Genomic DNA, 115,343 nt, shown 5'->3' on the forward strand with positions numbered 1-115,343 from the left:
GCCACGGCCAGAATAGCGTTGAGATCCTCAGCAGAAGGAAGTTCTGCTGGCGCAGCCTCTGAGGCTGCAGATGAGGTGCTCTTGGACGCAGACGAGCTACTCGACGAGCCCTTGTCGTCGCTGGAACAAGCGGAAAGGGCAAGGCCCGCGCTTGCTGCGAGGGTAACTGCCACGATCTTCTTTAGCTTCACAAATACTCCTAGGTTCGGTTCGCCGTTTAGGCACTCACGCCAAGCCACAATCGTTTGCATTCTGCGGTCACAGAGCTTCCGATCGTGTCCACTCGGGCATGAACCCTGCACTATAGCGGAATCGGCTACGGTAGGCAGAAGCTACTACCCGTCACCGGTCCATCATGTGCGGGGACCTGCACAAAGTCACCAGAATTACATCCTGAGCAAAGCCACGCAGCCGCTTAATGCGAACCACATGCGTCACAAAGCATGCTCTCCCAGCTCCCCTGCGCGCATAGCGAACAAGGGTTGTATCTCATGAATGCTAGCGCCCATTGAAAAAAACTCACGTCAACATGCTCATGTGAGCACAGCCACCTTCTGCGATATGGCAGTCTTAAGCACATGACCTCAGCTCATGAAGAACTTGGAAAAGTTGTCGTTCTCACCACAGGAGGAACTATCTCCTGCACGATGGACCCTAATGGCGCGCTTATCCCCACGGTTTCTGGTGAAGAATTGATCAAAGATATCGCGCCTCGTTTCAGTGGAAGCGTAGAAATAGAGGTGCGCGAGCTACATCGTCTCGATTCCGCATCAATGACTTTTGCCGACATAGACGTCATAGTCTCCGAATCCCATAAAGCCCTGGCAGAACCCAATGTTATTGGTGTGGTGGTTACCCACGGCACAGACTCTATGGAGGAAACAGCCATAGCTCTGGACACATTCCACACCAGCCCGAACCCTATCGTTCTCACTGGTGCCCAGCTTCCTTTTGACCACCCCGAATCTGACGGACAAGGCAATCTTTTCGAAGCAATTATGGTGGCGTGCGACACGTCCGCTCGCGACATCGGAGTTTTGGTTGTCTTTGGTCACGCGGTACTCCCAGCGCGCGGTTGCATGAAATGGCATACCTCCGATGCCCTCGCCTTTGCTACCAATGGCCCCGAAGAGCCATTGCGCGCAGATCCGGTCCAGCCTGCACAGCTTTCCGACGTCCGCATCGACATCATCCCTGCCTTCCCCGGCGCGCCAGCCACGCTTGTCGACGCCGCGATAAATGCCGGGAGCCAAGGGTTAGTGGTTGAGGCAATGGGTGCAGGAAATGTGGGTACAGAAATGGGAGTGGCACTCGGAGCTGCCCTCGACGCCGGAATACCCGTTGTGATAACAACTCGAGTTCCACGCGGTGAGGTCTTCGGCGCTTACGGCGGGGCTGGCGGAGGAGCAACCCTCGCAGCAAAAGGAGCAATCAGCTCAACGTATTTCCGGGCTGGCCAGGCGCGCGTATTGCTCGCCATTGCCGTGGCTACAGGTGTGCACCCTGCAACTCTTTTTTAAAAATCCGCTATATCCCAATCAAGGCTTGCTATAGGATCGGCGGGCTGCAACTCGGAATCCCCAATATCAAAAGTTCTCACTTTGCCGATCCCTGTAGTACGTGTTTCAAACCTTACGGTCACTTTTCCGTGCCCAATCCCTTGGATCCAACCGTGTCCCAGCTCAGGGTGCCAAACGTCTTGGGTTGCCCGCCACCGTGGGGATTCTTCTACAAGATCGTCTTGCTGAGCATCCTCTAGACCAGCTGACTGATGATCAGCATTTTCTGTGGACACTGCCCCGGATACTCCCACTTCAAAGTCAGAATCACGCTGGACAATCTCCCTGTCGATCTCCGGAAACAACACGTCTTGACGAGCCATTTCAAGTCCAGAGAGACTAACGCCCACAAGACGTATCGGACCCAGTTCATCCGGATAGCGCACCAGCCTCATTGCCGTTGCTAGAAACGTATCGTGGTCATCCGTAGCATATGGCAAGGTGGCTGATCTCGATTCTATGTGGAAGTCCGCCATACGGAGTTTCACCGTTACTGTCCGAGCGCCACGTCCGTCGTTCAGCAACCTCCTGTGAGCATCATCCGTGGCACGGCGCAGCGCATCATCAACCTGAGGAACATTGATGAGATCTTTCGGGTACGTGTGCTCTGCCGATATTTGCTTGGACTCAGCTCGTGGCGCTACTGGGCGATCATCTATGCCACGTGCCATCATCCACAGTGCTCGGCCGACCGTTGTTCCCAAGCTAATATCCACCTCCCGCTGCGTCATTGCGGCTAGGTCCCCGATTGTTTCCACGCCTAGCTGTTTGAGTTTTGTACGAGTTACCGGTCCTACACCCCACAATTCACCTACGGGTAAGGGAAGAATCATCTCTTCATGTTTTTCTGGTGGAACGACAAAAACGCCATCTGGTTTAGCTTGGTCCGAACCTATCTTGGCAAATTGTTTTCCGCATCCCGCCCCCACAGAGGCTGGAAGCCCAACATCGTGCCGTATTATCCGGCGCAACTCATGCGCCCACTCCCTGACTTCTGCGGACGTTGCTCCCTGGAGCTCTTCCGGCTCCATGAACCCCTCGTCCACAGAAACCTGCTCCACTAGCCCGCCCATAGAATGCAAAATCTCAAAAACCCGGTGTGAAGCCGCCCGGTAGACCTCAAAACGCGGGGCAACAATAACGCCACGGAAACCAACAAGTCTTTTTGCTTGGTACATCGGCATCGCGGAATGAGCCCCCAGTGCCCGAGCCTCATAAGAAGCCCCAGCAACGACTCCCCTGCCCGACACCCCTCCTACAAGAACTGGTCTATCGCGCAGCGTTGGTCGCGTCAACTGCTCACAAGATGCGAAAAAAGCATCCATATCTATGTGCAGTACCCAACGCCTCATACATGCAAACATTAGTTCGATAGGACGTGCGTGTCGAATCTACAAAACATAAGTAAGCGTTGTGGACACCACCACGAGAAACATCCCGGACACGAAGGGTGTTCTGCGTCCGGGATATTTTCTTATGTTCTGGTGTTACTGAGTTTTTGCGACATCTGCGGTCACAGCTTCTATGACCTTATGCGCACCTTCTCCACCAACGGTTACGGTGAAAGCAGTAGCTAGCACTTCGCCAGCGATAAGTGCCGAATGTCGATCAGCCCACTCTTTCTTCTCCTCAGGAACAAAGAGCTCCACGGTGATGCGATCCGAGACTTCAAAGTTCGAAGCCTTACGAGCGTCCTGCAAACCACGGATGACATCCGCAGCCCAGCCTTCCGCTTCCAGGGTCTCGTCCACAGTCATATCTAGCACAACCAGACCGTCGACCCCATCTATCTGGGCCGTCGACTCTGGATCCGCAGCTACTAGGCGCTCAGTGAATTCATCAGCCTTCAGCTCGATACCATCCGCAACAACGACGTCACCAGAGCGCTCGTAATTACCAGATTTCACGGCTTTGATTACTCGCTGCACATCTTTACCCAGACGCGGTCCTGCGACCTTGGCATTGACCACCACATCAAAACGTCCAACGGCATCGACGTCAGAGGTAAGCACGACGTTCTTTACGTTGACCTCATCACGAATGATCGACGTAAACGGCTCCAAGCGCTGCGAATCGGGTAACGCAACCGTCACCTGAGGAAGCGGGAGGCGGTTACGCAGCTTGTGGGCCTTGCGCACCGAGCTAGTAGCAGAACATACGCCACGGATCTCATCCATCGCACGGACAAGGTCAGCATCTGCCGGGAAGTCCTCTGCCTTGGGGAAATCTGCCAAGTGCACTGAACGCTCACCAGTAAGCCCACGCCAGATCACCTCAGATGCCATTGGCAACAACGGTGCAGTGACGCGGGTCAAGGTCTCCAACACCGTAAACAAAGTGTTGAAAGCCTCTGGGTGCTGAGCGTCACCCGCCCAGAAGCGCTCGCGCGAACGACGCACATACCAGTTGGTCAAAGCATCGCAGAACCAGCGAACCTCATCGCACGCTTGCGCAATATCGGTGTTATCGAGGGCTTCGCCGACGCCGCGGACGACGTCGTGAAGCTTTGCCAAGATGTACTTGTCCAAGACATCTGTGGAATCGACAGACCACTCGGCAGGTTTCGACGAATACAGCTGCAAGAAGGAGTAGGCGTTCCACATCGGCAAAAGCGCCTGGCGTACGCCCTCGCGGATGCCTTGCTCGGTGACGATTAAGTTACCGCCGCGCAGGATCGGCGAGCTCATGAGGAACCAACGCATAGCGTCAGAGCCATCGCGATCAAAGACCTCGTTCACATTGGGGTAATTCTGACGAGACTTGGACATCTTTGTTCCGTCATCGCCAAGGACGATGCCATGCGCCACGACCTTTTTAAAGGCAGGACGATCAAAGAGCGCAGTAGCCAACACATGCAGCGTGTAGAACCAACCACGAGTCTGGCCCGAGTACTCCACGATGAAGTCTGCCGGGGAATGACTATCAAACCACTCTTTGTTCTCAAACGGATAGTGCTTCTGGGCAAAAGGCATAGAGCCTGATTCAAACCAGCAGTCCAACACCTCAGGAACACGACGCATCATCGATTTTCCTGTTGGATCATCTGGGTTAGGGCGCGTCAGCTCATCGATAAACGGACGGTGCAACGAGGTAGGGCGAACACCAAAATCGCGCTCCAACTCGTCCAAGGAACCATAGACGTCCATACGTGGATAGTTTTCATCATCAGAAACCCACACGGGGATAGGCGAACCCCAGTAGCGGTTACGCGAGATATTCCAATCGCGAGCACCTTCAAGCCACTTGCCAAACTGACCATCCCGGATATGCGCGGGCATCCACTCGATGTCTTTGTTCAACTCGACCATACGATCGCGGAACTTAGTCACCTCTACAAACCATGACGGCAAAGCCATGTAGATAAGAGGCTCCCCGGAACGCCACGAATGCGGGTAAGAGTGCTCGATCGTCTGGTGGCGTACCACCCTAGACGCAGCTTTGAGATCAGCGATGATGTTCTTGTTGGCATCAAAGACCAAAAGACCCTCATACTCAGGTGCTAGCGACGTGAACTTTCCGTCCATATCCACCGGGATCACTGTGGGGATACCGTTAGCTTTACACGTGTTCATATCGTCTTCACCAAATGCAGGTGCCTGGTGGACGATACCGGTGCCGTCTTCAGTAGTCACATATTCTGCGGCAAGAATCTGGAAAGCGTTGTCCGTATCCGCAAAGTAATCAAAGATCGGCTGGTATTTTAGACCCACTAGGTCCGTACCCGGATGAACCGCCAATACCTCATGTTGCTCTCCGAGCTCCTTGGCATAAGCCCCCATGAGAGCCTCAGCCAGAAGAACACGCTGACCACGGATAGCCTCGGCCCCGTCCTCGCCCACTTTTACCTCAACGTAGTTCACGCCCGGATTAACAGCGAGAGCCAAGTTGGAAGGCAACGTCCAAGGTGTCGTGGTCCATGCGAGCGCATAAGCACCAACAAGCGAGGTATCTGGTGACGCTCCCTCGACGACTCCCGTGATGGGGAAAGTCACCGTAAGAGTCGGATCTTGCCGCATCTTGTAGGAATCGTCCAAACGCGTTTCCTGATTGGACAAAGGAGTGTGCTCAGCCCACGAGTACGGCAAAACCCGGAATCCCTGATAGATCAGGCCTTTGTCGTAGAGCTCCTTGAACGCCCACATGACGGACTCCATGAAATCTAGATCCATGGTTTTATAGCCGTTATCAAAGTCGACCCAGCGCGCCTGTCGGGTTACGTAGTCTTTCCATTCTTGGGTGTATTCCAAAACGGACTTCGCACAGTAGTCGTTGAAGGCCTCCAAGCCCATCGACTCGATTTCGCCTTTATCCTTGATGCCTAGCTGTTTTTCTGCTTCAAGCTCAGCGGGAAGTCCATGGCAGTCCCAACCGAAAACACGCCCAACAAGCTTGCCCTTCATGGTCTGATAACGCGGAACGATGTCTTTGACGTATCCGGTCAGCAGGTGCCCGTAGTGAGGAAGGCCGTTAGCAAAAGGAGGGCCATCATAAAATACATACTCTGGGGAAGCAGAACGCTGCTCTAAAGAAGCCTGGAATGTGTTATCTGAAGACCAAAAATTGAGAACTTCGCGTTCCATGTCTGGGAAACGATTTGAACCACCAGACATGTCCACCTTGGGGTACACGCCACCTACCGGATTCGACATAAAATCTCCTTCACTATCGCATTCGCTGCCGCAGGGACGCTATCTATAGCGCGGTACCACCCTGCTTGGAGCCCGCAGGCTCCCGCTTCATTGTGAAGGAGATGACGGTCCAACCCGTCCGGTTCTACTCAGCGTTCGTACCCATAAAACTAATCATAAAACCACCGCAACCGGCGGCTTACACTTTGTATCTGCGTTTCGCTTTTCTTCCGGAGACTCCCCGGTGATTGCCGGATCAGTGCCTTGTAGCCGATTACTATACCTCATAAAAACAAGCACACGAACTCACTACACCCACTATGTCCGTACCATGTCAGTAAAATTTGTTACATGGCTGCTAGCGCCTTGCAGATCTGCACTTTCGCATTATCGGGCGGAATGCTTACCACCAGAGCTTCGCGTACGTCGTTTTTTAACCATGTCTACAAACAGCAAGATCAAGCCTAAAACGACAGTTCCAAACAAGAGCCATTCCCAAATCTCGCCAGTGCTGCTAAGCGATAAAACGAGGAATACAAATCCTGCGATCGAAAGCACAATGGCAGCGATCAACATATTCAAGGCTCCTTGGAACACGTACTGATAGAGAAATCGTGGCCCTCCAGCTCATTAAGCTAGGGGCCACGTGAACATATGCGTCTATCGCGAAAAGCTTTAACGCTTCTCATCGGGCGCGGTGGTGCCACGGCTCTCAAGTTCTTCCAGCTGGCTCTGCAGCAGAGTCTTGAGTCGAGTACGGTATTCACGCTCGAAGGTACGAAGCTCAGAGATTCGTTTCTCCAGCGCAGATTGCTGCTGTTGAACAGTCGCCATGATCTCTGTGTGCTTGCGTTCTGCATCCGCCTGGAGTGCGTTTGCCTTGTCTTCAGCTTGGCGCACCTGTGCCTCGGCACGAGAGTTTGCCTCGCTAAGAGTTTGCTCGGATTTCTTCTGAGCATCCTCGATCAAAGCACGGGAACGAGAATCAGCCTCTGCAAGCTGCTTGTCAGCCTTAGCGCGAGCGTCGGCAAGCGTTGCCCGCGCACGAACATCCGCGTCCTGAATTTGGCGCTCAGAAGCGCTACGGGCCTCGTCCAGCATGGATTTGGAGTCGTTTTGAGCCTCAGAGGTAAGGCGATCAGCCATCTCCTGAGCTAGGCCAAGCACCTTAGCTGCCTGCATGTGGGTTTCTGCAGTAGCAAGTCCAGCGCCAGCACCTGCCGCAGCAAAAGCGGTCTTCGAGAGATCCAGCTTAGAGCTCGCTGCAGCAGCCTTAGCCTTGGCAGCTTCTTCATTAGCCTTCTTCGCATCAGCCTTTGCAGCTTCCAGCTCAGAACGCAAAGCAGCCATATCGGTCGAGGACTTATCGGAGTACTTGCGTGCGTCGGCTAGTTTGGCATCGTATTCAGCTTTGAGCTTGGATTCGATCTCACGACGAATCGCAGCCTCATCAACAGAGGGCTTAGCAAAAGAGGCAGAGGCCATAGCAGGCTTGGATATTCCGCCCTGTTTAGCTTCCGCCTTTAGTTCCTCTATCTGCTGACGCAGATCCTCGTTCTCTTCCTGAATCTCAGCGAGGGTGTCTTCTACCAGATCCAAGAACTGATCGACCTCGTCCTCGTTGTAGCCTCGCTTGCCGATTGGAGGCTTACTGAAAGCGACGTTGTGCACATCGGCTGGAGTCAGCGGCATGGAGCTCTTCCCTTCGAGATTTCTTCTGCGTCCAAGAACCTAATTCCTTGTTCGCGGGGGGTTAACAATTCACATTAACTTACTTGCACACTCAAACGTCAAGAAGATGACCAAACGTTTATACGCAATACCTCCCCCATGATAACCCGTATAGGCACTTATGCAGCCCAATACAGGCCAAAACAGCTCTCGTTTTCCTATTTTTTGGTGTTTTTTTCAACAAAATTGAAAGAAATCGGACGACCAAGCAGAAACGGGACATCTCCGCCCTCGTTCAGGGGCACCCGAATCATAAGCCATTAGCAACTTATACCGAATAAAGGGCAATGCTGAGCAGAATTCTGATAAACGAAAGTGCGAAAAAAAGTACCAGAATAGATACATCGAGCGCAACATTTCCGAGCTTCAGCGGCGGAATCCAACGGCGCAAAAGACGCACGGGCGGATCAGTCAACTTAAACAAAACTTCGAAAATGATGACCATGAATTGCGGCGCCTGAAAATTACGAGAGAAGCTCACAATCATTTCCACCAAGATTCGCCCGATTAAGATCCACGTATAAATCTGGACAACCAAAATCAGAATGTTTAACAGAGTGTGCAATGATGTGGCCTTCCGTCTTGCAAAAATTTATCTATCTTCATCTAGCTTCCTAGTATTTATTCATAATGGTGCACCCTAAGACAAGTTGACCAGCGAATAATCACGGAAGCTTGCGGATTTTGTCCACTTGACGCCGATCCTCTTTCCCCAAAAAAGGTACGCAAAACCCCTTGGCATTATTAAGGACGGTTGGGACATTATCCATCCTTAATAACGCCAAGGGGTTAAGAAAAGTTTCTTCCAGACCTTGACGAGAGGTCTTATACGCGAGCGGCTCGCTCCAAATCTGCAGTGGTCACATCTGCACTCTCGGGAACAATCGCAAATACCATGTGGCTGATCTTCTTCATTTGGCCACGGAGAGCGAAGCAGAGGCCAGCAGCGAAATCAACAATTCGCTTACCTTCATCCAGTCCCAAACGGTTGATATCAAAGACAACAGAATCGCCATCACGGAAAGGCTCACCAATTTTGGTTGCAGCATCCGAGTAGCTATTGATGGTCACAGGAACAATATTCGACGAAGCACGACGGGAAACGTGGTCATAGGCGTGTACATCCTGGTATGCAGGCTCACGGTAGCGCTGTGGCTGGTAAGCTGCATTTCCCTCGTAACGTGGCTCCTCGTAGTAGGCCTCATCCGCGAGGTACGGGTCACCTTCCACTCCAGAAAGCCCGAAGAAATCTTTGGTCTTCTTCATTATCGACATAAAGTGTCCCTTTCATCGTATGCGGTGTGCTATGTGGTACTCCGCTTTTGCGATGTCCAAAAGCTGATGCTAGCACCTAAAGCTACCTGCTTATAGTGGCTCAATGTCGCTGCGACACAGCATTTTTCCAAGCTGATTTAATTTTGTGGAGAAAATTGCCTACTTCATTGCTCGCATTAAGGAAGCCATACAAGCCCTGCATGCCGCCCAGTTTTACCTTCGCGACGATAGGAAAAAAGTTGTTTATCTTCAATCGTGCAGCGGGGGTCAATATCTATAGCTTTTACCCCTAGCTGCAGCAACTGTCGCGCCAGCCCTCTACGAAGATCTAATCCTGATGTTCCTTTGTTGGTCTTCACTAGAGCGCCAGGCAGGTGACGTTCTACATCCGCGGCCATCTTCGCGGGAACCTCGTAATGCCGCCCGGAAGCAGCTGGACCCAAAAGTGCATGAACGTTACGAGGAGTGGCACCTAAGTCAACCATGGTTTCAATCGTTCTACGAACAATTCCATTCCGAGCCCCCATTCTGCCCGCATGAACTGCCGCCACTACCCCAGCTTCTGTGTCCGATAGCAACACAGGGACACAATCAGCTGCCAAAACCGCCAAAGCAAGCCCACGTGTGGTAGTCACAAGCGCATCGGTAGCTTCTACTGCTGGCGTTTGTGGCTGAGTAACCACCGTAACGTTAACTGAATGGATCTGTTCCATCCAGACAATATTGTGAGATTCCAACCCGATAACCCGAGCTAAACGGTTTCTATTAGAAGTCACATCAGCCAGCGTGTCCCCCACATGATCTCCCAAGTTAAAAGAATCATATGGGGGAAGGGAGACCCCGCCCGCTCTGGTGGTAAACACCTTGCGGACGGGGCGGTCGTTTCCTTTACTCATGTTTAACGAAGGAAGTCAGGAACATCGAGATCTCCGCCGCGCTCGTCACGGCGATCCCGATAATCATTACGGTAGTCTGTCCGACGTTCATCACTTGAGGTAAACAGTCCGTCGCTACCGCCTGCGTTACCACGAGGTGCTGGCTCTTCTGCTCGCAAATGACGAGCTGAAGAATCAGGTTCCTCACCAAAAATCGATGTGGAAGCTCGCTCAGGGGCAGGAGTCGGTGTTACGGCAGATTCGGGTGCGGCCTCTGCTTTGGGAGCAGGGGTTTCCACTGCGTTTTTTGCACCATCAAAGCCCGTGGCGATAACCGTGACTCTGACCTCATCACCCAAGTTGTCATCAAAGATCGTTCCAAAAATCAGGTTGACGTCTTCATCAGCCTTCTCCTGCACCATCGATGCTGCGTCATTGACTTCCTGGAGACCGAGATCTGATCCACCGGCGATAGAGAGCAAAACACCTTTGGCGCCTTCCATGGTGGACTCAAGCAATGGCGAATTAATAGCTTCTTCAGCAGCAGTGAGCACGCGATTATCCCCGCGAGCCGAGCCCACACCCATGAGTGCAGACCCAGCGTCAGCCATAACTGAACGAACGTCAGCGAAGTCGACGTTGATCATGCCTGGGATAGTAATGAGGTTGGTAATGCCTTCGACTCCATTGTGCAGCACCTGGTCTGCAGCACGGAAAGCCTCCATCATGGTAAGGCTCGTGTCACCCAGCTGCAGCAAGCGATCATTCGGGATCACGATAAGGGTGTCACAGACTTCCCGCAACGCATCGATTCCTTCAACCGCCTGGCGTGTACGACGCGGCCCCTCAAATTTAAAAGGACGAGTAACAACGCCGACAGTCAGGGCGCCCATCTTTTTAGCAATACTTGCAACAACTGGAGCTGCACCAGTGCCGGTTCCGCCCCCCTCTCCCGCGGTCACAAACACCATGTCTGCACCCTTGAGGGTTTCTTCAATCTCATTTTTATGATCTTCCGCAGAAGTGCGTCCAACTTCAGGATTCGCTCCAGCACCAAGACCACGGGTAGCTTCACGCCCAATATCGAGTTTGACGTCCGCATCAGAGAACATCAACGCTTGAGAGTCAGTATTGACAGCAATAAATTCGACGCCCTTAAGACCTTCCTCGATCATGCGGTTAACAGCGTTTACACCGCCACCGCCGACGCCAACAACCTTGATTACGGCGAGGTAATTATCTGGGGAAGTCATGAGCGACTCGCCTTTCACATTGAGTATTTTTACTTCATTCATTCAGCACCACAAGGGAAACGACCAAATCGCGATGCTGCACTGCAATACATCATCAACTACTTTCAAGGTTTTTTGTCGGACATTTACGGCGGCGTGTCTCTAGTCTCAACCTCAACTTTAGGGTTTGACGTGCGGAAACAGGAAGTTCTGATGCTTCCGCGAAGGCTTGTACTTGCCTGCTCAGCCCGGAAAAGTACTGGTTTTCAGCTATACGCGATCACAACAAAAAAGGAGTGTCCTCCGGTAAAAGAGAACACTCCATTTTAAGAAATTTTATTTCACTGCAATAAGGGGTGCACCACTCACGTCTAAACTCTGTTCTGGGCGGGTGAGGGCATTTTTTAATGCCACTGCTTTATCCTTTACGTTTTCCGACGATCCCCAGTAGACACTGCGCCCGTCCTTAAGCTGGATTTTCAGCTCATACGCACTAGGAGCATCAACAGACTCAATCTGAGTACGAATCTCAGGAGAAAGTCCTTCCACCATGGCTCCTACCGCCGCATACGCGGAAGAAGCATCGTCGTCTTGTCCAGTAACCCGAATAGCTTCGGGAGGGTGCACATCAATAACAAATGCCCGTCCCTTTCCATCAAAAAGGTGATCTCCATCAGAACGCTCAGTAAAGAGCACAGCATTATGCTCAGTTACTTTTACCTTCACGGATTGGGGAAACGACCTATCAACTGAGGCAGAGGACACCCATGGCAATCGTGAAACGGCAGTAGCCGCTTTAGTGGCATCAATCCGCAACAGATTACTTCCAATCGCAATATCTGTCGCAGATACAATTTCTTCTTGTGGAGTGTGAATGTTTCCTTCTACTTCAAAACCTGAAACTTTGATCACAGGAACAATAAAAAGGACAGCTGCAACAAGAGCTACCGCAACAAGTACTCCTATGCTTCCCAAGATCGTTTTCTTTTTCATAACTCCACGAAATTCCTATGTTGTTTCTGATCGCAAGCGCGTAAGGATTTCCGGCGCCAGGATTGTAACGCTGCCCGCCCCCATCGTAATCACAAGATCACCCGGGGCAGCAACGTCCGCGACAGCGTCGGGAACATGCGAGAAATCAGGTGCAAAATGCGCGGGAACAGTCATTTTCTCTGTGATGATTCTAGAATCCACACCCTCAACTGGTTTCTCCCGTGCTCCGTAGATGTCTAGGACAATAGCCTCGTCTGCCAAAGACAAAGCCGTAGCAAACTCATCCACAAAATTCATTGTTCGGGAGTATAGGTGAGGCTGGAAGACAACGATGAGGCGCCCCTGACCGCGAGCTTGCAGCTTGGCACGAGCAGCGGTTAAGACGGCAGTCACCTCGGTGGGGTGATGCGCGTAGTCGTCGTAAAGCTCAATGCCGGCAAAGTCTCCCTCTGCAACGGTGCCATGATATTCAAAACGGCGACGCACACCGCTAAAATCGCTGATTCCGGCAGCTAACTTGGTTAGCTCCCCACCAGCGATCACACCTGCGGTCAATGCAGCCGCTGCGTTAAGAACCATATGCTGGCCGGGTGTCCGCAGGACAACCTCTACTTCTTTGCCCTGAACACTGATGGTCGCCACCGTGCCAGAATGAGTAATCTCGAAGGACTTCACCACTGTTTTTGCGATATCTGGATACTCCGCTGCAGCAGCTGACGTGCCATATCCAACGACTTTGATGTCGCTGTGCTCCTCGTGGACTTTTTGCCCCAACATTGCGGTGTGGGGGTCGTCCAGGCACACAACTAAGGAACCGCCAGGCACTAAACGTTCAGCGAACTTCTCAAACACCTCAAAATAGGCTTCCTCAGACTTAAAAAAGTCAAGGTGATCCGGTTCAATGTTGGTAATTATCGCTACATTCGGCTTATAGCGTAACAATGAAGCATCAGATTCATCGGCCTCTGCGACAAAGGCGTCTCCTGTACCTTGGTGTGCGTTCGTTCCCGCTTTATTGAGCTGCCCACCGATAGCAAAGCTTGGATCCATACCCGCTGCTTGCATTGCTACTACTGCCATAGATGTGGTGGATGTTTTTCCATGTGTTCCGGCAATCAGAACTTGAGTGCTGCCCTCCATTAGCTCCCCGAGGAGGTCGGAGCGACGAATAACAGGAATGCCGCGCTCACGAGCTGCCACTAATTCCGGGTTATCCTGTGGAATCGCTGCAAATGACGTGACCACCACTGTCGGCTCTTCTCCCGCAATGGTGAGGTTTTCTGCAGCATGTCCAACGGCAACGTGTGCGCCCATAGAGCGAAGCGCCAGGACAGGTCGTGAATCTTTCACGTCAGATCCCGAGACTGTTGCACCTCGTGATAACAAAATTCGTGCAACGCCGGACATTCCAGCGCCACCGATACCGATAAGATGAACCCGGCTAAGGTCGATGGCAGAATCCGAAGTGGTCATTTATCCTCCGTGGGGAATTACAAAAGCTGATGTTTCCAGCGTTTTTACACAAAAAGAATGATCATAAAAGTGGGCGATGGCACTACCCACAGTGCGCCTACCGCAGAAGGAAGGCGCAGGCTAACAATCTATGCGGGCAGATGCTCCGCATCGTGGTCTTTAACAATGTGATACACAATATCGGCAATGACCGCAGCCGCGTTGCCGGCCTGCGAGTGGGCTACGGCGTCTTTCATCGTGCGATATATCTCAGGGTCGCCCAGGATTTTTCCTGCGCTAGTAGCAAATGCATCACCGTCAAAGGACTCATCATCGATGAGAATCGCCCCGCCTGCAGCAACGATTTCCGCCGCGTTCAACCCTTGTTCCCCGTTGCCATGAGGCAAGGGGACGTATATCGCTGGAATTCCCGCAGCAGTGTTTTCTGCGACGGTCATTGCCCCGGCACGGCAGACAATGAGATCAGAGACCGAGTAGGCTGCCGCCATATCTTCGATATAGGGCACCGGAACATAGTGGTCGCGCGCGCTAGGAGCATCGTTTTTTGCTCCATAAGAGTGCAAGACTTGGTATCCCTGCGAAAGCAAAGAATCAATTCCTGCTGCCACAGCTCGGTTAATAGAAGCGGCTCCCTGCGAACCGCCAGTAACCAAAACGGTCTTCCGGGCAGGATCTAGCCCCCATGTTTTTAGTCCGCGTTCTCGGGCCTCAGAGTTAACCTTTAGCGTATTGCGGATGGGAATCCCGACTACTCGACCAGGCATGCCTGAGCCGGCTACTGCGTTGAGACCCAGTCCGCCCATTTTCACGCCTAGTTTATTAGCCATTCCCGAACGCGCATTGGCTTCATGCACGATGTACGGGATCCCCAATGTCTTAGCCGCAAGGTATCCGGGGGCAGAAACATATCCGCCAAACCCGATAAGCACAGAAGCGTCATGAGCTTTGAGCACGTCACGGGTCTGTTTTACGGTACGCAGCAATCTGAATGGGAGCTTAAACAAATCTGCATTAACTTTACGAGGCACAGGGACGGGATCAATAAGTTTAAGATCAAACCCGCGTGCAGGAACAATCGTCTGTTCCAATCCTCTGGATGTCCCCAACGCAATTACGTTAGCTCCACGACCTCGTAATTCCTCTGCAACCGCCATCGCTGGTTCGATGTGTCCCGCGGTTCCGCCACCTGCTACTACTACGTGTGGGGATTGCATTACCGTCTCCTACGCCTATCGTCTTTATTGTTCTGCGAGGACCATCTGTCTCGCCTACGGTCTCCGACGCTACCAGTGCCGTAATTATTGCTTTCCGACGCCCACCTATTTCCGCGTTCTGTGGATCCAGAAGAGTAACGCGTATCGGTGTTTAGTGCTCTATTGTCTCGCCAATCACGACTTTGAGTGCCTCGCGTATTGCGTTGTTCCCCCACTACGTAAGAGCTACGATGAGGTGATTCTCTCCGGGGTCCACGGGCAACAGGTGAAGAAGCCTGCTGCGGCTTGGGCGCTGGCGGCGGCATGCGTCGTTCTGCGAGACGGGTTTTATCAGCAGAACGCCCAAAAATAGGGGTTTTAGGGGAAAGACCTTCCACGTTTGGTTCTCTTAGCCCCAGGAGGCGGTCAATGGGAGGACGCCCATACGATTGCATAGCTGAGATTGCCTCCGGCTCATGCCGTGCGCAGTTGGCCAAAAGGCCCATGGAGGCCAAAGTAATAATCGCTGAAGTTCCGCCAGCGGAGATCATCGGTAGCTGGATACCGGTCACGGGGAGCAAGCCAATGACGTACCCAATGTTGACAAAGGCCTGTGCAGATACACCTGTCGCCAGCGTCGCGGCGGCAAGCGCTAGGAAGCGATTGGAGTTTTTTGCAGCCGTGCGCATCCCAAAGAAGAGTAAGAAGGCAAAGAGCACGATGGTAATTGTTCCGCCAACAAAACCCCATTCTTCTCCGAGAATGGCAAAAACAAAGTCATTACGCGCTTCTGGTAAGTAGAACCATTTGGCACGCGACTGCCCGATTCCTACGCCGGTGAGGGAACCGTCGGAAAGCGAAAGGAAGCCTTGATAGGACTGGTAGGCCTTATCAGCGGTGTCTTCAAAGTGTCCTAGCAGTGCATCAAAATAGACAGTGAAACGGTCATTGCGGAAACTTGTTCCGACTACCATGCCCAATGCACCAAGAACAATAACTGCTGCCGCGGTCAACATGTAGGTCTTTTTAACGCCCGCGAAAAATAGCATCGCGATCACCACAGAAGAAAAGGTAACCGTCATTCCCAAATCGCCTTCGGCCGCGATGAGAACGGCGACCAGTCCTGAGAACAGTGAGTAAACGATGTAGTCGTTCCATTGACCCGTCGGTTTAAATTTCGGGCGAGAAAAAAAGTGCGCTCCCCACACCGCGATCATGACACGAGCGACCTCTGAGGGCTGCAGCCGCAATGGCCCCAGAACAATCCACGATTGCGAACCCACTTCTTCTCGTCCTGTACCAAATCCAGGTATAAGAACCACGACCAAGAGAACAACCGTAAAGGCCATGGCTAAAGTGGAAAATCTTCGCACCACGCCTGGGGGCAACCACAGCATCAACCACATGCTGGCCAGGCCAATCACGACCATCACCATCTGCTTGAGAGCAGAACCCCAGACGCCGCTGCCTTCCGCCAAAGACCACGTCATCGAGCTGGCCACTACCATCAAGACTCCGGAAAGGACGAGCAACCCGACTATCGACAAAATAATGTAGTAGTTGGCAAGCGGCCGCTGGAACAGCGCGCTAATCCGATCACCGATCATCCGAAGCGGAGATCCAGTGTTTCGTTGTGGTGCTGTGGTGCTTGTCATTACTGCCCCTAGCCGCTGGTTGTCGTGGTGGTTATGGAACTCACCTTAGTGATTAATCGTGAAGTTCTCGCGCTATGGCCTCAGCAAAGATGTCTCCGCGCTGTCCCATTCCGCTATACATATCCAGGCTTGCCGCCGCAGGAGCGAGGATGATCGCATCGCCTGGTGCGGCGTGTGCCACGGACCATGCAACCACATCATTCATCGCCTCACGGGGTTCCTGATTCTCCGTCACCATAATAGCGGCATGTGGAGCAAGCTCTCGCACCGTTTCTGCGATTATCGGAGCATCGATGCCAAGCAAGGCTACCGCTTTTAGTCGTGGGGAATGCTCAAGAACAAGGTCTCGTATCTCTGCCCCCTTGAGCTGCCCTCCAGCAACCCAGACGATCGACTCGTGTCCGGCCAGTGCGGTGCCTGCTGCATGGGGATTCGTGGCCTTCGAATTATCAATGGCCACGATGCCGCGCGCATTCCCCACAACCTGACCGCGATGCCCCGCTACGTGGAAGTCCGCGAGTGCTGCCGCAATCGTGTCTGCAGAAACTCCCATGGCTCGGGCCGCCGCCGCAGCAGCAAGGGCATCATAAACCCCCGCTGGTCCGGGCGGCTCAATGCCTTCAGCGGATACAAGCTCAAGTGAATCTGCAAAAGCGCAATCCACGATCATCTTATTGCGCACTCCCAGCTGGCCTGCACATGGGTCAGCTGCAGTGAACTCGACTAGTTTTTGCGTCTGCGTAGTGCTCAGAAGCCGTGCTACGTGTTCGTTATCCACTCCAGCAATAGCGATGGGAGCACGCAGAACCTTCGCTTTGGCAGCAGCATAGCTGTCAAAGCTCCCGTGCCAGTCAATGTGGTCATCTGCGAGGTTTAACAAGATACCCACGTCAGGGATAAGTTGTTCTGACCAGTGCAACTGAAAGCTGGAAAGCTCAGCCACGAAAACGTCGATACGCTCAGCGCTGTTCAGTGCTTCTGCTACTGAAACCCCGATGTTGCCCACCGCTTGTGCCTTGACGCCGGCGCGTTTCATGATTGCTTCTAGCATTGCAGTGGTAGTAGTTTTCCCGTTTGTTCCGGTTACTACAAGCCATTGGCGTGGTTTCCCAAACGCTTCTGCGCGGTCAAGGCGATATGCCAGTTCTACATCGCCTAAGACTTCAATCCCTAAGTCTTGAGCACCCACCAATAAAGGCGTGTCCGGCTTCCAGCCAGGCGATGTGATTACGGATGAAAAGCCTTCAAGCCGAATCTCTGTATCTAAACAAACCTCGACGCCGGTTTGCGCGTGGATGTTTTCCAGAGCTTCTGGACGCGAGTCGGCAACAACCACATCCACATCCAGGCTCTTTAGCAGGGCTGCGATTCCCAGTCCCGATACGCCAGCACCAGCAACGAGAACCCGCCCCTGAAGTTCTTGAGGAAGTCTCTTCATCGCTTAGACTCCCACCAACGAGAGCCACTCACCGTAGAACGCCGATGCGCCAATCAACGCGGCAAGAGCGGCGATGAGCCAAAAACGAATCACAACAGTAGTCTCAGCCCACCCACCATTTTCAAAGTGATGGTGGAACGGCGCCATACGGAAAATTCTGATTCCTTTAGTCCGGAACCCAACTACCTGGATAACAACCGATGCAGCCTCAAGAACAAACAGAGCACCAACGATCACCATAAGAAGCTCGGTACGAGAAGCTACTGACAAACCAGCGACAAGGCCGCCGAGTGCTAAGGATCCGGTATCTCCCATAAAGATCTTCGCCGGCGCAGCATTCCACCAGAGGAACCCCAAACATGCTCCTAAGCCTGCGGCTGCCAAAATAGCCAAGTCCAGAGGATCACGTACGTCATAGCACCCAGGTTCTGCACCAGCAGTGCACGCATTACGGAACTGCCAGAAGGTAATCAGGGTGTAGGTTCCCATCACAATAGCTGTTGAACCGGCTGCTAAGCCGTCGAGCCCATCAGTGAGGTTCACGGCATTCGACCAGGCGGAAATCAGAATGTAAATGAAGATCAAGAAGATCGCGATTCCCACAACAGTAGGGCCAACGGCCAGATCCACGGTGTCGAGATCACGTAAGAAACTTAAATGTGTGGATCCTGGGGTAAGCCCGTTTTCATCCGGAAACCTCAGAATCAGACCGCCAAAGATAAGGGCTATAGCCAGCTGGCCCACGAGCTTGGCGGTTTTGTTCAAGCCTAGATTTCGCCCTTTATACAGCTTGATAAAGTCATCTGCGAACCCAAGTCCTCCGAGTGCCAGAGTCAAACCGAGCACCAGAGCCCCAGAAACCGTGAAACCACCTTGTCCACTGATTTCTCCGTAAATCGCAGTCACTAAGTAAGCAACTGTGATTCCCACCAAGATAGCGATACCACCCATTGTCGGTGTGCCGCGTTTACGCAAATGAGATTTCGGGCCATCCTCACGGATTTCCTGCCCCAGTCCTTCCGCACTAAAACGACGAATCAACACGGGTGTGACAAAGATGGAGACCAACAATCCAATGGCTCCGGAGATAAGAATTTGAGTCACTTGTTATTCACCTGCTGTATTTCGTTCTTCATGTTGGTCGTTCACGTGGGGTTTCTGTATTAGCTTTTGTTCGGATAGCACATCTGCCAACTCATCCGCGACCTCCCAAAGGGCAAAGGCATTGGAGGCTTTGACCAGCACCACATCATCCGCATGTAACAAAGGAGCAAGCATACGCGCGGCTTCCGGGTTAGTGCGAACAACCAGAGTAGTTATACCCGTCTTCTCCGCCGCAACGGCTAAGGCACGACTGTCAGAATTTTCACCTACTGCGATAAGCCCATGTACGCCTATGTTTTTAAGTTCAGCGCCAAGCGTGGCATGGACTGTTTGTGATTCTTGTCCAAGCTCGCCCATCGGGCCAAGCACTGCCCAACCGTTGCTTCCTCGGGACCGAGCAGTATGCACGAGGGCGGATAACCCGGCACGCATAGACTCGTTGTTGGCGTTATAAGCGTCATCAATCACCGTGATATTACTGGGGCAAGAAACGATCGACATTCTATGCGCTGAAACACCCACGTGTTTATTCAAAGAACACGCGATCGTTTCAGAATCGATTCCCGCAGCATGCGCTGCTGCGGCAGCAGCAAGGGCATTCGATACCTGATGTTCCCCTGCTACTCGGAGAGAAACGTGGTGCGCCTTCTCATCGTGAATATGCATCGTAAAGCTTGCACATGCGTTGTGATCAAAGCTGATATCCGTTGCATGCACGGTGGCCTCGGTGGTCACCGCAGAATAAGAGATCACATGCGCCCTCGTTCGCGACGCCATTTGTACAACCATCGAGTCGTCTACATTAAGGACAGCCTTACCGTTGTCCGGTAAGGCCTCGACCAGCTCACCCTTCGCTTGCGCGATAGCAGATTGGGAACCAAACTCCCCAACGTGCGCCGTGCCCACGTTGAGTTCCACACCAATCTTGGGTGGCGCGATTGCAGCTAGATGCGCAATATGGCCTATCCCCCGCGCGGACATTTCCGCGATAAGGAATTGAGTCTCTGTAGTGCACTTCAGGGCAGTATAAGGGTGACCGATTTCATTGTTAAACGACCCAGGAGGGGCAACGGTGCTTCCCACCGCAGAGAAAATCGTGGCCATCATATCCTTGGTGGACGTTTTTCCTGCGGAACCCGTCACCCCGACTACTACGAGGCCTTCTTTAGTCAGAACGTCTATAACGTGACGAGCTATCAGGCTTAAAGCCCGTAATACCGCTGCCACTGACCCATCAGCATCGTTTTCTGTGGCATAGCTATCGCGCTTCCGTTCGTTTTCCGGGATTGGCGGGACGATAACGCCTGGGATAGGGCGTCCGCAGTCCATTACGGGACGGAACAAAAGGCAGCCCACGGCGCCATCCGCGACTGCTTTCGCAGCGTAATCGTGGCCGTCGACACGTGCCCCATTGATCGCAACAAACAGCCCACCGGTAGTAACTTTGCGCGAATCGAACTCAACAGATCCCGTCACCAGTGTCGTCGGATCGGTGCCCGAGGTAAGACTCCCGCCGACGATCTCGGCGATTGTCCCCAAAGACAACTCAATCATTGTTTTCCCTTCAATCCCATGTACTTCAACTCTCTGATTAACGCCTGCCACAGGTTAGACCATCAGCAGTGTGAGTTCGCGCGTTAGCTATTCTCTCGTATCTCTTCGAGCGCGGCGGCCAGCTCTTCTCGATCATCAAAGTGATGATTTACCCCCTGGATGAGCTGTCCTACCTCGTGCCCTTTGCCTGCAATAATGACGGCATCCGCGGGTTTTGCCCACGCCGCAGCTTGCTTTATAGCTTCTCGACGATCCCCTATTTCACGGATTTCCGCAGTCGTCGCGGCTTCACGGGCACCAAGCAAAACGGCTTCCCGAATCAGTGCAGGATCTTCCGAACGCGGATTATCGTCAGTCACGATCACCAAATCAGCTCTGCGCGCGGACTCTTCCCCCATGATTGAGCGCTTACCTTTGTCTCGATCACCACCAGCGCCCACGACTATCGCCACGCGCCCAGCTGCTTGACGACGAACCGCGTCCAATACCGCAGCCACTGCCGCAGGTTTGTGCGCATAATCTACGATCGCCAAGAAATCTTGGCCTCGATTAACCCGCTCCATACGCCCAGGAACACTTACCGCAGTGAGCCCTGCAACAAAGCGGTCAAGGTCGATACCTATACTGCTGGCCAAACCTACTGCAAGTGCTGCATTAGCTACGTTAAAGGCCCCTGGAATAGGCAGATCAACGTCAATATTCCGATCCTTATGTGTCACCACAAAACGCTGACCACCAGCGGCGTCCACAGTAAGTCCCGAGACAGCAAAATCTGCTTGTTTTTCCGCACTCGTAGACACTGATAGGGCATCCGCGCCACTTCGTTCTAGCATCTGCAGACCCCATGGGTCGTCTATACACACAACTGCCTTATTTGTATGTACGGCAGAGGCTGGATCAAACAGCAATGCTTTCGCCTCAAAGTATTCTTCCATCGTCGGATGGAAGTCCAGATGATCTTGGGAGAGGTTGGTAAAACCAGCTGCAGCGAAATGCGTAGCCGACACCCGACCCAGAGACAAAGCGTGGCTGGATACTTCCATCACCACATGGGTTACGCCCTGGTCAAGCATCTGAGCAAATAGCTTTTGCAGCATCGGTGCTTCAGGTGTGGTGAGTTTTGTCGGGATCTTCACCCCATTGATCCGAGTCCCGGTAGTGCCGATGAGCCCAACTGATTTTCCAGCATTAATCAGACCAGCTTCAAGCATATAGCTCGTTGTAGTTTTACCACTGGTGCCAGTAATCCCAATGACCTGTAGTGACTCTGAAGGATGCCCGTAGATCTCAGCGCTGACTGTACCAAGGATGTCCCGGACGTTCTCAACTAACAGACGCGGGCGGGTATCACCGCTCTCACGCAAAATCGCCGCACCAGCAGCATCCGTCAAAATCGCAGCTGCTTGAGTTCCTTGAGCATACACAGCGCCGTGGCTGCGGGTCCCCGGAAGCGCAGCAAAGAGCCCTCCTTGAGGAAGCTCCTGGGAATCAAGACTGATGTCCTCAATGACGATGTCCTTGTCACCGTGGAGTTCACCACCTGTTAACGCTGCCAGAGAACCCAGCGTTACCGAGGCACGCTCTTTTCCGCTCATACGCTTCCTTCCCTACCAAGATCACTAACGCATTTAACGACAAACGATAAGTCTTTCATGAATCCCTGCTTTAGCCGAATATTCACAAAACTAATGAGCCTGTAGAACTAATTGGCCTTCCATTGGTCGTGACAGAGGGACGTTATCGCGATCAAGCAACCACGACGCAATATCGTGGAACAAAGGAGCCGCCGACTGCCCACCCTCGCCGTGAACACCACGCAATGGCTTATCAAGCATCAACGCGATCACATAGCGAGGATTATCCGCCGGGGCTATGCCCGCAAACGTAATCCAATAATTGGAGTTTGAGTACGCACCAGTATTGGGATCAACTTGCTGCGCGGTGCCGGTCTTACCCGATATTTGATAGCCCTCCACGCCTGCGCCAACTCCGGTACCCGATTGGACGCCTGTGGGATCTTTCTGGATAACAGACCTAAACATGTCCACGACCGTTCGCGCGGTATCCGCTGACACCACTCGCGTCTTGTTCGGCTCCGGCTGAGCTATTTCAGCTCCCGTAGAATCAACAACTTTTTCCACGATTCGCGGCTCAATACGCTCGCCCTTGTTTGCCATTGCTTGGTAGATTCCTGCCATCTGCAGCAGAGTCAAGGACATGCCTTGGCCGATGGGAAGGTTGGCAAAGGTTCCACCGGACCACTGCGAAATATCTGGCAAAAGCCCAGCAGATTCTGAAGGCAGCTCCACGCCCGTCGTATGTCCCACACCAAACTTATGAAGGAGATCGTTAAAACGTTCTTCACCAAGCCGCTGCGCCAACATCAAGGTGCCTACGTTGGATGATTTTCCAAACACTCCTGTGGTGGTATATCCAACTGTTCCGTGGTCCCAGGCGTCTTTAACCGTCACACCAGACATCTTGATGCTTCCAGGAACTTGAAGCACCTCGTCAGGGGTGGTCTTTCCGTCCTCTATCACGCCGGCAGCAGTGATGATCTTTGCAACCGAACCTGGCTCAAAAGGAGCAGACACCGCAGTGTTGTCAAAAACCTTTCCGTTTTTGAGCTGCTTTTCAATATCGCCATTTGGATTTATTGTTCCGGAGTTAGCCATCGACATAATCTTGCCGGTTTCAGAATCCAAGACCACAGCAGAAGCAGATTTAGCACCCGAGTTAGCTACAGCTTGTTCCAGCTGTTGCTGCACATAGGCTTGCAAGTTCAGATCTAGCGTCAAAGTAACGGAAGCCCCGTCCGTAGCTGGAACCTCATCGCGGATTGTACCAGGGATGATCTGACCGTTAGCAGAAACATCAAGTGTTTTTTGCCCATCAATGCCAGAGAGCAGAGAATCATTGGCTGCCTCAAACCCAAACTGACCTTGGCCGTCTTGGCTGATCTTTCCCACCACGTTCTCTGCGACAGCCCCGTTGGGGTATTGCCTAATCTGCTGCATATCTGCGGCGATGCCATGGAAATTCTGGGAGATCTCCTCGGCGATATCGGGGTCCACGTTGCGCACGAGAACCTCGTAATTAGTATCGGCCTTCAGCTTCTTTAGAATCTGATCGGACTTCACTTCCGACGTCGTAGCGCTCGCGTCACTGATAATGGTGGGAATCTGATCGGCATAATCGTTCAGAATGTCATCCACGACTTCGTCGATACGCTTCTCTCTAGCACTGCTGTCGAGCTTGGAATACTCACCACTATTTTGCAGTTTAAGCTGTGCCGTATAGCGCAATTCTTTTCGCAATAATTTAGGAGAAGCAGTCAAAGAACGAGCCTGCATCGTATAAGCGATACGGTTGCCCGCGCGGTCTAAGATTTCGCCACGCCGCGCACTGTCTATATACGTACGAGAACGCTGCGCTTCTGCTCGATGTGAAAGCTCTGGGCCCCACACCAGTTGCACCCACGCTAAACGCGCAACCAAGAGAACGATCATGATAATGGCAAGCGCCATCACTCCGCGAAGCCGGAAAAGTAACTGTTTATCCCTGTCCACAGTGACCGCATTTGTGTTGACAGTCCTTTTAAGACCGAGATCTTGTTCACGCCGATACCTAAAACTATCGTTACGGCGACGCGAAGTATCCCGAGAAGCCCATTCTTGTCTCCTCGGGAAATTATCCGAATTAGATCGATTCACTCGCTATTGCCACCTAACCTGGTGAAGCTTCCTCTACCGACCTGCGGTTGCTGCATAAGGAGCAACCGTAGAGCCATTGGCACCAGTATTTGTACCCGTATTAGCACTCACTGCGGGACCGGACTGTGGAACAGCATTAAGGCTACCTGCTACTTCATTCGTTTTGGCAGGATCACTTGATGCAGAAGGAGAAATCTTGTCACCGTTGATGTCCACGAGAGGGTGCGTTGCATCATTAGCTTCCCGCTGAACCACTGGATTCCCGTGGTCATCATGCGCAAGAACTCCTGCAGCATCAGGGACTACAAGCCCCATGGCGCTAGCTTTGCGCGCGATCTCTGCAGAAGAAGACGCGTTTTCTACATCCCGGTTGAGGGTCTCAATCTGATTCTTCAGGGTAGTTTCTTGGCTCTGTAACTGCTGGATAGCGAAGGTCTGCTTGGTGGACAAGCCTGACAAGACTAGCGTCACAGCAACTCCTGCGATCATCAGCAACAAAATGCCGGCAACAAAACGCACTCGCCCTTTATCTACTTTGGGGCGCTCAACGCGTCGTCCCCGATAAGAGATAACCTGCTGAGAACCTGGCGCATGTTGGAACCGGCGCCGAGACCTTGACGGCGCATGATAGCTCGGGCGTGCAGTCCTGCTTGGAGAATCTAGCAACGCAGTAGCGGTTCCGGAGCTTAAGTCGCGGGACCGGTAGCTTGACTCTCGGCGTGTGCCTTCCGTCATCGTCATCTCTTGCTCCAGGTGCTAATTGGCTGTGGTTGGTTCTTTAAGTGCCTCAATCGCTCGGACTCTGACCGATGCGGCTCGAGGATTCTCTGCGATTTCTTGTTCGTTTGCCTTTTCTGCGCCTCGCGTCACTACTTTGAATCCCGCTTCCATCCCGGGGAGATCCACAGGAAGTCCTGGCGGAGATTTAGAAGTACTAATATCCACGAAGTAGCGTTTAACGATCTTGTCCTCCAGAGACTGATAGGACATGAACACCGCTCGGCCACCTTTAGCCAGATGTCCTGTTATCACGGGAAGAACATTCTCTATTGATTCCAGCTCTTTATTTACTTCAATGCGTAGAGCTTGGAATGTTCTTTTGGCTGGGTGACCGCCGGTTCGTCGAGTAGCAGCGGGGATAGTAGCGTAAAGCAGTTCTACTAACCGTCCAGAGTGAGTAAAAGGAGCTTTTTCACGTTCTTTCACCACGGCGCTCGCGATCTTTCCGGCGAAACGCTCTTCGCCGTAGATCTTCAAGATCCTGGCTAAATCACCATGCGAATATGTGTTGAGAATATCCGCAGCAGTGATCCCCTTGGAATCATCCATTCGCATATCAAGCGGCGCATCTACTCGATACGCGAACCCGCGCTCTGCCTGATCAAGTTGCATCGAGGAAACTCCAAGATCAAACAATGCTCCGCTGATACCGTGACGCATTGCCTTCTGCGCAATCTCATTGCCCTCTTCCGCATTCTGTTGCAGCTTAGGAAGGAAATGATCAAAACGGGTATGTATCCCTAGAAAACGATCGCCATAAACCGATAGTCTTTCCTGCGCGTTAGCCAGTGAATGAAGATCACGGTCCAGCCCAATAACGCAGGCTTCCGGGAAGGTTTCCAGGAAGAAGGCGGAATGTCCGCCTGCACCGAGAGTCCCATCCACGATGACTGCGGATGTTCCCATCGCGGTTACCGGAGCAGCGATCAATTCCGCCATGCGTTCTCTGAGCACGGGGACGTGCCCGTGATTATCACGAATATCGTAGTTCCACGCAGAATCTCTACCACTGGTCACTATGAAGTCCCCCTTTCAGTAGAACTATGCGTCGCCTTTTAGCGGCACGTTAATTAAAAGCGGGGTGTACACAGAGCCCTGCACGAAGAACCCACTCTGATATCGGGGAAGTACACCAGAGTTTCACTTCGAGCAGAGTTCGTACGTACACTCCGCACGCCATACGATATGTAGTTATCTGTCCTATAACAGACCACCTAAGAAGTCGCCCTCAGCAGAGGAGAATGCGGCTTCAGTCTCCGACTGGTACGCCTCCCACGCCTCGGCATCCCAGATCTCCAAGAAATCCACGGAGCCGATTACTACGCATTGCTTTGTAAGCCCTGCGTATTCCCTATGTGCGGCTGAGAGGGTAATGCGACCTTGCCCATCCGGACGTTGTTCATCAGCACTCGCAGCTAGATTTCGAATAAACGCACGCGCCTCAGGATTGGTCCTAGAAATCGCGGCGGCCTTACGTGCACGAGCTGCAAACTCCTCACGCGGATAGACCGATAGCGAATGATCCTGCCCTTTGGTAACCATCAGGCCACCGGCAAGCTCATCTCGAAATTTTGCAGGAAGCGTCAGACGGCCTTTGTCGTCAAGTTTCGGCGTATAGGTGCCAAGAAACATTGGCTAGGCACCTGCCTTCCCGATAACGCAAGCCTCAACGTCTTTGCCAGTTCCGAGGTAGCAGAACAACCGCTACCCCTTCACTGCACACCACCTTACCCCACTTTCCCCCACCAATAACAGGCGTCACTATATTTTCACCTCGGTAAACGTGAAAATATCAACTTCTACCAGCGGATATAGAAGTGGAGAATTTTTCACAAAACACCCAATAATCACACCAGTTTTCCCCCTTTTCACCAATCACAAGGCATTATCAAGAAAGAAGGGGTGCATGAGAGAAACCACCGAATAATCACCACAACAAGGCAAAATACCAACATTTCACCCAACCCCAGAAGACGCGTCAGCGCCGCCAGCCGCCCAGACCCTTCATGACATTCCCATGAGCAGTGACAGCGATATCCACAAAGGTGGGGGAAAGTGGGGAACTCTGGAACCGACGCGTAAACCACAAATCATGAGCCATAAACACAAAAAAGTCGGCCACCCTCGGGTGACCGACTTTCTTTAAAAACTATTGTTCAAATCGACGGCGGAAGTTTTCTTCCATTCGATTACCGATTCCGTCGGAACGTGAGCTGCGATTCGACTTCCCTGAGGAGCGCGTTGCGCCGAAAGACGAGGTCTTCACACCAGAAGGGGCACGAAGCATCCATATCGCACCGCCAAGCATCACAATAAAACCAGCAATAGCAAGAAGTACGAACAATAGTGTCTGTTGACTCAGCGCAACGCCCCCAATGAGCATTACCAATCCAATAACAATGATCGCGATTCCCCGAAGGGTGACCATTCCGCCGGAAGGCACCAAGCCCGCATCCCTTACAGAAGCGCCAAACTTGGGGTCTTCCGCCAATAAAGAGCGTTCAATCTCTCGCAGCGCACGCTGCTCCTGCTCTGAAAGTGACACTTCGACCTCCCAAGGGACGTTTTGCTTTTTAACTGGCTACTTATGCTAACGCCAACACTAGTAGGAAAGTTCCCTCTAGATTAGGTTTTTCCCAGCTAATTCAAAACCACATAGGAAGATATCAAAAAAGAGCAGGTCAAGCCGCCATAGAATCACCCTGAACACACTCGATGTCATGCAGAAAATCTGAAACGATAGATATAAGCCCCCGGACAGTTTGTGCCGAAACTTCCGTTTCCAAACCTGTAGAGATCCGGGAACGTAATCGTGAATAACTAGCGATCTTGTCCGCCCACACGTTTTCCGCCTTCCCCACCAAGCGCAATTGCTCAATTGCACTCGTTGGTTTACGTTTGCGGGCGGCTATCGGAGACATAGCAACTCGCGCCCCCGCAGCCCTCAACGCTGCGCGATATGCATATTCCAACGCAGAGCACATGTCGCCCCGATGGGATAGCTCACCGGCCTGCGCCAGGTGAATATATGCCCCGTCAAGCAGTCGCTGAGCTCCCCCTGCACGCTGCACAAAACGCGTAGTAGCCGATACAACATTCGACATGATCTCTTCCCCTTTCCCACCAATATCCGCAGGCCGTAATCCTTTATGTTCAAACTGGGAAAATACTATCCACCGTACCCAACACCCATCCCACATTATAGCACTGGTGTTCGATTTAAACTAGAGTGCGTTTGCCGCTTTTCCCGAAAACTCCTCACTTTTACATCAAAAAAGTGATTCCATAGCATTGTGTCCATTTCCATCCAGAGTCTTTCGAGTACAGCTTTTGCATTCCACTGCCCCGACTTTGTCGATCTTTATATCGATGCAATGGGATATAACCCGAATCTCCGTCATTCCAGAATCTCCGTGTGGAGACGAGCCGTGATGGAATCCGGGTTCACTGCCGTATGCGCAGTCGAATCGGATGAGGGCCATTCTTATACGTATGGCGATGGCATAGCCGGAGTCGCTTATGGTTTTCTCGGCAGGCGTGAGCATTGGTGGAATCGGCAAGTTCGCCGAGGGCTTAGAAATGCCGAGGCGACATCCTTGGGAACGAGCGCATCCATGCCCGACCATTACTTTGAGCTCGCAGAGATCCATGTGTCCCCCACAGCCCAGGGCCAGGGCATCGGCCATAAATTACTCTCGTCGCTGCTCCGCAATGTGCAATCAACAACAGTTTTGCTCTCCACACCGGAAGTACCCAACGAGTCAAACGCCGCTTTTTCGCTTTATCGACGCCACGGTTTCTACGACTTACTACGCGACTTTTATTTTCAAGGCGACTCCAGGGCTTTCGCTATCCTGCGCGCCGAGCTCGACAAAGGGCACAACGTGCTCAACGTTGGTTAACGCACTGCGTCATGCCCATAATCGGTCCCCCACGCAGGGGCCATGCCTAAGTTATGGAGGACTTCCTGAGTCGCCCGCACATAGTTCATCGTCATGAAGTGAATGTCAGGTACTCCCTCAGCAATAAGTTTCTCTGCCATCTGAGTTGTCAGTTCGATCCCGACTTCACGTACGTCTTCTTTATGGGACTCTTCATCCCCCTTGGCGGCGTCGAGAAGCTGTTTTTCCAGTTCCCGCGGCAAAGAAGCACCGGCTAGCTCCATCTGCCGTCGCACAGAACGAATACTTGTTATCGGCATAAGACCCGGAATAATAGGTTTGCAACCATGCTCAGGGTCCGCTTTGGCTAAGCGATCGCGGAGCCGAAGAAAATGGTCGATGTCAAAGAACATCTGCGTAATGGAAAACTCAGCCCCGGCGCGCAATTTCTGCAATGTGAACTCTGTATCGGCTTCCAACGTCGGTGCTCGATAGTGCCCTTCTGGGAAACTCGCAATGCCCACGTGAAAATGTGATGTTTTCGGGTTTTTCTTGGTGAGTTCGATAAGTTCACTGGCATATTCCAATCCTCCGGGAGTAGCAACCCACTCCGCCATGGGGTTAGTTCCGGGAGGATCACCCCTAAGGGCAAGAAGGTTGGACAGACCATGCGCAGCATAATCATCCAGGATCTCTACTAACTCGGCTTCTGTGTGCTCCACTAGGGTTAAGTGAACGAGCGTTGTCAGTGGATGTTTGGATAACTTATGAGCCACGCGCATCGTGCGTTCTCTACTCGACCCACCGGCTCCGTAGGTTACGGAGACAAAAGCCGTCCCTAAATCATGGAACGCCTCAGCTGCTTTCCAGAGTCTTTGTTCCGCCGCTGTATCCCGAGGTGGCATAAACTCCACAGAAAATGGGACCCGGCCAGGACTAGGCATCTTAAGTACCTCAGTGATGGAACGCTGATAGGCAGCGGGGATATGCGAAGCAGACATGACTCGGTATCTTAAAGGGTGAGAAACAAAATCTTCGCGTTTCGAGGGTGCATCGACCTGTTTTATTCACTCTTTGTGTAAAAGGTGAGGGGTACGTTCGGATATCCCCTGCTCTGGACTTTTCCAGTGGCACTCCAGCAAACGCGCCACTTAGATATAGGCTTGAGCGATATGCACCACTTCCGAGACGCGCACACCGCATCTCCTGTAAGAGAAAAGGATCCCGCTACAGTGTCTCGTTCCACTACGTCCCCTCAATTCGATGCACGTTCCTTAGCTTTCTCCGAAATCGAACCGGCGGTGGAACAAAAACTGCGCGAATTTTTCCAAGGACGCTCCCGCAAAATCTCCGTCATTGGTGAGCCGGTATCTCGCGCAGTGACTTATCTGGAAGATTTTGTCTTAGGTGGCGGCAAGCGGATTCGCCCTAGCTATGCATGGGCTGGTTTTTTAGCCGGCAACGGGCTGGAAGGCGCGGAAGATCCGGAAGCCGTATTAGCGTCGATAAGCTCTCTCGAACTCATCCAGGCCTGCGCTTTAATCCACGATGACATCATTGATGCCTCCGATTCTCGTCGCGGACAACCAACTGTTCACCGAACTGCAGAGGCTCGCCATAGGGATAACTCTTGGAATGGCGACTCTGCGCACTTCGGCGAGTCGATTGCGATCTTGCTTGGTGATCTTGCCTTTGCCTGGGCAGACGATATGTTTAGGACTTCTGGACTAAGCGATGCAGCTATCGCCCGGACTTCTAATGCCTGGCGTGGTATGCGCACAGAAGTTATCGGCGGTCAGCTCCTTGATGTCTTCCTAGAGTCTGCGGGAAGCGAAAGCATCGAACTTGCAGAAAACGTCAATCGCTTTAAAACTGCGGCCTACACGATTGAACGCCCGTTACACATCGGCGCTGCTATAGCCGGTGCCGACGAAAACATTGTGCGTGCGCTCCGCGATTACGGAAGAGACATCGGCGTGGCTTACCAGCTTCGCGACGATCTACTCGGCGTATTCGGTAACCCCGAGGTCACGGGGAAGCCAGCAGGTGACGACCTGCGCGAGGGCAAGCGCACTGTTCTCGTGGCCAAGGCTCTAGAGCTTGCTCACGCCGCGGATAACGCAGATGCCGTGGAATCCATTCGGAAAGGCGTGGGAACGGTTACCGAACCACACGATATTGCGCGTTTGGCCGACACTATTCGTCAAACTGGCGCAGAAGCTGGCGTAGAAAAACGCATTGATGAACTCGCAGAACGGGGAATTTCTCACCTTTGCACCGCCGATATCAGTGACGACGCACGCAACATACTCGTATCTTTGGCTAATAAAGCCACAGCCCGATCAATGTAATTCTGCGTGACAACGATGACTCTTGTGTTAACAAAGCTCTATTCGCTTTCCCCGGTCCGAACAGGCCTGATAGCCACGATTTTAATCACTCTAGGTTCTTTTGGCGGCGGCGCCATCCGAAACCGCGGCGGATTGTTAGATATCCTTAACCTGGAATTTTTGTCTTATGGTCACGGCGCTGGTTTTTCTAATATCACGCTGTGGATCGGCTCTGCGTTATTTGTCGTAGCATGGTTCTTACTCGGACGACGAGTCGTCGCGGGCCATGCGACCGTTCAGGATGTAACCCGAACGCTGACTTTGTGGATTATCCCCCTTGCGCTCGCCGCCCCCATCATGTCTCGGGACATCTATTCCTATTTGATGCAAGGCACGCTGCTTCGCGACGGTTTCGATGCTTACACCCAAGGTGCATCCGCCAATCCCAGCCCTATCCTTTATGAGGTCTCGCACGATTGGCGAAACACCACCACTCCGTATGGTCCACTCCATTTATGGATTAGTGAAGGCATAGTGCGACTATGCGGAAACCACATTGCTTACGGGATTTTTTGTTTTAAAGCGCTATCCATCCTCGGTTTTATGGGGATCATGTGGGCTATTCCTAAAATAGCCCTCGCCCTGGGTAGTAATCCTGCAATGGCGCAATGGTTGGGAGTAGCTAACCCAGTGATGGTTTTTCATCTCATCGGGGGTATGCACAATGAGTCAATCATGGTGGGCCTAGTCAGTATCGGCCTAGTGCTGGCACTACGTAAATCGGTAGCACATTACCTCTGCGCCATCGCGATCATCGCAGTGGCTATGTCCTTGAAGGCGACTGCTGCACTCGCGCTTCCTTTCGTGGTCTGGATAGCAGTTGCTCATGTTCCGGGCTCATGGAAAACAAAAACGCGCGTTTTCCTCGCAGCTGGAATCGTCGGTGCTATCGAGACTCTCGCTGTCTTAGCTGCAGTAACCTGGGCTTCAGGAGCTTCCTGGGGCTGGATTGCAGCACTGAGCGGCAACACCAAAGTTATTAACCCACTCGCTTTTCCGTCCCTCATAGCCACTGTGATTTCTAGCGTGGGAAGCCTGTGGATTGAACCGTTCCCTTTCAACGCTGTCGTGGGCGTACTACGCGTAGTCTCCATGGTTCTCATGGCGCTAGGACTTGTGATCTGCTGGTGGGTTTTCCGAAAAAATCACCGCGATGCTATCCGTGGCACAGCCGCTGCGTATGCGGTCGCGTTCTTTTTCAACGCTGTGACCCTCCCTTGGTACTACGCAAGCGTGCTTTCCCTCATGGGTACGTTCACACCGCCACTGTGGCTAAAGAAAATAACTGTGGGAGGTTCTATCGTCGTAGCGATGGCCTTCACAGGAAGCGGAAACCACCAGCTTTACAATCCAGTGTGGATGGTAGCCACGGTGATCGCAGGCTGGTGGATGACCCGCTCAATTTTTGAGGCTGCCGTCGACAACGCTCTGGACACTAGGAGCGTCTAAAATGCCGCTGCCTGTGCGCGCCGCATAACTTCGCGGGCAAGGTGTCCGTGGAGGGCGTCGACAGGCCGCCCCGGCAATGTTTCATCCTCGGTGAAGAGGTACTGGAAGATTTCCTCGTCGGTAAACCCGCCGTCAGAGAGCAATGCAATGACGCCAGGAACGAACTTATTAGTAGTTCCTTTCACAGAGAGGAAAACTTCGGGGATCTTGCGCACACCATTGTCATAGACACAGATGAGTTTATGTTCACCGAGAAGATCAAAAACTCTGGTTACAGGAAGACCCAAGCGTTCCGCATATTCAGGAACAGTAAGAAGGGGCTCATTGTCTGGTAAAGCGTTACGTGACACGTTGTTGTTACTCACCCTTGTTAATCTAGCTTGTCTGCTAGAACTGCGCGATAAATCGTGCGGCGAGTTAGCAAAGGCAGGCACGAGTCGTCCATACTGTTTATCATGGCAGAGTTGATAGTAGGCGATGTTCTGGAGAACCGTTACCGTATTGAGGCCCCCATCGCGCGCGGTGGTATGTCCACAGTTTATCGCTGTTTAGATCTGCGTTTAGAGCGCCATGTTGCTGCAAAAGTGATGGATGCTCGGTATATCGACGATCCCATATTTCGCCAACGCTTCCAGCGCGAAGCACGCTCTATGGCGCAGCTTTCCCACCCATGTTTAGTGGGAGTATATGATTTCTCCTCCGACGGCGATCAAGTCTTTCTGATCATGGAGTTAATAACAGGGGGCACACTGCGTGAGCTGCTTGCAGAACGCGGCCCCATGCCCCCTCATGCAGCGGCGGCCGTTATGCACTCTGTGCTTACTGGTTTGTCCGTTGCGCATAACGCAGGAATGGTACACCGGGATATAAAGCCCGACAACGTTCTTATCAATGGTGATCATCAGGTAAAACTTGCAGACTTTGGGCTTGTGCGTGCTGCGTCGGCAAGCCAAGCGACCTCTGCCAATATTATTGGTACAGTCTCCTACTTATCCCCTGAACAAGTTTCTGGTGATGATATTGGCCCCGCCAGCGACGTGTATTCGGCTGGCATTCTGCTTTATGAGTTGCTCACCGGCACCACGCCTTTTAGCGGCGACACACAAATCGCCCATGCCTACTCACGTCTCGACCGTACTGTCCCCGCGCCAAGCGATGTTATTGACGGCGTTCCCCCGCTTTTCGACGCCCTCGTGGCCTCAGCAACCACGCTAAGTCCTCACGATCGCTTTACGGATGCTGACGAGTTCCTCACGGCATTAGATGACGTTGCAGCCGAACTCCAACTTCCAGCTTTCAAAGTTCCTGTTCCCGCTAATGCGGCAGCCCACCGCGCCTCTGAAAACATCAACGGTGCGCTCAGTGCTACCGATCTGCTCACTACAGATATTCCTAGGGATGCAACCGAGCTTATCGACGATGCCCCGGGGCAAGGACTATTCCCCCACTCGCAGTATCCGACTACACATGAGACATCCGTCTTCCCCGCAACAGAGTCAGCTACAGAAACTCAGATCTTTCCCCACGAAGGATTAATCGACGCTGCACCCCCTGCTCCCAACATTGCGCCCGATCCCTATGCTGCAGCCGCTCCTGCAGCTCCTGAAACTATTCCCCCAGGACCAGTAGAAGAACCGCCAGCAGAACGTCCAATAACTAACAGGTCAAAGACAAGTTTTATTATTTGGCTTGTCCTTGTTCTCGTTGTGACGGCATCTGTGGCAATCGGCGGTTGGTGGTTTGGCTCTGGCCGATACGGAGAAGTTCCTCAGGTACTCGGGATGAGTCAAATAGAGGCAACTGCGCTAGCGCAGGATGCGGGTTTTAGCACAACCACCTCCCCTGTCTATAGCGATGATATTCCAGCAGATTTGGTCGCGGGAGCCATCCCAGAGGTCGGACATAGAGCAGTAAAAGGTAACGAGATTACCCTCTTAGTTTCCCAAGGAAAGCCCACCGTCCCCTCTATCCCCAGTAGCCATGATACTGCGGAAGTCCGTGCGCTTTTAGAAGAACGCTCCTTATCCTATGCAGAGGCACCACCAGAATATTCTGATGATGTTCCTGAAGGGAAAGTTGTTTCTTTAAAACCAGAACCCGGAACGACAGTCCGAGTGGGCTCAGAAGTAGCCGTTGCGCTATCCCGAGGACCCGCCCCGGTCAATGTTCCTCATGTCGCGGAAATGTCTGAGGAATCAGCACGTGATCAGTTGGAAAAGCTCGGTCTCAAAGTGAATATCACCGAGGAGTTTAACTCAGAAATACGCGGCGGAGATGCCATCGGTACGCTACCGGAAGCCGGCACTACTCTGCCTCGTGGCACCACTGTCACCCTCCGGATCTCAACGGCTGTGGAGATCCCTGACGTGCGCGGGAAATCTAAGCAAGAGGCCACCAGTGAACTTGCTGCTGCTGGAATCAGAGTAAACAGTGTCACTCGATCAGATTCGGAATCCGGAAACTCTGCGGACGAGATTACTTCCATCATGCCACCTTCCGGAAGCCTCATTGACCCCGCACGTACCAGCGTAGACCTTGTACTGGCTGGTGAGGTCAACGTTCCTTCCGTCGTGGGCAAAAAGTACTCCGAAGCCAAGAAGATTCTTGAAGAGGCCGGCTTTACGGTCAAGGGCACTGGAGCTAAGAAGCCGTCGTCTCGTGTCTACTGGCAATCCCCCACGGGAGGACGAGAGACTCCCGGGGCTGAGATCAAACTACGAACAATAGGTTCTTAATAGAAAACACAACGCCTCGTATTCTTAAGCTCATTCGCTAACCAAGAATACGAGGCGTTTGCCTATATCTATCAGCTGTGTACGCGTGGCACGTGCATAAAAGCAAGCACTTAGTTTCGCAGCATCTCAGCGACTAGGAAGGACAACTCCAGCGATTGCTGAGTGTTAAGACGGGGATCACAAGCAGACTCATAACGTCCCGGAAGATCCACATCCGTGATATCTTCTGCTCCACCAAGGCATTCAGTGACATTCTCACCAGTAAGTTCAATGTGAATGCCACCTGGGTGTGTACCTAGCGCACGATGGACTTCAAAAAAGCCCTGAACCTCATCAATCACTTTGTCAAAGTGACGGGTCTTATAGCCATTGGAAGAAGTAAAAGTGTTCCCATGCATCGGGTCCGACTGCCAAATCACTTTGTGTCCGGAGTCCTCGACAGCTCGGATGATGCCTGGCAAGACGGAACGAACTTTATCATGACCCATGCGGGCAACCATGGTGAGACGGCCCGCTTCAAAATTCGGATCTAGCTTGTCTGCATACGCCACGGCTTCTTCGGGAGTACAAGTAGGACCGATCTTGATGCCTATAGGGTTGGCGATCATTGCTGCGAAGTTAACGTGGAAATCTTCGATTCCCCGTGTGCGCTCGCCAATCCAGAGCTGATGCGCAGACAGATCATAGAGCTCTGTTTCTCCGTCTTCGTTTTTTGCCAAGCGCAGCAGAGCCCGCTCGTAGTCCACGACCAGAGCCTCGTGGGAACAAAAAATATCTGCGGAATGCAGTGTGTTGTCAGTAACACCACAGGCGTTCATAAACCGCAATCCCCGCTCGATTTCCTGGGCCAGCGCCTCATAGCGCGCTCCAGCAGGAGAACTGGCAACGAACTGCCTATTCCAACCTGTCAATCGATGCAAATCAGCGGTGCCCGATGACGTTAATGCACGAACTAAATTCATAGCGGCAGAGGAGTTAGCATATGCACGGATCATACGTGCGGGATCATGCTTGCGAGCTTCCTCGGTCGCTTCCACCCCGTTCACGATGTCCCCACGGTAATTAGGCAAGCCATTTTCATCGAGATTAGAGGAACGTGGTTTAGCGTATTGCCCCGCGATACGAGCCATCTTGATGACCGGAGTAGAAGCGCCATAAGTAAGCACCACTGCCATCTGCAGAAGTGTCTTAATGTTGGCACGAATATGAGGCTCCGTGTTGGACTCAAAAGTCTCAGCACAGTCCCCGCCTTGGAGTAAAAAGGCCTTTCCATTGGCAACGTCGGCAAGCAGCTTTTTTAGCTCACGAACTTCCGGGGCAACCACGATAGGAGGCACCGACTCGAGGATCTTGCGAACATTCTCGGCGGTTTTCGTGTCCCAAATTGGTTGCTGCTTTGCATCACGAGCGATAACGTCTTCAAATCGCTGCTGCAATCCATCCGGCAACGGCGGAAGATCTGGCAAAACGTCTTTGGGAATGTCTACTGTCCAACTCACACTCTTATGTTTAGCACGTCACCACAAAAACCAGGGCGTCGGAGGAACATAAAATTCTGTCCTTGAACATTTTATGCAGAAATAGTGCCTCACCGAGACCGGAAAACAAGCCCAAAACAGGACGTTTTATGCTCGATTCTTTTTATCGATTGGCAAACGCATCGCACACACCTTGAATTTCTGCAGGTTATGCCGCGCGTCGACGAGAGCGTCATGATTTCCATCGGGAGCTTTAGGCAATACAGGCTGTCCGGCAAATTCCCAATATTGTTTAAGCTCATGAGTAAAACGGGGGATCTTTCGCGGTAGCCCCGTCATGTCACCCCAGAGCTGGGCAAGTACCACGTGATCGTATGCCCCTACCCACGCCCACAGTTCCGGATGAGAATCTGCGGACAAAAGAAACTCTACAATCTCCTCACGAATCTGTGCGTTAGTTTTCCATAGCTCGCTCGACGGATTTGGCAGTTTGTTTAACACATTCTCCCGAACCCATTTTCCGGCTTTAGAGTGATCTGCATCGGTGGACACTGCGTAATACTCTCGTCCGTCCTCAGCGACAATGCCGATCGAGACAAGTTCGATACTGCGGCCGTCTTCAATGAACTCGGTGTCATAAAAATACCTCATCCGACCTTGCCTCACTGCGATAAAATCAACGGTTTCTTGTCATATGTGCCAAAGGTGTATAGAAAAACCCAGCACACATTATCTGTCAATTAATCACCACAGTAATAAACCGCCATGCAACAGACATGCATCGCCCCCTAACTTAAGAGTTAGCAGATACAGGTGCTTGCTTTTCGACGCCCACCCGACGGGGAACCAAGCCATGGGGAGCAATTGAACGCCCAATGAGCGGAACATGCGACAAAAGCTCCATCGCTGCGGCTCCAGCAATTGTAAAACCAATACACAGCAAAATCCACACCCCAGAAGATCCCAAGAGCGTGTCGCTATACAATTCAATTCCTTCCTCACGATATCGGAAGAAATAACCAAAAAGTAGCGTCAAAACAATGGGATGGCTCAAATAAATAACCAAAGTATGACGGCCAATCCACTGCAGGCCTTCACTTAATAACGAAATCTTAGAGAGCAAGACCGCAGATGCTATGGCGGCAGGTAAATACAATAAATGCGTAAGCGTAAGCAGGGAGAGTTCCCAGACCTCCGACACCGAAAAACGCGATATTTCACGGCTTAGCAGCAACGTCCCGCAAGCCACTGCAAGCTCTATAGGTTTAAGGGCATTCTCTGCATAACGTTCGATGAGCGGTCGAGCGTAGGCGCCTAGCAAGAAGCACGGAAGATACGCCACGACTTTTTCTGTCATGGGAGTTTCTGGAGCTATGGGCGCTCCCAAAATAATGGCCAACGGAATAGACCACCGTAACCACGGATGCAGAAACTTTGTGCTCCACAACGCAATGGTAAAGAAAAACAGAGAATGCAAGAACCAATACATGTTTTCAGAAGTCCATAGAGCTTCCACGTAAAAATCTTGGTCCGGAAGCGGTTCATCCCAAAAAACAAAAAATTCTATCCTCTTGGCAAATAACTCCAATGGAGTCCACAGCACGTAGGGAACTAAAAGGAACCACAGGCGATGTACAAATAACTCTGCAAAGTTAAAACGAAATACTTTGACGGAAAAGAAACCACTCACCAGAAAAAATAACGGCATCCGAAGCGGGGCAATGAGTTCATTTATGTGAGCCGCGGTCGTGTACATACCATCAGGAACCGCCAAACAAATGTGGAGAAGAACTACTCCAATGATCGATAGCCCTTTAGCTAAATCAGGCCACGCCATGCGCGGTTTCCCCTGAGGGGTGGATGGCGTTGTTGCTGCAGCCGTCCGAGGCTCAGGAGGAATAGGCAGCTGTGCAGGAAGATGGGGTCCTGTTGCTTCGTGTGTTTTTTCTGCTAAGAAGCCAGCACCACCAGTACTATATTGCGGACGCTCGCATCGGGTATCTCGCATTCTGTGAGTAAAATTCTTGCGGGTTTCTTCCTGCATCTTCTTTTTTCTCAGGAAGCTAACGCTAGAGGGAAAGCGAAAAACACGCGGCTTTACTACTCGCCGATCCATTATGCTCCCTCTGCAGGCTATTGCCTTACTCGTTTGTCTTGCTATACAAAGCAAAGCGCCGGAAAACCGGCTGCACTGTCTTTGAATTGACCGCCCTATGCTTTGCTTATCAACGAGCCCATTTCGCTATTGCGGAATACTCGAACTCTGGATATAGGCAAATAGCCATGCGAAATGACCATAAGCCTAGTTGATCACCAGAGCTGCGAAAACTAAGGGCAACCAAATTTACTCCGCACCTGCGGGATACCCTTTGCCCTCTTCGAGAGACTTCTTTACGTCTGTTGCATACATATCCACATACGGTTGGCCGCTCAATCGCGAAAGCTCATGCATGACATAATCCGTGAGTGCGCGGTAGGCCTCATGCGATTCTGGATCCAGTCCCCGCTTAGCGGCAAATTCAGAAGGGATAATCGGATCGCCTATTTTCATCCGAACTTTATACGGGCGCGGTATCCATGACCCGATCGGATTAGCTTCCCGGCTTCCGATCATGGCAACGGGGATCACTGGATCATTAGTGGTAAACGCAATCCGGGCCATTCCTGTCCGCCCCTTATAGACCCGTCCATCGGGCGAGCGCGTACCTTCGGGATAAATCCCAAATACGTCCCCTCGACCCAAGATTTCGCGAGCAGTACTAATAAGTTCTACAGCAGCGGTCGGAGAGTTCCTATCAATAGGAACCTGGCCTACGGAAGTAAAAAACCACTTTTGCAGTCGCCCAACGCATCCTGGAGTAGTAAAGTACTCGCTCTTTGCAGGAAAAGTAATCTGTCGGCGGCACACCAAAGGAAAATAAAAAGAATCCATGACCGACTGATGACTCGAGGCTAAAATCGCCGCCCCCGATGATGGGATCTTGTCTACTCCTTCAACCTCAGGTCGGTTATACAGGCGTAGGAGAGGACCCAGCAGAATATGCTTGAGAGTCCAGTACCACTTGTTGTGCATAAGGGATTCCTTGAATATCAGAGAGCGAGGGCGATCAGACCAATTGGCGAGCCAAATCAGATACCCCGATCATACCCGCATCTCCACCTAGCTCCGCACACGAAACTTTGGGAAGGGGGCGGTACCCTGCCCCCACCATCGATGTACTCATCGTCTCCACGGCGGTATCGAGGTAGAGTGCGCTTGCGGTAGATACTCCCCCACCGATCACGATAAGTCCGGGATCAAGGACATCTGCCACTATGGACAGAGCTCGTCCCATCCATTGGGCGAAATCTTCTACAACGGCGCAAGCAAGCTGATCACCATCACCAGCTGCAGCCATAATGCGTTTACCGCTTAAGGAACCGTTAGCTAGAGCGTCGATAAGCACGGAATCAGTCGCTTTGCCCGCTGCAATCATCTCACGAGCAGTAGTTTCCAAAGCCGTTCCTGAACAGTACCGTTCTAGGCATCCGCGCTTGCCACAGGAACATACCCGCCCTCCTGGCACTACAGTGAGATGACCAAATTCTGGCGCTGTGCCAAACGCCCCACGATAAATCTCTCCTTGGTGCATAAGAGTGGCACCAATTCCGGTGCCTACGGCAAAGAGAACCCAGTTATCTGCCCCCTGAGCGGCACCAAACCGATATTCTCCCCACGCTGCCGAATTTGCATCATGCTCTAGCCGAACAGGTAACCCTAGAGACTCTGAAAGCTCTGCTCGAACAGCCCGGTCTCTCCACGGGAGATGCGGAGCAAAACGAACAATCTCACAATCAGGATCCAAAAAACCGGCTACTGCCAGCCCCACTGCAGAAATCTCATGTTTCTGCCTCAGAGCGTCTACTAGCTCGATAATGCCGGATTCGAGCAGTTCAGGAGTCGATGGCGTAGGAACCGACATAGAGTCAATAATCTGACCATCCGAAGTCACCGCCGCCGCCCGCATATTAGTTCCACCGATATCAAAGCCCACGGTGACTGCGTCGGATCTTTCAGACATATCTCGCCTCAATTGCCCTCGACTTTTGGAAAACAGGCGCTATATGCGGCAGCACACTACGAAACCGCACAAAGCATAACTAGCAAAGTATAGCGAGCCACCAACCCAATATCACATTTACGCTTATAGCAATGCGCGCAGCCTCTGTCCCATAATCTCCCAACTCCATTGTTCTTTCACATGCTGTCGCCCTCTGTCCGCCATAGCTTGTCGACGCTGTCCGCCCATCGCTATAAGAGAGTTCACTGCACGTGCCACCGCCACTACATTGTTCCCATCCACAACTAGACCGCCTCCGGGAACAATCGTTTCCGGTGCCCCACCTGAGTCCCCAGCGATAACCGGAACACCACACGCTTGAGCCTCTAGGAAGACAATCCCTAGTCCCTCAACATCAAGCCCTCTCCCCCTGGTCCGACATGGCATCGCAAAAAGATCGCAAGACTGAAGAATCTCCACCATGCGCCCCTCAGCGACCCTGCCCATAAAAGCAACGCGGTCTGCTACCCCATGCTTTTCCGCTAGTTCCACCAGCTTAGTTTCGTACGGTCCCCCGCCTACAAGTACTAATCGAACTGGCTTATCTCCTTGATGTATTTCCGAAAGAGCCTCAATGAGCCGATCCTGCCCTTTCCTAGGAACTAGCCGAGAAATACAGGCGATAACAAATTCCTCTTTATCCCATCCCAATTCCTCACGGATACTTTTTCTCACGTCACTTTCCACCGGGTGAAAACGCTCTACATCTACACCAGAGGGAAGGTGAGCAAACTCAACACCAGGCCCAAAGGCCCCACGGATACGGCTAAGCGTGAATTCGGAGATATAAGTGACTACATCACTGGATCGACCAATCCGCCTTAATAACTGACGTGCTATCGGCAACATTGCCCAACCCACTTCATGCCCATGAGTCGAAGCAATAACCCGGTGAGCCCCGGCTTTCTTAGCTCTTTTACCAAGGAGTCCTAATGGGGCGGCCGCACCAAACCATACGGTGTCTATCCGCTCCTTTTCTATGATTTCCGCCATTCGGCGAGCTGTAGCAGGAGTAGGAAGCATGATCTTGTGAGGCCAGCGGTAAACCGTATAAGGAAGAGACTCATCATAGGCTGCAGCCGCAGCGTCATCCTGCGTAGAAGCAAAAACGACTACATCTTGTGGCAACAGCTCATCCAAATAGTCACGGATATACGACTGGATGCCGCCAAGAGTCGGCGGAAAATCATTAGTAACTAAGAGCATCCGGGTCATACTCTGATTCTCCCATGAATAGCGAGAGCCCAACGATCATCGATCGTCGGGCATGCACTGCCATCAGACGTGCAGTTCAATATTAGTAACGGCGAGCGCCATAAAAAGGCATGGAGTCAACAGGAACAACCTGAACTGGGATGCCATAATCCGACGCATGCACGAGCATGCCGTTTCCTGCGTAGATTCCCACGTGAGTGGCGCCCGGATAATACCCAACGACGTCTCCCGGCTGTAGCTCACTACGAGAAACGGGAGTTCCACCAGCCATTTGCGCCTGGGAGGTTCGCGGAAGCGACTTACCTTGTTGCTGATAAGACCAGTACACCAATCCAGAGCAATCAAATTGCGATGGTCCTACCGCACCCCAGCCATAAGGAGAGCCGAGCTTGGTCATAGCTGCTTGCAAAGCTCCCATGCCCTCAGGATTGGAGCCGACAACGCCGTCGAGAGAGTAGGCCACGGGGCCATTTTTAGCTTCCCATCGCAACCTGTCTTCACGACTTAGACTTTCCACTTGCTTACGTAAGTCTTCAGTCTTAGTCTTGAGCTCTTCTTGCTCTTTGAGCAAAACCCCATGCTGTCTTTCCAGCTCGGCCTGCTTGAACTTTGCTTCAGCAATGGCTCGCGTAACAGAGCCCCGCTTGACCGCTGAATGTTCCGTTGCCTTAGACAACTGGTTCAAAGCCGCCTGGGCATTCCTAGTGAGGACCGACATGTACGCAGCACGATCAATAGCATTCTGGGGATTTTCTGCAGAAACAGCGTTAGTCAACGGGTCAATAACAGCACCACGATATTTTGAAGCCGCTAAACGATTAATCTCACTACGATAAATATCCTCTTGAGACTTCGCCTCATCCGCCTCTTGGGTTGCCCGATCAACGTCAGATTGAAGACTCCGCAAAGATTCTTCCCCTGCAGTTAAATCAAGCTCCAGCTGTTTCACTGCCTCATTCTTAGCGTTCGCGTCTTGGGAGATAGCTTCCATCGAGCTAATGAGTGATTCAACGTCATCCGCCGAAACAGCAGGCGCCAAAGCCCCGCCCATAGAAACCATAACCAGCAAAGGAGCAACGAAAAGCATTCGGCGCGTTTTTTTCACTGTTTTCCCCAAATATCTAGCTAGATGAACACAATAACTATATAGCCCACACAGCAAAAAACAAGCATTGCGCTGCATAGCCGTAAGCAAAGTGAAAAATAGTGAAGGTTCGGCATTTAATGCCGAACCTTCACTATCAATCGCCAGGCAAATTAATACCGGACTGCGTTGTAATAAGGCATGTAGTCGATAGGCGACTCGGAAAGAGGGGTGCCTTCGGTCAGCGCGTGAATAACAGTGCCGTTACCTGTATAAATTCCGACATGGGAAGCGCCAGAGTAGAAAGCAATAATGTCGCCAGGCTGAAGATCCTGTCGAGCTACCTTTGTTCCACCTGCAGCCTGAGCGTAAGAAGTGCGCGGGATAGACTTACCGATCTGCGCATATGCCCATGAGGTCAAACCCGAGCAGTCAAAGGCGCTAGGACCTGCAGCACCCCATACGTAAGGAGAACCAATCTTGGAACGCGCTGCGTCAACTACAGCCTGGCCGGAAGAAGTGGCCGGAGAAGAGCTAACGGTAGGAACGTTTACCAATGCAGAGTAGTTAGCATTCCCGCCCTGCCCCTGCAGGGAAGGGATCCACTGATCACTGCCCGGAATGTTTGCGATGCCAGGTACATTCTCAATTCCCTGAACTTCAAACTTGATTCCTGTGTTAGGAACTACAACCTCAGCGGCATGTGCCTGTCCGGTAAGAGTTGCGGTGGCGCCCACCACTACAGCAGAAGCTGCTGCTGCATTGCGTGCGGTGTTCTGATTGCTGCGACGGTGCTTAGCCACGAAAGAAACTCCAAATCCATATCGGTCTGCCACATAGTGACTGCCTTCTCTTTTCAAAGAAAGCAAGCGACCCTATCTTCAAGTACGTGCAGCCCCATCACACGGGACCAACTCAAATGTCTCGATTAGGTTACGAAACGGCAACGCTCAATGTCCACCCATCAACAAAAATCCACACGTTATAAAACCGTTACTTAACAAAAGGCCCGTTTTCTTAATTTTAGATAAGTCCACCCCCGCCAGACATCATCTCGAGCATTAAATAGCAAAAATCCCCCCAACGAACTGCGCTAATAAGAACTTCCTTTGGAGGTGAACAGACCCCCGAAATTCAACACATTTTCGCCACAATTGCCGAAATATAAATAGGTATGATCCCGATCACATTTTGTAATTTTTCCTCTACCCACGCCCCACAATGTCGCTTTTTCTGCCGGAAAAAACGCAGCATTACACCCTTTTTGTTCTATAAAAAGCGTCACTTACGTAACTAAAACCTCAAAAGTAACAGCATCTACAAGGTACCGAGGGCCACTGGAGCCACTCAAACCACACCACTATCTAACAACTCGTAATAATGCGGCGTTAAAACACAGACTCCATCATGCACACTATGCTTCTCCGACTAGGTTTTCCCGCAGCTCTCCCCTGTCCGCGTCTGTTTTGTGTCTGCTCCTTATATATAAGGAGTCACCGTAAAAAATGAACTGCTCCCCGTTAGTTGGACTGAGAAATCAGAAACCTACTGATGGGGAGCAGTTCAATGAGAGTGCGAAGTTCTCTAACCGATTGCTAGTTCGTCGTGACCCGGTTGGTAAGTTGCACCGTCGCTGACTATTTCCTTGCTGGTGAGACAGCATTGGATCTGGCCAAGGAGTTTAAGCTTTCATCCGAGCAACTTGTTAAGAGCTGGGTGCGTAGGTGGCGTGATGGTGGAGATGACTCCCTCAAACCAAAGCCAAAGGGACGGCCCAAGGGCTCTGCCAAGCCGGTAGCACTGACTGAGGAAGACAAACTCCGCCGTGAAGTCGAGAAACTACGGGCTGAAAATGCATACCTAAAAAAATTGCGGGACTTGAGGAACCAGCGGCGAGGCTAAAAACCGAAGTCATTGCCATCCTCAAGTCAGATCACCACTTCGATGACCTCCTAGCCGCAGCCGGATTAGCCCGTTCAACGTATTTCTACCACCTGAAACAACTGGACAATCCGGATAAGTACATCGAGCTCAAGGACGCTATCAAGACCATCTTCGAGAAGATGAAACAACGTTATGGCTATCGCCGCATCCACACTGAGCTACGCAAGCAGGGCTGGCAGGTAGGCCACAAACTCGTGTACAAGCTCATGGACCAGATGAGACTAAAGTCTAAGGTCAGGCCGCGCAGGAAGTATAAATCCTATAAGGGTCAAACCAGTCGCATTGCCGACAATCTCCTCGACCGTAACTTCACCCCAGATAAGCCGAACACGGTGTGGGTCAGTGATATCACCGAGTTTCGTGTTGCCGGCACCAAGGTTTATCTCTCACCGATCATGGACCTGTATGACCGCACCATCCTGGCGTACACATTGTCGATGTCACGCAGTAGAGGAGTTTTGTCAGGACGTGGACGACTACATCTTCTGGTACAACAACGACCGACTCCAACAACGATTCAAGGGCCTGACCCCGATGCACTATCGGAATCAGACCCTTGAAACCCTAACCACCTAGAATTAAACCAGTCCAACTAACGGGGGCTAGTTCATATAAAGACGACAATGGCCTTCCTGATTAACAGGAAGGCCACTGTCGTATTCGAGAACGTTTTAGGGCTAGTCTTTCTCTACCCCATCATTTATGCGATTCTGCTTCTGCAGATTCTCATACATTTCAACTTCTTCACGATGATTCTCATGCTCAATTTCATCGTATTTAGCCGCGATAGACTCCGAGTCTGGAGTGAAGAACGAACCACGGCCAGGACTTCCACCAAAACCAAGCTGGTTGAGTTGCTTAGGAACAGCTGCACCAGCATATGGAAGTGGTATTGGGTGTCCATGCTCGTCTACCGGGCCAAGCGGCTGGTGTACCTCAACAAAGGCACCGTTAGGCATGACCTTAATAACGCCGGTTTCAATACCGTGTTCCAGAACCTCACGGTCAGAACGCTGCAAACCGAGACAGATTCTGTAGGTAATGAAGTAAGCCAGCGGAGGCAAGACAATCAAGCCGATACGGCCAACCCATGTCATGGCGTTCAAAGAAACCTGGAAGTGATATGCAAACAGGTCGTTACCGCCAGAGAGTGTTAGGAGGAAGTAGAAGACAATTGCCATCACACCAAGAGACGTACGGACTGGAACATCGCGGGGACGCTGCAACAAGTTGTGATGAGCGTCGTCACCAGTGATCTTCTTCTCAATGAACGGGTAAGCCACAAGTAGCGCGACAAGAACACCACAAAGAAGAGCAACCCAGAAGGCACCAGGGATCGTGTAATTACCAAAGTAGAGTTCCCAAGCAGGCATCACACGCGCAGCACCGTCAGTCCACAGCATGTAAATATCAGGCTGCGATCCAGCTGAAACCTGTGACGGGTTATAGGGACCCAGGTTCCAAATAGCGTTGATGGAAGTCAGACCAGCCAAGAGCGCCAAGAAACCGAAGGTGATCAGGCCAAAGGACGTGGTCTCCAGAATAAAGACAGGGAGGATACGAACGCCGACAACGTTATTTTCTGTACGGCCTGCACCTGGGAACTGGGTGTGCTTTTGGTACCACACCAAAGCAAGGTGAGCTGCGATCAAGCCAAGGATGATGCCTGGGATGATGAGCACGTGTGCAATGTAGAAGCGATCAAGCATCAAATCAGATGGGAAGTCTCCACCGAAGATCAACCAGTGCAACCAGGTACCGATGATCGGAAGTGCCAGGATGATGGCAGACATGATGCGTAGACCAACGCCCGAAAGCAGATCATCAGGAAGGGAATAACCCATGAAGCCTTCAGCCATGCCCAGGAACAAAAGCACGCAACCGATGATCCAGTTAGCTTCACGAGGACGACGGAACGCACCAGTGAAGAAGATACGGAGCATGTGCACTGTCATGGAGACCATGAAGGTTAGCGCAGCCCAGTGGTGCATCTGGCGAATAAACAGACCACCACGTACCTCGAAGGAAAGGTTCAGCGCAGTCTCGTAAGCACGAGACATTTCCACGCCGTTCAAAGGCAGGTACGCACCTTCGTAGATAACCTTGGTAATGGAAGGATCAAAGAAAAGTGTCAGGTATACGCCAGTCAGCAACAAAATAACGAAGCTGTAGAGAGCGATCTCGCCGAGCATGAAGGACCAATGCGTCGGGAATACCTTATTAATCTGACGACGAATACCAGCAGCAGCTGTGTATCGAGAGTCAATATTATTGCCGATGTCAGCTAGTTTGTTGCTCATGAACGACGCTCCCAGAATGCCGGGCCGACAGGTTCAACAAAGTTGCCTGCGGCAATGAGGTAACCCTCTTCGTCAACGGTGATCGGCAGCTGCGGCAAAGCACGGGCGGCAGGACCAAAGACTGGCTTACCGTAATGCAATGCATCGAACTGCGACTGGTGGCACGGGCAAAGGATGCGGTTTGTCTGAGCCTCATAGAGGGACGTTGGGCAACCGATGTGCGTGCAGATCTTGGAGTAGGCGTAATAATCGCCGTAGTGGAACTCTTCTTGTCCTTCACGCTCAATAACTTTTTGAGCATCAGAAGCACGGAGACGAATAAGCATGACTGCATTTCGAGGGCCGTGAATCGAGTGCATCTGCTCCGTGTACACGTCAGCATCTGCGCTGTATTTATCGCCATCGTTAACCAGCTCTTCTGGGAGCGGGAAAACGGTTTCCATTGCAGCAGCAGACAAATCTTCTGGGCGCATACGAACAAGGCGGCTAACACCGTGCGTTGTGTAATGCGTGCCAACGGAAGTGCTGTGCTTCTCAGCAGTCGTTCCGGTGTCGCGTCCTAAGTAAAGCTTCACGCCTTTCTCATGCAACGTCCAACCGGAGGTCCACAGGGTTCCGTCACCCTGAATACCTAGCTCGCCCTTCTTCCACGGGTTCTTCACCATGCCGCCGAGTGGAGCGACGATAACCAAACCAGTGAGGAGTCCACCGACACCGAGCATCGACTTCAGAACTTTACGACGACCCAAGGTGGAGGTTTCCCAAGAATCATTCAGCAGCGCGGTGATCGTACGACGATCCACTTCTTCCGAAGGGCCATCGTGACGGCGCTGCACAGAGATCTCTGCAGGAATGATGTTCTTGATGTAGATGATAACGCCGAAACCCAATGCCAAAATGGCAAGACCTGCGGTCAAACCAAGCAGTGGCGTGTACAGCGTGTAGGTCCACAATCCGTCATCGCCGAGACCTTTATAGTGCCATGGCCAGAACAAGTAGATAGCCAAGTATGCCAAGGCTGAGACGATGCCGATACCGAACCAAACGCCAACCTTTATAGAAGCACGTTTGGATGCCGGATCGCCGTCAACAGGAAAACGCTCTTTACGATAAGCAACAGTCACGCCGTCGAGCTCTGTGCCCAAACGGGCTAGTTCGTCGTTAGACATCGCTTCTAGTTCTTGCGTTGTGTATTTCTTTTCATTGCTATTGCTCATGAGCGAGATCCAATCCACAGAGCAGCGGCCACCAAGACCACGATTCCAACGAGCCACATCAACATGCCTTCAGAGACTGGTCCTAGGCCGCCCAAGTTCCAACCGCCTGGGCTAGGTGTCTCTTTAGCCGACTTGATGTAAGCAATAATGTCTTTCTTCTCGTCAGCGGAGAGCTGACGATCCGAGAACTTAGGCATGTTCTGAGGACCAGTAAGCATTGCCTGGTAGATTTCCTGCTCGTTTGCGGGGTCTAGAACAGGTGCGTATTTACCACTAGAAAGCGCGCCACCGCGCCCTGTGAAGTTATGGCAAGAAGCGCAATTCAAACGGAAGAGATCCGAGCCGCGAGCGACATCGGCTGGATCGATCTTTCCGTTGTAGTTAGCACCACGAAGAGTATCTAGTGCGACAGAGCCGTCCTCGTTATAGACGATGCCAGGGCCGCCGCCATTAGCCTCAACGTATGCGGCCAGCGCTAGGGTTTGTGCCTCAGAGTAGCGTGGAGCTTTACGCATGGCTTGTGCCTCATTGCGCAGCATCGGCATACGTCCAGAATGAACCTGGAAGTAAGTTGCACCGGAGCCAACGCCAATCAGCGAAGGACCCCGATCTTTCACACCTTGGAGGTTTGCACCATGACAGGTAATACAAGCAACGTCATAAAGGTCCTTGCCTTCCTGAATCATTGCTTGCTCGTCTTGGCGCGCTGTGGCTACCTGGGCATCAGGTGTCACAGCATTAACCAAAAGTCCGGTACCGGTAAGGCCAACAGCTAGTGCTAAAGCACCAACAGCAGTCCGGCGCACCTTGCGGCGAGCTCGAACTTTCTTGGCCTTGGAGACTGAAGCTGAGGGTACTTCTACCGCTTCAGTCTTGTTCTGGGTGGTATCCATCATTTCCCTTAATGTTCTCGAATATGGAAAGTGAGGGGCTATCTCAATTCACATAACCGGGTTGAGTGGCCATATGAACCAAGACTGCCTATTGAATGAAGTAGATCGTGATGAACAGGCCGATCCAGACCACGTCAACGAAGTGCCAGTAATAGGACACCACCATCGCAGCAGTCGCCTGTGCAGGTGTGAACTTCGACTTAGAAATGCGAAGCAACACAACCACAAAAGCCAAAACACCCGCAAGCACGTGTGCTGCGTGGAAGCCCGTGGTGATGTAGAACGCAGAACCGTACACACTGCTCGGGATTGTCATTCCATGCTCGATCAAGTGGTAATATTCATAGCTCTGTCCGAGCAAGAAGATTGCTCCCAGCACAATGGTCAGAGAGAACCAACGACGAAGACCAAAAACATCTCCGCGTTCCGCTGCAAACACACCAAACTGAGCTGTCACAGAGGAAGACACCAAAATAGCGGTGATCACCAATGCGTACGGCACATTGAGGTGTCCAGCTCCCTCTTTCCAAGAGCCATTACCAATTCCATTTGCGCGCGAGGTGAAGTACATCGCGAACAAACCGGCGAAGAACATTAATTCCTGGGACAGGAACACAATCGTGCCGACACTGACCATATTTGGCCGGTTCAGTGCCGCAACACGCTGCGGTGCTGCCATATCTTTGTTTCCTATTGCGCTCGTCACGGTAATTAGTATGGTCGTTTCTTCCGGTCAAGTCACATTCTGCCCCCGCCTTTTTTAGTCTCTCATTTCTTGCACATAGCAATATTTTTCTGTTTCCCACCCCACAGTTTTTCTTAGCAATAACGGGAACTAAACCTCCTTTCCATACGACGCCAAGTTTCCGCAGGTCATCACAGTAGCAACGTGATGGTTACTCATTTTTCCTCACACCCCCTTCCCCCAAGCCCCTTGACAGTTTTCTTCAGTTTTATTTCCCCCTTCGTTTACCTGAGATATATTTCACACTTCGAAAGGAGAGCATTTGCCAGTGTTGCAACTTTAGTATGACCCCCGACTACCTGCGCTTTTAGCTGCAATATTAGACGGCCTAACCCTTTTTGCCCCCTAAAAATTATTTTTAACCCCACGGGAACTTTTCCCAATCATCGACAGTCTTTTTAATCCACCCAACCTCAATAGGCAAAAATAAACTCGATTCTTACCGTCATAACAACCGGTAAGAATCGAGTTTATTTAAGGAAAAGGTGCACCTCTGACACGATCAGAGTGGAAGGTAGCTACATAAGTTAGTGCTTTTCTTTTGGCATTCCGTACTGAAGGTTCAGCATGGTTGTGGTGTAAATCAGTAATGCCGCACCAACCGCGATGAGCCAGTAGTGGAGGAAGATAACTCCAAAGCCAAGAACGGCAACGGCACCACTCATAGCCGCAGGCCAGATGGAGCTAGGGCTAAAGAATCCGAGAGTTCCAGCAGCATCCGCAACCTCAGCCTCTTCCCAGTCTTCAGGAAGGATGTCGATGCGGTTTTCAGTAAAGTGCAGGTACCCACCCAGCATCAGAGTGAGCAGCGTCGCCAGAATCAGCGAAACTCCACCAGCCCATTCAAAACCCGGGTGACTGCCAGAATCCCTAACGTACATTGTGGCAAAAACATAGATCACCGACATGACGGCAAGGAAGGTTGCCATCGAATACATGATCTTGGATGTAGCTTTCATGTTCTCTACTTCTCCTTGTTCCTACGCAGCGGGGCTGGTCTTATCAAAGTTATCGCCATCACGCGTAGCGCGCTCAGAGTTGAACGGGTGCGTGGTGGTTGCGTAGGGCTCCTCCCCAATGCTCTTTAGGGCATCAGAGTTTGTAGCCTGCGGATTGCTATTACGGAAAGAGATGTACTGCTTGAACTTCTCTGGAGTTACTACGCGAATCTCAAAGTTCATCATTGCGTGATAGGTACCACACATCTCCGCACAGCGACCCACGAATGCACCGGTCTTTTCAATCTTTTCGATCTGGAAACGACGCTGCTGCTTGTTCTGCTCCGGGTGGTTGTACACATCTCGCTTGAACAAGAACTCTGGAACCCAGAATGCGTGAGAGACATCGGCGGAAGCCAAGTCAAACTGAATTGCGGTGTCACTTGGGAGAACCAAAACCGGGATCTCTTCAGAAGTACCCAGAGTCTCAATCTTGTTGAAGTGAAGGTAAGACGTATCAGTCTTAGACATTCCGTTGATCGGGTTCTTGCCGTTAGGGTCTACTTTGCTTGCCTCGGCCGCAGCCTGGCGTGCTTCGTCGACGCCCTTGTATTCAGCACCGGTGGGTGAAAGCTCGGCAGCGATATCCGAGTAACCGAACTTCCAGTTCCACTGATAGGCCGTAACGTCCACGGTAACCTTAGGATCTTTATCCATCGCAGTTACCTTGTCCTGGGTCTGGACGGTGAAGAAGAAGAGACCCATGACGATCACGATTGGGATAATCGTCAGCACTAGCTCCAGTGGAATGTTGTACTGAGTCTGACGAGGGAACTCATCTTTACCAGCTTTCTTTGCACGCTTAGCGCTCCATGCAAACATGCCATAGATAAAGAGACCCCACATGATGAAGCCGATGATCCAGGCAGCTACCCAGACCCAGACCCAGAAGTTATACATCGAAGTAGCTTCGGGTGTAACTCCTTCTGGCCAACCAAAGGCTAGAGCTTTACCCAAAACACCGCCTGGTGCATCTACGTCACATCCCGCAAGGGTAAGGCCACCAAAGCCGATGGCGCCGCCAAGCAATGCTTTGCGCCCAATGCCACGCTTTTGCTGCTGTTCCACGCGCGTTTGCCTTCCTGTCGCACTTATTTCCTTGGAGCCTTAGACCATCCGTAACACATCAAATCCTGATTAAGGACAGCCCAAAACCCACGCCTATTAGTGCAGGATAGTCCACCCCTCTTTGTTTTCCTGAATGTCATGGCACGCTCTCCCCCTTCTTCTCACTGTATTTTCTCCACAAACCTTCGGGTTTCCTAGGAAAATCCACCCCAGTAGCACAGATCACCCCGGAATATAGTGCCCCAAATCACAGGAACTAAACCGGCAATCAACCTTATGGATACCCTCCCCAAGAAAACAGCACGTTAGTGCCCCAAAAAATCGTTTTCCATTAAGCCGCAGCATGTAAAAATAAGAGAAATCCGGAACGCCTCTTAACCCTCTCCCCCGGGAATTAAGAGCGTTTTCGCTCACATTCCGTAGAGCCGATAGTCGCAATACCTTCTACAACCCCAACGGGGTACCCTTAGACAGCTAAGTACTTTGTTCATATATAAGGAGGAGCGGCGAACTATGTGCGGACTTCTTGGCATGCTTACGAGCACACGGGATGCCCAAAGGTATGTCCCAGCCATCGAAAAATCGCTACCGTGTATGCGTCACAGGGGGCCAGACGAGGCCGGAACGTGGCATGACGAGCAAGCCGTCTTTGGGTTCAATCGCCTTTCCATCATCGATCTCGAACACTCCCATCAGCCACTTCAATGGGGACCACAAGGCCAGGCCGATCGTTATGCGATGACGTTTAATGGCGAAATTTATAACTATGTGGAGCTCAGGGCAGAGCTACAGGAACTCGGCTACACCTTTAATACTTCAGGTGATGGCGAGACCATCGTCGTCGGCTATCACCACTGGGGTGCGGACGTCGTCCAGCACCTGCGTGGCATGTTTGGCTTTGCCATTTGGGATTCCCAGGAAGAAAAACTCTTCCTTGCTCGCGATCAATTCGGCATCAAGCCGCTGTATTACGCGACCACAGACGCCGGAACTATCTTCTCTTCGGAGAAGAAATGCATTTTGGAGGCTGCCGAGGACCTGGGTCTAGATCTCAGCCTTGATCAGCGAGCTATTGAACACTACGTTGATCTGCAGTATGTGCCAGAGCCAGAGAGCCTTCACGCACATATCCGCCGACTCGAATCGGGTTGCTACGGGGAGCTTGTCCCCGGCGGTAAGCTCAAACAAACTCGCTATTTCCGCCCTCAATTCCCTGCTCAAGAAGTCCCTAAGAGCAAAGAACAGGATCTTTTTGACCGTATTGCTCGCGCGTTAGAGGACAGCGTCGAAAAGCATATGCGTGCCGACGTCACCGTCGGGTCCTTCCTCTCCGGTGGCATCGATTCCACTGCGATAGCTACGTTGGCAAAGCGCCATAACCCTGACTTGTTGACCTTCACCACTGGTTTTGAACGAGAAGGCTACTCAGAGGTTGATGTTGCTGCGGAATCTGCCGCTGCAATCGGTGTGGAACACATTGTCAAAATTGTGTCGCCAGAGGAATACGCCAACGCTATCCCACAAATCATGTGGTACTTGGACGACCCTGTGGCAGATCCTTCTCTTGTCCCGCTCTTCTTTGTGGCTCAAGAAGCAAGGAAGCACGTCAAGGTTGTGCTCTCTGGCGAAGGCGCGGACGAGCTGTTCGGCGGCTACACGATTTACAAAGAACCGTTGTCTCTCGCCCCCTTTGAAAAAATCCCGACTCCACTGCGTCGAGGGCTAGGGCAACTCGCAAAGGTCTTCCCGGAGGGAATGCGTGGCAAGTCCTTGTTGGAACGTGGTTCCATGCCGATGGAAGAACGCTACTACGGCAACGCCCGCTCCTTTAACTTTGAGCAGATGCACCGCGTTCTGCCTTGGGCTAAGAAAGAATGGGACCACCGTGAAGTAACCGCCCCGATCTACGCCCAGTCCCAGCACATGGATCCGGTCGCTCGCATGCAGCACCTTGATCTATTTACCTGGATGCGCGGCGATATTTTGGTTAAAGCCGACAAAATCAATATGGCGCATTCCCTTGAACTCCGAGTCCCGTTCTTGGATAAAGAAGTGTTTGCCGTAGCTGAAACCATCCCCCATAGTTTGAAAGTTACACAAGGCACCACCAAATACGCGCTACGCAAAGCAATGGAACAGATCGTTCCGCCGCATGTCTTGCACCGTAAGAAGCTCGGATTCCCCGTCCCTATGCGCCATTGGCTAGCCGGGGATGAACTATTCGGCTGGGCTCAAGACACCATTACGGAGTCTCTCACAGACCATATCTTTGACAAGAAAGCCGTCTTGGACATGCTCAATGAGCATCGTGCAGGAGCCAGCGATCATTCTCGTAGGCTATGGACTGTGCTTGCCTTCATGGTGTGGCATGGAATCTTTATAGAGAACCGAATCGATCCTGGAATCGAGAAAAAGGATTATCCGGTCTACCTCTAGCGGTAGAATGGTGGGGCGCCCCTCGCGCCGCGGTGGGATTAGACGGTAGTTCATCTAATCCCACCGCCCATTTTTTTATTTCTACCTGGACTTTTCCACTTTTCCTACCCCGATGGAATGCGGATGCAGGCATCCAGAAAAGCAAGAAATCCGTCAGATCGTGAACGCATCACGAGCTGACGGATTTCTTATAGTCGGCTTTTTCTCCCACTAAAAGGGGTATTATGCCAAAAATCAGTTGAATGAGTCCCCACAAGCGCAGGAGCCGCCTGCATTGGGGTTATCGATGGTAAAGCCCTGCGACTCAATGGTGTCAGCAAAATCAATAGTTGCCCCGGCAAGATATGGCACCGACATCTTGTCTACGACAAGGCGAACGCCGTCTACAACATCGACCTTATCGCCGTCTAAGTCCCGATCATCGAAGTACAACTGATAGCGCAAACCTGCACAGCCACCAGGTTGAACTGCAATACGCAAAGACAAATCGGTACGTCCCTCTTGCTCAAGTAGTGCTTTGGCTTTGGCAGCTGCAGCTGTACTGAGGATAACGCCGGTGTTGGAGGTTGTAGGTGCAGTCATCATGTCTCCTTTTCGAGTTCTCCGCCGCTGCGGTTACTCGGTGTCATTCTTTCGTGTTCGTGTAGATGCGTACAGTATCCGTATCATGCGGCAGGCACTGTGTGCCCCTGCCAGAACCACAACAGGTTCCCTTGACTTACATAAGCACGGATGTCGTCTTCTACAAGAAGCTATAGCCGACAACTATACCCTCTATTTTTAGCTGTTGAGTCTGTCAAACCCGCATTGAGTTTATTTCCCCGGCCCAACTGACTCTTCTAAAAGAACCAAGCATCCTCATGCTTTATTCCCAAACGCTAAGCACTCATAAAACCAAGGTCACTCCGCGTTCGTTCTATGAGTAATGCGAGGACTGCTATCACCGCTGATATAACCACTGCACCTGGAGTTTTTAACGCTTCTTGGCAGTCCTACACACAATGGCTACTCCTGTGTTCCACTTTTATGGCGATACCTTGTAGCCTAGTAACCGTGAAATTACCTTGGAACAAAGACTCCTCTCAAGATTCTGCCAGTACTGACACTTCCGCACCGGCAGCTACAGCGGCCTCTTCGGCTTCTCATAATTCAGATCTCGGTAATGCTGCGAATCGTTCCAAGGCTTATACACCTAAAAAAGGCCACGCTACGCCTTCTCGCAAACAAGCCCAGTCTCACCCAGGCACCTTTGAAGCTCGTTTTGGCGCGCGTGAAAGTTACGGAGAATCGCGTAAAAAGCGTAAAGAGCTCAAAGCTTCCATGTCCAAGGAGGAATGGAAGGCCTATAAACGCGAACGCGCAGAAGAAGGTAAGCAGCGACGTCGAGAAGCTCAAGCTGCCATGGACCGTGGCGATGAGCGCTATCTCCTACAGCGCGATCGCGGCGAGGAGCGTCGCTACGTCCGCGATCTCGTAGACTCCAAGCGCTACATCGGCAACTTTGTTATGCCACTTGCTCTGATTCTTCTTGTCATTCTCTTTATCGGACGATGGGTGCCGCAATTCGCTAGTGCGATGTCCTTTGTAGCACTCATCTTCATCGCTTCCTTTGCCATCGAGGCTATCGTGCTCGGTAGAAAAACAGCCCGCGCGGTACGCGAGCGCTTCCCTGACACCTCTGAGACAGGATTTGGTATCGGCGCCTACGCATACGGTCGTGTGACCCAGCCACGACGCTGGCGCACGCCAAAGCCACAAGTCAACATCGGTGACACGGTGGCGTAGTTCTGTGCGTACTTTGGTTTTGGGAGGAGCCCGTTCCGGCAAGTCTGCTTTTGCGGAAGCACTTGTGGGGGCGGGCTCTTGCCGTTATGTAGCAACGGCTCGTCCCTATGGTGATAGCAACTTTGATGCGGACTTCCAACGCCGCATTTCTCAACATATACAGCGGCGCCCAGACTACTGGGTCACAGAGGATCGCGCGGACCTACGCGAGGTTCTCTCCCCCGCCTATCTGAGGCAACACACAGAGCACTCTTTGCTTGTCGACGACCTCGGCACATGGCTTACGCACCTCATTGATACTAAAAACGCCTGGGATTCCCCTGCTGGCAGCACTTCTTTGGAGTTAATGCGTCTCGCAGATTTACTCCGGGTCTTCCCCGCTGATCGTGACGTGGTTCTTGTCACTCCTGAGGTGGGAATGGGTATTATCCCCGAGCACCATTCAGCCAGGTTATTCCGTGATGAGATAGGGACGCTTAATCACATGATTGCGGATGTCTGCGATCGAGTGTTCCTTGTTATAGCCGGACAACCGTTACAGTTAAAAAGCGTTCTTTGACGTTACGTACTACATTGCGATAGCCAAACACATGGGAGTGCAACAACATGCAGCCATCCGATTTCTTTCCCAAGATCGATGCCCCCAGTTCCGAGATAGCGGATCAAGCACGAGCTTTTCAGCTCACGCTTACTAAACCAACGGGTTCACTATCGCGCTTGGAAGATCTTGGAGTGTGGCTTAGCTCTTGTCAGGGACAGGTTCCTCCTAAAAAAATCGTGCACCCCCGCTTGGTGGTCTTTGCTGGCGACCACGGTATCGCTACTAAGAATGTCTCCCCCTACCCCATCGAAGTGTCAATCCAAATGGCGGAGAATATTCGCAATGGTGGTGCCGGGATCAACGCAGTGGCACATTCTTCTGGCATCGGTATACGCGTCGCCGATATTTCTTTAAACCACGATGTTTGGGGCGATGAAAGAGTGTCCCGTTCTTGCGGCTCTATTGACCGAGAGGACGCGATGACGCAGGATCAGCTGATACGCGCCATTGAGATAGGAAAGCGTATCGCGGATCAGGAAGTCGATTCCGGCGCAGACGTCCTTATGGCAGGAGACCTCGGAATTGGCAATACCACGCCCTCTGCGGTGATCATCGGATTGCTAGCTAATCAAGAACCTGTGGTGGTCACGGGCCGCGGCTCAGGCGTTGATGATGAGGGGTGGAAGAGAAAAGTCTCTGCTGTCCGCGATGCGATGTTCCGTGCCCGCGATTTGCGCTATACCCCGCTGCTCATGATGCAAAAAGTTACTTCGCCTGAGTTGGTCGCTATGGGTGCCTTCATCGCGCAGGCTGCTGTACGCCGCACGCCCGTGCTTCTCGACGGCGTCGTGGTCACCGCCGCGGCCATGCTTGCGGAACAGCTCGCCCCTGGTGCCAGAAGATGGATGCAGGCAGGACATCTCTCAGCCGAGCCGGCGCACCGCTTTGCGCTTAACTATCTAGGGCTTGAGCCACTATTAACCTTGGGTCTGCGGCTAGGTGAAGGTTCCGGAGCAGCTGCCGCTTTTCCACTGCTGCGTATCAGTGCAGACATCATGAATGACATGGCTAACTTTGATAGTGCTGGAGTCTCCGGGGCAGACGCTGTTCCCACCAACCGTATGGGTTAATACGCGGCTCAAGGCCCTTGAGGCCTGTGGTCATTGGCTCCTGCCAGCCTCAGTATTCAGTGTGCATCCCCGCATAGAAAGTTGGTTTCTCACGAGATGTCGGGCAAAGTCGGATTTGTAGAAGGCGAACACCGTCCTGCGATTATCGAGGGGCCGCTCACTGCTTTAAGCTGGCTCACTATTCTTCCAGTTCAGGGAGCTACAGCCTTTGACCGCGTCACAGGAGGACGGGTGCTGGCCTCAGTCCCACTGATCGGCATTTTGCTCGGGGCTCTTGGCACTATGTTGGCGGGACTCGGCGTTCACTTCCGCATCACGCCTTTTTTGATCGCGGTTGCGATTGTTTGCTTCTGGGAACTTTTCACACGATTCATGCACCTTGATGGACTCGCAGACGTGGCTGATGCCTTAGGCAGCTACGCGCCCCCTGAGCGAGCTAGGGAAATTATTGCAGACCCGACCACCGGACTTATCGGGATGGGCGCTGCTTTTATCTCACTAACACTTCAGATCGCAAGCTTTGACGCCCTCATCGGACGAGGTTATTGGTGGATGATTCTCTTTGCACCGATGATCGGCAGACTATGCGCAATCTTTGGCGCGCATTCCTCTTTAAAGCCGATGCAGCCGACTGGATTTGGCGCCATGATGATCGGCACAGTTCCTACCGCCACGATCGCGATATGGTTCAGCATTATTGTTGCAGCCTCCGTATCCATCCCGCTGTTCGTAGGAAGCCCCGTCATAGCCGTAATTGCCCTCATCGCCCTCCTATTCAGCATCGGTATTGCTGTGTTAGAGATCAGGCATTGCAGTCGGCGTTTTGAGGGAATGAACGGAGACACCACCGGTTTTATTATGCATTCTTGTACAGCTGCGTCGGCGGTTTTCTTAGCTATCGGGGCATGCGTTGTCTAAGAGCGCCCCCCCTTTTTATAAACGTTCTTGCCCCAGCTTTCTCGGGAAGATATGAGCCATAAGCCGCAGCTTTCGCTGCACCGGCTTATGGCTCACACATCGTTTAACCTATATCAGAGTATGCATCCACTCATGGGGGTCATCCACTGTGCCACGCTGAATGCCTGTGAGTATGTCACGTAGCTTCATGGTGATATCACCAGCGACATTATGGTTGACTTCAAAGTCACCATGGTTTGACTTAACAAAGCCCACGGGAGTGATCACCGCAGCAGTGCCGCAAGCAAAAGCCTCTCGCATGGAGCCGTTTGTGGCCGTTTCCTGCCATTCTTCCGTAGAGATAAGACGCTCTTCTGTGGTGTACCCCAGGTCGCGAGCGATCTGTAGGAGGGAATCACGCGTGATTCCCGGCAAGAGTGAGCCAGAGAGCTGAGGGGTAACGATGTGAGGAGCGGATTCCTCACCCATGACAAAGAAGAGGTTCATTCCGCCCATTTCTTCGATGTAACGATGTTCGTGAGCATCCAGCCACACCACTTGGTCGCAGCCTTTATCTGCAGCCTGGGCTTGAGCCACCAGAGATGCCGCATAGTTGCCCGCGAACTTTGCAGCGCCTGTACCGCCGGGGCAAGCACGAACATAGTCCTCGGAGAGCCACACCGATACCGGTTTAATGCCACCCGAAAAATACGCGCCGGCTGGCGAAGCAATCACCACGTAGCGGTACGAGCTAGAAGGATGCACCCCGAGTGTTGCCTCAGTAGCGATCATAAATGGTCGCAGGTACAGAGCTTCCTCACCTCCGGCTGCTGGTACCCAGTCCTGATCAATGTCTACGAGCTGACGCAGCGACTCAACAAACACTTCCGTGGGGAGTTCTGGCATAGCCATACGCTCTGCGGAACGCTGGAATCGAACAGCGTTGGCCTCCGGCCTGAAGGTCTTAATCGTTCCATCGGCATGACGGTACGCTTTGATGCCCTCAAAAATTGCTTGACCGTAATGCAAGACACTGGTGGCAGGATCGAGAGTAAGCGGCGCATAAGGGACGACCTGTGCGTCATGCCACCCCTGATCGGCGTCCCAATCAATGGTCACCATGTGATCGGTGAAGTGCTTACCAAAACCTGGATTAGCAAGGATATCCGCAAGTTCTTCGGCGGAAGTCGGAGATTCGGTTTTATGGATGCTGAAGTTGAGAGACGTCATGACCCAAAGGTACACCCCACATTGATCTGCTCAATTGGATAGTCTGATAAATAACGTTTTCCACGCGGTCTTAAAGGCCTCGTTACCAACTTTTGGAGGTACTAACTTTGAGCACTCAGTTTTCACTTGCATCTCGTGGCTCTGCGACAGAACTTGCGCTCGCCAAGAAGCTTCCCGACGACACAACTGCCCTTGTAGTTGCGCTCTTCGCCGGCGAGGATGGACTGGAGTTTGCTGCGACCGGTCTTTTTGATGACGATTTAGAAGTGGCAATCTGGGAGCTCTTTAGCGCTGTTGGTGCAACTGGAAAGGCAGGAGAAGTCCATCGCGTCCCTTCTATCGAGGGTATTGAAGTGGACTTCATCGTCGGTGTTGGGCTTGGAGACAACGACAAGCTCGACGACGAGGCTCTGCGCCGTGCCGCTGGCACCGCAGCTCGTTCCTTGGTCGGAGTGGACTCCGTAGCAACGACTCTCGGGGCTTTTGGCCTGCGTGCAGCCGTGGAAGGTTTTGCGCTGGGTGCTTATGACTACAAGGGCATCCGTTCTAAGTCCGCAGAAGCTGTCGCCGCCAAGAAGCCGGTAGGCAAGGTTACCTTCTTGTCACTGGGCGATAAGAAAACCGCCAAGGTGGAGTTCCAGGCAGCACAGATCACGGCAGAATCTGTCATGTTCGCCCGCGATTTGGTCAACGCGCCGTCTTCTCACCTCTACCCCGAGTCCTACGCTGAGATCATCAAGAAGGAAGCAGAAGGCCACGGCATCGACGTGGAGATCCTCGATGAAAAGAAACTCGAAAAATTAGGCTTCGGAGGCATCCTTGCAGTCGGCAACGGTTCCGCACGCAAACCGCGCCTTGTACGGCTCACCTGGGATCCCAAGAAAGCCAAGAAGAGCGTTGCGCTGGTGGGAAAGGGAATCACCTTTGACACCGGTGGAATTTCGCTCAAGCCTGGCGCTGGCATGGATGACATGATCTCCGACATGGGCGGTTCCGCTGCGGTTGTGGCAACCGTCATCGGCGCAGCCCGCCTGGACCTCAAAGTGAAGATCACAGCGACGATCCCACTCGCAGAAAATATGCCCAGCGGGGATGCTTACCGACCAGGCGACGTTATCACTCATTACGGCGGAATTACCTCGGAGATCCTCAACACCGATGCAGAGGGTCGTCTTGTGCTTTCCGACGCCATCGCGCGGGCCTGCGAGGACAAACCCGACTACCTAATCGATACTGCGACGCTCACCGGCGCACAGCTCGTAGCTCTTGGCGACCGCACAGCTGGTGTCATGGGCTCTGACGCTTTCCGTGACCGCATCGCAGAAATCGGCCGTTCCGTCGGCGAGCAGGCCTGGGCCATGCCACTTCCAGAAGAACTCGGTGAAGCAATTAAGTCCCCTGTTGCAGATATCCGCAACATCACCAAGTCACGCTCTGGCGGCATGCTAGCCGCCGGATGGTACCTCAGCCATTTTGTTGCAGAAGGTATCGACTGGGCCCACGTAGACATTGCCGGCCCGGCATACAACAGCGCAGGGGTGTATGGCTACACCCCGAAGCGTGCAACAGGTGTGCCGGTGCGCACCTTCCTAGCGGCTCTTGCAGAAATTTCTGAGGAAAAGTAGCTCACATATTCCGCTGATGGTCGAGGCAGTAGCCTGGCCGTCAGCGGATTTTTCCTTCCCCTGAACAGTGGATTCTTGGGCTCAAGAGGGGACGTCGACACGCTATAAACGGCTAAGACTTGGTGTCGTTGTCTTTTTCAAACTGTGCGCGTCTGAGGCGTTGTTCTTCGCGTTTACGCAAAATCCTGTCACGCTCGATTTTTTCCCGCATCCTTTGCGGATACCCGGTTTCTTCTACGTCATAGACGGGAATCCCTAGTTCTTTTGCTACGACGTCGATGCCCTTAGGCCCACCAATCCTACGTCGGGTGAAATCGCCCGTGATATCCACAAGCACTATCGACATCTCATTGACAATGGTCTCAGGCTCAACAAAACCCTCAACCACTGCGCGCGACTCGCTCCACTGTTTAAGGTAGAGCAAATCTTTTTCGCGAACAGTGTCGCCCGGTCCTCGAGGCGGTTTGATGTTAGATCTGGGGGTCTTTCGTCCGAAAAAATTGAACACAGAAGTTAATTGTAGGGGCAAAATCTACAGAGAATTCCCCCTTAACATCACATCTGTTTGGGTTAGGCGGTACGCTCGTTAGGTATTAGCTTTTTGATCTACACGACTTTCGAGGAGTCTAAACATTATGGCGCACTCCGTTGAAATGCCTGAGCTGGGCGAATCCGTCACTGAGGGAACAATTACTCAGTGGCTCAAGTCTGTCGGCGACACCGTCGCAGTCGACGAGCCGTTGCTCGAGGTTTCCACTGACAAGGTTGACACCGAGGTTCCTTCCCCAGTTGCGGGCGTTCTGTTGGAGGTTCGCTTCGACGAAGATGACACCGTTGATGTCGGCGAGGTTATCGCCATCATCGGTGAGGAAGGCGAGGCTCCTGCAGCAAGCGATTCCGCTGAGAAGAAGGAAGAGCCAAAGGCAGAGGCACCAGCCGAAGAAGAGCCTGCTAAGGCAGCACCCAAGGGATCCGGCTCCTCCACCGACGTGGTCATGCCAGAACTCGGCGAATCCGTCACCGAAGGAACAATCACCCAGTGGCTCAAGTCTGTCGGCGACACCGTCGACGTTGACGAACCACTCCTAGAAGTCTCCACCGACAAGGTCGACACCGAAGTCCCTTCCCCAGTGGCAGGAACCATCCTAGAAGTCCTCTTCAACGAAGACGACACCGTTGACGTCGGCGAGGTCATCGTCCGCATCGGCGAACCAGGCTCCGAACCAGAAGCCAAGGAAGAGCCAAAGGAAGAAGCACCCAAGGCAGAAGAACCAGCCAAGGAAGCTCCCAAGGCTAAGGAAGCACCTGCTAAGGAAGCTGCAAAGCCAGTTAATAACCAGAATGTTCCTTACGTGACCCCGTTGGTCCGTAAGCTTGCCAACAAGCATGGCGTTGATCTCAATAAGGTCGAAGGAACTGGTGTTGGCGGTCGCATCCGTAAGCAGGACGTCCTTGCCGCAGCTGGTCAAGGATCTGAGCCAGTTGCAGCAGCAGCTCCTGCTGCCGCAGCTAAGGATCCTCGCGCTAACTGGTCTACCAAGAGCGTTGATCCTGCAAAGGCAGAGCTCATTGGTACCACCAAGAAGGTCAACCGCATCCGCGAGATTACGGCCAAGAAGATGGTTGAGGCACTGCAGATTTCTGCACAGCTCACGCACCTTCAAGAGGTCGATATGACCAACGTTGCAACGCTGCGCAAGGAAAATAAGCCGGCGTTCATCGAAAAGTATGGCGCTAACCTGACCTACCTGCCATTCTTTGTTAAGGCCGTGGTTGAAGCTCTGGTTCTGCACCCGAACGTAAACGCGTCTTACAACGCTGCAACCAAGGAAATCACCTACCACTCTGACGTCAATGTGGCGATCGCAGTGGACACCGAGCGTGGTCTGCTTACTCCTGTGATTCACAAGGCTCAGGAGCTTACGCTGCCAGAAATCGCCCAGGCTATTGCTGACCTGGCTGATCGCGCCCGTAACAATAAGCTGAAGCCAAATGATCTCTCCGGCGCAACCTTCACCGTAACCAACATTGGCTCCGAAGGTGCTCTGGCAGATACACCAATCTTGGTTCCGCCACAGGTCGGTATCTTGGGTACTGCTGCAATCCAGAAGCGCCCCGTAGTGATCACTGAAAACGGTTCGGACGCCATCGCGATTCGCCAGATGTGCTACATCCCGTTCTCCTATGACCACCAGATCGTAGACGGTGCTGACGCAGGTCGCTTCACCGCAACGATTAAGGATCGTTTGGAAAAGGCTAAGTTCCAGGACGACCTCAATCTCTAGGATAAATCTCTAGAGCACCAGCTGTTCTGCTGGTATTCAGGCTGCAGCCCGACTCTCTTCTTCTAAGGAGTCGGGCTGCAGCCTTTTCTCAATCTCCTGCGAACAAAATGTCGTTTTTGAGAACGCTAGAAATGGCAATCTGCAGTTTTTCTGGGCATCTAAGGCCTAGCGTTCTCAAAAACGACATCCAGAGCGAACTAGTAGCGAGATCCATGGTTAATGCCTTCGGCTGCGCCCCCACCTCACGGCTATCCTCGATTAATTTCACAGAAATTTTATGCATTCTCTTTCTCAATGCGTATCCAAAGCCACTATTTCATCCATATAATGGCGAACATCACTAGCCATCCTTCACCCAAGGAGAAGTTGAAGACTATGACGATATCCTCGCCCTCTGCAAGCTACGTGAGCCGACACATCGGCCCCAACGAAACTGAGAGGGCGGCGATGCTCAAACGCGTCGGATACGCCTCCCTCGAGGAGCTATTAGACGCGGCAGTTCCCTCCGGGATTAGATCCCACGATCTTCCTGAGCCCACGCACCCGCTGTCGGAGGAAGAAGCCCTGGCCAAGCTGCGCAAGTACGCAGATCAGAATGTGGTTCTCAAATCATTCTTCGGCCAGGGTTTTTATGACACTCTCACGCCCTCAGTGATTCGGCGAAATGTTGTAGAAAACCCCGCCTGGTATACCGCGTATACCCCTTATCAACCCGAGATTTCACAGGGACGTCTAGAGGCGCTGCTTAACTTCCAGACTTTGGTCAGCGAGCTCACAGGACTCCCAGTGGCCAACGCCTCGCTGCTCGATGAGGCCACCGCAGTCGCTGAAGCCGTCGGATTAATGGCGCGCACCAATAAGAAGGGCCACAGAGTGCTTCTCGACGCCCGCCTGCATCCCCAGGTCCTCTCTGTTGCAGCCGAGCGCGCACGTGCCATCGACGTGGAGGTTGAAATCGCCGATGTCACATCGGGGCTCGTCGGAGACAGCTTGGTGGGCGTAGTCATCGCATACCCGGGTACGGAAGGCGACATCGCCGATATTCGCCCTATCATCGCTGATATTCATGCACGTGGTGGACTTGCCGCTGTGTCCACAGATCTCCTCGCGCTCACTCTCCTGGAGTCCCCCGGCGCGATGGATGCAGATATCGCTGTGGGGTCTTCCCAGCGCTTTGGTGTTCCGTTGTTCTTTGGTGGCCCTCATGCCGCTTTTATGGCGGTATCTGACAAGTTCAAGCGGCAGCTGCCAGGCCGAATTGTCGGTGTCTCTGTGGATGCTGAGGGGCATCCGGCTTATAGGTTGGCCTTGCAGACCAGGGAGCAGCATATCCGTCGGGAGCGCGCCACCAGTAACATTTGTACCGCTCAGGCTCTGCTAGCAGTGTGTGCCTCAATGTACGCAGTCTGGCATGGCCCCGAGGGGCTCAAGGCCATCGCTCGCCGTGTCCATGGACATGCCTCCACATTTGCTGCGGCATTAGACAACGAGTCTGCATTGGAGGTCGTGCATAAAGACTTCTTTGATACTGTCACCGTTCGTGTTCCGGGGCGGGCTCAAGAGATCACCGATGCTCTGGCGGAATCTGGCTACTTGGTGCGCCCTATCGGAGCCGATCTGGTAAGCGTTGCTTTTGGTGAGTCGGCGACTGCGGAGGACGTCGACAAGCTAGCAGCGGCTTTTGGTGCAAGCGTTGCGGAGGAATCCTATAACGACTTCCCAGAATGGGCAGTACGCAGCGACGAGCCTATTACTCACCCGATCTTTAGTTCTGTGCATTCGGAGACGCAGATGCTGCGTTATCTTCGCGCTTTGTCGGACAAGGATCTTGCCCTCGATCGTTCGATGATTCCGCTGGGCTCCTGCACGATGAAGCTCAACCCGACCACGGGCATGGAGCCCATCACGTGGCCGGAGTTTGCAAACATTCATCCCTTTGCCCCAGAGTCTCAGACCCGAGGCTGGCGAGCCTTGATTGATGAGCTTGAGGGATGGCTTGCAGATATCACCGGCTACGCCCGGGTGTCGGTTCAGCCCAATGCCGGATCCCAGGGAGAGCTGGCTGGTTTGTTGGCGATTCGTCGTTACCACCAATCTCGTGGCGATAATCAACGCGATATCATTCTGATTCCGCAGTCGGCTCATGGGACAAACGCGGCGTCGGCGACTCTGGCTAATCTTCGGGTGGCTGTTGTTGCTACGGCTACGGATGGTTCCATTGATGTTGATGATCTCGATGCAAAGCTCGCCAAGCATGAGGGACACGTGGCCGGCATCATGATCACCTACCCGTCCACGCATGGTGTTTTTGAAGATACCGTGACTGCCGTGTGCGAGAAGGTTCACGCAGCAGGTGGCCAGGTCTACATCGATGGAGCAAATCTCAATGCGCTAGCCGGCGTAGCTCAGCCAGGAAAGTTCGGAGGCGACGTTAGCCACCTCAACCTGCACAAAACCTTCACGATTCCCCACGGGGGCGGCGGCCCGGGTGTCGGCCCTGTGGCCGTAGCAGAGCACCTCGTGCCTTTCTTGCCCACGGATCCGCTGGATTCTGACGCTGCAATTCCGTGTCCTACCGGCACAGGGGTTCCCATGGTTTCCGCGCAGTTTGGTTCGGCCGGTGTCCTCCCGATTTCGTGGTCTTATATTGCGATGATGGGCGGCGCAGGACTGCGTGAGGCCACTGCCTCGGCGATTCTTGGAGCAAACTACCTGGCGCGGTCGTTAAAGGATGCGTTCCCCATCCTTTACACCGGTGACAATGACTTGGTGGCTCATGAGTGCATCCTCGATCTGCGTCCCATTACTGACCAAACAGGGGTCACAGCTGCAGACGTGGCTAAGCGCTTGATGGATTATGGCTTCCACGCGCCCACCTTGTCCTTCCCTGTCGCGGGGACGTTGATGGTGGAACCCACTGAGTCTGAAGATAAGGGCGAGCTCGACCGCTTCATTGAGGCGTTACTTGCTATTCGCGCAGAGATTCAGCAGATTGCTGACGGCGCTATCGAGTATGAAGAATCCGTGCTGCATCATGCACCGTTTACTTCTTACTCCATCGCTAGAGACAACTGGGACTACTTGTTTAGCCGCACTCAAGCTGCCTATCCGGTGGCCTCGCTGCGAGTCAACAAGTATTTCCCATCCGTTCGTCGTCTCGATGAGGCTTATGGCGATAGGAACTTCGCATGCTCCTGCCCGCCACCTGAGGCTTTTAATTTCGAGGATTAGCCTCGGTTCACGTTTGCGTGGCGTGATGTCTTCGGAGTCACGCCACGCAAACCAGTAGCTTGCTCACATATTTTTCGATGAAAGGACCTAACGCATATGGCTTCCGAACTTCGTACGTCACCCCTGCATAGCCGTCACCAGGATTTAGGGGCTGCTTTTACGCCCTTTGGCGATTGGAATATGCCGCTGAAGTATGGTTCTGAGCTTGAAGAACACCACGCAGTGCGTAAAGCATGCGGACTCTTCGATCTGTCCCATATGGGAGAGATTCGGGTGAGCGGCCCACAAGCCGGGGATTTCCTTGATTACGCGCTGATCTCCCAGTTTTCTGCCATCGCCATTAATAAAGCGAAATATTCAATGATCGTCGCTGAGGATGGCGGCATCATTGATGACCTCATTACGTATCGCTTGGCTGATGATGAATTTTTGGTTGTTCCCAATGCAGGAAATGCAGCGGTCGTGGCTGAAGAGCTCCATGCGCGGGCCGCGGGATTCCAGGTCACCGTCACGGATGAATCTGCAGAAACAGCCCTCATTGCAGTTCAGGGCCCCAACGCTCAGGCGCTGCTGCTTTCGCTTGTCGACGCAAACGCGGATGCAGATACCGCACGCCTGATATCCACCATGCGCTACTACGCATGCGGCAACGCTGTTATAGCTGGATTCCCTGTACTCCTGGCCCGGACCGGATACACCGGCGAAGACGGATTCGAACTCTATATCTCCAACGACAAGGCTCCTGCGTTGTGGGATGCGATGTATCAAGCTGGCCAGGATGAGCGCTACGCGCTTGTCCCATGTGGGCTTGCGTCTAGGGACTCGCTGCGTCTTGAGGCCGGAATGCCGCTCTATGGCAACGAGCTCTCCCGCGAGCTGAGCCCCATGGATGCGGGGCTGGGCATGCTGGTGAGTAAGAAAAAAGAAGGCGACTTTGTGGGAAAAGAGGCCTTAAGTGCTCCTAGCACCCATACAAAAGTGCTCGTTGGATTGGCCTCCGCGGAACGTCGTGCTGCACGACACGGCGCAGATATTCTCGACTCCGACGGAAACGTTGTAGGAACCGTGACCTCCGGGCAACCCTCGCCAACGCTGGGGCATCCCATTGCACTGGCGTATGTGGAAAAAGACCTCAGTGAGGTTGGCACAGAGCTCACCGCAGATATCAGAGGGAAAAAATATCCCTTCACGGTAGTTTCTTTGCCGTTTTACTCCCGCCAGAAAGACTAAACCGATAGACTCCACAATGATCTATACGAGTCGTTTCGCATTCTAGAAAGGTAGAACCAAACCTATGTCTCTTCCTGAGAGCTTCTCCTACTCCGAAGACCACGAATGGATCGACGCAGCTGCTGATTCCGCCGCCGGGACGACTGTCAAAGTGGGTATCACCTCGGTGGCAGCTGACCGCTTGGGCGAAGTGGTCTTTGCCGAGCTGCCCCAGGTTGGCGACTCCGTAGAGGCCGGTGAAACATGTGGCGAGGTCGAGTCCACCAAGAGTGTCTCCGACCTGTACTCTCCTGTCACAGGGACAGTAACCGCCGTCAACGACGCAGTCCACGACGATTACTCCATTATCAATAACGATCCTTTCGGCGACGGCTGGCTCTTTGAGGTAGAAGTTGAGTCCGTCGGAAAGCTCCTCACCGCCGCCGAATACGCGGAAGCTAACGGGGTCTAAATACCTCCTTGTACGCTCCACGCTCACAGCAGTGCCACCATGGCGCAATCCATGGTGACACTGCTGTGTTTTGTCCCAGTTCTAGGAGAAAGTTTCTGACCAGCGTGCAGCCTCTGCTGCGTCTTCTTCTCTTTGTTGGGTAAAAATAATCCGGTGGCCGTCTGGATCTGTAACGGCAAGATCCCTGCTAAACCACTGGGTATCGTGGGGCTTTCCCACTTCAGCGCACCCGCTGGCAGCAGCCTCTAAGCACAAGGCCAGCTCATCGAGGTCTTCTCCATGAGTAGAAAAAGTAACCTGAATGGTTGCAGGTGTTGCGCTGTGTGCCTTAGGTTCCGTGTTTTCTTGCAAGACCAGCAGCAAATCCTGGTTTCTTAGCCTGCGCAAATGGACAACCATCGGGTTGCCCTGCGGGTCGGGGACGGTGGCCAGAGTGATAAAACCGGCAGCGTGGAAAAAGGCTTCACTCCGTTGAAAATCTTGAACGGCAAGGGTGACAAACATTGGCATGGGATAGATATCCCGATCTGGTGTAATACTCATGGCTTTTACAGTGAATGATTGCCCTAACGTCAACGCAAATGCGCCAAGACTTCACGCGTTTTCTAGCGACAGCGCCTCAGGCGTATCCTCAGTGCCATGACTGCGCCTCGTGATCCCTTCTTCCCCGCCGACCAATCCATCCGTGCCTCTACCCAGCCCGTAGAGATCCGTCACCTTGGCGTGATGGATTATCAAGAAGCATGGGACTACCAGGCTGCTCTGGCCAAGCAACGCGCAGCCGATGAGGTTGGCGACGTACTTTTAGTCCTGGAGCACCCCAGCGTTTATACCGCAGGAAAGCGGACTCAGCCGGAGGATCGCCCCACCAACGGACTGCCTGTTATTGATGTCGATCGAGGTGGTCGTATTACCTGGCATGGCCCGGGCCAGCTGGTGATATATCCGATTATGAAACTCGCAGACCCCATCGACGTCGTCGATTATGTGCGTCGCGTCGAGGAAGCTCTCATCCAGGTTGTGCGCCAACGCGGCATTAGCCAGGCCGGGCGTATCGACGGACGCTCCGGAGTGTGGGTTCCCGGCGCGTGCGATGCCGATCACCGTAAGATAGCCGCTTTGGGCATCCGGATCACCCGTGGAGTGACGATGCATGGTTTAGCACTGAATTGCTCTAACACCCTTGAGTACTACCAGCACATCATCCCTTGTGGAATCTCCGATGCGGGAGTGACCACCCTTTCCCAGGAGCTAGGGGAAGACGTCACAGTCGAATCCATAACACAACCGCTTATCCAGGCACTGCTGGACGCGTTCTCTGGCAAGCTGACCGTCGCAGACCACACGTTTGCTTCTGCGCCAGATCCCACCAAGGGACTTCCCAGGACTGTGCACAACGACACACATTAAAAATGTATTGCCTCACCCCCCGCCCCATTTTCCCTGTTTAACCCCCATTGCGTGAGCGCTTTTCGACGTGCACCTGTAGCACGAGTAGTGTGCATAGGGTGACTACAGCACCCGAAGGACGCAGAATGCTCCGAGTTGAGGCCCGCAACTCGCAGACCCCCATCGAGAGCAAACCACGCTGGATCCGCACTGCGGTAAAAACTGGCCCCGAGTACCAGGACATGAAGAAAAAAGTGTCCGGGGCCAGCCTGCATACCGTGTGTCAGGAGGCCGGTTGTCCCAACATCCATGAGTGTTGGGAGTCTCGTGAGGCAACCTTCCTGATCGGTGGCGCCAATTGCTCGCGCCGCTGTGATTTCTGCCAGATTAACTCCGCAAAGCCGGAGCCCCTCGACCGCGATGAGCCGCGTCGAGTTGCGGAATCTGTGCGTGAAATGAATCTGAACTACTCCACCATCACGGGAGTGACCCGCGATGACTTAGAGGATGAGGGCGCTTGGCTCTACGCCGAGGTGGTCCGCAAGATCCACGAACTCAACCCGCACACAGGCGTGGAGAATCTCACCCCAGATTTCTCGGGCAAGCCTGATCTTTTGCAAGAAGTCTTTGAGGCTCGCCCCGAAGTGTTTGCGCATAACTTGGAGACTGTCCCTCGTATCTTCAAGCGTATCCGCCCCGCGTTCCGGTATGAGCGTTCCCTGGACGTCATCCGTCAAGCGCGCGACTTTGGTCTGGTGACCAAATCCAACCTGATTCTTGGCATGGGCGAAACGGTCGAAGAAATTCGGGAAGCCCTCACAGACCTGCATTCTGCCGGCTGTGACATCATCACCATCACCCAGTACCTGCGACCTGGCCCGATGTACCATCCCATCGAGCGCTGGGTAAAGCCAGAGGAATTCATCGAGCACGCTGATTTTGCGCGCGAGCTAGGGTTCGGAGCAGTCATGTCCGGGCCACTCGTTCGCTCCTCCTACCGAGCAGGCAAGCTCTATTCCGAAGCTCTTGCCGCCCGTGGGGAAACACTCCCAGAAAACCTTGCGCACCTGGCGCAGACATCTGCGGGAACCACAGCTCAAGAGGCTTCCACGCTTCTAGACAAATACGGCCCCTCGCAGGAGACACCGGTCGTTTCTTCCCGGTAACGGAAAATTGAATTGCTCCCCACTATCTGGATTCTGATTTTTCAGTCCGATAGTGGGGAGCAGTTCTTTTGTGGCGTAATAAAGCGCCGTGCGCAAGCATGACCGCGAACCGGTCTATCTGCGCGCCCTGTGGCGTCGATAAGCTAGTGCGCTATTCGGTCAGGTTTATCGTTCCGCGTGGCACGATAACGGGCGCGTGTCCCCGTGGGTCTTCCCATACTTCAGCGCGCAGGCCGTAGCATTGAGCAAGTTTTTCCTGGGTAAGCACGTCTGTGGCACTACCCTGGCCCACGATCTCACCCGACTTGAGCAGCACCAGCCGGTCGCTATACGTTCCGGCCAGCATGAGGTCATGCAGAACCATGATGACCGTTTTGCCTTGAGAGGCCAGGTCTTTGGCCAGCTTCAGTATGTCGATGGCGTGAGCTGGGTCTAAGTATGTGGTGGGCTCGTCGAGAAGCACCACCGGGGTTTCCTGTGCCACAACCATGGCCATCCACACCCGCTGGCGCTGGCCGCCTGAGAGCTCGGACACGTCGCAATCCACCAAAGCAGCGGTGTTGGTGTGTTCTAAAGCCCGACCAATGGCCTGACGATCCTTCTCCGATTGTCGCATCCAGCGACGTTGGTGCGGATGCCGACCGCGCGCCACGAGTTCACCGACGGTGAGCCCTTGGGGACACAGCGGTGATTGCGGCAGCATCCCGATCATCCGAGCAACCTCGCGTGGGGGCAGGCGATGCACGTTGTGCCCGCCGACTGTCACGGTTCCGCCCTGTGGGGTGAGCACGCGACTCAGCGACTTCAGCACGGTAGATTTACCGCAGCCATTCGGACCCAGCAGGGTTGTCACTGTGCCTGGCTCTGCGGTGAGATCTAGCCCGTCGACCACAAATTCACCGGGCGCGTACCCGATCTGCAAGCCTCGGGCCTCCACGCGCAGTCCGTCTATCTGCTCTACCCTGCCCAGTTCGGTTGCACCGGTGTCGGAGGTCGAGGTGTCCCAGTGTTTGCGGCTAGGAGGGGTTGCGGACATATCAGCGATCACTTTCTCGGTCGATCTCGACGAAATTTTTGGGATTCCTTCCACACCAACCACACCAAAATCGGTCCGCCGAGTATCGCTGCGACAAGACCAACGGGGGCGGTAAACGGAAGAAGCCCAGCTAAGACATTGCACAGGGTCAGCATGGCCGCGCCAGCGGCCGCAGAAGGAATGGCTTGCGGGGTCGGTGCCCGCGCCGCTAGTCGGGCAATTTGTGGGGCTACAAGCGCAATAAACCCGATGGGACCAGCCACGGAAACAACAACGGCCACCACGCCAGTAGCCGCGATCAGTAACAGCATGCGGATTCGCGTGACATGGACGCCGAGGCTTAGCGACGTCGCGTCGTCATGGGCGAGGAGGCGGAGATCGCGCTGGCACCACAGTCCCAACGCGACAAAAGGAAGCAAGGCCAGCAGCAAAGGCGGGAGAGCTTCAGATCTGATAAAGCCTGTGGAGCCTGCAAGCCACATTTGGGCTTCGGCAGCCCGGGTCAAGTCAGCCTTGACCACCAGGTAGTGCACCAAGGACTGGGATAGCAGAGACAGCGCCAAACCAACAAGGACCACGCGGTTTCCGGTGCCTACCCCGCCTAGGAGGAAGAGGAGCACAACGATGATCACAGCCCCCACGAGAGCCAGCAGTGCCCGCCACCAGAAACCCGGGATATAAGCGGCAAAAGCAGGTTGGTCCAGGACTGTTCCCGCTACCACGCACACCGCTGCACCTCCTGACACCCCCAGGATGTCGGGAGAAGCCAATGGATTGCGCGCCATGGTTTGCGTCCACGCCCCGGCCATTCCCAGCGCAGCGCCGATGATCACGCTGGCAACAGCCTCCGGCAAGCGCAGGTCCCATACCACTGCAACGGCACGTTGGTCGCCTCCGCCTGTGAGGACGTCGAACACCTCCAGCGGGGAGAGCGGAACAGGGCCGTAGCCCAGTAGGAGGAAGTACGCCGTTGCGGCGAGGACGGACAAGATAACCGTAACCAGCGCTGCGCGACGGGTGCGTCGATAAGCAGAGGCAGCAGCGCGATCGGCTGCCGCCATGGGATCGACGGGAGCAGGATGTTCAACAATACGACTCATGACGTTGCCGATCTCCTCGTTGTGCTCACCGACCACACCATCAAAGGCGCTCCCACCACGGCAATGACAATCGCCATCTCTAGTTCTCCGGGTTGTAGCAGGAAGCGCCCTAGAATATCAGCGCTTAATACGCCCAGAGCACCAATCAGTGCGGAGGGCACAAGCATCCGGGTCAGTGTGGGGCCAGTAAAACGGCGGACAATGTGCGGTGCCGCGAATCCCACAAATACCACCATGCCCACTGCGGCAGTGGCCGTTCCTGCAAGAATCACGATTGAAGCAGCGGCGATCACTCGGATGAATCTCACGGATAGACCCAAGCTCACCGCACTTTCCTCCCCCATGGAGAGCAAATCCAAAGGCCGGGCGATCCATGCGGCGCATGCTGCGCCGACGAGGAGCCCCACCCCGGCTAGCACCACGTCACCCATGTCGCGTCCCGCGGTAGATCCCACCGCCCAGCTCCTGGCTCCGTCTAAAGTGCGCGAAGAATACAGGGACAAGAGATTAGTCAAGGCCTGCAGCGCCAGCATGACGCCTATCCCGACGAGAACCAGGGTGAGCGGGTCGCGCGACTGCCGAGACAGCAGGATGACCACACTGGCTGTGAGCACAGCACCCACGAGCCCTAAGAATCCGCGTTCTGTCAGGGTCGTGCCCACCCCCAACGTCAATCCGATGGCAATGGCGCTGCCGGCTCCGGCGTTGATTCCGATAATCCCCGGATCCGCCAACGGGTTGCCCGTCCATGACTGGGCGATGGCACCAGCCATAGCCAGCGATGCCCCGACGATCAGCGCCAACAACGTGCGAGGTATGCGCAAATTCCATACCACGTCATACACCTCGGTGAGGTGGGCAGACAGCGGGGGCGCAGAGGCGTCCGAGAGTCTTCCTGGCCCCTGGCTCAACACCGCAAGGATGTCCCCCACGGGCACGGAACGAGCCCCGACAACGACAGAGAGGAACGCCGCGCCTATCACGAGCGCAAACGTTCCTACTGTCAAAGCTCTATGCGACGTGCGCATTAGAGCGATTCGGCGAACTTCTGAATCGCCCACGGAATGGTTACCGGATTTGGCATGCTCATCGCGTTGCCCACGTCTTCATGGAGGAAGTGCGCACGGCCGCTCTTGACCACGTCCAGGTTGTTAAATGTGGTGTCCTTTTTCAGAGCATCCACTGCTCCCTTGTAGTCCAGAACAAAGAGATAATCGACATTGTTGAGCTCGGAGTAATTTTCTGGGGCAAGGTCCCGGTAGAACTGCTTGCCGTCGCCCTCAATCTCAGCGGGTATATGGAAGCCCAGGCTCTTTAAGAACTGGCCACGGCCGTCGCCAGAGGTGTAGATGCCGATCTTGCCCTGATAAGGCATAACCACAGCAGCCCGCTTGCCTTTGAGTTCCGGATGCTGCGCCTGGAAATCCTCAAAAGCTTTCTTGGTCTTCTTGATCTGCTCTTGGCCCTCGGATTCTTTTCCTACGGCATGCGCGATCGTGGTTACCTGATCCTCCCACGGCACCTGCCAGTCAGCGAACTGCTCTGAGTGGGTCGTGGTGGGCGCGATGACAGCCAGCGCTTTCTTTGCTTGGGCGTCCACAGCCTGATTCACAGCGATGATCTGCTCGGGGTTGGTAGCCGTGACTTTTTCCAAGATCTGAGAGGTGAATCCCTGAGCCGTGTTGTAAATGGGCTCCGGGGTGGCATCTCCCAGGAGTTCCTTGGACCATGGCCCCACACCGCTCTTGTCCACATCGCCCTGGGCTCCCCACGGGGCGACAGCAACAGGAGTGATGCCCAGGGAAAGGAGTGTGTCTGCGTCGCCTAGTCCCAGAGCGGCAACACGTGTGTTTTTAGTGTCTCCACCAGCGGCAGGCTTTGCGGCTTCTTCGCTGCGGGAACACGCGGTAAGTAGGAGGGCAAGCGTAACGACGATTGCAGTGGTCACCGCAATAGCGCGATAGTTGCGCGAGTGCTGCGATGTGAGTGGTGTGGGATGTGCAGTTGTCATGGGGCACCTTTTAGTCGATTCAAATGGTCCATTTACAATGAACCTTTCAGGCAAGCCAAACCTACAACATTTTAGGTAAGCTTTACAAAGCTTCGCGCCTCATCGGCTACTCGTGCTCCCCGACAAAATCCCAGACGCCAAGTAACACCGGCCCCACACACTGAGGAGTGTTAATGACGACCAGACCAATCACCGCCTTCGCCGATCACGAGCTCAGGAACTCCCCAGCTGAACCCCACCATCACTTGGTCCAAGCGCACGTGTTAGGCGTAGCGGAGATTGCCCCACATCTGCGCCGCATTGAACTCACCTCCCCCGATTTTCACGATTGGACACTGACCGGACCCGATGAGTTCTTTGGGCTTGTCATGCCGCCGGAGCATCTCAACACCACGTCCGCTTTCTTCCCCCTGCTGGAGAATCTCCCGCGTCAGGAACGCGCAAACCTGCGCTCAACCCTCAATACCATCGCTGAAGACCAACGCCCTGCACTGCGCTGGTACACCGTGCGCCACCTTGACACGCAACGAGGCACCATGGCTTTCGACATAGCCACGCATGGAGTCACCCAAGAGTCCCTGGTTAAGAGTGCTAACAGCACCGACGCGGATACCCACGCCGACATTGGCCCGGGTCTGCGCTGGGCGTTGCACGCCCAGCCTGGAGATCCCGTGGGAATATTCAGCGCCCGGGGGTTATGGGACCGACGATGGGACCGGCAACTGGTGGTAGCGGATGCGTCGTCTGTTCCGTCCGCGCTCGCCATTGCTGAGTTCATGTCAGATCTACACCCTGGCCAACTACAGTCCATACGTTTTGTTATCACTGTGGAAAGCGAAGCCGACATGGAGGCTTCCACGGTGGAATGGCTGCGCACACATGCTGAACATGTAAAGGTTCTCTACCGGCCAATCGCGGAACAAGCAGATGCCGCTTTGACGTATCTCCAGTCGGAATCACACGCTAAGCCGGACTACGTGTGGGTTTCCGGCGAAGGAAATCTGTGCAAAGACATCCGGCGATTAGCGATCAAAGAGTGGGGACTGGAAACAGACGCTATTTTCTGGTGCCCTTACTGGTACATCGGACGACCGCCGCCCTAAACTCCCATTTCAGCGCCCACATATTTTCTCCGTATTCACTTAAAGTAGACACGTCCACGCCGTGACATTCTTGCCTGCCGCAGCAGATTCCTCCCGAAGATATTTCTGTAATAGAGAAAGCCTCGGAGTCTGATTGCAGATAGTACAGGGCCGCCCGCTAAGCTGGTACGCATGGCAGACGCGAAGAAGCAGGCCGACAAGGCCGCGAAGAAGGAGCAGCGCGCGGCGAAGCGCGCCCAGCGCCGCCGGAACTGGTCTCAGCTCTGGCAGGCGTTCAACATCCAGCGCAAGCAGGACAAAGCCCTGGTGCCGATCATGGTGGGATCGATCCTTGGCCTCGGCCTGCTTTTCTTCCTCATCGGAATGTTGTGGAACGGTCAGTGGTTTACGCTTCCCACTGGCCTTTTGCTGGGCATGCTCCTTGCTATGTTTATTTTCACCCGTAGGCTCCAAAATAGCGTCTACGAAAAGGCTGAAGGACAGGCCGGCGCCGCAGGCTGGGCGCTAGAGAACCTACGCTCAGGCGTGGGCATTGTATGGCGCACCAAGACCGGCATTGCCGTGACCAAGCAAATGGATGTGCTTCACCGCGTTATCGGCGTCTGCGGCATTGTGCTCGTAGGTGAGGGCAATAAGAACCATCTGCGTCCGCTGATCAATCAGCAGCGTCAGCGACTGTCACGTCTAGCACCTGGTGTGCCGATTCATGAGATGTTTGTGGGCAGTGGCGAGGGCGAGGTGCCGCTGAAAAAACTGCAGTCCAGTTTGCTCAAGCTTGATCGCCAGTACAAGAAGAACGATGTGTATGAAATCGCTAGCCGCATCGAGTCCATGGATAACGTCCAGACAAACGTAGGACTTCCCAAAGGCCCGATCCCCAAGGGCGGCAAGATCTCGGGAATGAACCGTCGCGCTCGTCGTTCTGCAGATCGCAACAAATAAGACGATCTTTTTACGCAATAAGGCTTGGACACTGTTTTTTAGTGTCCAAGCCTTTTCTTTGCTTAGTAGTTTTTATTTACCCAAAAACTACTGCGGTTCCCGTGGCGCGATCGTGCATACCGCGGCCGTCGGCGTCGACAAGCACTGCGGGGAAGATAAAGCACGTGAGCGCTGTGCGTACGAGGGCGCGCACAAAACCCACTTTTTCAGTTCGCACGTCAATGCGAGCTACCCCCATGCCTAGGATTGCTTGTCCAGGAGTGCGGGCGAAAAGCCAGACGCTTATTACACCTAGGATGAAAAAGAGGATGAGGGTCGCGGTGGACACACCGCCGAGCGCAGGGGTAAACATGTGAATCACTGTTGCGCTAATCAAGCAGATGCCCCAGTCGATAAGGACTCCGCAGGAACGTCGCAGGACACTACCTAAAGCTCCCGGGCCTTTTTGTGGAAGTCCAAGGTTTTCACCCGGCCAGCGGGCGGGGGTGTCGCCGTCGATTTGCGAGGGAATCTCCGGCCCGTCGAGCCAACTACGCTTCGGTTTTGCCATGTGGACTACTGTAGTTCTTGAACAGCCGGAGTGGGAAACCCACAGACAACAGGTATCGGTCGGTCGATAGGTAATTAGCTTCTCTACTGCTATCCTAGAGGAACCGACTTTTATGGTGCCATACCCCACAACTTGTTTTGATTAGCCCGCCATTAAGGCTAATCGTACAAGGAAACACAACAACGTTCCCCCAAGGAGTCAACGTGGCCTTCAGTACATCCGAAGACGTTATCAAGTTCATCAAAGACGAAAATGTTGAATTCGTCGATGTTCGCTTTACCGACGTCCCGGGCATCGAACAGCACTTCTCCATTCCTGCGGGAATGTTGGATGAAGACGCTATCGAAGAGGGCCTGGCTTTCGATGGCTCTTCCATCCGCGGTTTTACCACCATCGACGAGTCCGACATGAACCTTCTTCCGGACCTCGCAACCGCAACCTTGGATCCGTTCCGCAAAGCAAAGACCTTGAACATTAAGTTCTTTGTCCACGATCCTTTTACCCGCGAGGCATTCTCCCGCGATCCGCGCAACGTTGCCCGCAAGGCAGAAGAGTATCTAACCTCCACCGGCATCGCCGACACCTGTAATTTCGGCGCCGAAGCCGAGTTCTACCTCTTCGATTCCGTCCGCTACTCCACAGACATCAACGCCGGCTTCTATGAAGTCGACTCCGACGAGGGCTGGTGGAACCGAGGCAAAGAATACAACCTCGACGGCACCCGCAACCTTGGTGGCAAGAACCGCGTCAAAGGCGGCTACTTCCCCGTCGCACCCCACGATCAGACCGTAGACATTCGCGACGAGATGACCCGCAACCTCATCAACGCCGGCTTCCATATCGAGCGTTTCCACCACGAGGTAGGCACCGGCGGACAGCAAGAAATCAACTACCGGTTCAACACCCTGCTGCACGCTGCCGACGACCTGCAGACCTTCAAATACATCATCAAGAACACCGCGGCTCAAAACGGCCGTGCCGCCACCTTCATGCCCAAGCCCATCGCAGGCGACAACGGCTCGGGAATGCACGCACACCAGTCCCTCTGGAAAGACGGCAAGCCCCTCTTCCACGACGAATCCGGCTACGCCGGGCTTTCCGACATGGCCCGCTACTACATCGGCGGCATCCTGCACCACGCGGGCGCAGTCTTGGCGTTTACCAACCCCACGCTGAACTCCTACCACCGCCTGGTCCCCGGCTTCGAGGCCCCCATCAACCTGGTGTACTCACAGCGCAACCGCTCTGCAGCAATCCGTATTCCTATTACAGGCTCCAACCCCAAGGCTAAGCGCATTGAGTTCCGCGCACCGGACCCTTCAGGCAACCCCTACTTTGGATTTGCTGCCATGATGCTCGCCGGCCTTGATGGCATCAAGAACCGCATCGAGCCACATGCACCAGTGGATAAGGATCTCTACGAGCTGCCACCAGAGGAGGCCACAAGCATCCCGCAGGCCCCCACCTCACTGGTGGAATCGCTCAAGGCCCTTGAAGAGGACAACGAGTTCCTGACCGACTGCGATGTGTTCACCGAGGATCTCATCGACACCTACATCAAGCTCAAGTACGACGAAGAGATCACCCCGACCCGCCTGCGCCCGACGCCGCAGGAGTTTGAGATGTACTTCGACTGCTAGGGGTCACGAGACCGCGCCGTGGATCGTCCCACGGGGCAAAGCAGAGTCGTGACAGCGTAGGAGCCGCGTTAGAGAAACAACCCCGTGTAGATTTCATGAGAAATCTACACGGGGGTAAAAACTACGCGCTCTTCAACATCGATACCCCACACTTCTCTAAGCCGTGATAACCTGCTAGTAATCGTTCAGCCCGCCTTGGTCTGCCCCCTCCGGGAGGAAACCAAGAGTGGGCTGGATCTCTTTATTCCTGGAGTTGCACACCTTGTCCCCTTCACTCAAACCAGCGACAACAATCGAACAGCATATTGAGCGATTGATTGAACGAGGGATGGAAGTGAATAGACAAGAAGCTACACAATGGCTAAACAACGTCAGTTACTACCGACTTTCTGCTTACTGGTATCCCGCTAGAGAATTCATTCCCGGGACAACTGAACGATCAGACCACTTTGTAGAAGGAACCACTTTCTCTCAGGTGACTCGGTTGTATGAAGCTGACCGAAAATTGCGCACTTTAATCCATGACGGCATTGAGCGTATTGAGATTGCAATGCGTACCCAAATTACAGAAGTTCTTTGCCTCCGAAGCCCTGATGATCCGACAGCGTACCTGGGAAATGTCTTATTCAAAGAGAAGTTCAACCACATTGATTGGCTTTCTTCGATTTATAGAAGACTCGCAAGAGCGAAGAAAAGTGAATCAATCAAGCATTATTCGCGGTCGTACAGTGGTCAATTCCCTTTATGGGTTGTGGCCGAATTTATGGATTTCTCCGATATTTCCCACCTCTATTCTGGAATATCTAGCCTCGACCAGAAACAGGTCGCCGAGAATTTAAATCTGACAATCGACTTTGATCGTCTCACCTCTGCTCAGCGAAGCAAGTTAAGAAAAAGTCATCCCCTAGCAAGTTGGATGGAGCAACTGACAATCATTAGAAATACCTGCGCTCACCACAGTCGACTGTGGAATAAATCATTCATTCCAGCATCTACAACGGGTATTCAATCGAACGGCAATCTCAATTTACTCCCTGCCGGCCAGAGTGAGCGCATATTCGGAGCACTCGTAGTGATGTCTCATATCCTTCGTGTGGTTTCACCAGGAACAACATGGCCAGACAAAGTTCTCGCACTCATCACTGATGATTTTTTAACTAATCCAATCGTAAACGCATCAGGTCTTGGAATCCCGCCTCAGTGGGATGAGAGAAGAATCTAACAACGCTGAACCGCGCTAGGAAGATTTTCAGAATCACCAGGGCCATGACAACTGATAGGGAGCGGCCGAAACATCTCTCCAGACCTCCTCGCGGGCGTGGGTGCTCGCAACGAATGTCATGACACCAGCGACTAGAACACGCACATACTCAATCGTTTCTAGGAGCCACAATGCCGCAGGGGTCACTCCATCGGCATCTTCCTCGGTCTCGATGCCGGCAAGTCCGAACACCATGCCTGCGCACTTGAGAAGAGAAGGAAACAAACTCTTCGACAAACCATTACCGCAGCTAGAGTCAGACCTAGCTAGGTTGTTTGACCTACTCCAGCAATACGAAGAAGTACTTGTCGTCGTCGACCAGCCAAATACCATTGGCGCTTTGCCCATTTGCAGTTGCCCGCGACCGCGGCTGCCATGTCGGCTATCTACCCGGTCTCGCCATGTGCAAAGCCGCTGATCTCTACCCAGGACGTGCGAAAACAGACAAGCGAGATGTGTTTGTCATTGCAGACACTTCTCGGACGATGCCGCACAGTTTGCGCACGGTGGATCGGAACAACGAAGTCCTCTCTGCTCTAAAGATGTTGTCCGGTTTCGATGATGACATCGCCCGTGACTGTACCCGAACAATCAACCGGCTGCGCAGTGTCCTGACTCAAATCTATCCGAGCCTTGAGCGAGTTTTGGCTGGCAGTACCTTTACCCGCACGCATGTTCTTGATCTATTGATTCGATACAAGGGACCCCAAGGCCTTGACCGAGCAGGGTATCGCCGAGTGCTGATATGGATGAGTAAACGAGCCTGCAAAGACCCAATAGCGCTAGTACACGAAATATTCGAGGCCCTTAAAGCCCAAACCGTTACAGTTGTTGGAAGTGATGCAGCTGAGCTGGTGATCCCACGACTGGCGGCAAACATCAAAGCACTGAAAGAGCAGCGAGACACAATTGCACAGCAAGTGGAAAGCATGCTTGATGACTTCCCTCTTTCCGAGAGTATGCCGGTGAAGCACCCCCGCATTTTCCTCACACAAGACATTGGGAAAGCTTGACGAAAACATAGGAACACCTATATATAAGGTCCGTCACCACAGTCGCCACCCAACACCAAATACTATGCAGAATATTCACCCTTCTGGGCCGAATATTATTAACTTTGCTGGTTTTGTGGATATCATTGCCCAACATGCTGCGTTGAGCGGTGTGGCGGCTGTGAACGTCGTAAGCGAGCCTGAGTGGGCACGCGAACTTTTTATTTATCAGATATCGCGAAGGCCCCCTATGTCTAAAAACACAGAAGCAACCCGGGATTCCCTCTCGGAAACCCCTGAAGCCATCAGTATGTCTATAGAGCATCCGGAAACGGCTGCGAGCCCCAAACCTACATGGAATTCGCTTGGCTCTTTCACCATGAAGGTCCTCAACGGAATCTCTATCGCCGTTGTGGTGGCGCTGGTCCCCCAAGCACTCCTTGGCGAGTTACTCAAAGCGCTCGTCCCCCACTGGCCTGCGCTTAAAACACTGCTCACGCTCGTGGCGTTGTCTTCCTCCATGCTGCCCATTCTCATTGGCGTTTTGGTAGCCATGCAGTTCAAACTGACTCCGATCCAGACGGCGAGCGTAGGAATTGCAGCGGTGCTGGGATCCGGCGTTGCCACGGTGGACCCCAATGGCGGTTTCCACCTCCAGGGCACGGGACTTGTCATTAACACCGGCCTCACTGCGGCCCTTGCGGTGGGGGTAGTCCTACTCATCGGCCCTAAGCTGGGGAATTACACAATCCTCTTGCTCTCTACAATCGTGATCGTCATCGCAGGTGGCATCGGCTGGGTGATCACTTACCCCGCAGTTAACGCTTTTAGCGTGTGGCTTGGCGACGTAATCAATGGGGCCACGGGCCTTCAACCGATTGTTATGGGCGCGATCTTGGCCGTTGCCTTTGCGCTCGGAATTGTCTCCCCCATCTCCACGGTTGGTATCGCTACGGCAATCTATATGTCTGGGGTCGCTTCAGGAACTGCCAACTTAGGCGTGGTGGCCGCCGGTTTCGGTCTGGCAATCGCCGGCTGGAAGGCCAACGGACTAGCCACTTCTCTCCTACCGATTCTGGGTTCACCCAAAGTCCACATGGCAAATATCTGGGGTCGCCCCCTCAACTTCTTGCCGCTGGCACTCAGCGCTGCCGTCCTGGGAGCCGCCGGAGGAGCCCTGGGGATCTCCGGTACCCCGATCTCCGCAGGCTTTGGTATATCCGGCCTGGTAGGTCCTTTGGCTGCACTCAATGCCGAGGGATGGGGTTGGTCGGCGGCCAACATCCTCATCATCCTTGCGATCTTTGTTGTTGCACCTATCATTCTGGCATTCGCCTCGTTTTGGGTGTGCGAGAAAGCCGGATTGGTTGCGTCCGAGAATTACAAGCTGAACTTTGAGTAATTGCTCTTATGCATAAAATCCCCGTGGGGAGACGCTTACCGCGTCTCCCCACGGGGATTGAACTTTGTGTGTCTTTAACGAGTCGGTCGCGCCATGCCCTCAGCAAAGCCCGCAGCCGACTGAACTCCGACCACGGCCTGGTCCTGGAAGGTCGCTATGCTGTCCGAACCTGCGTAGGTAAAGGAAGAGCGAACGCCGGAAATGATGTGGTCGATAAGATCTTCCACCCCGCCTTTACCCTCTTCAAGGTAAATCTTTGCGGAGGAAATTCCTTCTTCGAACATCTCGCGGCGAGCTTTTTCAAACGCCTCAGTATCCGAGTTACGGTTTACTACGGCACGACGTGAGGCCATGCCAAAGGATTCCTTGTACATACGGCCATCGACGTCATAATGCAGGTCGCCGGGAGACTCGAAGGTACCGGCGAACCATGAACCAATCATCACGTTCGACGCGCCAGCGGCAAGTGCCAACGCAACGTCGCGAGGATCGCGAACACCGCCGTCGGCCCACACGTGTGCGCCGAGTTTCTTAGCCTCTGCAGCACACTCCAAAACAGCGCTGAACTGTGGTCGGCCCACGCCAGTCTGCATACGCGTCGTGCACATAGCACCAGGGCCAACGCCTACCTTGATGATGTTCGCGCCAGCTGCCACCAGATCACGAACGCCATCAGCAGTCACCACGTTGCCTGCGGCAACCGGCACTGGCGGGTTGAGTGCGCGAACTTTCTTCAGGGCTTCCATGGTGTGGGTCTGATGTCCATGTGCAGTATCGACGACCAGGACATCCGCGCCTGCGTCGATAAGCTTTTGTGCGCGTCCTGCAACATCACCGTTGATTCCGATTGCAGCACCCACGCGGAGTTTTCCATTGGCGTCGAGGGCCGGTTTGTACAACGTAGCGCGCAAAGCGGACTGCTTGGTCACAATGCCCACGAGCGTTCCATCGCTCGCAACGACAGGTGCCAACCTACGCCCATGCTCATTGAGCATGCGGAAAGACTCCTGCGGAGTAATGGTGTCCGGGAGGGTCATCAAATTGGTCGACATGAGCGTGCCAACCTGAGCAAAGTTATCTACCTTTGCAATGTCTTTTTCGGTGACCACGCCTACGGGATGGTTGCCTTCAACCACGATAGCCGCACCGTGCGCACGTTTATGCAGCAAATTACGCGTGTACCCAACGGTATGGTGAGGCTTCACCGTGATGGGAGACTCGAACACTGGATGCGCGTTTTTCACCCGAGCGATAGTTTCCGCAGCAATCTCTGCGGGAACATCCTGAGGCAAAATCACAACGCCACCACGTCGCGCAACGGTTTCTGCCATGCGTCGACCAGCAACAGCGGTCATGTTTGCAATGACAAGCGGAATAGTGGTTCCTGTTTCATCGCTCGTAGCAAGGTCCACAGACATCCGTGACCCTACGGAAGACACCGAAGGGACCATAAAAACGTCGTGATACGTTAGCTCGTACGGCGGAATTTGATCATTAAGAAATCGCACGTACACCCACCATACATGTTTTCTTGTTCTATATGAAGATAGTCCTTACCCCCTGTTTTTTGCAGTGCAAAGAATTACCACAGATAAAACTGTTATCACCCTGCATACACTGGTTGATTTAGCCATCCCCTAGCCCCACATCCACCGACACAGTAGTGATCCCACAGGCCTGAACCCCTCAAGGCCTGTGGGTTTTACCCTCAAAAAGAGAGTAAATGTTACATAGATCGCATCCAATGCTACTCTGACATTGTATTTAGCTTATACTAAATAACTACTTGTCTTCTTCCTTTTGGAAAGAACCCAAGACTTTATTTGCAGCATCCTTTACCTTCTCACCAGCATTGGAAACTGCATCTTTGACATCAGCTTTAGTTTGATCTGCGCGGCCTTCGTCCGCAAGGCTATCGTTGTCCGTAGCCTCACCAAACGCTTCTTTGGCTTTGCCACCAAGCTGATCCAATTTGTTTTCTACATCACCCATCCATACAACCTTTCTCGTTGACTTCAGTGTGACTCCCACTGTAGGCACAGTTGAGGGATCCTGTGTACTTTTCAGGAAAATCGTTATCCCTACGTGTGCCGGCCGTAACCCTTTTGCAACAAAATCAGACGAAAGAAAACCACTCTAAAGGTGACCCTAACAAGGGTTTATGCGCGTTTTTTAAAGCTTTAAAGCAGGTCTATTTCATGGAAAAAACCTTCATTCCCAATAGTAAAAATAAATCCGCATAACACCCCCAAACGGTATAAACCGTCTCTTCGAACACGTCTTGCTCGCTAGTTCGTAGCAATCATGAGACGATTTTTACAGAGTGCACAGAGGCTCCCAGCCCCATCACCAGCCTGCCTCTTTTAAGCTAAAGAACCATCGCAGCGATCCAGCCTGAAGCAATAAGCGGAAGGTTATAGTGAAGGAACGTCGGGATGACCGAATCTCGAATGTGATCGTGCTGACCATCCGCGTTTAAACCGGAGGTTGGCCCAAGGGTCGAATCCGAGGCTGGCGAGCCAGCGTCCCCGAGTGCACCAGCCGCCCCGATAATCGCCACGGTGGCCGCAGGAGAAAATCCCATGGCGGTGCATAGCGGAACATAAATGGTCGCGATGATGGGCAGCGTAGAAAAAGAAGATCCGATCCCCATCGTTACCACAAGCCCCACAAGCAGCATCACGAGCGCACCCATTGCTTTGTTGTCCCCAAACAACTCAGCGGAAGTGTGAACGAGAGCTTCCACTTCCCCCGTTTTCTTCATTACCGAGGCAAAACCTTGGGCCGTGATCATGATGAAACCGATCATGGCCATCATCTTCATCCCCTGGCTAAATACGTCATCAGCTTCACGCCAATTCACAGCTCCAGTCAGCATGAAGATAGCCAATCCAGCCAACGCGCCGATAAGAAGCGGGTCTGCGTCCGTAGCCACTGATTGCATGACAATCTGAACAACAAAAGTGACCACAATAGCCACCACGGAGACCACGACCTTATAGCGGGAAACTGCTCCGCGTTCCGACTGCAGTTCACCACTTCCGGTTTGCTCCGCAACAGCGACAGATGCGTAACGACGAGGACGTCGGTAGCTAATAAACACAGCTACAAGTAACCCTGCGAGCATTCCAAGCGCTGGAATCCCCATCACCTTCATAATGTTGATCTCCGATGTACTCATACCTGCCGCTTCAATGTTGCCCAAGAGAATCTCATTGAGGAAGATCGAACCAAAACCCAAAGGAATCCACATATACGTGGTCACCAGGCCGAAAGTAATCACACATGCCACCAATCGACGGTCGAGGTTCAACTTATTCATCACCCCGAGCAACGGCGGAACGATAAGTGGAATGAACGCGATATGCACAGGTATGAGGTTCTGACTCATAATCGCCATAGCCAAGATACCGGCCAACATCAGCCATTTGGTCACAGCAACGGCTTTGGTCCCCGCGCCTTCAGAGCCGGCGTCGATACGCTTCATGATCGCATCTGCTAGTAGCTTCGGAAGTCCCGAGCTGGCCACCGCCATGGCGAAAGCGCCCAGCATCGCGTAACTCAGCGCGATTTTTGCGCCGCCTGCAAGACCTTCTTGAAACGCCACCATCGTGGAATCAAGCCCGATGCCGCTCACGAGTCCACCCACTAAAGCACCGATAAAAAGCGCTAAAACGACATGGACTCGCGCGACAGCCAACGCAAGCATCACGATGACAGCGATCAACACAGCATTCATGTGGAATAAATTACGCCAGAGTTCAAATTATTAGTAATAATGAGTTATTCCAGAAACCTTATAATGCCCCCGTTTGAAGCTCCATCCACAGTAACCCCATAACCTATACCCTGCTCTATAAGCTCTCGCTTTTGTGCCGCGATCCTCTTGTTCGCCTTTTATTTCTTTCCCACATGGGAAAAGTCCCCACGCCGTGTCCACACGCAACAGGCCTTGGGCACCTCGCCCCCAAAAAAAGAGGAGCCATAAGCTCCCCTTCTCATTTACACACGATATTCACAGTTTATGTGGTCGCGCATGAGTGTTCCTTAGCAAAAGACCGCAGGAAACTACACAATTATCTCGTGCGATCGCGTTTTTCATAACCCATCCGAGGGCGGAATCCGGCCGGATGCTTAAGCTGTGCGACTGCGTCACCAACCAGCAAGCGGAAACGTGGCTTCATCGGTGGCATCTGCATCACAGAGAACCATCGCACCTCTGTGCTCTCATCATCTCCGACACGCGGAGTGCAATCCCCCACGACGCTACAGCGCATGGCGGTATCCATGTAGTAGCTGATATCGCCGTTTGCGTGTTCCACAGGCCCCACAGCCCCCACTCCAAGCAGAGCATCTACGGTTACGTCAACACACGTTTCTTCCTTCACCTCCCGCACAGCTGCTGCATGCGGCTGTTCACCAGGATCCACGATGCCTGTTACAGGTGTCCATTCCCCATTATCGCTCCTTTTAACCAGCAGAACTTCTGGCACTGCTGTAATAGGCGCGCCTTCAGGAACATCCTTAATCACGATGGCCGTCACCCCAGGTAAAAACAACGGATCATGACCGATCTTGTCTCTGATCTTAAGGATAAAATTGGGTGTTGGCATGGTAAAAGTCCTTAATATCTAAAGCTACGATTGTGTCCTCTGTAGGGCTAATCCGCAGATGGTTCTTCCGTGCTTTGCGCTGCGTCACGTGCAGCTTTTTCAGCGGCTTCTTTTTTAAGTTTCTCGGCAAAAGCCTTGGGATCAAACTCGGTAAAATACTCCGGACCTGCAAATTGTTCTTGTGCCATAGTGCTCTCTCTATTCAGGGTGCGTAGCAATCTTTTAATAAAAGTCTAGTGTCCGACACGTTTTTCGGCGCAACCCAGCGGTCCTTGTTGCCGAGCTGATTAACAAGCTGGTTACAAGGAACCCACTTCTTGGCCCACAACGTGTCCACAACGAAAACCACCGGCTTCTGTACACGCTTTAGGTACACGACCGGTGGTTTTCAGCAGGACTACTTAAGCACCCGCAGAATCTCGAGAAATACTCTCCAGGATGAAGTCCTTCACTGCAGTCACATCATTAGGTAGATCTGTGACATGGCGTTGTGCGTCCAAGATTCCGGTAAAGCGCTCCGGAACCTCAGGACCACGTCCTACGGCTTCAACGATCGTATCCGTGAACTTCACTGGTAAGGCGGTCTCCAAGCACACGATGGGGCTTTCAATCTGGCTGGCCCACTCGCGCGCGACTTTCACGCCATCAGCGGTGTGCGGATCCAGCATCATCCCCCGGCGGGTATAGCAATCGGCGATGGTTGCTATACGGTCTGCATGAGTAGAACTACCCGACGCAAAACCATAATGAGTGGCAGCGTGTTCAAATGAGTCGTCATCGGCAAGGGAGAAACCTCCGGCTTTTACCTGTTCCCCGAAGAGCTCTGCGCAGCGCTCAGCATCTCTTCCTAGCAGGTCAAAAATAAAACGCTCAAAGTTGGATGCTCTAGAAATATCCATTGAAGGCGAGGAGGTCTCATGAGTCTCAGCTGCAGAACGCACGCGGTACTCACCGGTTTTAAAGAACTCATCAAGGACATCGTTTTCATTGGTGGCAACGATGAGCCTGTCGATAGGCAAACCCATTTGCTTAGCAATGTGTCCGGCACAGATATCGCCAAAGTTTCCCGTGGGAACGCAGAAACTAACTTTTTGATCGTTACTCTCCGTTACTTTGAGCCACGAGGAGATGTAGTACACCACTTGCGCCATCAAACGAGCCCAGTTAATTGAGTTCACTGCACCAATGTGGTTGTTCGCTTTAAAATCCGCGTCGGACGACACAGCTTTGACCACGTCTTGACAATCATCAAAAACGCCATCTAACGCGATATTAAAGATATTTGGGTCGTCCAGACCAAACATCTGGGCTTGTTGGAACGGCGTCATACGGTCTTTAGGGGTGAGCATGAACACGCGGATTCCGGTACGCCCACGCATCGCGTATTCAGCAGAGGAACCCGTGTCGCCAGAGGTAGCACCCAGGATGTTTAAGGTTTCTTTCCTCCGGCGTAGCTCATATTCAAAGAGCTCGCCAAGAAGCTGCATGGCCATGTCTTTGAATGCAGCGGTCGGTCCCTCAGATAGGTGGCCTATATAAATGCCGTCCTCGAGCTTGGTCACCGGGACGATTTCTTCGTCGGCAAACTTGGGCGTCGTGTAAGCGCGCGCAGTAATGGCTTCTAGATCCGCTGCCGGGATGTCGTCGACAAAGAGCTTAAGCACTTCTGCGGCTAGTGCTGCGTAACCTTGCTGGGCGAGAATACCGCGCCAGGTATCTAACGTGGCAGTGTCGAGACGCGGATAATACTCAGGAAGGTACAAACCGCCGTCTGGGGCAAGACCACCCAACAGTATGTCAGTAAACGCTACGGGGGTCTGGGAAGTGTCTCTTGTCGAAATGTAGTGCACGGCTACTACACTAGCGTCGACGGCTCTAGCGCTGAAGAAAACGGATGGACATTTCTTATCGCTACCCCCACCAATTGCATCGATTTTTATATCGTATGAGCTCGCGACTGAACCAGGCATGTGTTCTCATTTTGTTCTTGCCGGCTCGGTACTTCCCATACACATCGATTCCGCAAATAGTGGTAGATAATAGAATTTACTACTGCACGCAGACCCACCCGATAGGACTTCCGTGGAACCCAAAGACTTAAAAAAACGCTTCCTCATTGTCTTCTCTCTGTGCTTGGCAGTGGCACTAGTGGCAATGCTGGCGGCGTGGAAGATAGCGACGAGCCTCCGCGACTCCGATTCCGCGCATAATGCACTCAGTTCTGAGTCGGAGACGAGCCAGTTGAAGTCCACAGAAGACTCGGAGTCGCCTGAAAGCTCCGCATCAGACTCACCAGAACCCGAGATAAACGTTAACGCTGGCCCTCCTCCCACACGCATTGGTTCTTTCACCATGACCGGCACAGCCAGCATCACCGGTGCCACCTATGATTCGATGCCCTATGAGTTGCCACTCAATCCTGCTGGTCCTCAAGCAACGATGGTGCGCTGGGTCGATGGCTGGGGCCAATCTCCTGCCACCGCAGAACACGGCACCACCTACGTCTTAGGCCATGCGTGGGGCCAGCAGCGGCTCGTGTTTAATCCCATCTCCGAGATAGTTACGCAGCACGTGGACTTCAACCGCCCCACTCCTGTTCGCGGTGAATCCGGCGATATGATCACGCGTTATCAAACAGATGTACTCAACGGCGACGTCATCACGATGACCGATGCAGAGGGGCACTCTCGCCGGTGGGTGATCGATAATGCTTATCTCGTGGATAAATACGATGCCATCGATGACGCCGAGCTCGTCGACACCTCTATTCCCGGCCGTATCGTCCTCATCGCCTGTTCTGTAGACGGCGCCGTGGACCTCAACTACAACGTGATCGCAACTGGGCATCTTGCCTGATGATTTTCTGTGAGCCCATCTTCGAACTTTCATCCTGTTAACGCTGAGCCGCCTGGCTTCCGTCGTGCAGTTCTCGTCTGGTCATGTGCGTGCTTGGTTTATATCATCGCGATTACTGGCCGGACCTCTTTCGGCGTGGCCGGTGTTGCGGCGATCGATAGGTTCCACATCGACGCCAGTCAGTTGGCTTTATTCACCTCCGTGCAGGTGGGAACCTATGCCCTAGCTCAGATTCCGATGGGCCTGCTCATAGACCGTTATGGTCCCAGAAAGGCGCTGCTCGCCGGCGCATTGCTGATGGCAACCGGCCAAGTAGTTGTGGCGTTAAGCACCACGCTCCCCCTCGCTGTCGGTGCACGTGTTCTTATCGGTGCTGGTGACGCCACCGGTTTCCTCTCCGTCATGCGTCTTATACCGGCGTGGTTCACACTGCGCAGAGCTCCTTTATTTGCACAGTTGAGCGGCGCGCTGGGGCAAGTCGGGCAGTTTGTCTCAGCAGTTCCTTTCCTAGCGCTGCTGAATGCCCACGGCTGGGAGATAGCCTTTGTGAGCCTTGGCGCAGTCGGCATCATCATCGCGTTCGCAGCGTCGCTAGTGATAGCCGACAGCCCGCACCAGGTCGGCTATTCCCCCACGCGGAAGCGTCGCCAGGCACTCCACTACGGACCACGGCCCAGTGTTCCATTTTTGCTTTCTACTGTGATCAGGGATCCCATTGCATGGCAGGCGTTTTTTATCCATTGGGTCAATATGGCACCACTGAATGTTTTTCTTTTGCTTTGGGGTGTTCCGCTCATGAAGCTAGGCATGGGGCTCGACAGCTCACACGTGGCGATTGTCCTTACACTCGCCACTGTGGGTTCCATCAGCGCAGGTCCCCTACATGGAATGATTTCTGCGGTTTTAGGTAGGCGTCGCGACGCCGCAGCTCTTGGCACCGCGCTCATCATCGCGGTAATCCACATATGGTTCTTCTATGGTTCCGAACCACGCGGTTTTCAAGCCATCGCATTCTTAGTATTAGCCGTGGTCTTCATCATGCCGGCCGCGAATTATGGTTTTGATACGGTCCGGGAAACAGTGCCCCTCGGCGTGGTCAGCACTGCAACCGGTCTGGCAAATATGGGCGGTTTTACTGCCACGATGATCTCAGCCCAGCTCTTAGGGCTGCTTCTCGACGTCCACAGCGTAGGTACCTACACCTGGAGCGATTTCCGTTTCGCTTGGCTAGCGGTGCTGAGCGCATGGGCTTTTGGCATGGTGATGCTCTGTATATTTCAATCCCGCACACGCAGATAAAACTAACGTGGGCGGGATGTGCTTACGGAGCGCTCTTAGTGGCTACCTCGACGAGAAATGAGGGCGTCGATAAGCGAATTCAACGCTTGATCTCCAAATTGCTTCGCGTCTGAGTATGGAGCTTCTCGTGTACTACGAGGAGGCTCTGACTGGGTGTCTGCATGCACTTTAAGTACGGTGCCTTCAACGGTGATAGCTGTGCGACTTTTTGCCCCAGTCGATTCAATTGCTCGGACAAAAGTTTGCAGATCGCCCACCGTGGCGCCGTCAAGATCGAGGCTCACAACAATAGACATGGCAGAGCTCCTTAATTTAATTCCTATTTCTCTTTACGTTTTCCACCATATCGATCCACTGTCGTCTCATACATCGGGGAAATCCCCCATTTTTTAGGCAAGCTCTGCAAAAACGCGTTGGTTATAACTAAAAGCAGCGCTGGCCTCTTCAAGCATCTGTTCGACTGCTTCAGCAGACAAATGTAGATCATCAAGATGCTGACGATAGTTGTCTTTGTAGACCTTGAGTTTGTCGATGCCTTCAAAGGAATAGAACTTGAGCGATTTCTCATCCACCCCGTAATGCCGACTCATCATCCGTGCGATGACCTGACCACCAGAAAGGTCTCCCAGGTAACGCACATAGTGGTGTGCGACAAGGGCGGGGCCATGAGCTTCATCGCGGATGTGGTTAAGTCTTGCAACGTAGTCACGAACAGCAGGCAGCGCAATAAGATCTTTGCGCCATTGATCGTTGCCATGGAAATTATCAATATCCTCGGCCAGAATATCTGCGCGGTTAAGTTTCGGGTCCAGTAGATCGGTGGCAAATCCCTCCGCGCGTACTACATCAGCTGCTTCTTCCAACGCCGTGTAAAAAAGCCATGCCTGTTCTTGCAGTCGGATGAACGCCTCAGCATCCAAGCGTCCCTCAATTAAGTCACTCATAAAAGAGGAATGCTCTGCATCAGCGTGTGCCTTAGCGGTTGATTCCTTGAGCTCGGCAGCCAGTCCCTTAGTTGCGGTTGTCATTATAAGTAGCCTTTCCCTAATAGTCTTTTTGATAACTAGAAAAACCAGACTATTTAGGAAAGGGTCGCCTTACATCAACCGTCTGGTTGATTCTCCACTCCCCCTCGTAGCCAACCACTCTGCCCCATAAGCACGCGTGAGCCGACACGCTAGCTATAACCCGGGCTTATTTCTCCCCAAAAAACCTCGTCAACTACAGCTCGAGCTCGACGAGTTACCTTGAGGTAGTGATCAAGAAACTCCTGGTTATCGCTAGGATCCCATCCCGCAGCGCCCGCGATTGCCGCCAATTGTGGACCAGGCTGAGGCAATTGATCAACGCGCTTACCGCGCACAAGCACAATCGCATTCCGCGCCCGTGTTGCTGCTAACCACGCAGCACGCAATATCTCTACCTTCTGAGGCGAGATAATCGCATGCTTCTCCAGCGCATCTAAAGCACGCAGCGTTGAAGGAGTGTGAAGATCGTCGTGCTGATGCGCATGCATAAGCGTCAGCAACTGGACTGTCCATTCGATATCCGTGAGCGCACCACGACCCAATTTGGTGTGTGTGTTTCGGTCCGCCCCCCGAGGCAGGCGCTCTTCATCCACCCGCGCTTTCATCCGACGGACCTCTCTTATCACCTTGTCGGAGGCCCCTACCTGTGGATACCGAATACTCTCGATCATATGGAGGAATCGCTTTCCAAGCTCTTCATCACCTGCAACCCACTCGGCACGCAATAAAGCCTGTAGCTCCCAGACCTCCCCCCACTGCTCGTAGTACCGAGCATAAGAATCTAAAGTGCGAACAACGGCCCCGGAACGCCCCTCAGGACGCAACCCTAGGTCTACTTCCAGTGGTGGATCCCCACTGGGTTTAGCCAGCCTTGCACGCATCCGATCACATATCGTAATCGCCCATCGCACGGCTTCATTTTCGTCCTGACCGTCGACTGGGTCGCAAACAAACAACACATCGGCATCTGAGCCATACCCCAGTTCCGCCCCTCCAAGACGCCCCATACCGATAACGGCAATCTTGGCCGGCGGTATCGCGCTCTCCGACTCAGCCATACTGGCTGCTATCTCAGCACGCAACGCAGCTTCTAAAACAGCGTCCCATACTGACGATAAGCTGTGACAGACTTCTTTTACCTCCATCATTCCGAGCAGATCAGCGCTAGCAATTCGTGCAAGCTCTGCGCGCCGGAGTGAACGAGCCACTGCGATTGCCTTCTCCGGGCTTTCCTGTCGTACTGATGCTGCCACCAAAGATCGCGCTAATCGTTCGGCGGTTGTATCCAATAATTTTGGCCCACTTGCCCCATCGGCTAACTGTTTGACCAAGTCAGGAGCAGAAATGATGAGATCAGCCGTATACGGAGAGTTACCGAGAATCTTCATCAATCGCTGTCCCACGATTCCCTCGTCACGCAGCATTCGCAAAAACCAGGAGCGGTCATTAGCGGCGTCCGAGAGCTTCCGATAATTCAGAAGTCCGGCATCAGGATCGGCAGTCTGTGCCAACCATTCCATATGCGTAGGTAGCAGCATCGCTTGAATCTTTGCTTTTCTTCCCGCTTTCGCAGCAAGGGCATGCAAATGATCAAATGCTCTATCCGGGAACTTGTACCCTAAAGCCGCCAGCTGCAGCTTCGCGGCCTGCGGCGTTAGCTTAAGCGCGCCAACAGAAATGTTGACTACAGAGTTAAGAAGAGGACGATAAAATAATTTCCGATGCAAGCTAGAAATTTGCAGACGAACTCTCTTTAACTGCTGCATCATAAGCTGAGTCTCGCCCGCATCATGCGTACTTCTAAACCCTGAGGAACGCGCTAGCCAGCGCAAAACCTTCTCTTTATTAGGGTCTGGCATGGTGTGCGTTCTTTTGAGTTTTTGCAACTGCAATCGGTGTTCCAACAACCGCAAAAATTCATACGACTCAATGAGTTCCGCACCATCCTCGCGCCCAACATATCCGCCTTCAATGAGGGCTTCTAAAGCTTGAATGGTAGATAAAACCCGCAGAGACTCGTCTGATCTGCCATGCACAAGTTGCAGTAATTGGACCGCGAATTCCACGTCTCTCAGGCCACCTGGCCCGAGCTTTAGCTCCCGATTTTTGAGCTTTTCTGGAACATTCTCTAGCACCCGTCGACGCATACTTTGTACGTCAGTAACAAAAGATTCCCGTTGGCTAGCTGCCCACACCATCGGAGACAACATATGGCTATAGCGAGTAGCCAAAGGAAGATAACCAGTCATCGGGCGATGTTTGAGGAGTGCTTGGAACTCCCAGGTATGCGCCCAACGCTTGTAATACGCGACGTGAGAATCAAGGGTCCGGACCAGCGCCCCATGTTTTCCCTCAGGTCGCAGCGCAGCATCTACTTCAAAAAAGGCAGAACACCCAATCCGAATAAATTCTCCTGCTAGTCGTTGCGCGCGCGGCGTTACTGGTTCCGCGGTAAAGATAACATCAACATCCGAGATGTAATTAAGTTCTTGAGCACCGCACTTTCCCATCGCTACCACGGCAAGACGAGTATCTAGTGGTTCTTCTCCATAGACGTTGCGGGCCGCCACTGCAAGGGCTGCGGTAAGTCCAGCGTCCGCTAAGTCCGCCAACGCCTGTGTGACAACGGTAAACGGTACTTCAGGTTGACCTAGGCGTCGAGAATCTTTGGGATAGCTTCCTGCTAGATCGCTTGCAGCGATTCTAAGGAGGTAAGTTCGGTAAGTCTTCTTCAGTACTTTCTCTGCTTCTGTCCCAGAAAATCCCGCAACGTAGGTACCGGGCGTTTCCAATGATTCTTCCGCAGGATCAGGTTCTGAAAGATCTATGTCAAAGGAAAACTCACGATCCGGATTCTCACTGGCGGCCCCAGGTTCTTTCGATTCCGGACTAAACACCGCTGGTTGTGCAGCAACAGCAGATAACATCCCATGCATCATCTCTTGACGCGTAGGAAAACCCCATTGCAACGCACGCCATTGATCTTCGCATGCCGCAAGGTGATCCCCGAGAGTCGAAGATGCTCCAAGCAAGGAAAAAAGCCGCACTCTAAAAACCAAATTCTGACGCAGCTCAAGCAGGAAATCAGCCCGTGCAGACTCTTCCATCGAATCTGCTATACGCATTAATGTATTGAGAGCTAAGTCAGGGTCTGCAGAACCAGCCAATGACCACAACAAGTCCACAGAATCTGGCTGCAACCAGCCTAGGGATTCAAGATCAGCCTTGGCATTTCTACCATTAAGCCCCAAAGAGCTAAGCGACGGCACCGCATTCCGCGCAGCAGGAGTAGTCATTACTTTATTCTTCTTCCTTGGTGTACATCCCAATCGTTTTTCGTAGCTATGTCTTAAAAGCCACGGAGAAATCCCACCGGGATTAGTTTTCTAGATTGGTCCGAAGTTCCCATGCCGTAATCTGTTGCTGGTAATCGTGCCATTCGCGCCACTTATTACGCAGGAAATACTCAAAAACATGTTCACCCAGTACATCCGCCACCAGTTCTGAATGCTCCATCTCCCGCAAAGCTTGATCCAGGCTTGTTGGCAGGTCCGCGTATCCCATAGCTAACCGCTCCCGACGCGTCAAACGTGCAATATCTTCTTCCGCTGCGTCGGGTATCTCATAACCTTCTGTGATGCCCTTCAGCCCCGCTCCGATCAAGACTGCTAATGCTAAGTAGGGATTGCATGCAGAGTCCGGGGAACGCACTTCTACCCTGCGCGAATCAGCTTTGGCCAAGCGATACGTAGGAACCCTTACCAATGCCGACCGGTTAGAAGCCCCCCACGTTGCGGCAGTAGGCGCCTCGTTACCAAAGAGAATTCTCTTATAGGAGTTAGTCCATTGATTTGTAATAGCGGAAATCTCATTAGCATGGCGCAAAATACCCGCAATAAATTGCTTAGCGGTACGAGATAGACCATATTCATCATCTGGATCATGAAAAGCATTGATGTCGCCTTCAAAAAGCGACATATGAGTATGCATTGCAGACCCCGCATGATCTCTAAAAGGCTTTGGCATAAAGGTTGCGCCGATGTTGTTTTGTATCGCAACCCGCTTCATCACGTACCTGAAGGTCATAATGGAATCTGCCATAGTTAAGGCGTCAGCATGGCGTAGGTCTATTTCTTGCTGTCCCGGACCAGTCTCATGGTGTGAAAATTCCACGGGTATCCCCATAGATTCCAAAGCCAACATGGCCTGACGCCTAAACAATGGTGCATCATTTTGGCTAGCTTGATCAAAATAACTGCCGTTGTCTGTGGGAATAGGCGGAAGTCCGTCCGTCCGAAGACTTTGAACCAGATAAAACTCAATTTCAGGTGACACCATACAAGTGAAACCTTCATCAGATGCGCGCTGAAGCTGCTTTCTTAACACCTGCCGAGGATCCGAATAAGAAGGTTTTCCATCCGGATTTAAAATATCGCAGAACATCCGGGCCGTACACGAGTCAGTGTCGTTGCCATCAAAGGGTAATAGCTGAAAGGTAGAAGGATCTGGCATAGCAATTGTGTCTGCTTCTGACACTCGAGAAAATCCTTCAATGGCAGAACCATCAAAACCAATGCCTTCTTCAAAAGCACCTTCGAGTTCTGCAGGTGCCACGGCGACTGATTTCAGGTACCCCAAGATATCCGTAAACCAAAGGCGCACAAATTTAATATCTCTTTCTTCAATTGTGCGGAGTACAAATTCCTGCTGTGAGTTCATAGCTCTCACGATACTTTCTACCTTCAACATCGGGGGGTGGAACGTTCTCCCCCACAAGTTTGAGCACGCCAGCATTAATACCTTGGGGTAAGCAACAGGGGTAAGAGTGTCACAGCCTCATGCTCCAATATAAATCGCCAATACGTTCGATACGGAAATGGGGTTTAGCATGTCACAGGAAAATTTTGTTGTAGCTCAAGACGTCGCCGCACTAATGACAGACGCAGCTGTAAAAGGCTATACCCCACAAGACCTGGAACTCATCTGTCCAAGTTTCAAGAAACTACTTCCTTATATCCCTCAATGCCGAGCCGGATTACGCAACATTGCTGTGTCCGCGCCATCCATAATCTACAAGATGTGGCTAAGGTATAGCCCGCCAACTAACCTCGCACCGGCTGAAAATATTCCGCACATACTGCACAACATCCGTAATACTTTGGCAGCTCTTCCCTGTACAGCAGATTTATCTCTACTTCATTGTGCCAGTAACCAACTCTACGAATGTCCAAGCAAAGAAGGGCCCATACCCATCTTTTTCCTCCACACATCTAACGCACGCCAACAACCCAACCAAGAAGAAGTACCTGCGATACATCGGATTCAGCTTTCTCGCCCGCAGGTGTCCGATAGTTTTACGTTATTGCAAGTACTTACGCTCAGCTATGGCTGTTGCTGCGCCCTTATACACCCACAAGGAATAGCTTCCGTCTTCGGAACAGCCTCTAATATCTTTCGCACGATGCACGCATTCACTACGCTCTGTAACAAAAGCCGCCAGCTGTTAAGCCGTTTTGAGTTTCCAAGCGCCAATCAAACCTACGCAAAAAGCTTTTATACTTCCTTTGCTCTAGGAATCCATCAGAGAATTTCTCTCCCCTTAGCCTTTGACCAATTACAGTGTCGGCTATCCATTTGGAATTGGCTTAGTCATGACCCGGCTTTTCTTAACGCCTTAGAAGACTTTTACGTGTTAGCCCATCCACATAGGCCCAGCGCCCGTGATTCGATCGGCACCACAGACGGAAAATCAGCAGCAAAGATTGTGTGCCTTGCCGACGCACTCATGTGGTGTGACTGTCTCACATGCACAACTGGTTTGCAGGACATGTGATCTCTTCATACTAGGCCGCGCCTGATGTCCTTTGTCTCAAAAATATACTGACACTCTTGTACAAGAACTGGTAGAACTCAAAGCATGGGAATAACGCAACAGCTTGAGGTAGAAAGAAAATTTTCAGTCGCAGATGATCAGCCCGCACCGCATCTCTTAGAGATCGCTTGTGTGTCTGAGGTTGCTGAATCAACAGTTCACTCGTTGTCTGCACTGTATTTTGACACTCCAGACCTCAGACTGTCTCGCGCAAAAATAGCCTTAAGGCGCAGAACAGGAGGCAAAGACTCTGGGTGGCATCTCAAAATCTCCACCCCTGAGGGACGAATAGAAACTCATGCACCGCTCGGAGACGATTCTCTGGAAAACCCGAAGGTACCTGAAGAGTTACTCTCTTTTGTCCGTTCCATTATCCGTAACCAGCCTCTATCTCCCATCGCCAGAATTGATAATGAACGCCACGAAACCCTGCTAGCAAACGATGAGGGAGAATACCTCGCAGAATTTTGCGATGATCATGTCCGGGCCTGGTCATATCTACCTGGTGGAACCGAGTCTCAGTGGCGAGAATGGGAAATAGAGATAACCGCGTATAGCCAAGATCAAGGGCTCGGGACAGAGATTATCGAGTCTGCTGAAGCCGTGTTGGTTAAACAAGGAGCTCACACAGCACAGTCTTCTTCCAAGATTGCGCAGGCTTTGGGGAACTCTGTCAATAACGTACCGCTTCCTCCGCAGGTAGCGCAGCTCGATCCGGAATCTCCTGAATACGCACTGATAGCTGCGTTAAAACGCAATCGCGACAAACTTGTAGCGCTGGACCCATTAGTCAGGCAAGACGCACCCGATTCTATTCATCAAATGCGTGTGGCCACCCGTGAACTACGCAGCCATATGCAGACATTTGATGGACTTCTTGGTGGAGAGCGCTACAAACAGATTGAAAAAGACCTCAAAATCTTTGCACGCATCCTTGGAGTAGCCAGGGACGCAGAGGTGATAGCAGCTAGGTTTGAAAAACTTATCAACCATAACAGTGATGGCTTGTTGGACTCTGCAACATCGGAATTCTTGCTTAAAGATATCCAACGTGATTATTTCCTGGCACACCGTAGAGTTATTTCTACATTAAACAGCCAACGTTACCTTGCCCTTTTAGACTCACTCGATGTGCTCTTAGCCGAACCTCCGATTCTCAGCGGAGCTGAGAGCAACGCTAAGGAGTCTGACCACGGGGCCTCGCACGAAGCGCATTCTGAAGCCGTGCTTTTCCGTCACCTAGAAAAAACTATGCAGCGCTTATATGAGCAAGACCGGAAAGCACGCCGAGAACATCAGGATGTAACGATCCCGCTGGAACGTCGAGAAGCAAATTTTCACGATGCCCGCAAAGCTGCAAAGAAACTCCGTTACTCAGCTGAAGCTATCGGTGATTCCACATCTTTAAACACCGATAAATTGTATGCAGCATGTAAACGTCTCCAGACAGTACTGGGCGATTTCCAAGATGCCGTCACTTCCCGCGATCGCTTGTATGAAAAGGCACTACGCGCAGAACGTAAAGGACACTCGGCCTTTGGATACGGAGTCTTGTACCAGCAAGAGCATCAGAACAGTATGAGTGCTCTCGACGACTATCCCAAGGCTTTCTCCAAAGTGACTAAGGCATACCGAAAGTTCTCTAAAAGCGTAGAAAAGTTCCAGAAGAAGTCACGAAAACGTGATTAATCGTTGATCTCTATAGCTGGCGAAGAGGCGGCCTATATAGACCGCCTCTTCGCCAGCTAAGCACATAAGGATTAGTCTTCCCACTCCTCATCAGCAGCGTCCGCTGCCTCATTGCGCTCTTTTACTTTGTCAAGGGCGTGTTCTGCTTCTTCCCTCGTATCATAAGGCCCCATCCGGTGCTCAAAACTTGAGGTTTTCCCTTGTTCCACTTTTCCAGTGGCTTGGTTGTAGAACCACTTTTCATCTTCATGGTGCATGCTAAAACTCCTTGTATCAGGCTTGTGAACCACACTTCCTAGAGCAAAGCTCACATTACAAGGATGCCACTATCTCGGTGGCGATGTCTATGATGCACAATTTGTCATGTTCTTGCGGGATGCCACAGGAGTAGCCTCCTAGTCTTTGCAAAACCACTAAAGTGAATGAAGCGCCGAGAATCACCGCGCCGTCGATCGTTTTTATGTAGAGGAGCTCCGTATGCCAGTGTGGCCCCACCCCGAGGTCAACGTTGTCGATCATGCACTACAACTGCATTCTCGTCGTATCGGATGCGAATCTGATCTCATTTCTGCCGCGTCAGCACCGGCAACGTGGTCGCTGATAGGAGACCACACTGATCATGCAGGCGGCGTGGTTTTAACAAGTTTGTCGGATCTGCGCACTGCCGTTGCTATTTCCCCACGGGGGGATGATCGGGTAAGCGTGAACTTTTACCAGTTCACGCAGACCGGAGAGTTATCAGAACTGCCCCCAACCACAGCCTCGCTTGAAGATGTCACACTCTGGCAGTCTTCTCTTGCTTCCTCAGACGGATCTGCGCAAGCTGTCCCGAGCGCACCGGAGAACACAGAGGCCTCACGGCTCGCTGTTTTGATCTACACCATGGTTCATCGCCAAATGCTTAGCCGAGATTCGCGCGGATTCGACATCACGGTTATCAATCAGATTCCGCCACATGCCGGTTTAGGCGAAAACGAGGCAATGCTGGTCGCTACCGCGTTGTCTTTAGCTGGCGATTATGAGGAGATTGACTCTGCCCCTGTGCGGGCAAAGTTTGCCGAGGTTTGTTTCCAAGCGGCTATAGCTATGGGTGACCGTCCGGTGTTACGTGCACGTTTCACTACTGCTTTGCGAGGAGCCACTGGCCAACTCAACATTATCGACTATGCCGATGGTTCGATCACTCAGGCTGCGCATCCGATCGGCGACCCCACCCGCACTGTTGCATTGGTTGTTGCTCCTCCCACGCATTCAGATCGGGCACAGGAAGTGTTGCGCCGAGAAAAGTTTATCGCGGAGGCCACTAAAGCCTTTGCTGCGGAAAGCTTGAGAATGCTCCCAGATGCGGAAAGCAGGGTCATCGATTGGTTGCGCGCTGTGCATGAGATCAAAGGACCGGACGATATCCCTCCTATCGAAGAAGCAACCCAGTGGCTAGATTTTTTGACTACGGAAACCTCGGCAGCTTTAGAACTAACGCAGGCCGTTCGTTCACGCAGGCATGCCGACATGTTTCCCCTGCTGTGTAATTCACAAGCGAATACAGAAAAACTCTATGGAGTCACGGGGGCAGACTCTGCGCTAGCTCAACTATGTCTGGTCCGAGGTGCACTCAGCGCCCGCAGTGCCGCAGCCGGCTTATCAGACGCAGTTGTTGTGCTGGTGGAGCGTTCTCACGTAGAAAACTTTGCTGCTGATGCCTCGGCAGACGGGCTTACCGTTGTAGAGCTTCTCGACGGCCACGTGGCCGCCCCAGCTCTTAGCACGTCTTAATCCGCAGGCCAGGCGAAGCGTATCTCACGTTTCTCCACATCTGTGCTGACCAATGTCACAATAGTTTGTTCTCCGACGGCCGGTAACCCCAAGCACTCCGCGATAACGGGCGGATCTTCTACAAAGATCCTAGAACTCGTGTTGGCCGCATTATTACTCAGGACCACAGCTGTGAAATTGTGTCCGACCCACGGGGCGAGCACTGTAGCTTCTGTGAGGTCAAGGCACGCCTTATCCACTGCGCTCGCTGTTGTACTACTGTGTTTCATCGCAGCTACGGCCTCGGAAAGAGTGTCGCTCACCCACGAGGGAATCGGCTGCTGGTGAAACAAAGACAGACATATTTCTGTGGCGTAACGGTCTATGAGGCGCCGCAATGGTGCGGTGACATGCGCATAATAGCCTCCCACCCCTGCATGGACTTCTGCTGTTTCTTCTCCTAAGACTCGGTACTCGGCGCCCCTCAGTAGCTTCTGCGCTGCTCGCATCAACACCATCGACCGTGGTTCTTCCAAAGAAATGCTGTCAAGATCTACGTCTGCTGGAAAGCCCAACGCTATGGCTTCTTGGGCGAAGGCTTCCAACGCGCTTTTGCTAGCGGGGGCAAGGGTACGCAGAACGCCCACTCCGTGCTTAGCCATCAGGTTTCCGGCACACATTCCGGCAAGCAGGGAAATCTCAGAGTTGGCATCCATAGATTCATAACGAGGTTCGATCACCAGGTGGATCTCTCCGTCCGGTTCTTTTTCTACGCTTTGGCTGGGCATACGCAGATTTACTGCAGTTGACCGCAGCTTGCTGTGCCGACGCACACGCCCGACTTCAAATAAGTAAAGAAGTGAGGGATGCAGCGAGCCATCTGTGTGATCCTGTTGGACACGCTCATAATCAAACCGAGCACGGCTACGCACTAATGCCCTATCAAGCCTAAAATCGATCACTTCCCCTGCGGGATCAATATCAATGGTCCACAACACGGCCGGTCGATCCACGGTCGGTAAGAGGCTCGCTGCGCCCTCAGAAAGCGCGGCCGGGTGCAGCCGTGCTGGCTCGTCCGGGAGATAGATTGTTTGTCCTCTACGTAAAGACTCCTGCGCCACCAGGTCGCCCCCGCCATAGTTCAAGAAAGCGGCGACATCGGCGATTGCATAAAAGATACGAAACCCCTCAGGCGTTTTCTCAATGCATACCGCTTGATCGAGGTCTTGTGAGCCAGCTGGGTCGATCGTTACTAGTTCAATATCGCGCCGATCTATTCGGTGGTCCGGGAGGGCGTCGACAAGCTGGCGCGCCTGGTTTTCTACATCTTGAGGAAATCGCGTGGTCACACCGTATTCATCTGCGATCGCACCAAAATCAAGGAAGGCGGCATAGAGCTTCATGCTTTCCGATCATGGCATATTCTGGGCAACTCCGCCTGTCGAATTCTTCAACAGACTTTTGTGCGCAAAAAGAATAAGGCGAATGAGCCAACCTATAAGCCGGATTCTGTACCCCTTTTCAAGCAAAGGGGCGGCGATCATCCATCTGGACGTACCATCGCTGGCCGCCTCAAGCAGCTACCCACGGACTCAGGCGAGCAGCCCTCAAACATCCGTGCAGACATACCCGAAGGTACGCCCTAATGCCTTGCTCCCAGTGGGGTTTACCCAGCCAGACTAGTCACCTAGCCTGCTGGTGCGCTCTTACCGCACCGTTTCACCCTTACCCAGAAGAATCTGGGCGGTCTACTTTCTGTTGCACTTGCCCGCAGGTCACCCTGGGTTGTTGTTAACAATCACCGTGCTCTGTGGAGTCCGGACTTTCCTCGACCACAGGCCGCACGCTGTGAAAACGGCGGTACCTGTAGTCGCGATCGCCCAGTCGGCTCATTCGCTGTTGTGACTCTACTACTATGCGCCCCAAGCTGCTAATTCTGCAGGGATAGCGCGCGGTTCTCACGAGGCCTAGCGCAGATACGACGTGTCGTTGACCAGTCGAACGCACGTGGGACCATCCGAGTAAAACTCCGCAATGGATAAAGACGCTAAGTCAAGGTGCATCCGATGGAACATTCCGGCGGAGGCATCAAGCGCCTGACGCAGGATGGATTTGATGGGAGTCACATGGCTCACCACGAGGATGGTGGCCTCCCCGTACTCACGCTGCAGTTCTTCCCTCACTCGTTTTATCCGCCGATGAGCCTGCACAAGTGATTCTCCTCCAGGGGGAGCAACCTTGGGGTCTGCAAGCCATTGCTGATGTAGCTCTGGGTCTGATTCATGGGCTTGGCTGAAGGTCAGGCCATCCCATTGTCCAAAGTCCATTTCTCTCAGATCATCCAGAGTCCGGATATCGCTCATCCCGAGGGCTTGTGCAGCTGCCGACGCCGTTTCTTGGCAGCGTTTGAGCGGGGATGACACAATCACGTCAATTCCCCCACGGGAGGCGAGGTATTGCGCGGCGCGCTCTGCTTGATAGCGCCCTAGCTCGGAAAGACTCGGATCACTAAGCCCGCTGTATTGCCGTGCCGCAGACATCGGTGTTTGCCCGTGGCGCAACAGAAGGAATCGGGTGGCATCTGTGGTCGCACCGTTCCATGTTTTTGGCGCAGTAGCGTGTTGGTCTCCAGCGCAATCGTCTTTCTTCGTTGCCGGCTCGGTGCAACTTGCCGCGGAGAGGGAATCGCCGCCTAGATCCAGAAATCCAGGCTGTGCCCCTTGTGCCAAGGCGTCCATGGCTTTATTGGCCAACTCATCTGCTCGCGCATTCTGCTTACGCGGAATCCATGTGTATGTGATCGAAGCAAACCCTGAGGCGATATCCCTGCAGCTGAGAGCAAGCTCTTTCATGTCAGGGTGTTTAATTTTCCAGCGTCCCGACATCTGTTCCACCACAAGTTTGGAGTCCATAAGGACATCCACTTCCGTTGCGCCCAGCTCGCGAGCGGCAGTCAACCCGTTCAGAAGCGCGTGGTATTCCGCAACATTATTCGTCGCAGTTCCCACGATGTAGGCCAGGCGACGCAGAATCTTGGTGTGGGTGGCGTCGAAAAGCACGGTCCCGGATCCGGCAACACCTGGATTTCCGCGAGAGCCTCCGTCTGCTTCGATAATGACCTTCATCAGCTTGCCTGCCTCACAAGATAGCTGCCGCAGTCAGGACACTGCGGAAGAATATTCATGGGGGTATTGCGAATCATAGAAACATCCGCTGGCGGAAGGATAATGAAGCAGCCGCCGCAACTACGTCCGTTAAACGCAGCCACGCCTACGTCGTTGATGTCGCGCTGCGAATCAAACTCCACGATGATGTCCTCTGGCAGCAGGTCCCGCAATTGGGTGATTCTTTCTTCTTGGGTTGCTGCGGTGGTGTCTACCGGAAGAGCTTCCAGGGCCCTGCGGGCTGCCTCGATTTTGGTGTCTGTGTCCACGACTCGCGCTTGGTTAACCTCAAGGTTATTGCGCAAAGCGTGGATCTCGTTATGGGCTTCTTGCAGCTCACTCATAAGATCTGCGATGCGGGACTTGGCGGAATATATGTCGTGCTTAATATCACGCCGCCGCTCAATATCGGTCTCTGCGGTGAGCTGACGTTTACCGTCTTGTTCACGGCGGCGTAGTTTGCGCTCGTCTTCCTGGATACGGCGAATCTCTAGTTCCATATCATCGACGGCCATCTGCGCGGCGGCGGCTGCCTCGCGATTACGAGACTGCTCACTCATCAGCCGATCAAGTTCTTCTTGTTCCTCGCTGACCTTTGGCGCCACACTCGTGGATGCCGAGCGGGTGATGGTGGACAACTCCAGCAGCAGCGGTTGTAGTGTGCGATCAAGCTTCATGAGAGTCCTTACCTTCAGGTTTCTGTAGTCTTTGTCGAGTTATCACAGGCTCGTTCCAGTCGGCGACGAGCGCAAGCAAGCCCTTAATCATAGCCTTTTCAGGTCAAAGGAAGAAACGGCCGCGACCATTGCTTTAAGCTTCTCGACGCCCACCTTATAACGACTTTTCCCCAACCGACTGCGGATGCGCCGACAGCGTCCACGGATCAGTTCTGATAGGCACAATATCCACCGTTACGTCTGGCAACGCACGTGCCAGAATCTCCGAGGCCTGTTCCGTCCATGGATATTCGCTAGCCCAATGCGCTGTGTCCACCAGGAATGGCCCGTCCGCCCGGCGCGACTCATCGGCCGGGTGATGGCGCAGATCAGACGTCACATACACGTCAACGCCTAGCCGTGCTACGGCATCCAGGAAGGAGTCCCCTGAGCCAGATGACACTGCGATCGTCTGTACTAGTGCCTCGGGGTCTCCTGCGGCACGCACGCCCCAGCTTGTTTCGGGGAGCGCATTAGCTACTTGTTGGACAAAATCGGCAAAAGGCATGGGTTCTGGCAGCGTTCCTACCCGGCCGAGCCCATAAGCTTGGGAAAGATCCTGTGTGTCTTCCATGCTCACCACGTCAAAAGCTGGTTCCTCATAGGGATGGGTGGCGCGCAGCGCCGTCATAATCGCGTTGCGTACAGCGCGCGGCGCAACGAATTCGACTCTTATTTCGGGGCCTGAGTGAAGATCCCCAGGAACTCCTGTGTGGGGAGTGGCGTCTTTGTCAGGCAGGAATTGTCCTGTGCCTGTGAAGTCAAAGCTGCACTCCGAATATTTGCCGATCTGCCCCGCGCCGGCGTCGAAAAGCGAGCGCTTGACGGATTCCACGGCCTCCGCGGGTACCTGCACTCCCCACTTGTCTATTCCTTGTGGTTTGGGCTGTACGGGGCGGCCCGGCACGATGCCAACGAGTTCAGCGAGCTTGTCGTTGACCCCGGGGCGCGCGGAATCCGCGTTGGTATGGGCGGCAAAGAGCGCAACTCCCCCACGGATCAGGGTATGTATGACTTTGCCCTTAGGGGTATCCGCAGCCACGGAGGTCACGCCACGCAACAACAATGGGTGATGCACGATAAGCATGTCGGCTTCTGCGTTGACCGCGGCTTCCGCAACTTCTTGGGTGCAATCAAGCGCTACAACGATTTTGTGCACCTCTTGCTGAGGATCGCCGCAGATGAGACCCACTGCATCCCATTTTTCTGCAAGGTACGGCGGATAAGCTTCCTCCATAACGGAACGTACATCTGCGACTGTGGGCTGGGTATTCTGAGTCACTTCGGGTCTACTCCAATCTGCTGTAGCTTTTCTATCAGCTCACCAACGTACTCACGGGGTCTAACCGCTAAGCGCCAATAGGTTGAGTCTAGGCCAGGGAAAGTGTCACAGCGCCTCACAGCGATGCCCAGGCTCAGCAACTCCCTACGCATGTGCTCGGCATCCCCACGCATCTCAGCTGGCGGTTGGACAAGGATAAAAGGAGCCACTGACGGGGCTACCAGGCTAAAACCAGCGTGTTCCAGCTGTTTTACCATGTCTTCTCTGTGCTGGATTACAGCGCTTCTCAAGGCCTCTAGTTGGCTGACTCCCGTCGTCATGATGGACTCAATAGCGCGAAAGGCCAGACTTCCCACCGGCCAGTGAGCTCTTCCATGAGTGAGCGTGTGAATCACTTCGGGGCTCGCCACCAGATACCCCACTCGCAAACCTGCGATTGACCAGGTCTTGGTAAGGCTTCTTAAAACTATTACGTCATCAAACCCTGAGTGTGGATCGCCAGCTTTGCCGGGTCCTATCATCGATTCGGATTCCCCCACGATGTCCATGAATGCTTCGTCTACAACGAGGTGACGACCAGGAGAGCGAAGCCCACAGAGCTGATCAACGCTGTGGAGTACTCCCGTGGGGTTGGTGGGGTTGCCGATGACCACCATGTCTGGCCCTATGTCCTCGGCGGGATCTAGGGCCAGGGTGCCATCCAGTGTGAAAGGCTCGGGGAGGATGATGCGCTGGAGTTCCACGCCGGCGTCGAAAAGCACAAGGTCTGGTTCGCTGAAGCTCGGGTGAATAAGCGCTGCTTTAGTGGGTTTAAGCTGAGGAAGCATGGCAAAGCCCTCAGAAGCACCGCACAGGATGAGCACGTGATCGGGTGAAATTCCGTGGTATTGAGCGATCAACTGTCTCGCAGACTCATCCTGCTCATCGTGGGGGTACTCGGCAAGATGCGAGAGCTCTGCAGCCAGATCTGCCACAAGCCACTCCGGTGGCGTCGGATCTGCAACGTTGACCGCAAAATCCAATCGCGCTCCTCGAGCATCAATATCGCCGTGAAGTCGCGACAACGGTGGGACGGTGGGAGTGCTTGGTGCCTGGTTGGTGGCAGCCGTAGCTAAGGCATGAGGAAAACCGTGTAACACTGATCCGAGTTTAGTGGGAAACTACAAAGTATGAGCACTCTTCTGATTGACGTTGATGGCACTATTGTTCGGTCCTACCCAGGCATCCGAACAAGTTTTATCGAGGCGATGAATCATATTGGGCACCCTGTCCCCGATGAAGATTGGCTCCATCGCATTCCCGGACCACCTATGGATGAGACTATGCGTTCCCTCAACCTGGATCCGGACACAACGTCTGAGGCTCTCGCTGCTTTTCGACGCCACTACGACAACGGTGGCTGGCGCGATTGCGAGCTTTTTGCCGGTTGGGCCGAGGCGCTACCAGAATGGAAAGCACAAGGTCTTCGCGTCTGCACGGCAACAAGTAAGTCGGAAAGTCTGGCTCGCGAAGTTTTGACGGAACTGGGAGTGGCTCACCATTTTGACTTCATCGGCGGCGCTGATGCTACAGAGGGAAGAAAAACAAAATCACACGTCATCGCTCATGTGTTGCAGTCCATGAACGTGGAGGCTGGGAACTCAGATATCCTCATGATCGGAGATCGTTTCCATGACGTTGAGGGAGCCCAAGAATATGGGATACCCACAGCGCTCGTCGGCTGGGGCCATGGTAGCCCTAGCGAGTGGGAAAGCGCACACTTCTATGCTTCTGATATGGCGGATTTGAAAGGAATTGTCCGTGACTTCTTCGACTTCTGAGCACAATCCCCGTACTTCTCTCCACATTGTGTTTGTCTGCACCGGTAATATCTGCCGCTCACCGATGGGAGATGTGATTCTGCGTAGTGTCATAGAAGACGAAGGACTAGAACCATACGTCACAGTAAGCTCATGCGGCACGGGCGGGTGGCATATCGGACAAAAGGCGGATAAACGCGCGCTGGCTGAGCTCCGCCGTGCCGGATACGATGGCGACAGCCACCGAGCGGCACAACTTGGCGAAAAACACGAGGATGCGGACTTGTTTATTGCGCTCGACAGTGGGCACCGCAATGCGTTGCTTCGTTATGGGTTCGCCCCCGATAAAGTCCGGTTGCTACGCACCTTCGATCCGGCTGCGCACACTTATGACGTAGAAGATCCCTACTACGGCGATGCTCACGATTTTGAGATTGCCCGCGTGCAGATTGAGTCTGCGATGCCGCAGCTCTTAAAGTGGATCAAACACGAGCTCCAGGAGAAAAGGTGATCAACCGTGTCTAGGTCTACAAGGCGAGCATCAGGGTGGCGGATTTTTCTCAAACCGGGGTGGGTCATCACCGCAGTTTTAGCAATCGCGTTTTCTTACTTTGCCATCACTGTGCTCTCCCCTTGGCAGCTAAACAAAGATCATGACATCGTTGCCCGCAACACTCATATCGAGCAGGCTTTTGATACCGACCCCTCCACCATCACTGATCTCTTTGACAGCGCGGGCAACATCAAAGGCGATAACGAGTGGATGCGAGCAACGCTAACGGGACGCTACCTCCCGGATAAAGAAGTTTTGCTGCGGATGCGCCCTGTTGACGGCTCGCCTGCTTATCAGTCGTTGGTTCCCTTCCAATCCGAGAACGGGCAAACGCTCCTGGTCAATAGAGGCTTTATTCCCCTCGAAGCCGGAAAACCGCCTCGCTTAGATAAGGCCCCCTCAGGTGTAGTGACCATCGTGGGGCATGCGCGCCATAACGAGGGAATCCCCGCTACACCACCGCTCACCGCAGATGGCTACACGCAGGTCAACGGAATTAGCACGGAACAGATCAGCACGCTTATCGACGCCCCTCTGGGGATCGACTATCTCCAACTAGCAAGCGATCAACCCGGTGAAGTCCACGCCATGCCGATCCCTAAGCTCGATCGCGGCAACCACCTCTCCTACGGATTCCAGTGGATCGCGTTCGGTGTCATGGCCCCGCTAGCAGTGATCTATTTTGTCTGGGCCGAGATCAAAGAACGCCGGCGGGCTAAGGAAGAGGAAGCCCAAATGCAAGAGGCTGCCCAAGACACTGCTGCCGAAAAGCACACAGACGTCAACGCAACTGCCTCTCGCCAGGAGACAGAAACAAAAACAGATCGCGTTGCTGCCACCATGCGCAGTAGGTATGGCAGCACCCGGACTATTGCCCCACGGAAACGCGATCACCGTCGAGACAACTTCTAGACCCGCTCTTCAGCTATGGCCTCGCTGTGCTCGTGACGCTATTTGCTGTAAAGCCACCACAGTCAAGGCCACCAACGCCTGAGTCCACCGAGACAATGAGACGGCAGTTGTGATCGTCTCTGTTGTAGGGGCCGGACCACGCCCCAACACCGGCCGCATTTCTACGCCATGAGGGTACTGTGTAGCCCCTCCGAGTTGCACACCCATAACAGCCGCCGCTGTGGCTTCTACCGGCCCAGCGTTCGGGCTGGGGTGCTGGGGGGCGTCTTCACGCCAAGCACGCACGGCGCTGCGTCCGCGTCCCATGACTGCTGCGGCACCCACATGGACGACAGCGGTGACGCGCGCGGGCACGTACGCGAGGACGTCGTCAAGCTTTGCTGCAGCCCACCCGAACTCGCTATAGCGCTCGTTTTTATAGCCCACCATCGCATCCAAGGTGTTCACACACCGATGCCCCACTACTGCCGGGGCACCAAAAACAGACCAGACCAAGGGAGCGATGGTGGCATCCGATGTATTTTCCGCTAGCGATTCCACTGTCGCACGCGTAATCCCTTGTTCATCGAGCTGCTCCGGGTCCCGGGAGCACAGCCACGGTACGAGAGCACGCGCCGTGGCTGTATCGCCGTGGGCTAGTGCACGGGCCATACGTGTTCCTGTTTTCTCCAAGGTGGTTCCGCCCAACGCGCCAAAAAGAGAAGCAGCAAGCATAAATCTAGGCATGCGTCGCGCCGCCACAGCGCTAAGGACAACCGGAGGCAAGACAGTGGCGGCGACAAAAACAGCACCGGCTTTCTTGCTAGGGCGATACACCCGTTTTTCCATGTACTGCGCGTACCGACCAAAAATCGCCACGGGATGCCACCGACCACCGGGGTCTCCCAGCATCCTGTCGAGGGCTACTCCGGCGATTACTCCCAGTGCCAATGATTTCTTGGGATACGGCGTGGACTGTGGGACTAGCTCGGGCACGTTATTGCACTCTCCCTTTTAAAAACGAAAAGGGGTGGAGCTACCAAGTGGCTCCCCAACGATGGTCATGAAACGCAAAGCGGCGACTCCTTGTTCTAAGGAGCCGCCGCTTTGCGTTTGTGCGCCCTGACGGGATCGAACCGCCGACCTGCTGGGTGTAAACCAGCTGCTCTTCCAGCTGAGCTAAAGGCGCATACTTCCGATACATCAGACCTGCTGAGGCATCGGAAAGAATACTAACACGAAGTGGTACTAGTAATGCAAAGTCACTGCTTATTGCCCCTTTGCACCAAGCAAGAACCTTGCCAGGAGCCAAGTCTTTCGGCTTTTGTTTGTACGAGCCCTGCGAGTTGAGCAGACTCGGAAATCTCACCCGGATCGAGTGCACCGGATTTACCGGCCCCCGGACTGAGCAACCAAATACGGCCGTTTTCAGCAAGGGGTCGAACGGCATCGACTAGTCCATCGACCAAGTCTCCGTCGTCTTCGCGCCACCACAACAAGACAACGTCGCATGCTTCGTCCGTGTCTTCGTCGAGAAGCTCCTCGCCGATAATGTCTTCTAGTGCTTCACTTATGGAGCTATCGCAATCTTCGTCCCAGCCGACTTCTTGCACTGTCATGTCGGCGGTGACACCAAGGCGGAGAGCGTGGTTTACGCCTACGGCCTCAGAATTCTTCTCCTTGAAATCTTGAGCGTTCATCGACAATAAACTCTACAACCATATGCTCGTTTTCTCTTCTTTTCATGCTGGTTTTTCAGGAAAAACCTGATCGGTAAGGAGTAATTCCCCCCTAACACGTATCCTGTAGATCAAACCGTGTGTCGATGCATGACCCGCGCATCGGCGGATTTCTCTCTACTTGGAGGTGGCGAATGCCTGACCCAACCATTGGGAAGCGTCCTGAGGACACTAACTTCGCGTTGATTCGCGATGGTGTGGCTTCTTATCTGAACGACTCGGATCCCGAGGAAACCCGCGAGTGGCTCGAATCCCTCGACGGGATGCTGGAAGGATCCAGTCTCGAGCGAGCCCGCTTCCTGATGCTCCGTTTACTTGAGCGAGCATCTGCTCGTCGCGTGCCGTTACCCCCAATGACCTCGACGGATTACGTCAACACGATTCCTACCACTATGGAGCCAGAGTTCCCGGGTGATGAGGAAATCGAGAAGCGCTATCGTCGTTGGATTCGGTGGAACGCTGCGATCATGGTGCACCGCGCACAGCGCCCAGGGATCGGAGTAGGCGGACATATCTCCACCTACGCTGGCGCTGCACCACTCTACGAAGTGGGTATGAACCACTTCTTCCGTGGTAAAGATCACCCCGGCGGAGGCGACCACATCTTCTTCCAGGGACATGCTTCACCGGGCGTCTACGCCCGCGCATTCATGGAAGGTCGCCTCACCGAAGACGACCTTGATGGCTTCCGCCAAGAAGTTTCCCGCCCACAGGGGGGACTACCTTCCTACCCCCACCCGCACGGGATGGAAGATTTCTGGGAGTTCCCCACCGTGTCGATGGGCCTCGGCCCCATGGATGCTATTTACCAAGCGCGCTTCAACCGCTACTTGCATAACCGCGGCATCAAAGACACGTCTGAGCAACACGTCTGGGCCTTCCTCGGCGACGGCGAGATGGACGAGCCAGAGTCTCGTGGCCTCATCCAAATGGCCGCGCTGAATAACCTGGATAACCTCACGTTTGTTATCAACTGCAACCTGCAGCGTCTCGACGGCCCTGTCCGCGGCAACACCAAGATCATCCAGGAGCTCGAGTCCTTCTTCCGCGGCGCTGGTTGGTCAGTGATCAAGGTTGTGTGGGGCCGCGAGTGGGATCAGCTCTTCGAGGCCGACAAAGAAGGTGCTCTCGTTGATCTGATGAACACCACCTCCGACGGTGATTTCCAGACCTTCAAGGCTAACGACGGCGCATACGTCCGCGAGCACTTCTTCAACCGCGATCCTCGCACTGCCAAGCTCGTCGAAGACTGGACAGACGAGGAAATCTGGAACCTCCGCCGCGGCGGCCACGATTACCGCAAGATTTACGCTGCTTATAAGCGTGCGTTGGAGACCAAGGATCGCCCAACGGTCATTCTGGCCCACACGATTAAGGGCTACGGTCTTGGACACAACTTCGAGGGCCGCAACGCGACCCACCAGATGAAGAAGCTCACCCTCGACGATCTGAAGAAGTTCCGCGATAAGCAGGGCGTTCCGATCACCGACGAGCAGTTGGAAAAGGATCCGTACCTCCCGCCGTACTACCACCCAGGTGAGGATGCTCCGGAGATCAAGTACATGCTTGAGCAGCGTAAGCGGCTTGGAGGCTTTGTCCCTGAGCGTCGTGAGTCCTACACCCCTGTGGAGGTCCCACCGCTAGACAAGCTTCGCAGCCTGCGTAAGGGCTCCGGTAAACAGCAGGTGGCCACCACCATGGCTGTTGTTCGTGCGTTCAAGGAGCTCATGCGCGATCCTGAGCTAGGAAAGCGCATCGTCCCGATCATCCCTGATGAGGCCCGCACCTTTGGTATGGACTCCTGGTTCCCCACCATGAAGATCTACAACCCTCATGGTCAGAACTACGTGCCGGTTGATCACGATCTGATGCTCTCCTACCGCGAGGCAGCAGACGGACAGATCCTGCACGAGGGCATCAACGAGGCCGGTTCCACCGCAGCGTTTATCGCAACGGC

97 protein-coding genes, 1 tRNA gene, 1 other RNA gene and 2 pseudogenes (2 of these 101 cut by a window edge) are annotated in these 115,343 nt (G+C 53.2%); 32 read left to right on the forward strand and 69 right to left on the reverse strand.

Translation table 11 applies throughout. The annotated features are described in order from the left end of the window. Window positions 1–191: the 5' end (the start) of a WKL family lipoprotein gene (locus CULFRC11_RS07295; protein WP_013911853.1), read on the reverse strand. The gene continues 412 nt to the left of window position 1, outside the view; the window shows 191 of its 603 coding nt (coding positions 1–191); it begins with the start codon at window positions 189–191; its stop codon lies off the left edge, out of view. Window positions 192–578: 387 nt separating this feature from the next. On the opposite strand from CULFRC11_RS07295, the gene CULFRC11_RS07300 reads away from it, so the two are divergent. Continuing rightward, entirely contained in the window at window positions 579–1,520 is a 942-nt protein-coding gene (locus CULFRC11_RS07300) for an asparaginase (protein WP_023635972.1), read from the forward strand. Here the strand turns inward: CULFRC11_RS07300 and CULFRC11_RS07305 are convergent. The 22 genes from CULFRC11_RS07305 to CULFRC11_RS07410 form a co-directional block, all read right to left on the reverse strand. Beyond that, complete coding sequence (locus CULFRC11_RS07305; protein WP_031270424.1) at window positions 1,517–2,911, reverse strand: DNA polymerase IV; 1,395 nt, start codon at window positions 2,909–2,911, stop codon at window positions 1,517–1,519. The two genes, CULFRC11_RS07300 and CULFRC11_RS07305, sit on opposite strands and share 4 nt — an antisense overlap. A gap of 135 nt (window positions 2,912–3,046) precedes the next feature. Next, the gene (gene ileS, locus CULFRC11_RS07310) at window positions 3,047–6,208 is read right to left on the reverse strand and encodes an isoleucine--tRNA ligase (protein WP_023635974.1); all 3,162 of its coding nucleotides are present in this window, start codon (window positions 6,206–6,208) and stop codon (window positions 3,047–3,049) included. 366 nt (window positions 6,209–6,574) lie between these two features. Further along, window positions 6,575–6,763, reverse strand: coding sequence for a hypothetical protein (locus tag CULFRC11_RS07315; protein ID WP_013911857.1), 189 nt, complete (start codon window positions 6,761–6,763; stop codon window positions 6,575–6,577). Between the two features lie 99 nt (window positions 6,764–6,862). Then, window positions 6,863–7,879 (reverse strand): DivIVA domain-containing protein, encoded by a 1,017-nt coding sequence (locus CULFRC11_RS07320; RefSeq protein ID WP_023635975.1) that lies wholly within the window; start codon window positions 7,877–7,879, stop codon window positions 6,863–6,865. 307 nt (window positions 7,880–8,186) lie between these two features. Further along, window positions 8,187–8,483 carry a YggT family protein gene (locus CULFRC11_RS07325; RefSeq protein ID WP_013911859.1) on the reverse strand — a complete coding sequence of 99 codons (297 nt, stop codon included), beginning with the start codon at window positions 8,481–8,483 and terminating at the stop codon, window positions 8,187–8,189. Window positions 8,484–8,743: 260 nt separating this feature from the next. Further along, window positions 8,744–9,193 (reverse strand): cell division protein SepF, encoded by a 450-nt coding sequence (locus CULFRC11_RS07330; protein WP_023635976.1) that lies wholly within the window; start codon window positions 9,191–9,193, stop codon window positions 8,744–8,746. Between the two features lie 176 nt (window positions 9,194–9,369). Beyond that, window positions 9,370–10,089: a peptidoglycan editing factor PgeF gene (gene pgeF, locus CULFRC11_RS07335; protein WP_023635977.1), complete on the reverse strand. Its 720-nt coding sequence runs from the start codon at window positions 10,087–10,089 to the stop codon at window positions 9,370–9,372. A gap of 2 nt (window positions 10,090–10,091) precedes the next feature. Further along, window positions 10,092–11,321 carry a cell division protein FtsZ gene (gene ftsZ / locus CULFRC11_RS07340; RefSeq protein WP_031270426.1) on the reverse strand — a complete coding sequence of 410 codons (1,230 nt, stop codon included), beginning with the start codon at window positions 11,319–11,321 and terminating at the stop codon, window positions 10,092–10,094. Between the two features lie 315 nt (window positions 11,322–11,636). Beyond that, window positions 11,637–12,293 carry a cell division protein FtsQ/DivIB gene (locus CULFRC11_RS07345; protein ID WP_023635979.1) on the reverse strand — a complete coding sequence of 219 codons (657 nt, stop codon included), beginning with the start codon at window positions 12,291–12,293 and terminating at the stop codon, window positions 11,637–11,639. A gap of 15 nt (window positions 12,294–12,308) precedes the next feature. Continuing rightward, a complete protein-coding gene (gene murC / locus CULFRC11_RS07350; RefSeq protein WP_038620653.1) occupies window positions 12,309–13,766 on the reverse strand; it encodes a UDP-N-acetylmuramate--L-alanine ligase in 1,458 nt (485 codons plus the stop codon). A gap of 128 nt (window positions 13,767–13,894) precedes the next feature. Continuing rightward, complete coding sequence (murG, locus tag CULFRC11_RS07355; RefSeq protein ID WP_023635980.1) at window positions 13,895–14,980, reverse strand: undecaprenyldiphospho-muramoylpentapeptide beta-N-acetylglucosaminyltransferase; 1,086 nt, start codon at window positions 14,978–14,980, stop codon at window positions 13,895–13,897. Continuing rightward, window positions 14,980–16,614 carry an FtsW/RodA/SpoVE family cell cycle protein gene (locus CULFRC11_RS07360; protein ID WP_038620656.1) on the reverse strand — a complete coding sequence of 545 codons (1,635 nt, stop codon included), beginning with the start codon at window positions 16,612–16,614 and terminating at the stop codon, window positions 14,980–14,982. The genes murG and CULFRC11_RS07360 overlap by 1 nt, the downstream gene beginning before the upstream one ends. 52 nt (window positions 16,615–16,666) lie before the next feature. Continuing rightward, window positions 16,667–18,052 (reverse strand): UDP-N-acetylmuramoyl-L-alanine--D-glutamate ligase, encoded by a 1,386-nt coding sequence (gene murD, locus CULFRC11_RS07365; RefSeq protein ID WP_023635981.1) that lies wholly within the window; start codon window positions 18,050–18,052, stop codon window positions 16,667–16,669. A 3-nt stretch (window positions 18,053–18,055) separates the two neighbouring features. After that, on the reverse strand, window positions 18,056–19,156 hold the full coding sequence (gene mraY, locus CULFRC11_RS07370) for a phospho-N-acetylmuramoyl-pentapeptide-transferase (RefSeq protein WP_023635982.1): 1,101 nt from the start codon (window positions 19,154–19,156) through the stop codon (window positions 18,056–18,058). A 3-nt stretch (window positions 19,157–19,159) separates the two neighbouring features. After that, a complete protein-coding gene (locus tag CULFRC11_RS07375) occupies window positions 19,160–20,710 on the reverse strand; it encodes a UDP-N-acetylmuramoyl-tripeptide--D-alanyl-D-alanine ligase (protein ID WP_023635983.1) in 1,551 nt (516 codons plus the stop codon). Between the two features lie 83 nt (window positions 20,711–20,793). Continuing rightward, window positions 20,794–22,305: a UDP-N-acetylmuramoyl-L-alanyl-D-glutamate--2,6-diaminopimelate ligase gene (locus CULFRC11_RS07380; protein WP_023635984.1), complete on the reverse strand. Its 1,512-nt coding sequence runs from the start codon at window positions 22,303–22,305 to the stop codon at window positions 20,794–20,796. Between the two features lie 90 nt (window positions 22,306–22,395). Then, on the reverse strand, window positions 22,396–24,423 hold the full coding sequence (locus CULFRC11_RS07385) for a peptidoglycan D,D-transpeptidase FtsI family protein (protein WP_031270430.1): 2,028 nt from the start codon (window positions 24,421–24,423) through the stop codon (window positions 22,396–22,398). 33 nt (window positions 24,424–24,456) lie between these two features. Then, window positions 24,457–25,164 carry a cell division protein FtsL gene (locus CULFRC11_RS07390; protein WP_014526013.1) on the reverse strand — a complete coding sequence of 236 codons (708 nt, stop codon included), beginning with the start codon at window positions 25,162–25,164 and terminating at the stop codon, window positions 24,457–24,459. Between the two features lie 15 nt (window positions 25,165–25,179). Then, window positions 25,180–26,142, reverse strand: coding sequence for a 16S rRNA (cytosine(1402)-N(4))-methyltransferase RsmH (gene rsmH, locus CULFRC11_RS07395; protein WP_230478292.1), 963 nt, complete (start codon window positions 26,140–26,142; stop codon window positions 25,180–25,182). Between the two features lie 261 nt (window positions 26,143–26,403). Beyond that, window positions 26,404–26,835, reverse strand: coding sequence for a division/cell wall cluster transcriptional repressor MraZ (mraZ, locus tag CULFRC11_RS07400; RefSeq protein WP_013242261.1), 432 nt, complete (start codon window positions 26,833–26,835; stop codon window positions 26,404–26,406). 517 nt (window positions 26,836–27,352) lie between these two features. After that, window positions 27,353–27,748 (reverse strand): DUF3040 domain-containing protein, encoded by a 396-nt coding sequence (locus CULFRC11_RS07405; RefSeq protein WP_014526015.1) that lies wholly within the window; start codon window positions 27,746–27,748, stop codon window positions 27,353–27,355. A 136-nt stretch (window positions 27,749–27,884) separates the two neighbouring features. Further along, window positions 27,885–28,307 carry an SAV_6107 family HEPN domain-containing protein gene (locus CULFRC11_RS07410; RefSeq protein WP_023635988.1) on the reverse strand — a complete coding sequence of 141 codons (423 nt, stop codon included), beginning with the start codon at window positions 28,305–28,307 and terminating at the stop codon, window positions 27,885–27,887. A gap of 189 nt (window positions 28,308–28,496) precedes the next feature. On the opposite strand from CULFRC11_RS07410, the gene CULFRC11_RS07415 reads away from it, so the two are divergent. After that, window positions 28,497–29,105 carry a GNAT family N-acetyltransferase gene (locus CULFRC11_RS07415; protein WP_023635989.1) on the forward strand — a complete coding sequence of 203 codons (609 nt, stop codon included), beginning with the start codon at window positions 28,497–28,499 and terminating at the stop codon, window positions 29,103–29,105. Here the strand turns inward: CULFRC11_RS07415 and CULFRC11_RS07420 are convergent. After that, window positions 29,102–30,085 carry a methylenetetrahydrofolate reductase gene (locus tag CULFRC11_RS07420; protein ID WP_023635990.1) on the reverse strand — a complete coding sequence of 328 codons (984 nt, stop codon included), beginning with the start codon at window positions 30,083–30,085 and terminating at the stop codon, window positions 29,102–29,104. The two genes, CULFRC11_RS07415 and CULFRC11_RS07420, sit on opposite strands and share 4 nt — an antisense overlap. A 171-nt stretch (window positions 30,086–30,256) precedes the next feature. On the opposite strand from CULFRC11_RS07420, the gene CULFRC11_RS07425 reads away from it, so the two are divergent. Continuing rightward, a complete protein-coding gene (locus tag CULFRC11_RS07425; protein ID WP_031270435.1) occupies window positions 30,257–31,435 on the forward strand; it encodes a polyprenyl synthetase family protein in 1,179 nt (392 codons plus the stop codon). A gap of 15 nt (window positions 31,436–31,450) precedes the next feature. Next, window positions 31,451–32,923, forward strand: coding sequence for an alpha-(1->6)-mannopyranosyltransferase A (locus tag CULFRC11_RS07430; protein ID WP_038620659.1), 1,473 nt, complete (start codon window positions 31,451–31,453; stop codon window positions 32,921–32,923). On the opposite strand, the gene CULFRC11_RS07435 is transcribed toward CULFRC11_RS07430, so the two are convergent. Further along, a complete protein-coding gene (locus CULFRC11_RS07435; protein WP_038620662.1) occupies window positions 32,920–33,288 on the reverse strand; it encodes an Rv2175c family DNA-binding protein in 369 nt (122 codons plus the stop codon). The genes CULFRC11_RS07430 and CULFRC11_RS07435 overlap by 4 nt on opposite strands. Window positions 33,289–33,378: 90 nt before the next feature. On the opposite strand from CULFRC11_RS07435, the gene pknB reads away from it, so the two are divergent. Further along, window positions 33,379–35,658 (forward strand): Stk1 family PASTA domain-containing Ser/Thr kinase, encoded by a 2,280-nt coding sequence (gene pknB, locus CULFRC11_RS07440; RefSeq protein WP_023635993.1) that lies wholly within the window; start codon window positions 33,379–33,381, stop codon window positions 35,656–35,658. A 110-nt stretch (window positions 35,659–35,768) separates the two neighbouring features. Here pknB and CULFRC11_RS07445 read toward each other — a convergent pair whose 3' ends face one another. The 8 genes from CULFRC11_RS07445 to CULFRC11_RS07480 all read right to left on the reverse strand — a co-directional run bounded on the left by CULFRC11_RS07445 (window position 35,769) and on the right by CULFRC11_RS07480 (window position 44,338). Then, window positions 35,769–37,157: a class II 3-deoxy-7-phosphoheptulonate synthase gene (locus tag CULFRC11_RS07445; protein WP_038620665.1), complete on the reverse strand. Its 1,389-nt coding sequence runs from the start codon at window positions 37,155–37,157 to the stop codon at window positions 35,769–35,771. A 126-nt stretch (window positions 37,158–37,283) separates the two neighbouring features. Then, entirely contained in the window at window positions 37,284–37,787 is a 504-nt protein-coding gene (locus CULFRC11_RS07450) for a polyadenylate-specific 3'-exoribonuclease AS (protein WP_014526021.1), read from the reverse strand. Between the two features lie 142 nt (window positions 37,788–37,929). Further along, on the reverse strand, window positions 37,930–39,252 hold the full coding sequence (locus tag CULFRC11_RS07455) for an acyltransferase family protein (protein WP_038620667.1): 1,323 nt from the start codon (window positions 39,250–39,252) through the stop codon (window positions 37,930–37,932). 228 nt (window positions 39,253–39,480) lie between these two features. Next, a complete protein-coding gene (locus CULFRC11_RS07460; protein ID WP_013911888.1) occupies window positions 39,481–40,209 on the reverse strand; it encodes a lysophospholipid acyltransferase family protein in 729 nt (242 codons plus the stop codon). A gap of 34 nt (window positions 40,210–40,243) precedes the next feature. Further along, the gene (locus CULFRC11_RS07465; RefSeq protein WP_023635995.1) at window positions 40,244–41,197 is read right to left on the reverse strand and encodes an ROK family protein; all 954 of its coding nucleotides are present in this window, start codon (window positions 41,195–41,197) and stop codon (window positions 40,244–40,246) included. 123 nt (window positions 41,198–41,320) lie between these two features. Then, window positions 41,321–42,451 (reverse strand): glycosyltransferase family 4 protein, encoded by a 1,131-nt coding sequence (locus CULFRC11_RS07470; protein WP_023635996.1) that lies wholly within the window; start codon window positions 42,449–42,451, stop codon window positions 41,321–41,323. A gap of 82 nt (window positions 42,452–42,533) precedes the next feature. After that, the gene (locus tag CULFRC11_RS07475) at window positions 42,534–43,538 is read right to left on the reverse strand and encodes a C40 family peptidase (RefSeq protein WP_046096632.1); all 1,005 of its coding nucleotides are present in this window, start codon (window positions 43,536–43,538) and stop codon (window positions 42,534–42,536) included. Window positions 43,539–43,708: 170 nt separating this feature from the next. Continuing rightward, window positions 43,709–44,338 (reverse strand): C40 family peptidase, encoded by a 630-nt coding sequence (locus CULFRC11_RS07480; RefSeq protein WP_013911892.1) that lies wholly within the window; start codon window positions 44,336–44,338, stop codon window positions 43,709–43,711. Between the two features lie 826 nt (window positions 44,339–45,164). On the opposite strand from CULFRC11_RS07480, the pseudogene CULFRC11_RS07490 reads away from it, so the two are divergent. Further along, a pseudogene (locus CULFRC11_RS07490) lies at window positions 45,165–46,055 on the forward strand (IS3 family transposase); the annotation flags it as partial. Window positions 46,056–46,156: 101 nt separating this feature from the next. Here CULFRC11_RS07490 and qcrB read toward each other — a convergent pair. From qcrB to ctaC, 6 genes are all read right to left on the reverse strand, one after another. After that, window positions 46,157–47,779, reverse strand: a complete 1,623-nt coding sequence (gene qcrB / locus CULFRC11_RS07495; protein WP_023635999.1) for a cytochrome bc1 complex cytochrome b subunit — start codon at window positions 47,777–47,779, stop codon at window positions 46,157–46,159. Next, window positions 47,776–48,996: a cytochrome bc1 complex Rieske iron-sulfur subunit gene (gene qcrA / locus CULFRC11_RS07500; protein ID WP_031270445.1), complete on the reverse strand. Its 1,221-nt coding sequence runs from the start codon at window positions 48,994–48,996 to the stop codon at window positions 47,776–47,778. Before qcrA ends, qcrB begins: the two co-directional genes overlap by 4 nt. Beyond that, entirely contained in the window at window positions 48,993–49,889 is an 897-nt protein-coding gene (gene qcrC, locus CULFRC11_RS07505) for a cytochrome bc1 complex diheme cytochrome c subunit (protein ID WP_013911895.1), read from the reverse strand. Before qcrC ends, qcrA begins: the two co-directional genes overlap by 4 nt. Window positions 49,890–49,977: 88 nt before the next feature. Beyond that, complete coding sequence (ctaE, locus tag CULFRC11_RS07510) at window positions 49,978–50,595, reverse strand: aa3-type cytochrome oxidase subunit III (RefSeq protein ID WP_023636001.1); 618 nt, start codon at window positions 50,593–50,595, stop codon at window positions 49,978–49,980. Between the two features lie 566 nt (window positions 50,596–51,161). Further along, on the reverse strand, window positions 51,162–51,593 hold the full coding sequence (ctaF, locus tag CULFRC11_RS07515; RefSeq protein WP_013911897.1) for an aa3-type cytochrome oxidase subunit IV: 432 nt from the start codon (window positions 51,591–51,593) through the stop codon (window positions 51,162–51,164). 21 nt (window positions 51,594–51,614) lie between these two features. Next, the gene (gene ctaC / locus CULFRC11_RS07520) at window positions 51,615–52,700 is read right to left on the reverse strand and encodes an aa3-type cytochrome oxidase subunit II (RefSeq protein WP_013911898.1); all 1,086 of its coding nucleotides are present in this window, start codon (window positions 52,698–52,700) and stop codon (window positions 51,615–51,617) included. A 513-nt stretch (window positions 52,701–53,213) separates the two neighbouring features. Between ctaC and asnB the strand changes: the two genes are divergently transcribed. Beyond that, window positions 53,214–55,136, forward strand: coding sequence for an asparagine synthase (glutamine-hydrolyzing) (gene asnB / locus CULFRC11_RS07525; RefSeq protein WP_023636002.1), 1,923 nt, complete (start codon window positions 53,214–53,216; stop codon window positions 55,134–55,136). A 234-nt stretch (window positions 55,137–55,370) separates the two neighbouring features. Here the strand turns inward: asnB and CULFRC11_RS07530 are convergent, their stop codons facing one another. Continuing rightward, a complete protein-coding gene (locus CULFRC11_RS07530) occupies window positions 55,371–55,718 on the reverse strand; it encodes a HesB/IscA family protein (protein ID WP_013911900.1) in 348 nt (115 codons plus the stop codon). Between the two features lie 471 nt (window positions 55,719–56,189). Here CULFRC11_RS07530 and CULFRC11_RS07535 point away from each other — a divergent pair, with 471 nt between their 5' ends. The 4 genes from CULFRC11_RS07535 (at window position 56,190) to CULFRC11_RS07550 (ending at window position 59,510) form a co-directional block, all read left to right on the forward strand. Continuing rightward, window positions 56,190–56,921 carry a DUF3043 domain-containing protein gene (locus CULFRC11_RS07535; protein ID WP_038620671.1) on the forward strand — a complete coding sequence of 244 codons (732 nt, stop codon included), beginning with the start codon at window positions 56,190–56,192 and terminating at the stop codon, window positions 56,919–56,921. 4 nt (window positions 56,922–56,925) lie between these two features. Beyond that, a complete protein-coding gene (locus CULFRC11_RS07540) occupies window positions 56,926–57,480 on the forward strand; it encodes a bifunctional adenosylcobinamide kinase/adenosylcobinamide-phosphate guanylyltransferase (RefSeq protein WP_023636004.1) in 555 nt (184 codons plus the stop codon). 47 nt (window positions 57,481–57,527) lie between these two features. Beyond that, on the forward strand, window positions 57,528–58,592 hold the full coding sequence (gene cobT / locus CULFRC11_RS07545) for a nicotinate-nucleotide--dimethylbenzimidazole phosphoribosyltransferase (RefSeq protein ID WP_023636005.1): 1,065 nt from the start codon (window positions 57,528–57,530) through the stop codon (window positions 58,590–58,592). Window positions 58,593–58,688: 96 nt separating this feature from the next. Further along, window positions 58,689–59,510: an adenosylcobinamide-GDP ribazoletransferase gene (locus CULFRC11_RS07550; RefSeq protein ID WP_023636006.1), complete on the forward strand. Its 822-nt coding sequence runs from the start codon at window positions 58,689–58,691 to the stop codon at window positions 59,508–59,510. A gap of 108 nt (window positions 59,511–59,618) precedes the next feature. Here the strand turns inward: CULFRC11_RS07550 and CULFRC11_RS07555 are convergent, their stop codons facing one another. After that, window positions 59,619–60,719, reverse strand: a complete 1,101-nt coding sequence (locus CULFRC11_RS07555; protein WP_023636007.1) for a branched-chain amino acid aminotransferase — start codon at window positions 60,717–60,719, stop codon at window positions 59,619–59,621. A gap of 107 nt (window positions 60,720–60,826) precedes the next feature. Between CULFRC11_RS07555 and CULFRC11_RS07560 the strand changes: the two genes are divergently transcribed. Beyond that, window positions 60,827–62,344, forward strand: coding sequence for a leucyl aminopeptidase (locus CULFRC11_RS07560; protein WP_023636008.1), 1,518 nt, complete (start codon window positions 60,827–60,829; stop codon window positions 62,342–62,344). A 112-nt stretch (window positions 62,345–62,456) separates the two neighbouring features. Here CULFRC11_RS07560 and CULFRC11_RS07565 read toward each other — a convergent pair whose 3' ends face one another. Further along, window positions 62,457–62,852 carry a hypothetical protein gene (locus tag CULFRC11_RS07565; protein ID WP_013911907.1) on the reverse strand — a complete coding sequence of 132 codons (396 nt, stop codon included), beginning with the start codon at window positions 62,850–62,852 and terminating at the stop codon, window positions 62,457–62,459. Between the two features lie 127 nt (window positions 62,853–62,979). On the opposite strand from CULFRC11_RS07565, the gene sucB reads away from it, so the two are divergent. From sucB to gcvH, 4 genes are all read left to right on the forward strand, one after another. Further along, window positions 62,980–64,629: a 2-oxoglutarate dehydrogenase, E2 component, dihydrolipoamide succinyltransferase gene (gene sucB / locus CULFRC11_RS07570; RefSeq protein WP_038620675.1), complete on the forward strand. Its 1,650-nt coding sequence runs from the start codon at window positions 62,980–62,982 to the stop codon at window positions 64,627–64,629. Window positions 64,630–65,004: 375 nt separating this feature from the next. Beyond that, window positions 65,005–67,860, forward strand: coding sequence for an aminomethyl-transferring glycine dehydrogenase (gene gcvP, locus CULFRC11_RS07580; protein ID WP_038620677.1), 2,856 nt, complete (start codon window positions 65,005–65,007; stop codon window positions 67,858–67,860). A 96-nt stretch (window positions 67,861–67,956) separates the two neighbouring features. Then, window positions 67,957–69,090 (forward strand): glycine cleavage system aminomethyltransferase GcvT, encoded by a 1,134-nt coding sequence (gcvT, locus tag CULFRC11_RS07585; RefSeq protein WP_023636012.1) that lies wholly within the window; start codon window positions 67,957–67,959, stop codon window positions 69,088–69,090. A 64-nt stretch (window positions 69,091–69,154) separates the two neighbouring features. Then, entirely contained in the window at window positions 69,155–69,541 is a 387-nt protein-coding gene (gene gcvH / locus CULFRC11_RS07590; protein WP_023636013.1) for a glycine cleavage system protein GcvH, read from the forward strand. Between the two features lie 81 nt (window positions 69,542–69,622). On the opposite strand, the gene CULFRC11_RS07595 is transcribed toward gcvH, so the two are convergent. Next, on the reverse strand, window positions 69,623–70,084 hold the full coding sequence (locus CULFRC11_RS07595; protein ID WP_031270449.1) for a VOC family protein: 462 nt from the start codon (window positions 70,082–70,084) through the stop codon (window positions 69,623–69,625). 96 nt (window positions 70,085–70,180) lie between these two features. Between CULFRC11_RS07595 and lipB the strand changes: the two genes are divergently transcribed. After that, a complete protein-coding gene (gene lipB / locus CULFRC11_RS07600; protein WP_038620680.1) occupies window positions 70,181–70,951 on the forward strand; it encodes a lipoyl(octanoyl) transferase LipB in 771 nt (256 codons plus the stop codon). Window positions 70,952–71,049: 98 nt separating this feature from the next. After that, window positions 71,050–72,096, forward strand: a complete 1,047-nt coding sequence (gene lipA, locus CULFRC11_RS07605) for a lipoyl synthase (protein WP_014836628.1) — start codon at window positions 71,050–71,052, stop codon at window positions 72,094–72,096. Between the two features lie 151 nt (window positions 72,097–72,247). Here the strand turns inward: lipA and CULFRC11_RS07610 are convergent, their stop codons facing one another. The 4 genes from CULFRC11_RS07610 to CULFRC11_RS07625 are packed head-to-tail and all read right to left on the reverse strand — an operon-like array spanning window position 72,248 to window position 76,243. Then, window positions 72,248–73,195, reverse strand: a complete 948-nt coding sequence (locus CULFRC11_RS07610; RefSeq protein WP_023636015.1) for an ABC transporter ATP-binding protein — start codon at window positions 73,193–73,195, stop codon at window positions 72,248–72,250. Next, the gene (locus CULFRC11_RS07615; RefSeq protein WP_235424589.1) at window positions 73,141–74,232 is read right to left on the reverse strand and encodes a FecCD family ABC transporter permease; all 1,092 of its coding nucleotides are present in this window, start codon (window positions 74,230–74,232) and stop codon (window positions 73,141–73,143) included. Before CULFRC11_RS07615 ends, CULFRC11_RS07610 begins: the two co-directional genes overlap by 55 nt. Further along, window positions 74,229–75,260, reverse strand: coding sequence for a FecCD family ABC transporter permease (locus CULFRC11_RS07620; protein WP_023636017.1), 1,032 nt, complete (start codon window positions 75,258–75,260; stop codon window positions 74,229–74,231). Before CULFRC11_RS07620 ends, CULFRC11_RS07615 begins: the two co-directional genes overlap by 4 nt. Further along, a complete protein-coding gene (locus CULFRC11_RS07625; RefSeq protein WP_023636018.1) occupies window positions 75,260–76,243 on the reverse strand; it encodes an ABC transporter substrate-binding protein in 984 nt (327 codons plus the stop codon). The genes CULFRC11_RS07620 and CULFRC11_RS07625 overlap by 1 nt, the downstream gene beginning before the upstream one ends. A gap of 173 nt (window positions 76,244–76,416) precedes the next feature. Here CULFRC11_RS07625 and CULFRC11_RS07630 point away from each other — a divergent pair, with 173 nt between their 5' ends. After that, complete coding sequence (locus CULFRC11_RS07630; protein WP_052099792.1) at window positions 76,417–77,346, forward strand: siderophore-interacting protein; 930 nt, start codon at window positions 76,417–76,419, stop codon at window positions 77,344–77,346. 171 nt (window positions 77,347–77,517) lie between these two features. After that, window positions 77,518–78,288: a DUF4191 domain-containing protein gene (locus tag CULFRC11_RS07635; RefSeq protein WP_023636020.1), complete on the forward strand. Its 771-nt coding sequence runs from the start codon at window positions 77,518–77,520 to the stop codon at window positions 78,286–78,288. A 76-nt stretch (window positions 78,289–78,364) separates the two neighbouring features. Here CULFRC11_RS07635 and CULFRC11_RS07640 read toward each other — a convergent pair whose 3' ends face one another. After that, window positions 78,365–78,838, reverse strand: a complete 474-nt coding sequence (locus CULFRC11_RS07640; RefSeq protein WP_023636021.1) for an RDD family protein — start codon at window positions 78,836–78,838, stop codon at window positions 78,365–78,367. Window positions 78,839–79,041: 203 nt separating this feature from the next. Between CULFRC11_RS07640 and glnA the strand changes: the two genes are divergently transcribed. Together glnA and CULFRC11_RS07650 are read left to right on the forward strand one after the other, a co-directional pair. Further along, complete coding sequence (glnA, locus tag CULFRC11_RS07645) at window positions 79,042–80,478, forward strand: type I glutamate--ammonia ligase (RefSeq protein WP_013242302.1); 1,437 nt, start codon at window positions 79,042–79,044, stop codon at window positions 80,476–80,478. A gap of 226 nt (window positions 80,479–80,704) precedes the next feature. Further along, window positions 80,705–81,700 (forward strand): Abi family protein, encoded by a 996-nt coding sequence (locus tag CULFRC11_RS07650; RefSeq protein ID WP_023636022.1) that lies wholly within the window; start codon window positions 80,705–80,707, stop codon window positions 81,698–81,700. Between the two features lie 33 nt (window positions 81,701–81,733). Here CULFRC11_RS07650 and CULFRC11_RS07655 read toward each other — a convergent pair whose 3' ends face one another. Then, on the reverse strand, window positions 81,734–81,934 hold the full coding sequence (locus tag CULFRC11_RS07655; RefSeq protein ID WP_023636023.1) for a hypothetical protein: 201 nt from the start codon (window positions 81,932–81,934) through the stop codon (window positions 81,734–81,736). Here CULFRC11_RS07655 and CULFRC11_RS07660 point away from each other — a divergent pair. Further along, a pseudogene (locus CULFRC11_RS07660) lies at window positions 81,890–82,704 on the forward strand (IS110 family transposase); the annotation flags it as partial. The gene CULFRC11_RS07655 and the pseudogene CULFRC11_RS07660 sit on opposite strands and share 45 nt — an antisense overlap. A gap of 337 nt (window positions 82,705–83,041) precedes the next feature. Then, on the forward strand, window positions 83,042–84,133 hold the full coding sequence (locus tag CULFRC11_RS07665; protein WP_031270457.1) for a PTS sugar transporter subunit IIC: 1,092 nt from the start codon (window positions 83,042–83,044) through the stop codon (window positions 84,131–84,133). A 74-nt stretch (window positions 84,134–84,207) separates the two neighbouring features. Here CULFRC11_RS07665 and CULFRC11_RS07670 read toward each other — a convergent pair whose 3' ends face one another. The 6 genes from CULFRC11_RS07670 to thrC form a co-directional block, all read right to left on the reverse strand. Beyond that, entirely contained in the window at window positions 84,208–85,641 is a 1,434-nt protein-coding gene (locus tag CULFRC11_RS07670) for a GuaB1 family IMP dehydrogenase-related protein (protein WP_013911926.1), read from the reverse strand. A gap of 274 nt (window positions 85,642–85,915) precedes the next feature. Further along, window positions 85,916–86,125, reverse strand: a complete 210-nt coding sequence (locus tag CULFRC11_RS07675) for a CsbD family protein (RefSeq protein WP_013911927.1) — start codon at window positions 86,123–86,125, stop codon at window positions 85,916–85,918. Window positions 86,126–86,501: 376 nt separating this feature from the next. After that, window positions 86,502–87,872, reverse strand: a complete 1,371-nt coding sequence (locus CULFRC11_RS07680) for a Na+/H+ antiporter family protein (RefSeq protein WP_038620690.1) — start codon at window positions 87,870–87,872, stop codon at window positions 86,502–86,504. 337 nt (window positions 87,873–88,209) lie between these two features. After that, entirely contained in the window at window positions 88,210–88,746 is a 537-nt protein-coding gene (locus CULFRC11_RS07685) for an NUDIX hydrolase (protein WP_013911929.1), read from the reverse strand. A gap of 47 nt (window positions 88,747–88,793) precedes the next feature. Then, window positions 88,794–88,934: a hypothetical protein gene (locus CULFRC11_RS11300; RefSeq protein WP_023636029.1), complete on the reverse strand. Its 141-nt coding sequence runs from the start codon at window positions 88,932–88,934 to the stop codon at window positions 88,794–88,796. A gap of 213 nt (window positions 88,935–89,147) precedes the next feature. Beyond that, window positions 89,148–90,596, reverse strand: coding sequence for a threonine synthase (gene thrC, locus CULFRC11_RS07690; RefSeq protein WP_031270458.1), 1,449 nt, complete (start codon window positions 90,594–90,596; stop codon window positions 89,148–89,150). Between the two features lie 232 nt (window positions 90,597–90,828). On the opposite strand from thrC, the gene CULFRC11_RS07695 reads away from it, so the two are divergent. Beyond that, window positions 90,829–91,602 carry a sortase family protein gene (locus CULFRC11_RS07695; RefSeq protein WP_023636031.1) on the forward strand — a complete coding sequence of 258 codons (774 nt, stop codon included), beginning with the start codon at window positions 90,829–90,831 and terminating at the stop codon, window positions 91,600–91,602. A 9-nt stretch (window positions 91,603–91,611) separates the two neighbouring features. Then, complete coding sequence (locus CULFRC11_RS07700) at window positions 91,612–92,901, forward strand: MFS transporter (protein WP_023636032.1); 1,290 nt, start codon at window positions 91,612–91,614, stop codon at window positions 92,899–92,901. A 35-nt stretch (window positions 92,902–92,936) separates the two neighbouring features. On the opposite strand, the gene CULFRC11_RS07705 is transcribed toward CULFRC11_RS07700, so the two are convergent. The 4 genes from CULFRC11_RS07705 to CULFRC11_RS07720 all read right to left on the reverse strand — a co-directional run bounded on the left by CULFRC11_RS07705 (window position 92,937) and on the right by CULFRC11_RS07720 (window position 98,648). After that, the gene (locus CULFRC11_RS07705; protein WP_023636033.1) at window positions 92,937–93,197 is read right to left on the reverse strand and encodes a Cgl2226 family protein; all 261 of its coding nucleotides are present in this window, start codon (window positions 93,195–93,197) and stop codon (window positions 92,937–92,939) included. Between the two features lie 93 nt (window positions 93,198–93,290). Further along, window positions 93,291–93,929 (reverse strand): biliverdin-producing heme oxygenase, encoded by a 639-nt coding sequence (locus tag CULFRC11_RS07710; protein WP_023636034.1) that lies wholly within the window; start codon window positions 93,927–93,929, stop codon window positions 93,291–93,293. A gap of 149 nt (window positions 93,930–94,078) precedes the next feature. After that, a complete protein-coding gene (locus CULFRC11_RS07715) occupies window positions 94,079–97,225 on the reverse strand; it encodes a bifunctional [glutamine synthetase] adenylyltransferase/[glutamine synthetase]-adenylyl-L-tyrosine phosphorylase (RefSeq protein ID WP_023636035.1) in 3,147 nt (1,048 codons plus the stop codon). Window positions 97,226–97,307: 82 nt separating this feature from the next. Then, a complete protein-coding gene (locus tag CULFRC11_RS07720; protein ID WP_013911937.1) occupies window positions 97,308–98,648 on the reverse strand; it encodes a glutamine synthetase family protein in 1,341 nt (446 codons plus the stop codon). Between the two features lie 1,198 nt (window positions 98,649–99,846). Between CULFRC11_RS07720 and CULFRC11_RS07725 the strand changes: the two genes are divergently transcribed. Continuing rightward, entirely contained in the window at window positions 99,847–101,490 is a 1,644-nt protein-coding gene (locus CULFRC11_RS07725) for a CYTH and CHAD domain-containing protein (protein WP_023636038.1), read from the forward strand. Between the two features lie 71 nt (window positions 101,491–101,561). Here the strand turns inward: CULFRC11_RS07725 and CULFRC11_RS07730 are convergent, their stop codons facing one another. After that, on the reverse strand, window positions 101,562–101,747 hold the full coding sequence (locus CULFRC11_RS07730; protein ID WP_013911940.1) for an SPOR domain-containing protein: 186 nt from the start codon (window positions 101,745–101,747) through the stop codon (window positions 101,562–101,564). Between the two features lie 220 nt (window positions 101,748–101,967). On the opposite strand from CULFRC11_RS07730, the gene CULFRC11_RS07735 reads away from it, so the two are divergent. Then, window positions 101,968–103,263, forward strand: coding sequence for a galactokinase family protein (locus tag CULFRC11_RS07735; RefSeq protein WP_023636039.1), 1,296 nt, complete (start codon window positions 101,968–101,970; stop codon window positions 103,261–103,263). Here CULFRC11_RS07735 and CULFRC11_RS07740 read toward each other — a convergent pair. From CULFRC11_RS07740 to cobC, 6 genes are all read right to left on the reverse strand, one after another. Beyond that, window positions 103,260–104,645 (reverse strand): RNB domain-containing ribonuclease, encoded by a 1,386-nt coding sequence (locus CULFRC11_RS07740; protein ID WP_023636040.1) that lies wholly within the window; start codon window positions 104,643–104,645, stop codon window positions 103,260–103,262. The two genes, CULFRC11_RS07735 and CULFRC11_RS07740, sit on opposite strands and share 4 nt — an antisense overlap. 79 nt (window positions 104,646–104,724) lie before the next feature. Next, window positions 104,725–105,134: RNase P RNA component class A (gene rnpB, locus CULFRC11_RS10930), an RNA gene on the reverse strand. A gap of 75 nt (window positions 105,135–105,209) precedes the next feature. Beyond that, on the reverse strand, window positions 105,210–106,367 hold the full coding sequence (locus tag CULFRC11_RS07745) for a bifunctional RNase H/acid phosphatase (protein ID WP_023636041.1): 1,158 nt from the start codon (window positions 106,365–106,367) through the stop codon (window positions 105,210–105,212). Next, window positions 106,367–107,083: a zinc ribbon domain-containing protein gene (locus CULFRC11_RS07750; protein WP_023636042.1), complete on the reverse strand. Its 717-nt coding sequence runs from the start codon at window positions 107,081–107,083 to the stop codon at window positions 106,367–106,369. The genes CULFRC11_RS07745 and CULFRC11_RS07750 overlap by 1 nt, the downstream gene beginning before the upstream one ends. Before the next feature lie 154 nt (window positions 107,084–107,237). Further along, window positions 107,238–108,404: a Nif3-like dinuclear metal center hexameric protein gene (locus CULFRC11_RS07755; RefSeq protein WP_023636043.1), complete on the reverse strand. Its 1,167-nt coding sequence runs from the start codon at window positions 108,402–108,404 to the stop codon at window positions 107,238–107,240. Beyond that, a complete protein-coding gene (gene cobC, locus CULFRC11_RS07760; RefSeq protein WP_038620693.1) occupies window positions 108,401–109,543 on the reverse strand; it encodes an Rv2231c family histidinol phosphate aminotransferase CobC in 1,143 nt (380 codons plus the stop codon). The genes CULFRC11_RS07755 and cobC overlap by 4 nt, the downstream gene beginning before the upstream one ends. Window positions 109,544–109,573: 30 nt before the next feature. Between cobC and CULFRC11_RS07765 the strand changes: the two genes are divergently transcribed. Genes CULFRC11_RS07765 through CULFRC11_RS07775 form a run of 3 tightly spaced genes read left to right on the forward strand, consistent with a single transcriptional unit; the run spans window position 109,574 to window position 111,668 of the window. After that, complete coding sequence (locus CULFRC11_RS07765; protein ID WP_023636044.1) at window positions 109,574–110,224, forward strand: HAD-IA family hydrolase; 651 nt, start codon at window positions 109,574–109,576, stop codon at window positions 110,222–110,224. Beyond that, complete coding sequence (locus tag CULFRC11_RS07770; RefSeq protein ID WP_023636045.1) at window positions 110,205–110,714, forward strand: low molecular weight protein-tyrosine-phosphatase; 510 nt, start codon at window positions 110,205–110,207, stop codon at window positions 110,712–110,714. Before CULFRC11_RS07765 ends, CULFRC11_RS07770 begins: the two co-directional genes overlap by 20 nt. A gap of 6 nt (window positions 110,715–110,720) precedes the next feature. Further along, on the forward strand, window positions 110,721–111,668 hold the full coding sequence (locus tag CULFRC11_RS07775; RefSeq protein ID WP_023636046.1) for an SURF1 family cytochrome oxidase biogenesis protein: 948 nt from the start codon (window positions 110,721–110,723) through the stop codon (window positions 111,666–111,668). Between the two features lie 9 nt (window positions 111,669–111,677). Here CULFRC11_RS07775 and cbiB read toward each other — a convergent pair whose 3' ends face one another. The 3 genes from cbiB to CULFRC11_RS07790 all read right to left on the reverse strand — a co-directional run bounded on the left by cbiB (window position 111,678) and on the right by CULFRC11_RS07790 (window position 113,347). Then, window positions 111,678–112,643, reverse strand: a complete 966-nt coding sequence (gene cbiB / locus CULFRC11_RS07780; protein WP_038620696.1) for an adenosylcobinamide-phosphate synthase CbiB — start codon at window positions 112,641–112,643, stop codon at window positions 111,678–111,680. A gap of 120 nt (window positions 112,644–112,763) precedes the next feature. Continuing rightward, a tRNA-Val gene (locus CULFRC11_RS07785) sits at window positions 112,764–112,836 on the reverse strand. Between the two features lie 73 nt (window positions 112,837–112,909). Further along, the gene (locus CULFRC11_RS07790) at window positions 112,910–113,347 is read right to left on the reverse strand and encodes a DUF3052 domain-containing protein (RefSeq protein ID WP_014836645.1); all 438 of its coding nucleotides are present in this window, start codon (window positions 113,345–113,347) and stop codon (window positions 112,910–112,912) included. A gap of 173 nt (window positions 113,348–113,520) precedes the next feature. Here CULFRC11_RS07790 and aceE point away from each other — a divergent pair, with 173 nt between their 5' ends. Next, a protein-coding gene (gene aceE / locus CULFRC11_RS07795; RefSeq protein WP_013911953.1) for a pyruvate dehydrogenase (acetyl-transferring), homodimeric type crosses the window boundary here: on the forward strand, window positions 113,521–115,343 show its 5' portion. Its footprint extends 913 nt past the window's final position; the window shows 1,823 of its 2,736 coding nt (coding positions 1–1,823); it begins with the start codon at window positions 113,521–113,523; its stop codon lies beyond the right edge, outside the window.

This window comes from Corynebacterium ulcerans (assembly GCF_000767685.1).
GTDB lineage: Bacteria > Actinomycetota > Actinomycetes > Mycobacteriales > Mycobacteriaceae > Corynebacterium > Corynebacterium ulcerans.

Excerpts from the sequence above, each read along its gene's own strand:
- CULFRC11_RS07345 (WP_023635979.1), bottom strand. The coding sequence starts at position 12,293 with ATGAAAAAGAAAACGATCTTGGGAAGCATAGGAGTACTTGTTGCGGTA.
- CULFRC11_RS07390 (WP_014526013.1), bottom strand. The coding sequence starts at position 25,164 with ATGACGATGACGGAAGGCACACGCCGAGAGTCAAGCTACCGGTCCCGC.
- CULFRC11_RS07680 (WP_038620690.1), bottom strand. The coding sequence starts at position 87,872 with ATGAATGCTGTGTTGATCGCTGTCATCGTGATGCTTGCGTTGGCTGTC.
- cobT (WP_023636005.1), top strand. The coding sequence starts at position 57,528 with ATGCAGCCATCCGATTTCTTTCCCAAGATCGATGCCCCCAGTTCCGAG.
- qcrA (WP_031270445.1), bottom strand. The coding sequence starts at position 48,996 with ATGAGCAATAGCAATGAAAAGAAATACACAACGCAAGAACTAGAAGCG.
- asnB (WP_023636002.1), top strand. The coding sequence starts at position 53,214 with ATGTGCGGACTTCTTGGCATGCTTACGAGCACACGGGATGCCCAAAGG.
- CULFRC11_RS07740 (WP_023636040.1), bottom strand. The coding sequence starts at position 104,645 with ATGAAGCTCTATGCCGCCTTCCTTGATTTTGGTGCGATCGCAGATGAA.
- gcvT (WP_023636012.1), top strand. The coding sequence starts at position 67,957 with ATGGCTTCCGAACTTCGTACGTCACCCCTGCATAGCCGTCACCAGGAT.
- murC (WP_038620653.1), bottom strand. The coding sequence starts at position 13,766 with ATGACCACTTCGGATTCTGCCATCGACCTTAGCCGGGTTCATCTTATC.
- CULFRC11_RS07465 (WP_023635995.1), bottom strand. The coding sequence starts at position 41,197 with ATGTCTGAAAGATCCGACGCAGTCACCGTGGGCTTTGATATCGGTGGA.
- CULFRC11_RS07315 (WP_013911857.1), bottom strand. The coding sequence starts at position 6,763 with ATGTTGATCGCTGCCATTGTGCTTTCGATCGCAGGATTTGTATTCCTC.
- gcvH (WP_023636013.1), top strand. The coding sequence starts at position 69,155 with ATGTCTCTTCCTGAGAGCTTCTCCTACTCCGAAGACCACGAATGGATC.
- CULFRC11_RS07665 (WP_031270457.1), top strand. The coding sequence starts at position 83,042 with ATGTCTATAGAGCATCCGGAAACGGCTGCGAGCCCCAAACCTACATGG.
- mraZ (WP_013242261.1), bottom strand. The coding sequence starts at position 26,835 with ATGTTTCTTGGCACCTATACGCCGAAACTTGACGACAAAGGCCGTCTG.
- CULFRC11_RS07750 (WP_023636042.1), bottom strand. The coding sequence starts at position 107,083 with ATGAAGCTTGATCGCACACTACAACCGCTGCTGCTGGAGTTGTCCACC.
- CULFRC11_RS07555 (WP_023636007.1), bottom strand. The coding sequence starts at position 60,719 with ATGACGTCTCTCAACTTCAGCATCCATAAAACCGAATCTCCGACTTCC.
- CULFRC11_RS07300 (WP_023635972.1), top strand. The coding sequence starts at position 579 with ATGACCTCAGCTCATGAAGAACTTGGAAAAGTTGTCGTTCTCACCACA.
- CULFRC11_RS07410 (WP_023635988.1), bottom strand. The coding sequence starts at position 28,307 with ATGTCGAATGTTGTATCGGCTACTACGCGTTTTGTGCAGCGTGCAGGG.
- CULFRC11_RS07715 (WP_023636035.1), bottom strand. The coding sequence starts at position 97,225 with ATGACTACTCCTGCTGCGCGGAATGCGGTGCCGTCGCTTAGCTCTTTG.
- CULFRC11_RS07420 (WP_023635990.1), bottom strand. The coding sequence starts at position 30,085 with ATGTCTGCTTCGCATATCCCCGCTGCCTATCAGCGTTCCATCACTGAG.
- CULFRC11_RS07735 (WP_023636039.1), top strand. The coding sequence starts at position 101,968 with ATGCCAGTGTGGCCCCACCCCGAGGTCAACGTTGTCGATCATGCACTA.
- CULFRC11_RS07550 (WP_023636006.1), top strand. The coding sequence starts at position 58,689 with ATGTCGGGCAAAGTCGGATTTGTAGAAGGCGAACACCGTCCTGCGATT.
- CULFRC11_RS07460 (WP_013911888.1), bottom strand. The coding sequence starts at position 40,209 with ATGCACAACAAGTGGTACTGGACTCTCAAGCATATTCTGCTGGGTCCT.
- CULFRC11_RS07655 (WP_023636023.1), bottom strand. The coding sequence starts at position 81,934 with ATGGTGTTCGGACTTGCCGGCATCGAGACCGAGGAAGATGCCGATGGA.
- murG (WP_023635980.1), bottom strand. The coding sequence starts at position 14,980 with ATGCAATCCCCACACGTAGTAGTAGCAGGTGGCGGAACCGCGGGACAC.
- CULFRC11_RS07305 (WP_031270424.1), bottom strand. The coding sequence starts at position 2,911 with ATGAGGCGTTGGGTACTGCACATAGATATGGATGCTTTTTTCGCATCT.
- CULFRC11_RS07790 (WP_014836645.1), bottom strand. The coding sequence starts at position 113,347 with ATGAACGCTCAAGATTTCAAGGAGAAGAATTCTGAGGCCGTAGGCGTA.
- CULFRC11_RS07330 (WP_023635976.1), bottom strand. The coding sequence starts at position 9,193 with ATGTCGATAATGAAGAAGACCAAAGATTTCTTCGGGCTTTCTGGAGTG.
- CULFRC11_RS07725 (WP_023636038.1), top strand. The coding sequence starts at position 99,847 with ATGGGAATAACGCAACAGCTTGAGGTAGAAAGAAAATTTTCAGTCGCA.
- CULFRC11_RS07640 (WP_023636021.1), bottom strand. The coding sequence starts at position 78,838 with ATGGCAAAACCGAAGCGTAGTTGGCTCGACGGGCCGGAGATTCCCTCG.
- CULFRC11_RS07635 (WP_023636020.1), top strand. The coding sequence starts at position 77,518 with ATGGCAGACGCGAAGAAGCAGGCCGACAAGGCCGCGAAGAAGGAGCAG.
- CULFRC11_RS07430 (WP_038620659.1), top strand. The coding sequence starts at position 31,451 with ATGACTCTTGTGTTAACAAAGCTCTATTCGCTTTCCCCGGTCCGAACA.
- CULFRC11_RS07705 (WP_023636033.1), bottom strand. The coding sequence starts at position 93,197 with ATGTCTATTGTTGTGAGCCTCGATCTTGACGGCGCCACGGTGGGCGAT.
- CULFRC11_RS07765 (WP_023636044.1), top strand. The coding sequence starts at position 109,574 with ATGAGCACTCTTCTGATTGACGTTGATGGCACTATTGTTCGGTCCTAC.
- CULFRC11_RS07320 (WP_023635975.1), bottom strand. The coding sequence starts at position 7,879 with ATGCCGCTGACTCCAGCCGATGTGCACAACGTCGCTTTCAGTAAGCCT.
- CULFRC11_RS07380 (WP_023635984.1), bottom strand. The coding sequence starts at position 22,305 with ATGAGCGGAAAAGAGCGTGCCTCGGTAACGCTGGGTTCTCTGGCAGCG.
- ctaF (WP_013911897.1), bottom strand. The coding sequence starts at position 51,593 with ATGAAAGCTACATCCAAGATCATGTATTCGATGGCAACCTTCCTTGCC.
- CULFRC11_RS07530 (WP_013911900.1), bottom strand. The coding sequence starts at position 55,718 with ATGACTGCACCTACAACCTCCAACACCGGCGTTATCCTCAGTACAGCT.
- murD (WP_023635981.1), bottom strand. The coding sequence starts at position 18,052 with ATGAAGAGACTTCCTCAAGAACTTCAGGGGCGGGTTCTCGTTGCTGGT.
- CULFRC11_RS07720 (WP_013911937.1), bottom strand. The coding sequence starts at position 98,648 with ATGAACTCACAGCAGGAATTTGTACTCCGCACAATTGAAGAAAGAGAT.
- CULFRC11_RS07615 (WP_235424589.1), bottom strand. The coding sequence starts at position 74,232 with ATGAGTCGTATTGTTGAACATCCTGCTCCCGTCGATCCCATGGCGGCA.
- CULFRC11_RS07375 (WP_023635983.1), bottom strand. The coding sequence starts at position 20,710 with ATGATTGAGTTGTCTTTGGGGACAATCGCCGAGATCGTCGGCGGGAGT.
- qcrC (WP_013911895.1), bottom strand. The coding sequence starts at position 49,889 with ATGGATACCACCCAGAACAAGACTGAAGCGGTAGAAGTACCCTCAGCT.
- CULFRC11_RS07675 (WP_013911927.1), bottom strand. The coding sequence starts at position 86,125 with ATGGGTGATGTAGAAAACAAATTGGATCAGCTTGGTGGCAAAGCCAAA.
- qcrB (WP_023635999.1), bottom strand. The coding sequence starts at position 47,779 with ATGAGCAACAAACTAGCTGACATCGGCAATAATATTGACTCTCGATAC.
- CULFRC11_RS07455 (WP_038620667.1), bottom strand. The coding sequence starts at position 39,252 with ATGGATCGGCGAGTAGTAAAGCCGCGTGTTTTTCGCTTTCCCTCTAGC.
- CULFRC11_RS07360 (WP_038620656.1), bottom strand. The coding sequence starts at position 16,614 with ATGACAAGCACCACAGCACCACAACGAAACACTGGATCTCCGCTTCGG.
- CULFRC11_RS07425 (WP_031270435.1), top strand. The coding sequence starts at position 30,257 with ATGCACCACTTCCGAGACGCGCACACCGCATCTCCTGTAAGAGAAAAG.
- CULFRC11_RS07630 (WP_052099792.1), top strand. The coding sequence starts at position 76,417 with ATGACGACCAGACCAATCACCGCCTTCGCCGATCACGAGCTCAGGAAC.
- CULFRC11_RS07470 (WP_023635996.1), bottom strand. The coding sequence starts at position 42,451 with ATGACCCGGATGCTCTTAGTTACTAATGATTTTCCGCCGACTCTTGGC.
- CULFRC11_RS07450 (WP_014526021.1), bottom strand. The coding sequence starts at position 37,787 with ATGAGGTATTTTTATGACACCGAGTTCATTGAAGACGGCCGCAGTATC.
- pknB (WP_023635993.1), top strand. The coding sequence starts at position 33,379 with ATGGCAGAGTTGATAGTAGGCGATGTTCTGGAGAACCGTTACCGTATT.
- ileS (WP_023635974.1), bottom strand. The coding sequence starts at position 6,208 with ATGTCGAATCCGGTAGGTGGCGTGTACCCCAAGGTGGACATGTCTGGT.
- gcvP (WP_038620677.1), top strand. The coding sequence starts at position 65,005 with ATGACGATATCCTCGCCCTCTGCAAGCTACGTGAGCCGACACATCGGC.
- CULFRC11_RS07595 (WP_031270449.1), bottom strand. The coding sequence starts at position 70,084 with ATGAGTATTACACCAGATCGGGATATCTATCCCATGCCAATGTTTGTC.
- pgeF (WP_023635977.1), bottom strand. The coding sequence starts at position 10,089 with ATGAGTAAAGGAAACGACCGCCCCGTCCGCAAGGTGTTTACCACCAGA.
- CULFRC11_RS11300 (WP_023636029.1), bottom strand. The coding sequence starts at position 88,934 with ATGGCACAAGAACAATTTGCAGGTCCGGAGTATTTTACCGAGTTTGAT.
- CULFRC11_RS07730 (WP_013911940.1), bottom strand. The coding sequence starts at position 101,747 with ATGCACCATGAAGATGAAAAGTGGTTCTACAACCAAGCCACTGGAAAA.
- lipB (WP_038620680.1), top strand. The coding sequence starts at position 70,181 with ATGACTGCGCCTCGTGATCCCTTCTTCCCCGCCGACCAATCCATCCGT.
- ftsZ (WP_031270426.1), bottom strand. The coding sequence starts at position 11,321 with ATGACTTCCCCAGATAATTACCTCGCCGTAATCAAGGTTGTTGGCGTC.
- CULFRC11_RS07685 (WP_013911929.1), bottom strand. The coding sequence starts at position 88,746 with ATGCCAACACCCAATTTTATCCTTAAGATCAGAGACAAGATCGGTCAT.
- CULFRC11_RS07620 (WP_023636017.1), bottom strand. The coding sequence starts at position 75,260 with ATGCGCACGTCGCATAGAGCTTTGACAGTAGGAACGTTTGCGCTCGTG.
- CULFRC11_RS07745 (WP_023636041.1), bottom strand. The coding sequence starts at position 106,367 with ATGAAGGTCATTATCGAAGCAGACGGAGGCTCTCGCGGAAATCCAGGT.
- CULFRC11_RS07710 (WP_023636034.1), bottom strand. The coding sequence starts at position 93,929 with ATGACAACCGCAACTAAGGGACTGGCTGCCGAGCTCAAGGAATCAACC.
- sucB (WP_038620675.1), top strand. The coding sequence starts at position 62,980 with ATGGCGCACTCCGTTGAAATGCCTGAGCTGGGCGAATCCGTCACTGAG.
- rsmH (WP_230478292.1), bottom strand. The coding sequence starts at position 26,142 with ATGGCGGAATTGATCGCTGCTCCGGTAACCGCGATGGGAACATCCGCA.
- CULFRC11_RS07475 (WP_046096632.1), bottom strand. The coding sequence starts at position 43,538 with ATGCTTTTCGTTGCTCCTTTGCTGGTTATGGTTTCTATGGGCGGGGCT.
- CULFRC11_RS07625 (WP_023636018.1), bottom strand. The coding sequence starts at position 76,243 with ATGACAACTGCACATCCCACACCACTCACATCGCAGCACTCGCGCAAC.